General features: G+C 68.6%; 135 protein-coding genes and 2 tRNA genes (2 of these 137 running past the window's edge). 78 read left to right on the forward strand and 59 right to left on the reverse strand.

Annotation, left to right across the window (positions count from 1 at the left end; all coding sequences use genetic code 11):
* Positions 1-80, forward strand: partial view of a phosphate signaling complex protein PhoU gene (gene phoU / locus J2Y69_RS10865; protein WP_310020516.1) — the end only. The gene continues 619 nt to the left of window position 1, outside the view; only the last 80 of its 699 coding nucleotides appear in the window; its start codon lies off the left edge, out of view; its stop codon occupies positions 78-80.
* A 63-nt stretch (positions 81-143) separates the two neighbouring features.
* On the opposite strand, the gene J2Y69_RS10870 is transcribed toward phoU, so the two are convergent.
* Positions 144-893: a phosphoglyceromutase gene (locus tag J2Y69_RS10870; RefSeq protein ID WP_310020517.1), complete on the reverse strand. Its 750-nt coding sequence runs from the start codon at positions 891-893 to the stop codon at positions 144-146.
* A gap of 315 nt (positions 894-1208) precedes the next feature.
* Here J2Y69_RS10870 and J2Y69_RS10875 point away from each other — a divergent pair, with 315 nt between their 5' ends.
* Together J2Y69_RS10875 and J2Y69_RS10880 are read left to right on the forward strand one after the other, a co-directional pair.
* Positions 1209-2201: an intradiol ring-cleavage dioxygenase gene (locus J2Y69_RS10875; protein ID WP_310020519.1), complete on the forward strand. Its 993-nt coding sequence runs from the start codon at positions 1209-1211 to the stop codon at positions 2199-2201.
* A gap of 231 nt (positions 2202-2432) precedes the next feature.
* A complete protein-coding gene (locus tag J2Y69_RS10880) occupies positions 2433-3254 on the forward strand; it encodes a class I SAM-dependent methyltransferase (RefSeq protein WP_310020521.1) in 822 nt (273 codons plus the stop codon).
* Between the two features lie 37 nt (positions 3255-3291).
* Here the strand turns inward: J2Y69_RS10880 and pabB are convergent, their stop codons facing one another.
* The 4 genes from pabB to J2Y69_RS10900 all read right to left on the reverse strand — a co-directional run bounded on the left by pabB (position 3292) and on the right by J2Y69_RS10900 (position 7762).
* On the reverse strand, positions 3292-5526 hold the full coding sequence (gene pabB / locus J2Y69_RS10885) for an aminodeoxychorismate synthase component I (protein ID WP_310020523.1): 2235 nt from the start codon (positions 5524-5526) through the stop codon (positions 3292-3294).
* A 3-nt stretch (positions 5527-5529) separates the two neighbouring features.
* On the reverse strand, positions 5530-6702 hold the full coding sequence (gene ygfZ, locus J2Y69_RS10890) for a CAF17-like 4Fe-4S cluster assembly/insertion protein YgfZ (protein ID WP_396653086.1): 1173 nt from the start codon (positions 6700-6702) through the stop codon (positions 5530-5532).
* Between the two features lie 5 nt (positions 6703-6707).
* Positions 6708-7310 carry a nitrobindin family protein gene (locus J2Y69_RS10895; RefSeq protein ID WP_310020525.1) on the reverse strand — a complete coding sequence of 201 codons (603 nt, stop codon included), beginning with the start codon at positions 7308-7310 and terminating at the stop codon, positions 6708-6710.
* A 161-nt stretch (positions 7311-7471) separates the two neighbouring features.
* Positions 7472-7762 (reverse strand): hypothetical protein, encoded by a 291-nt coding sequence (locus J2Y69_RS10900; RefSeq protein WP_310020527.1) that lies wholly within the window; start codon positions 7760-7762, stop codon positions 7472-7474.
* Between the two features lie 56 nt (positions 7763-7818).
* On the opposite strand from J2Y69_RS10900, the gene J2Y69_RS10905 reads away from it, so the two are divergent.
* The 4 genes from J2Y69_RS10905 to J2Y69_RS10920 all read left to right on the forward strand — a co-directional run bounded on the left by J2Y69_RS10905 (position 7819) and on the right by J2Y69_RS10920 (position 12479).
* Complete coding sequence (locus J2Y69_RS10905) at positions 7819-8511, forward strand: winged helix-turn-helix transcriptional regulator (RefSeq protein ID WP_310020529.1); 693 nt, start codon at positions 7819-7821, stop codon at positions 8509-8511.
* Between the two features lie 67 nt (positions 8512-8578).
* Positions 8579-10747 (forward strand): RNA degradosome polyphosphate kinase, encoded by a 2169-nt coding sequence (locus J2Y69_RS10910; RefSeq protein WP_310020530.1) that lies wholly within the window; start codon positions 8579-8581, stop codon positions 10745-10747.
* Complete coding sequence (locus J2Y69_RS10915) at positions 10744-11697, forward strand: NUDIX hydrolase (RefSeq protein WP_310020533.1); 954 nt, start codon at positions 10744-10746, stop codon at positions 11695-11697. The genes J2Y69_RS10910 and J2Y69_RS10915 overlap by 4 nt, the downstream gene beginning before the upstream one ends.
* A 182-nt stretch (positions 11698-11879) precedes the next feature.
* Positions 11880-12479, forward strand: coding sequence for a transglutaminase domain-containing protein (locus tag J2Y69_RS10920; RefSeq protein WP_310020535.1), 600 nt, complete (start codon positions 11880-11882; stop codon positions 12477-12479).
* Between the two features lie 20 nt (positions 12480-12499).
* On the opposite strand, the gene J2Y69_RS10925 is transcribed toward J2Y69_RS10920, so the two are convergent.
* From J2Y69_RS10925 to J2Y69_RS10950, 6 genes are read right to left on the reverse strand one after another with little or no spacing between them, the layout of a single operon-like run.
* Positions 12500-13216 carry a substrate-binding domain-containing protein gene (locus J2Y69_RS10925; RefSeq protein ID WP_310020537.1) on the reverse strand — a complete coding sequence of 239 codons (717 nt, stop codon included), beginning with the start codon at positions 13214-13216 and terminating at the stop codon, positions 12500-12502.
* Positions 13213-14166 carry a Gfo/Idh/MocA family oxidoreductase gene (locus tag J2Y69_RS10930; RefSeq protein WP_310020539.1) on the reverse strand — a complete coding sequence of 318 codons (954 nt, stop codon included), beginning with the start codon at positions 14164-14166 and terminating at the stop codon, positions 13213-13215. Before J2Y69_RS10930 ends, J2Y69_RS10925 begins: the two co-directional genes overlap by 4 nt.
* A complete protein-coding gene (locus tag J2Y69_RS10935) occupies positions 14163-15494 on the reverse strand; it encodes a protocatechuate 4,5-dioxygenase subunit alpha/beta (protein WP_310020541.1) in 1332 nt (443 codons plus the stop codon). The genes J2Y69_RS10930 and J2Y69_RS10935 overlap by 4 nt, the downstream gene beginning before the upstream one ends.
* A gap of 1 nt (position 15495) precedes the next feature.
* The gene (locus J2Y69_RS10940; RefSeq protein WP_310020543.1) at positions 15496-16431 is read right to left on the reverse strand and encodes an amidohydrolase family protein; all 936 of its coding nucleotides are present in this window, start codon (positions 16429-16431) and stop codon (positions 15496-15498) included.
* Positions 16432-16433: 2 nt separating this feature from the next.
* Positions 16434-17126 carry a 4-carboxy-4-hydroxy-2-oxoadipate aldolase/oxaloacetate decarboxylase gene (gene ligK, locus J2Y69_RS10945; RefSeq protein WP_310020545.1) on the reverse strand — a complete coding sequence of 231 codons (693 nt, stop codon included), beginning with the start codon at positions 17124-17126 and terminating at the stop codon, positions 16434-16436.
* 16 nt (positions 17127-17142) lie between these two features.
* A complete protein-coding gene (locus J2Y69_RS10950; protein WP_310020547.1) occupies positions 17143-18171 on the reverse strand; it encodes an amidohydrolase family protein in 1029 nt (342 codons plus the stop codon).
* Positions 18172-18319: 148 nt separating this feature from the next.
* Here J2Y69_RS10950 and J2Y69_RS10955 point away from each other — a divergent pair, with 148 nt between their 5' ends.
* On the forward strand, positions 18320-19237 hold the full coding sequence (locus J2Y69_RS10955; RefSeq protein WP_310020549.1) for a LysR family transcriptional regulator: 918 nt from the start codon (positions 18320-18322) through the stop codon (positions 19235-19237).
* On the opposite strand, the gene J2Y69_RS10960 is transcribed toward J2Y69_RS10955, so the two are convergent.
* From J2Y69_RS10960 to J2Y69_RS10980, 5 genes are all read right to left on the reverse strand, one after another.
* On the reverse strand, positions 19234-19893 hold the full coding sequence (locus J2Y69_RS10960; protein WP_310020551.1) for a hypothetical protein: 660 nt from the start codon (positions 19891-19893) through the stop codon (positions 19234-19236). The genes J2Y69_RS10955 and J2Y69_RS10960 overlap by 4 nt on opposite strands.
* A 67-nt stretch (positions 19894-19960) precedes the next feature.
* The gene (locus J2Y69_RS10965) at positions 19961-20980 is read right to left on the reverse strand and encodes a zinc-binding dehydrogenase (RefSeq protein ID WP_310020553.1); all 1020 of its coding nucleotides are present in this window, start codon (positions 20978-20980) and stop codon (positions 19961-19963) included.
* A 22-nt stretch (positions 20981-21002) separates the two neighbouring features.
* Positions 21003-22394 carry an FAD-dependent oxidoreductase gene (locus tag J2Y69_RS10970; RefSeq protein ID WP_310020556.1) on the reverse strand — a complete coding sequence of 464 codons (1392 nt, stop codon included), beginning with the start codon at positions 22392-22394 and terminating at the stop codon, positions 21003-21005.
* Entirely contained in the window at positions 22391-24400 is a 2010-nt protein-coding gene (locus J2Y69_RS10975; RefSeq protein WP_310020558.1) for an FAD-dependent monooxygenase, read from the reverse strand. The genes J2Y69_RS10970 and J2Y69_RS10975 overlap by 4 nt, the downstream gene beginning before the upstream one ends.
* Positions 24401-24448: 48 nt before the next feature.
* Entirely contained in the window at positions 24449-25801 is a 1353-nt protein-coding gene (locus J2Y69_RS10980; protein ID WP_310020560.1) for an MFS transporter, read from the reverse strand.
* A 218-nt stretch (positions 25802-26019) separates the two neighbouring features.
* Between J2Y69_RS10980 and J2Y69_RS10985 the strand changes: the two genes are divergently transcribed.
* The 3 genes from J2Y69_RS10985 to J2Y69_RS10995 are packed head-to-tail and all read left to right on the forward strand — an operon-like array spanning position 26020 to position 27828.
* A complete protein-coding gene (locus J2Y69_RS10985; RefSeq protein WP_310020562.1) occupies positions 26020-26511 on the forward strand; it encodes a VOC family protein in 492 nt (163 codons plus the stop codon).
* A gap of 10 nt (positions 26512-26521) precedes the next feature.
* Positions 26522-26839 (forward strand): DUF1330 domain-containing protein, encoded by a 318-nt coding sequence (locus J2Y69_RS10990; protein WP_310020564.1) that lies wholly within the window; start codon positions 26522-26524, stop codon positions 26837-26839.
* Positions 26836-27828 carry a VOC family protein gene (locus J2Y69_RS10995; RefSeq protein ID WP_310020566.1) on the forward strand — a complete coding sequence of 331 codons (993 nt, stop codon included), beginning with the start codon at positions 26836-26838 and terminating at the stop codon, positions 27826-27828. Before J2Y69_RS10990 ends, J2Y69_RS10995 begins: the two co-directional genes overlap by 4 nt.
* A 52-nt stretch (positions 27829-27880) precedes the next feature.
* On the opposite strand, the gene J2Y69_RS11000 is transcribed toward J2Y69_RS10995, so the two are convergent.
* Positions 27881-28630: an IclR family transcriptional regulator gene (locus tag J2Y69_RS11000; protein WP_310020567.1), complete on the reverse strand. Its 750-nt coding sequence runs from the start codon at positions 28628-28630 to the stop codon at positions 27881-27883.
* 207 nt (positions 28631-28837) lie between these two features.
* Between J2Y69_RS11000 and pstS the strand changes: the two genes are divergently transcribed.
* The 4 genes from pstS (at position 28838) to pstB (ending at position 32914) form a co-directional block, all read left to right on the forward strand.
* A complete protein-coding gene (pstS, locus tag J2Y69_RS11005) occupies positions 28838-29944 on the forward strand; it encodes a phosphate ABC transporter substrate-binding protein PstS (protein WP_310020569.1) in 1107 nt (368 codons plus the stop codon).
* A 106-nt stretch (positions 29945-30050) separates the two neighbouring features.
* Entirely contained in the window at positions 30051-31001 is a 951-nt protein-coding gene (gene pstC / locus J2Y69_RS11010; RefSeq protein ID WP_310020571.1) for a phosphate ABC transporter permease subunit PstC, read from the forward strand.
* 1 nt (position 31002) lies between these two features.
* On the forward strand, positions 31003-32106 hold the full coding sequence (pstA, locus tag J2Y69_RS11015; RefSeq protein ID WP_310020573.1) for a phosphate ABC transporter permease PstA: 1104 nt from the start codon (positions 31003-31005) through the stop codon (positions 32104-32106).
* Between the two features lie 28 nt (positions 32107-32134).
* Positions 32135-32914 carry a phosphate ABC transporter ATP-binding protein PstB gene (gene pstB / locus J2Y69_RS11020; protein ID WP_310020574.1) on the forward strand — a complete coding sequence of 260 codons (780 nt, stop codon included), beginning with the start codon at positions 32135-32137 and terminating at the stop codon, positions 32912-32914.
* Positions 32915-33064: 150 nt separating this feature from the next.
* Here pstB and J2Y69_RS11025 read toward each other — a convergent pair whose 3' ends face one another.
* The 3 genes from J2Y69_RS11025 to J2Y69_RS11035 all read right to left on the reverse strand — a co-directional run bounded on the left by J2Y69_RS11025 (position 33065) and on the right by J2Y69_RS11035 (position 36559).
* Entirely contained in the window at positions 33065-33883 is an 819-nt protein-coding gene (locus J2Y69_RS11025; RefSeq protein ID WP_310020576.1) for an SCO4651 family lipoprotein, read from the reverse strand.
* A gap of 105 nt (positions 33884-33988) precedes the next feature.
* Positions 33989-34870, reverse strand: a complete 882-nt coding sequence (locus tag J2Y69_RS11030) for an aminodeoxychorismate lyase (protein ID WP_310020578.1) — start codon at positions 34868-34870, stop codon at positions 33989-33991.
* 300 nt (positions 34871-35170) lie between these two features.
* Positions 35171-36559, reverse strand: coding sequence for a DHA2 family efflux MFS transporter permease subunit (locus J2Y69_RS11035; protein WP_310020580.1), 1389 nt, complete (start codon positions 36557-36559; stop codon positions 35171-35173).
* 70 nt (positions 36560-36629) lie between these two features.
* Between J2Y69_RS11035 and J2Y69_RS11040 the strand changes: the two genes are divergently transcribed.
* The gene (locus J2Y69_RS11040) at positions 36630-37265 is read left to right on the forward strand and encodes a TetR/AcrR family transcriptional regulator (RefSeq protein WP_310020582.1); all 636 of its coding nucleotides are present in this window, start codon (positions 36630-36632) and stop codon (positions 37263-37265) included.
* A 371-nt stretch (positions 37266-37636) separates the two neighbouring features.
* Here J2Y69_RS11040 and J2Y69_RS11045 read toward each other — a convergent pair whose 3' ends face one another.
* Positions 37637-38266 carry a DNA-directed RNA polymerase subunit beta gene (locus J2Y69_RS11045; RefSeq protein WP_310020584.1) on the reverse strand — a complete coding sequence of 210 codons (630 nt, stop codon included), beginning with the start codon at positions 38264-38266 and terminating at the stop codon, positions 37637-37639.
* Positions 38267-38330: 64 nt separating this feature from the next.
* Between J2Y69_RS11045 and J2Y69_RS11050 the strand changes: the two genes are divergently transcribed.
* Positions 38331-38406, forward strand: a tRNA-Lys gene (locus J2Y69_RS11050).
* A 7-nt stretch (positions 38407-38413) separates the two neighbouring features.
* On the opposite strand, the gene J2Y69_RS11055 is transcribed toward J2Y69_RS11050, so the two are convergent.
* Positions 38414-39061 (reverse strand): hypothetical protein, encoded by a 648-nt coding sequence (locus tag J2Y69_RS11055; protein ID WP_310020585.1) that lies wholly within the window; start codon positions 39059-39061, stop codon positions 38414-38416.
* A gap of 116 nt (positions 39062-39177) precedes the next feature.
* Positions 39178-39663 (reverse strand): luciferase domain-containing protein, encoded by a 486-nt coding sequence (locus tag J2Y69_RS11060; RefSeq protein ID WP_310020587.1) that lies wholly within the window; start codon positions 39661-39663, stop codon positions 39178-39180.
* A gap of 145 nt (positions 39664-39808) precedes the next feature.
* Here J2Y69_RS11060 and J2Y69_RS11065 point away from each other — a divergent pair, with 145 nt between their 5' ends.
* Positions 39809-40183: a winged helix-turn-helix transcriptional regulator gene (locus J2Y69_RS11065; RefSeq protein WP_310020590.1), complete on the forward strand. Its 375-nt coding sequence runs from the start codon at positions 39809-39811 to the stop codon at positions 40181-40183.
* Positions 40184-40218: 35 nt separating this feature from the next.
* Here the strand turns inward: J2Y69_RS11065 and J2Y69_RS11070 are convergent, their stop codons facing one another.
* A complete protein-coding gene (locus tag J2Y69_RS11070; protein WP_310020592.1) occupies positions 40219-40806 on the reverse strand; it encodes a TetR/AcrR family transcriptional regulator in 588 nt (195 codons plus the stop codon).
* 91 nt (positions 40807-40897) lie between these two features.
* Here J2Y69_RS11070 and J2Y69_RS11075 point away from each other — a divergent pair, with 91 nt between their 5' ends.
* A complete protein-coding gene (locus tag J2Y69_RS11075) occupies positions 40898-41287 on the forward strand; it encodes a DUF1304 domain-containing protein (RefSeq protein WP_310020594.1) in 390 nt (129 codons plus the stop codon).
* A gap of 26 nt (positions 41288-41313) precedes the next feature.
* On the opposite strand, the gene J2Y69_RS11080 is transcribed toward J2Y69_RS11075, so the two are convergent.
* Entirely contained in the window at positions 41314-41661 is a 348-nt protein-coding gene (locus J2Y69_RS11080; RefSeq protein ID WP_310020596.1) for a winged helix-turn-helix transcriptional regulator, read from the reverse strand.
* 111 nt (positions 41662-41772) lie between these two features.
* Here J2Y69_RS11080 and J2Y69_RS11085 point away from each other — a divergent pair, with 111 nt between their 5' ends.
* Positions 41773-42150 (forward strand): YybH family protein, encoded by a 378-nt coding sequence (locus J2Y69_RS11085; RefSeq protein WP_310020598.1) that lies wholly within the window; start codon positions 41773-41775, stop codon positions 42148-42150.
* 67 nt (positions 42151-42217) lie between these two features.
* On the opposite strand, the gene J2Y69_RS11090 is transcribed toward J2Y69_RS11085, so the two are convergent.
* Entirely contained in the window at positions 42218-42736 is a 519-nt protein-coding gene (locus tag J2Y69_RS11090) for a CGNR zinc finger domain-containing protein (RefSeq protein WP_310020600.1), read from the reverse strand.
* A 25-nt stretch (positions 42737-42761) separates the two neighbouring features.
* On the opposite strand from J2Y69_RS11090, the gene J2Y69_RS11095 reads away from it, so the two are divergent.
* Positions 42762-43064, forward strand: a complete 303-nt coding sequence (locus J2Y69_RS11095; protein ID WP_310020602.1) for a hypothetical protein — start codon at positions 42762-42764, stop codon at positions 43062-43064.
* A 40-nt stretch (positions 43065-43104) separates the two neighbouring features.
* On the opposite strand, the gene J2Y69_RS11100 is transcribed toward J2Y69_RS11095, so the two are convergent.
* Positions 43105-44913: a 2-isopropylmalate synthase gene (locus J2Y69_RS11100; RefSeq protein ID WP_310020604.1), complete on the reverse strand. Its 1809-nt coding sequence runs from the start codon at positions 44911-44913 to the stop codon at positions 43105-43107.
* A gap of 185 nt (positions 44914-45098) precedes the next feature.
* On the opposite strand from J2Y69_RS11100, the gene J2Y69_RS11105 reads away from it, so the two are divergent.
* Together J2Y69_RS11105 and J2Y69_RS11110 are read left to right on the forward strand one after the other, a co-directional pair.
* Complete coding sequence (locus J2Y69_RS11105) at positions 45099-45818, forward strand: FadR/GntR family transcriptional regulator (RefSeq protein WP_310020605.1); 720 nt, start codon at positions 45099-45101, stop codon at positions 45816-45818.
* Entirely contained in the window at positions 45815-46618 is an 804-nt protein-coding gene (locus tag J2Y69_RS11110; protein WP_396653087.1) for an ABC transporter ATP-binding protein, read from the forward strand. Before J2Y69_RS11105 ends, J2Y69_RS11110 begins: the two co-directional genes overlap by 4 nt.
* A 29-nt stretch (positions 46619-46647) precedes the next feature.
* Here J2Y69_RS11110 and J2Y69_RS11115 read toward each other — a convergent pair whose 3' ends face one another.
* Positions 46648-47196, reverse strand: coding sequence for a DUF1697 domain-containing protein (locus J2Y69_RS11115; RefSeq protein WP_310020607.1), 549 nt, complete (start codon positions 47194-47196; stop codon positions 46648-46650).
* A gap of 20 nt (positions 47197-47216) precedes the next feature.
* Entirely contained in the window at positions 47217-47798 is a 582-nt protein-coding gene (locus J2Y69_RS11120) for an isochorismatase family protein (protein ID WP_310020609.1), read from the reverse strand.
* Between the two features lie 107 nt (positions 47799-47905).
* On the opposite strand from J2Y69_RS11120, the gene J2Y69_RS11125 reads away from it, so the two are divergent.
* Positions 47906-47978, forward strand: a tRNA-Thr gene (locus tag J2Y69_RS11125).
* Positions 47979-48058: 80 nt separating this feature from the next.
* Here the strand turns inward: J2Y69_RS11125 and J2Y69_RS11130 are convergent.
* From J2Y69_RS11130 to J2Y69_RS11185, 11 genes are all read right to left on the reverse strand, one after another.
* A complete protein-coding gene (locus J2Y69_RS11130) occupies positions 48059-48232 on the reverse strand; it encodes a hypothetical protein (RefSeq protein ID WP_310020611.1) in 174 nt (57 codons plus the stop codon).
* A 132-nt stretch (positions 48233-48364) separates the two neighbouring features.
* Complete coding sequence (locus J2Y69_RS11135) at positions 48365-49303, reverse strand: hypothetical protein (RefSeq protein WP_310020613.1); 939 nt, start codon at positions 49301-49303, stop codon at positions 48365-48367.
* Between the two features lie 58 nt (positions 49304-49361).
* Positions 49362-50924 carry an alpha/beta hydrolase gene (locus J2Y69_RS11140; RefSeq protein ID WP_310020615.1) on the reverse strand — a complete coding sequence of 521 codons (1563 nt, stop codon included), beginning with the start codon at positions 50922-50924 and terminating at the stop codon, positions 49362-49364.
* Entirely contained in the window at positions 50921-52078 is a 1158-nt protein-coding gene (locus tag J2Y69_RS11145; protein WP_310020617.1) for a DNA polymerase III subunit delta', read from the reverse strand. Before J2Y69_RS11145 ends, J2Y69_RS11140 begins: the two co-directional genes overlap by 4 nt.
* 50 nt (positions 52079-52128) lie before the next feature.
* The gene (gene tmk, locus J2Y69_RS11150; protein WP_310020619.1) at positions 52129-52749 is read right to left on the reverse strand and encodes a dTMP kinase; all 621 of its coding nucleotides are present in this window, start codon (positions 52747-52749) and stop codon (positions 52129-52131) included.
* Positions 52746-55661, reverse strand: a complete 2916-nt coding sequence (topA, locus tag J2Y69_RS11155; RefSeq protein WP_310020621.1) for a type I DNA topoisomerase — start codon at positions 55659-55661, stop codon at positions 52746-52748. Before topA ends, tmk begins: the two co-directional genes overlap by 4 nt.
* A 63-nt stretch (positions 55662-55724) precedes the next feature.
* Positions 55725-56066: a helicase gene (locus tag J2Y69_RS11160; RefSeq protein WP_310020622.1), complete on the reverse strand. Its 342-nt coding sequence runs from the start codon at positions 56064-56066 to the stop codon at positions 55725-55727.
* Between the two features lie 22 nt (positions 56067-56088).
* Positions 56089-56445 (reverse strand): TadE family type IV pilus minor pilin, encoded by a 357-nt coding sequence (locus tag J2Y69_RS11165; protein ID WP_310020624.1) that lies wholly within the window; start codon positions 56443-56445, stop codon positions 56089-56091.
* 93 nt (positions 56446-56538) lie between these two features.
* A complete protein-coding gene (locus J2Y69_RS11175) occupies positions 56539-58008 on the reverse strand; it encodes a recombinase family protein (protein ID WP_310020626.1) in 1470 nt (489 codons plus the stop codon).
* Positions 57981-58412 (reverse strand): ImmA/IrrE family metallo-endopeptidase, encoded by a 432-nt coding sequence (locus J2Y69_RS11180; RefSeq protein ID WP_310020628.1) that lies wholly within the window; start codon positions 58410-58412, stop codon positions 57981-57983. The genes J2Y69_RS11175 and J2Y69_RS11180 overlap by 28 nt, the downstream gene beginning before the upstream one ends.
* An 8-nt stretch (positions 58413-58420) precedes the next feature.
* Positions 58421-58840 carry a helix-turn-helix domain-containing protein gene (locus tag J2Y69_RS11185; protein WP_310020632.1) on the reverse strand — a complete coding sequence of 140 codons (420 nt, stop codon included), beginning with the start codon at positions 58838-58840 and terminating at the stop codon, positions 58421-58423.
* Positions 58841-59013: 173 nt separating this feature from the next.
* Here J2Y69_RS11185 and J2Y69_RS11190 point away from each other — a divergent pair, with 173 nt between their 5' ends.
* The 22 genes from J2Y69_RS11190 (at position 59014) to J2Y69_RS11290 (ending at position 68529) form a co-directional block, all read left to right on the forward strand.
* Positions 59014-59163: a hypothetical protein gene (locus J2Y69_RS11190; protein ID WP_310020635.1), complete on the forward strand. Its 150-nt coding sequence runs from the start codon at positions 59014-59016 to the stop codon at positions 59161-59163.
* A 639-nt stretch (positions 59164-59802) separates the two neighbouring features.
* The gene (locus J2Y69_RS11195; RefSeq protein ID WP_310020637.1) at positions 59803-60183 is read left to right on the forward strand and encodes a hypothetical protein; all 381 of its coding nucleotides are present in this window, start codon (positions 59803-59805) and stop codon (positions 60181-60183) included.
* Complete coding sequence (locus tag J2Y69_RS11200) at positions 60180-60305, forward strand: hypothetical protein (RefSeq protein ID WP_310020640.1); 126 nt, start codon at positions 60180-60182, stop codon at positions 60303-60305. The genes J2Y69_RS11195 and J2Y69_RS11200 overlap by 4 nt, the downstream gene beginning before the upstream one ends.
* A gap of 160 nt (positions 60306-60465) precedes the next feature.
* Positions 60466-60618: a hypothetical protein gene (locus tag J2Y69_RS11205; protein WP_310020642.1), complete on the forward strand. Its 153-nt coding sequence runs from the start codon at positions 60466-60468 to the stop codon at positions 60616-60618.
* The gene (locus J2Y69_RS11210; protein WP_310020644.1) at positions 60615-61175 is read left to right on the forward strand and encodes a hypothetical protein; all 561 of its coding nucleotides are present in this window, start codon (positions 60615-60617) and stop codon (positions 61173-61175) included. Before J2Y69_RS11205 ends, J2Y69_RS11210 begins: the two co-directional genes overlap by 4 nt.
* Positions 61172-61372: a hypothetical protein gene (locus tag J2Y69_RS11215; protein WP_310020649.1), complete on the forward strand. Its 201-nt coding sequence runs from the start codon at positions 61172-61174 to the stop codon at positions 61370-61372. The genes J2Y69_RS11210 and J2Y69_RS11215 overlap by 4 nt, the downstream gene beginning before the upstream one ends.
* On the forward strand, positions 61369-61980 hold the full coding sequence (locus tag J2Y69_RS11220; RefSeq protein ID WP_310020651.1) for a YqaJ viral recombinase family protein: 612 nt from the start codon (positions 61369-61371) through the stop codon (positions 61978-61980). Before J2Y69_RS11215 ends, J2Y69_RS11220 begins: the two co-directional genes overlap by 4 nt.
* Entirely contained in the window at positions 61955-62500 is a 546-nt protein-coding gene (locus J2Y69_RS11225) for a hypothetical protein (protein WP_310020654.1), read from the forward strand. The genes J2Y69_RS11220 and J2Y69_RS11225 overlap by 26 nt, the downstream gene beginning before the upstream one ends.
* Positions 62500-62862: a hypothetical protein gene (locus tag J2Y69_RS11230; protein ID WP_310020655.1), complete on the forward strand. Its 363-nt coding sequence runs from the start codon at positions 62500-62502 to the stop codon at positions 62860-62862. The genes J2Y69_RS11225 and J2Y69_RS11230 overlap by 1 nt, the downstream gene beginning before the upstream one ends.
* Positions 62863-63029: 167 nt before the next feature.
* Entirely contained in the window at positions 63030-63320 is a 291-nt protein-coding gene (locus J2Y69_RS11235) for a hypothetical protein (RefSeq protein ID WP_310020658.1), read from the forward strand.
* An 8-nt stretch (positions 63321-63328) separates the two neighbouring features.
* On the forward strand, positions 63329-63889 hold the full coding sequence (locus J2Y69_RS11240; protein WP_310020659.1) for a hypothetical protein: 561 nt from the start codon (positions 63329-63331) through the stop codon (positions 63887-63889).
* Positions 63890-64105: 216 nt separating this feature from the next.
* Entirely contained in the window at positions 64106-64441 is a 336-nt protein-coding gene (locus J2Y69_RS18085; RefSeq protein ID WP_396653091.1) for a helix-turn-helix domain-containing protein, read from the forward strand.
* A 103-nt stretch (positions 64442-64544) separates the two neighbouring features.
* Positions 64545-64712: a hypothetical protein gene (locus J2Y69_RS11245; RefSeq protein WP_310020662.1), complete on the forward strand. Its 168-nt coding sequence runs from the start codon at positions 64545-64547 to the stop codon at positions 64710-64712.
* A complete protein-coding gene (locus tag J2Y69_RS11250) occupies positions 64712-65209 on the forward strand; it encodes a single-stranded DNA-binding protein (RefSeq protein WP_310020665.1) in 498 nt (165 codons plus the stop codon). The genes J2Y69_RS11245 and J2Y69_RS11250 overlap by 1 nt, the downstream gene beginning before the upstream one ends.
* 40 nt (positions 65210-65249) lie before the next feature.
* Positions 65250-65570, forward strand: coding sequence for a DUF4326 domain-containing protein (locus J2Y69_RS11255; RefSeq protein WP_396653088.1), 321 nt, complete (start codon positions 65250-65252; stop codon positions 65568-65570).
* Between the two features lie 197 nt (positions 65571-65767).
* The gene (locus tag J2Y69_RS11260; protein ID WP_310020670.1) at positions 65768-66175 is read left to right on the forward strand and encodes a hypothetical protein; all 408 of its coding nucleotides are present in this window, start codon (positions 65768-65770) and stop codon (positions 66173-66175) included.
* Entirely contained in the window at positions 66172-66390 is a 219-nt protein-coding gene (locus tag J2Y69_RS11265) for a hypothetical protein (RefSeq protein ID WP_310020673.1), read from the forward strand. The genes J2Y69_RS11260 and J2Y69_RS11265 overlap by 4 nt, the downstream gene beginning before the upstream one ends.
* Before the next feature lie 78 nt (positions 66391-66468).
* Complete coding sequence (locus J2Y69_RS11270; protein WP_310020676.1) at positions 66469-67299, forward strand: hypothetical protein; 831 nt, start codon at positions 66469-66471, stop codon at positions 67297-67299.
* Positions 67300-67483: 184 nt separating this feature from the next.
* Complete coding sequence (locus J2Y69_RS11275) at positions 67484-67744, forward strand: hypothetical protein (protein ID WP_310020679.1); 261 nt, start codon at positions 67484-67486, stop codon at positions 67742-67744.
* Entirely contained in the window at positions 67741-68001 is a 261-nt protein-coding gene (locus J2Y69_RS11280; RefSeq protein WP_310020683.1) for a hypothetical protein, read from the forward strand. Before J2Y69_RS11275 ends, J2Y69_RS11280 begins: the two co-directional genes overlap by 4 nt.
* The gene (locus tag J2Y69_RS11285; RefSeq protein WP_310020686.1) at positions 67994-68236 is read left to right on the forward strand and encodes a hypothetical protein; all 243 of its coding nucleotides are present in this window, start codon (positions 67994-67996) and stop codon (positions 68234-68236) included. The genes J2Y69_RS11280 and J2Y69_RS11285 overlap by 8 nt, the downstream gene beginning before the upstream one ends.
* A complete protein-coding gene (locus J2Y69_RS11290) occupies positions 68233-68529 on the forward strand; it encodes a hypothetical protein (protein ID WP_310020689.1) in 297 nt (98 codons plus the stop codon). Before J2Y69_RS11285 ends, J2Y69_RS11290 begins: the two co-directional genes overlap by 4 nt.
* A 644-nt stretch (positions 68530-69173) precedes the next feature.
* On the opposite strand, the gene J2Y69_RS11295 is transcribed toward J2Y69_RS11290, so the two are convergent.
* Both J2Y69_RS11295 and J2Y69_RS11300 read right to left on the reverse strand, forming a co-directional pair.
* On the reverse strand, positions 69174-69344 hold the full coding sequence (locus J2Y69_RS11295) for a hypothetical protein (RefSeq protein WP_310020690.1): 171 nt from the start codon (positions 69342-69344) through the stop codon (positions 69174-69176).
* A gap of 88 nt (positions 69345-69432) precedes the next feature.
* A complete protein-coding gene (locus J2Y69_RS11300; protein WP_310020692.1) occupies positions 69433-69627 on the reverse strand; it encodes a hypothetical protein in 195 nt (64 codons plus the stop codon).
* Between the two features lie 63 nt (positions 69628-69690).
* On the opposite strand from J2Y69_RS11300, the gene J2Y69_RS11305 reads away from it, so the two are divergent.
* The 20 genes from J2Y69_RS11305 to J2Y69_RS11400 all read left to right on the forward strand — a co-directional run bounded on the left by J2Y69_RS11305 (position 69691) and on the right by J2Y69_RS11400 (position 87512).
* Complete coding sequence (locus J2Y69_RS11305; protein ID WP_310020694.1) at positions 69691-70158, forward strand: GIY-YIG nuclease family protein; 468 nt, start codon at positions 69691-69693, stop codon at positions 70156-70158.
* 401 nt (positions 70159-70559) lie between these two features.
* Positions 70560-71066, forward strand: coding sequence for a helix-turn-helix domain-containing protein (locus tag J2Y69_RS11310; protein WP_310020696.1), 507 nt, complete (start codon positions 70560-70562; stop codon positions 71064-71066).
* Positions 71059-72360, forward strand: coding sequence for a PBSX family phage terminase large subunit (locus J2Y69_RS11315; protein ID WP_310020698.1), 1302 nt, complete (start codon positions 71059-71061; stop codon positions 72358-72360). The genes J2Y69_RS11310 and J2Y69_RS11315 overlap by 8 nt, the downstream gene beginning before the upstream one ends.
* 11 nt (positions 72361-72371) lie before the next feature.
* Positions 72372-74027, forward strand: a complete 1656-nt coding sequence (locus J2Y69_RS11320; protein WP_310020700.1) for a phage portal protein — start codon at positions 72372-72374, stop codon at positions 74025-74027.
* Positions 74017-74286, forward strand: a complete 270-nt coding sequence (locus tag J2Y69_RS11325; RefSeq protein ID WP_310020702.1) for a hypothetical protein — start codon at positions 74017-74019, stop codon at positions 74284-74286. The genes J2Y69_RS11320 and J2Y69_RS11325 overlap by 11 nt, the downstream gene beginning before the upstream one ends.
* A gap of 12 nt (positions 74287-74298) precedes the next feature.
* The gene (locus J2Y69_RS11330) at positions 74299-76005 is read left to right on the forward strand and encodes a phage minor capsid protein (RefSeq protein WP_310020703.1); all 1707 of its coding nucleotides are present in this window, start codon (positions 74299-74301) and stop codon (positions 76003-76005) included.
* Between the two features lie 197 nt (positions 76006-76202).
* Positions 76203-76898, forward strand: coding sequence for a hypothetical protein (locus J2Y69_RS11335; protein ID WP_310020705.1), 696 nt, complete (start codon positions 76203-76205; stop codon positions 76896-76898).
* A 30-nt stretch (positions 76899-76928) separates the two neighbouring features.
* Positions 76929-78122, forward strand: a complete 1194-nt coding sequence (locus tag J2Y69_RS11340) for an SU10 major capsid protein (protein WP_310020706.1) — start codon at positions 76929-76931, stop codon at positions 78120-78122.
* Between the two features lie 60 nt (positions 78123-78182).
* The gene (locus J2Y69_RS11345; RefSeq protein WP_310020708.1) at positions 78183-78443 is read left to right on the forward strand and encodes a hypothetical protein; all 261 of its coding nucleotides are present in this window, start codon (positions 78183-78185) and stop codon (positions 78441-78443) included.
* 66 nt (positions 78444-78509) lie between these two features.
* A complete protein-coding gene (locus J2Y69_RS11350; protein WP_310020710.1) occupies positions 78510-78803 on the forward strand; it encodes a hypothetical protein in 294 nt (97 codons plus the stop codon).
* 2 nt (positions 78804-78805) lie between these two features.
* On the forward strand, positions 78806-79234 hold the full coding sequence (locus tag J2Y69_RS11355; RefSeq protein ID WP_310020712.1) for a hypothetical protein: 429 nt from the start codon (positions 78806-78808) through the stop codon (positions 79232-79234).
* A gap of 11 nt (positions 79235-79245) precedes the next feature.
* Positions 79246-79593 (forward strand): hypothetical protein, encoded by a 348-nt coding sequence (locus J2Y69_RS11360; protein WP_310020714.1) that lies wholly within the window; start codon positions 79246-79248, stop codon positions 79591-79593.
* 18 nt (positions 79594-79611) lie between these two features.
* Positions 79612-79977, forward strand: a complete 366-nt coding sequence (locus J2Y69_RS11365; protein WP_310020716.1) for a hypothetical protein — start codon at positions 79612-79614, stop codon at positions 79975-79977.
* Between the two features lie 92 nt (positions 79978-80069).
* On the forward strand, positions 80070-80483 hold the full coding sequence (locus J2Y69_RS11370; protein ID WP_310020718.1) for a hypothetical protein: 414 nt from the start codon (positions 80070-80072) through the stop codon (positions 80481-80483).
* A gap of 78 nt (positions 80484-80561) precedes the next feature.
* A complete protein-coding gene (locus J2Y69_RS11375) occupies positions 80562-81314 on the forward strand; it encodes an IPT/TIG domain-containing protein (RefSeq protein ID WP_310020721.1) in 753 nt (250 codons plus the stop codon).
* A gap of 21 nt (positions 81315-81335) precedes the next feature.
* Positions 81336-81788, forward strand: a complete 453-nt coding sequence (locus J2Y69_RS11380; RefSeq protein ID WP_310020722.1) for a hypothetical protein — start codon at positions 81336-81338, stop codon at positions 81786-81788.
* Positions 81789-82076: 288 nt separating this feature from the next.
* A complete protein-coding gene (locus J2Y69_RS11385) occupies positions 82077-84956 on the forward strand; it encodes a phage tail tape measure protein (protein WP_310020724.1) in 2880 nt (959 codons plus the stop codon).
* Positions 84953-85705, forward strand: a complete 753-nt coding sequence (locus tag J2Y69_RS11390) for a hypothetical protein (RefSeq protein WP_310020726.1) — start codon at positions 84953-84955, stop codon at positions 85703-85705. Before J2Y69_RS11385 ends, J2Y69_RS11390 begins: the two co-directional genes overlap by 4 nt.
* 11 nt (positions 85706-85716) lie before the next feature.
* Positions 85717-86784, forward strand: a complete 1068-nt coding sequence (locus J2Y69_RS11395) for a hypothetical protein (protein ID WP_310020728.1) — start codon at positions 85717-85719, stop codon at positions 86782-86784.
* Positions 86784-87512 (forward strand): hypothetical protein, encoded by a 729-nt coding sequence (locus J2Y69_RS11400; protein WP_310020730.1) that lies wholly within the window; start codon positions 86784-86786, stop codon positions 87510-87512. The genes J2Y69_RS11395 and J2Y69_RS11400 overlap by 1 nt, the downstream gene beginning before the upstream one ends.
* Here the strand turns inward: J2Y69_RS11400 and J2Y69_RS18090 are convergent.
* A complete protein-coding gene (locus tag J2Y69_RS18090; protein ID WP_396653089.1) occupies positions 87509-88039 on the reverse strand; it encodes a DUF732 domain-containing protein in 531 nt (176 codons plus the stop codon). The two genes, J2Y69_RS11400 and J2Y69_RS18090, sit on opposite strands and share 4 nt — an antisense overlap.
* Between J2Y69_RS18090 and J2Y69_RS11405 the strand changes: the two genes are divergently transcribed.
* From J2Y69_RS11405 to J2Y69_RS11415, 3 genes are read left to right on the forward strand one after another with little or no spacing between them, the layout of a single operon-like run.
* Positions 87979-88434, forward strand: a complete 456-nt coding sequence (locus tag J2Y69_RS11405) for a hypothetical protein (RefSeq protein ID WP_310020733.1) — start codon at positions 87979-87981, stop codon at positions 88432-88434. The genes J2Y69_RS18090 and J2Y69_RS11405 overlap by 61 nt on opposite strands.
* A 1-nt stretch (position 88435) precedes the next feature.
* Positions 88436-90070 (forward strand): SGNH/GDSL hydrolase family protein, encoded by a 1635-nt coding sequence (locus J2Y69_RS11410; RefSeq protein WP_310020735.1) that lies wholly within the window; start codon positions 88436-88438, stop codon positions 90068-90070.
* Positions 90071-90083: 13 nt separating this feature from the next.
* Positions 90084-90527 (forward strand): hypothetical protein, encoded by a 444-nt coding sequence (locus tag J2Y69_RS11415; RefSeq protein ID WP_310020737.1) that lies wholly within the window; start codon positions 90084-90086, stop codon positions 90525-90527.
* 195 nt (positions 90528-90722) lie between these two features.
* On the opposite strand, the gene J2Y69_RS11420 is transcribed toward J2Y69_RS11415, so the two are convergent.
* Positions 90723-91181: a hypothetical protein gene (locus J2Y69_RS11420; RefSeq protein WP_310020739.1), complete on the reverse strand. Its 459-nt coding sequence runs from the start codon at positions 91179-91181 to the stop codon at positions 90723-90725.
* Positions 91182-91245: 64 nt separating this feature from the next.
* Between J2Y69_RS11420 and J2Y69_RS11425 the strand changes: the two genes are divergently transcribed.
* Genes J2Y69_RS11425 through J2Y69_RS11440 form a run of 4 tightly spaced genes read left to right on the forward strand, consistent with a single transcriptional unit; the run spans position 91246 to position 93182 of the window.
* Positions 91246-92085, forward strand: a complete 840-nt coding sequence (locus J2Y69_RS11425) for a M15 family metallopeptidase (RefSeq protein ID WP_310020741.1) — start codon at positions 91246-91248, stop codon at positions 92083-92085.
* Positions 92085-92402: a hypothetical protein gene (locus tag J2Y69_RS11430; protein ID WP_310020743.1), complete on the forward strand. Its 318-nt coding sequence runs from the start codon at positions 92085-92087 to the stop codon at positions 92400-92402. The genes J2Y69_RS11425 and J2Y69_RS11430 overlap by 1 nt, the downstream gene beginning before the upstream one ends.
* Positions 92399-92875 (forward strand): hypothetical protein, encoded by a 477-nt coding sequence (locus tag J2Y69_RS11435; RefSeq protein WP_310020745.1) that lies wholly within the window; start codon positions 92399-92401, stop codon positions 92873-92875. Before J2Y69_RS11430 ends, J2Y69_RS11435 begins: the two co-directional genes overlap by 4 nt.
* Entirely contained in the window at positions 92853-93182 is a 330-nt protein-coding gene (locus J2Y69_RS11440) for a hypothetical protein (protein WP_310020747.1), read from the forward strand. Before J2Y69_RS11435 ends, J2Y69_RS11440 begins: the two co-directional genes overlap by 23 nt.
* A gap of 72 nt (positions 93183-93254) precedes the next feature.
* Here the strand turns inward: J2Y69_RS11440 and J2Y69_RS11445 are convergent, their stop codons facing one another.
* The 10 genes from J2Y69_RS11445 to J2Y69_RS11490 all read right to left on the reverse strand — a co-directional run bounded on the left by J2Y69_RS11445 (position 93255) and on the right by J2Y69_RS11490 (position 97784).
* On the reverse strand, positions 93255-93785 hold the full coding sequence (locus J2Y69_RS11445) for a hypothetical protein (RefSeq protein WP_310020749.1): 531 nt from the start codon (positions 93783-93785) through the stop codon (positions 93255-93257).
* A complete protein-coding gene (locus J2Y69_RS11450; protein WP_310020751.1) occupies positions 93782-95122 on the reverse strand; it encodes a Helicase associated domain protein in 1341 nt (446 codons plus the stop codon). The genes J2Y69_RS11445 and J2Y69_RS11450 overlap by 4 nt, the downstream gene beginning before the upstream one ends.
* Positions 95119-95451, reverse strand: a complete 333-nt coding sequence (locus J2Y69_RS11455; RefSeq protein ID WP_310020753.1) for a helix-turn-helix domain-containing protein — start codon at positions 95449-95451, stop codon at positions 95119-95121. Before J2Y69_RS11455 ends, J2Y69_RS11450 begins: the two co-directional genes overlap by 4 nt.
* 63 nt (positions 95452-95514) lie before the next feature.
* Complete coding sequence (locus J2Y69_RS11460; RefSeq protein WP_310020755.1) at positions 95515-95700, reverse strand: hypothetical protein; 186 nt, start codon at positions 95698-95700, stop codon at positions 95515-95517.
* A 99-nt stretch (positions 95701-95799) separates the two neighbouring features.
* Complete coding sequence (locus tag J2Y69_RS11465) at positions 95800-96039, reverse strand: hypothetical protein (RefSeq protein WP_310020757.1); 240 nt, start codon at positions 96037-96039, stop codon at positions 95800-95802.
* Positions 96040-96071: 32 nt separating this feature from the next.
* On the reverse strand, positions 96072-96365 hold the full coding sequence (locus J2Y69_RS11470; RefSeq protein WP_310020759.1) for a hypothetical protein: 294 nt from the start codon (positions 96363-96365) through the stop codon (positions 96072-96074).
* 28 nt (positions 96366-96393) lie between these two features.
* Positions 96394-96744, reverse strand: a complete 351-nt coding sequence (locus J2Y69_RS11475; RefSeq protein ID WP_310020761.1) for a hypothetical protein — start codon at positions 96742-96744, stop codon at positions 96394-96396.
* A 40-nt stretch (positions 96745-96784) separates the two neighbouring features.
* Complete coding sequence (locus J2Y69_RS11480; RefSeq protein WP_310020763.1) at positions 96785-97228, reverse strand: hypothetical protein; 444 nt, start codon at positions 97226-97228, stop codon at positions 96785-96787.
* A gap of 11 nt (positions 97229-97239) precedes the next feature.
* Positions 97240-97419 (reverse strand): hypothetical protein, encoded by a 180-nt coding sequence (locus J2Y69_RS11485; RefSeq protein ID WP_310020765.1) that lies wholly within the window; start codon positions 97417-97419, stop codon positions 97240-97242.
* Between the two features lie 209 nt (positions 97420-97628).
* A complete protein-coding gene (locus J2Y69_RS11490; protein ID WP_310020767.1) occupies positions 97629-97784 on the reverse strand; it encodes a hypothetical protein in 156 nt (51 codons plus the stop codon).
* Positions 97785-98103: 319 nt separating this feature from the next.
* On the opposite strand from J2Y69_RS11490, the gene J2Y69_RS11495 reads away from it, so the two are divergent.
* Together J2Y69_RS11495 and J2Y69_RS18095 are read left to right on the forward strand one after the other, a co-directional pair.
* Positions 98104-98295 (forward strand): hypothetical protein, encoded by a 192-nt coding sequence (locus tag J2Y69_RS11495; RefSeq protein ID WP_310020769.1) that lies wholly within the window; start codon positions 98104-98106, stop codon positions 98293-98295.
* On the forward strand, positions 98292-98534 hold the full coding sequence (locus J2Y69_RS18095) for a DUF3263 domain-containing protein (protein ID WP_396653092.1): 243 nt from the start codon (positions 98292-98294) through the stop codon (positions 98532-98534). The genes J2Y69_RS11495 and J2Y69_RS18095 overlap by 4 nt, the downstream gene beginning before the upstream one ends.
* 15 nt (positions 98535-98549) lie before the next feature.
* Here J2Y69_RS18095 and J2Y69_RS11500 read toward each other — a convergent pair whose 3' ends face one another.
* The 4 genes from J2Y69_RS11500 to J2Y69_RS11515 all read right to left on the reverse strand — a co-directional run bounded on the left by J2Y69_RS11500 (position 98550) and on the right by J2Y69_RS11515 (position 101392).
* Entirely contained in the window at positions 98550-99125 is a 576-nt protein-coding gene (locus tag J2Y69_RS11500; protein WP_310020771.1) for a hypothetical protein, read from the reverse strand.
* Positions 99126-99167: 42 nt separating this feature from the next.
* Positions 99168-99338, reverse strand: coding sequence for a DUF4244 domain-containing protein (locus J2Y69_RS11505; protein WP_310020773.1), 171 nt, complete (start codon positions 99336-99338; stop codon positions 99168-99170).
* A 78-nt stretch (positions 99339-99416) separates the two neighbouring features.
* Positions 99417-100286 carry a type II secretion system F family protein gene (locus tag J2Y69_RS11510; protein WP_310020775.1) on the reverse strand — a complete coding sequence of 290 codons (870 nt, stop codon included), beginning with the start codon at positions 100284-100286 and terminating at the stop codon, positions 99417-99419.
* 104 nt (positions 100287-100390) lie between these two features.
* Positions 100391-101392: a TadA family conjugal transfer-associated ATPase gene (locus J2Y69_RS11515; protein WP_310020777.1), complete on the reverse strand. Its 1002-nt coding sequence runs from the start codon at positions 101390-101392 to the stop codon at positions 100391-100393.
* A 420-nt stretch (positions 101393-101812) separates the two neighbouring features.
* Here J2Y69_RS11515 and acs point away from each other — a divergent pair, with 420 nt between their 5' ends.
* From acs to J2Y69_RS11530, 3 genes are all read left to right on the forward strand, one after another.
* Positions 101813-103780, forward strand: a complete 1968-nt coding sequence (gene acs / locus J2Y69_RS11520; protein WP_310020779.1) for an acetate--CoA ligase — start codon at positions 101813-101815, stop codon at positions 103778-103780.
* Positions 103781-103939: 159 nt separating this feature from the next.
* On the forward strand, positions 103940-104281 hold the full coding sequence (locus J2Y69_RS11525) for a PadR family transcriptional regulator (RefSeq protein WP_310020781.1): 342 nt from the start codon (positions 103940-103942) through the stop codon (positions 104279-104281).
* Positions 104278-104748 (forward strand): hypothetical protein, encoded by a 471-nt coding sequence (locus J2Y69_RS11530; RefSeq protein ID WP_310020783.1) that lies wholly within the window; start codon positions 104278-104280, stop codon positions 104746-104748. Before J2Y69_RS11525 ends, J2Y69_RS11530 begins: the two co-directional genes overlap by 4 nt.
* A 175-nt stretch (positions 104749-104923) precedes the next feature.
* Here J2Y69_RS11530 and J2Y69_RS11535 read toward each other — a convergent pair whose 3' ends face one another.
* A protein-coding gene (locus J2Y69_RS11535; protein WP_310020785.1) for a RidA family protein crosses the window boundary here: on the reverse strand, positions 104924-105088 show its end. The gene runs 294 nt beyond the window's last position; 165 of the gene's 459 nt are visible here — the last part of the coding sequence; the start codon falls outside the window, past its right edge; it ends in the stop codon at positions 104924-104926.

The following is a 105088-nucleotide window of genomic DNA, read 5'->3' on the forward strand; positions in this document are numbered from 1 at the left end:
TCGCCACCGGCGACTGGCAGGCCGACACCGACACCATCGACATCGCGATCGACGCGCAGGCGCAGCTCGACGAGGCCTGAGCGCCCGACGCGAAAGAGGAGGGGCGGATGCGCGATGCATCCGCCCCTCCTCTTTCGCGCGTGCTACTTCTTGCCCTGCGCGGCGACCGCGGCGGCTCCCGCGGCAGCGGCCTCCGGGTCGAGGTAGCGTCCGGGGCCGAGCGGGCGGTTGTCCTCGTCCAGCTCGTAGACGAGCGGGATGCCCGTGGGGATGTTCAGCTCGGCGATGTCGTCGTCGCCGATGCCCTCCAGGTGCTTCACGAGGCCGCGGAGGGAGTTCCCGTGCGCGGTGACCAGAACGGTCTTGCCCGCCTCGAGGTCCGGGACGATCGCGCTCTCCCAGTAGGGCAGCAGGCGATCGATCACGAGCTTGAGCGACTCGGTGCGCGGCACCTCGCCGTCGATGCCGGTGTAGCGGGCGTCGCCGACCTGGCTGAACTCGCTGTCGTCGTCGAGGGGCGGCGGCGGGACGTCGAAGGAGCGCCGCCACAGCTGGAACTGCTCGGGGCCGAACTCCTCCAGCGTCTGGGCCTTGTCCTTGCCCTGGAGCGCACCGTAGTGACGCTCGTTGAGGCGCCAGGAGCGCGTCACGGGGATCCACAGGCGGTCGGCCGCGTCGAGGGCGATGTCGGCGGTCTGGATCGCCCTGCTGAGGAGGGAGGTGTGGAGCACGTCGGGGAGGATGCCGGACTCGGCGAGGAGCTCGCCGCCGCGGCGGGCCTCGCCCTTGCCCTGGTCGGTGAGCCGGACGTCGACCCATCCGGTGAAGAGGTTGAGCTGGTTCCACTCGCTCTGGCCGTGGCGGAGGAGGATCAGGGTGCGTGGTTCTGCCATGCCCTCAGCCTAGGACCTCGGGCCCCTCGTTCCCCCGCGATCCGGTACCCCTGTTACACGGCCGCCCGGTTGTCCTGTGCCGACCGGATCGCGGCCCGGTTGCACGACCGGATCACGGATGCACGATGAGATCGGGCATCCGGTCGTGCAACCGTGCCCGGGTCGTGCGTGTGCACCGGAACGACATCGCGCCTTCCCACGCCGCCCCCGCGTCAGGCGACATAGCAGACGCATAGGCAACGCATAGCGATCGGGAGGGTCGGCGGGGCATCGTGGTCCCACGACCCGAGACAGAAGTCGAAGACAGGAGACGCCATGACCCGGATACCCGAACCCATCCAGACGCCCGAGGGCCCGGCCTACGAGGGACGACTCCTCGACCGCCCGGAGGAGGAGGTCGTCGATCAGGGGGCCCCGTTCGACATCCGCACGATCCTCACCCGACGTCGCGTGCTGGGGCTGGTCGGTCTCGGTGCGGGCGCCGCGGTGCTCGCGGCCTGCACACCGGCGGGGGCGTCGTCCGCCCCATCGGCGAGCGCCTCTCCGTCCGCAACACCCTCCCCGACCGCGTCGCCGTCCTCGACCTCCGCAGCCCTTCCGGCCGGCGAGATCCCTGACGAGACGGCCGGCCCCTACCCCGGAGACGGCTCGAACGGGCCGGATGTGCTGGAGCAGTCGGGGATCGTCCGCAGCGACATCCGCTCCAGCCTCGACGGCTCGGCGACGGCCCAGGGCGTGCCGCTCACGTTCGAGCTCACGGTCCTCGACACGGCCAACGGCGACGTCCCGTTCGCCGGGGTCGCCGTCTATGCGTGGCACTGCACCGCGAAGGGCGAGTACTCGATGTACTCCAGCGGGCTGGAGGACGTCACCTACCTCCGCGGCGTGCAGGTGGCGGACGCGGCGGGGACGGTGAGATTCACCTCGATCTTCCCCGGCTGCTACTCGGGCCGCTGGCCGCACATCCATTTCGAGGTGTATCCGGACGCCTCCGCCATCGCGGATCCGGCGAACGCGATCTCGACCTCGCAGCTCGCCCTCCCGGAGACCGCCTGCTCCGCGGTCTACGCGACCAGCGGATACGACGGCTCCGCGCAGAACCTGGGCGGCACGTCGCTCGCCTCGGACAACGTCTTCGGCGACGACGGCGGCGCGCTGCAGCTCGCAACCGTGAGCGGTGACACGTCCAGCGGCTACCGCGCCGCGCTCACCGTCCGCGTCGACACCAGGACCGCTCCCGCCGCCGGCGGCGCGCCGGGTGCCCCCGGCGGCCAGGGCGGAGCGCCCGGCGCTCCGCCGTCCCGCTGATCCGCACGGGGCCGTCCCGACCCTCCCCACCCGATCCTCCTGACCTGTCCAACTCGACCAGGGACAGTTGCAGGGAGTAAGCACGGATGCAGGACGAAGTCATCAGATTCCGACCTGCATCCGTGCTCGCGTCCTGCAACTGTGCCCGGCGACCACGACCGGCGCCGGCGACCGCGACCCCCGACCGGAGCCCGGAGTCCGGGATCCGCGGCCGTGCGGCAGGATGGAGGGATGGCGCCCGCTCCCCTCGGCCACCCCACGCGGGGTACCACCGGGACGAACCGCCTCCGTCGCAACGACCGCTGGATCGCGGCGAGCACCGCCTTCCGGCGGGCGGAGGATCCCCTCGTCGTCGATCTCGGGTTCGGCGCGAGCGGGGTGACGGCCTTCGAGCTGGCGGCGCGCCTGGTCCGGGTCCGCGCCGACGCCGAGGTGCTCGGCCTAGAGCTCGACCCCGAACGCGTGGCCACCGCCCGACGCCAGCTGGAGGAGGTGCGCGCCGGGGTCCGTCCGTTCCCCGCCGATCTGCCCGTGGCCTTCGCCCGCGGCGGGTTCGAGGTCCCCCTCCCCGATGCCCGGCGGCCCGCGGTGATCCGCGCCATGAACGTCCTCCGGCAGTACGACGAGGACGACGTCCCGGCGGCCTGGCGGACGATGTCCGCCCGCCTCGCCCCCGGCGGGCTCGTGATCGAGGGCACGTGCGATGAGATCGGGAGGATCGCCAGCTGGGTGGATGTGGATCCCACCGGGACGCCGCAGCGCTTCACGCTCTCGCTCCGGCTCGCCGACGTCGAGCGCCCCTCGATCGTGGCCGAGCGGCTGCCGAAGGCCCTCATCCACCGCAACGTGCCCGGTGAGCGGATCCACGCGCTGCTGACGGACCTGGATCGTGAATGGGAACGGGCGGCCACCCTGTCGGCTTTCGGCGCGACCCAGCGCTTCCTCGGCGCCGTGACGGCCCTCCGCGGCCAGGGCTGGCCCGTGCAGGGCGGTCGGACGCGCTGGCGGCTGGGCGAGCTCACCGTCCCCTGGGACGCCGTTGCGCCGCGCTGAGCCGTCGCGCTGAGCCGTCGCGCCCGTGTCGGCCGGTTCAGCCCGTGGGGAACTCCGCGCCGAGGAGGCGGAGGAGGGGCGCCGCCTTCACGACGGTCTCGCGGTACTCGTCCTCCGGATCGGAGAGCGCGACGATCGCGCCGCCGACGCCGTACGCCGCCCCGCGGGGCGACACGACGAGGGTCCGGATGACCACGCTGAGGTCGACGGAGCCGTCCAGGGCGAAGCGGCCGATCGCCCCGCTGTACACGCCCCGTGGCGCACCCTCCAGCTCGTCGATGATGGTCATCGTGCGCAGCTTCGGCGCCCCCGTCATCGACCCGGGCGGGAACGCGGCGCGGACGCAGGCGACGGGGGTGGCATCGGCGCGCAGACGTGAGCGCACCGTGCTGACCAGCTGGTGCACGGTGGCGTAGCTCTCCACGCGGAAGAGCCCGTCGACGTGCACCGAGCCGATCTCCGCCGTCCGTCCGAGATCGTGCCGGACGAGGTCGACGATCATCAGGTTCTCGGAGCGGTCCTTCTCGGCCGCGGCGAGCTCGGCACGGATCGCCGCGTCCTCCGTCCCGTCCCGTCCGCGGGGCCGCGTTCCCTTGATCGGGCTGGACTCGACGTCCCCCTCGGCCGAGATGCGCAGGAACCGCTCCGGCGACGTGCTGAGCACGCTCACTCCGCCCAGGCGCAGGAAGGCGCCGAACGGTGCGGGGTTCTGCGCGCGGAGGAGCAGGTAGGCCGCCAGCGGATCGAACGCGTCATCGATGCCGACGTCGATCGTGTTCGTGAGGCAGACCTCGTAGGTCTCGCCCGCCGCGATCCGCTCCTGGCACTCGCGGATCAGGGCGAGGTACTCGGGCCTCGAGTGCCGCGCACGCAGGGACGGCGCCGAGGCCGCCGGTCTCAGAGCTGCCCCCACCCCGGTCATGGGCGAATCGGTCATGAGTGAGTCGAGTGCGGCTGAATCGAGTGCAGACGTGTCGATCGCGGTGATCGCCTTCACCGTCCGCTCCAGCCAGTCCTCGGCGTCGCGGTCCCCGGAGGCCGGCGCGCCCGCCTCCTCCGGGACGAGGGCCAGGAGGTGGATGCGCGCCTCCTCGTGATCGACGACCAGCGCACGATCCAGGAAGAGCAGCGCCGCATCGGGCGTCTCCGACCGACGGGCCCCGGACGATCCGCACTCCGCGCGCAGCTCGTACCCCAGCCAGCCCACCCACCCGAGCGCACCAGGGAGGGGACTGTCGACCGGGCCGTCGATCGGGGCGATGCGGTGGGCGTCGAGCTCGTCCTCCAGCCAGTCGAAGAAGCCGGTCCGGAGCGTCCGCTCACTCCCCCACTCGTGCAGCGTCACCGTGTGCGCGACGACGTCCGCGGTCGCGATCCTCGCCTCGGCGTCGTTCGCGCCGCCCATGATCGAGAATCGGGAGCGGGCATCCCCCGGGCGGTTGCCGTCCAGCCAGACCGCATGGTCGTGCCCGCTCCACAGCGCGTCGAAGAGCGTGGCGGCATCCGTGCGGAGCGGCAGCTCCCTCCGCAGCACCCGGCCCGAACCGCCCGACCGGTCCACACGAGCCGGGGAGTCCACACCAGCCGGAGCGTCCGCACGAGCCGAAGCGCGCACAGAGACGTCCGCCGGCGCGCGCTCGACGATCGGCGCGCCTCGCGCTCCCGTGTCGCGCCGTTCCTCGATGAGCGCGACGAAGTTCTCCAGGATCCGGGTTCCGTGCGGGGAGGCGATCGACTCCGGATGGAACTGCACGCCCCACTGCGGACGCTCCCGATGCCGCAGGGCCATGACAACACCGTCATCGGCCGCGACCGCCGTCACCGCGAGCGCATCGGGCACGTCATCGACCATGAGCGAGTGGTAGCGCACCATCTCGACCGGTGAGGGGATCCCCCGGAACAGCCCCTCCCCGTCGTGCAGGATCGCCGAGGTCCGCCCGTGCCTCGGCTCGGGGGCCCGAACGACCTCGGCGCCGTAGGCGGCGGCCAGTCCCTGATGCCCGAGGCACACGCCGAGAAGAGGCACGGCGGAGCTGCGGATCACCTCGGCGCAGATCCCGAAGTCCGCGGGGACCCGGGGATCCCCCGGCCCCGGCGAGATGACGATGCCGTCGTAGTCGTCGAGGCGCGCGAGCACCTCGACCGCGTCGTTGCGCACGACGGTCGGCGGGGTCCCCGTCACCTGCGCGAGCTGGTGGAAGAGGTTGTAGGTGAAGGAGTCGTCGTTGTCGATCAGCAGCGTGCGGATCGGGCGTCGCGGATCAGGCGACATCCGTCAGCCGTTGCGCGGATCCGGTGCGGAGGGCCGGCGGGACAGGCGGGTGAGCCGCGGGACGTCGGCCGTCGATCCGGCGTCGGCCGGCACGATGACCTCCTGCGCAGCCGCGATGTCGGCCTCCGGGGTGCGGACGACGACGTCGCCGACGGGGGCACGGCGCGAGAGGATCGCCAGGGCGATCGGGCCGAGCTCGTGGTGGCGTGCCGCGGAGGTGACGTGCCCGACCTCGGCGTCGTCGGCGATCACGGGCGAGCCGGGCTCCGGCAGCACGTTCTCCGTGCCGTCCAGGTGGAGCGCGGCGAGCCGCCGGGGCGGATGGCCGAGGAAGTGGACCTTCGCGACGGTCTCCTGCCCGCGGTAGCAGCCCTTGTCCAGGTGCACGGCGCTGCGGATCCAGTCGGTCTCATGGGGGATGGAGCGGTCATCGACCTCGGCGGCCCACCGCGGACGCCACGCGGCGATCCGCAGCGCCTCCGCCGCGAGCGCGCCCGCCCACTCCGCCTCGGCCGTCGCGGCGACGGCGTCCGCCAGGGCGGCGGCACCCGCCGCGTCGACGACGACGCTCCGCCAGCGGAACGCAGCCCCGGGGTGCTCGTCGCCGAGGTGGTACTGATGCCCGCCCGGCTGCACCTCCGGCCACGGGTCGGTCCAGGCGACCGCGATGCCCTGCGGCGCGAGGGCGGCGGCGAGCGCGAGCTCCTCCGCCTTCCCCCCGGCGAAGAACCCGACCGCAGCGAGGTCGTCCCGCACCGCGACGGAGACGTCGGCGCGGAAGACCATCCGCCGCAGCCAGGCCGCGAGGCCCGCCGCATCGGCCGCGTCCGCGATCAGCCAGGTCGATGAGCCGTCGTCGAAGACGGCGGCGACGTGCTCCACCCGACCCTGCGGATCGAGCACGAGCAGTTCGGTGCTCTCGCCCGCCCGGAGCCGGGCGACGGACTGGGAGGTGATCGAGTCCAGCCAGGTGAGCCGGTCGGAGCCCGCGAGCTCGATCACGACGCGATCGCCGAGCGGCGAGAGGCCCCGTCCGCCCTCCAGCGCACGCTGCTCGCGGAACGGGTCGCCGAGATGCGCGATCACGAAACTGTCCATCACCGCACTGTCCATCACCGCACTGTCCAGCACGGCACTGTCCAGCACGGCGCCGGGGAGGGAGCGGAAGGCGTCCATCGTCGTCAGACCCGTGCCAGGCGCGCGGAGGCGTGCGAGCGGAGCTCGGTGCCGAGGGCGGCGATGTCCCACGCCCACAGCAGATGGCCGTCGACCAGGCCGTACATGCGCGACGCCGCACCGTAGACCTTGGTGCCGGCGGCACGCACCACGGCATCGGTGGCGATGTCGATGCGCGGCCCGTTCACCTGGCCGAGGTACAGCTCCATGATCCCGTCCGAGTGCGCGAGCGCCACCTCGATCGGGAAGCCGGCTCCCGGGACGCGGAGCTCCTCCACGTCGTCCGCCGTGCGCGGGGCCGCAGCAGGCGTCGCCGGCGGCAGGAGCGCGGGACCTGCGTCCTCGGCACCCGCCGGCCGCGACAGACGCCAGAAGCCGGTCTCGGCCACGAGCGGGACCGGGGCCCCGCCCTCCGGGAGGTGCACGGCGGTGGCCGAGTAGTTCAGGAACGGCCCGCCGTCATGGCTGAAGCTCACGCGATGCGTGAACTCGCCCTGGTAATGGTGGCCATCGGCCTCGTAGTCGATGACGCCGGTGCCCTCCCAGACTCCCAGGAGCCAGGAGAGCGGCGCGATGTCCGCGGGCAGGTCGGTGGGGAGGTCCAGCATGCGACGCCTCTCGGTCGGGCGGACGCCGCTCAGCGCTGGCCGCGGAAGAGGTTCACGAGCACGACGCCCGCGCAGAAGGCGATCGCCAGTCCCGCGAGGCCGAGAAGGCCGACGAAGAAGAGTTCGAGCGCGACGAGGTCCATGCCGTCCACTCTATCGCCTCACACGGCGAAGAGCGCCCCGACCCCGAAGCCGACCGACACGACGCCCATCGCCAGCAGCGCGCCCAGCGCGCCCGTGGCGACGCGGAGGATGAACCCCCTGGCCTCGGCGCGGGCCAGCTGCACCGCGAAGGAGACGAGCACGCAGAGGCCGAAGCCGATGATGAACCAGGTCATCATCGAAGCGGGCGGCGCGATGATCCCGATCGCGACGGCGACCACCAGGCCCGTCGCCCACGTCGCGATCAATCCCCACAGCGGAGGGCGCGGAGCGAGGGCCGGATCGGTCATGCATCCCATTGTGACCCATTGCGCTCGCTATCATGGTGCGCACGAAAGGATCTCGATTGGCCCTTCTGCTGGTACTGACCTCCTCCCCCACCACGGAGCCGGTCCTGCCCGCCCTCGAGCTGCTCGGCCATCGGATCCGGACGATCCCCGCCGAGCCCGCCGAGCTCGTCACCGCCCCCGACGCGGACGCGGTGATCGTGGACGGACGCGTCGACCTCATCGGCGCGAAGTCGCTCTGCTCCCTCATCCGCACCACCGGGCTGCGCGGGCCGCTGCTGCTCGTGGTCACCGAGGGCGGGCTCAGCGCCGTCAGCGGTGACTGGCGGATCGACGACGTCCTGCTCACCACGGCGGGGCCCGCCGAGATCGAGGCCCGGATCCGGCTCGCCGTCGCCCGGGAGTCCGAGTCCGACGAGCCGGTGCGCATCCAGACCTCCGGGCTCACGATCGACGAGCAGTCCTACTCCGCGAAGCTCCACGGGCGTCCGCTCGACCTGACGTACAAGGAGTTCCAGCTGCTGCACTTCCTCGCCACGCACCCCTCGCGGGTGTTCACCCGCGAGCAGCTGCTGAGCGAGGTCTGGGGCTACGACTACTTCGGCGGCACCCGCACCGTCGACGTGCACGTCCGGCGCCTCCGCGCGAAGCTCGGCGACCAGGAGCAGATCATCGGCACCGTGCGCAACGTCGGCTACCGGTTCAACGCGGACGAGGACGAGCAGCGGACGGCCGGGCGCGGGGTCCGATGACCCGCGCCGGGACATGGTGCGACTCCCGTTCACTCCGGCGTCACCCGGCGATGCTTAGATGTACCCCATGATCGATCCAGCACTGTCCGACTCCGGTCTCGGCGACGCCGAGGATGACGACTTCGACACGGTCCTCGGCGCCGAGGACTCGCTCCTCCCCGACAACCGCTACCTCGACAGGGAGCTGAGCTGGCTCGCGTTCAACCAGCGCGTGCTCGAGCTCGCGGAGGACGAGACGCAGCCGGTGCTGGAGCGGGCGAACTTCCTGGCGATCTTCGCCAGCAACCTCGACGAGTTCTTCATGGTCCGCGTGGCGGGCCTCAAGCGCCGCATCATCACCGGGCTCGCCGTGCCGACCAACGTGGGCCGGTCCTCGGCCGACGTCCTCGCCGACATCTCCGCCGAGGCGCACCTCCTCCAGCTGCGGCATGCGGCGGCGTGGACCGAGGCCGTGCGCCCCGCCCTCGCGACGGCCGGCATCGAGCTCGCCGACTGGTCCGACCTCGGCGAGGACGAGCGCGAAGGGCTGACCGAGTACTTCCAGCTGAACGTGTTCCCAGTGCTGATGCCGCTCGCGGTCGACCCCGCCCACCCGTTCCCCTACATCTCGGGCCTCTCGCTGAACCTCGCGATCCGCATCCGCAACGCGCGCACCGGCCGCCAGGACTTCGCCCGGCTGAAGGTCCCGCCCATGCTGCCGCGGTTCATCGCCGTGCCCCGCAGCACCGGGGCGATTCGCTACATCCGCCTCGAGGAGCTCATCGCCAACCACCTCGGCGACCTGTTCCCCGGCATGGAGGTCCTGGACCACCACGCCTTCCGCCTCACCCGTAACGAGGACGTGGCGATCGAGGAGGACGAGTCGGAGAACCTGATCCAGGCGCTGGAGGCGGAGCTGCTCCGCCGCCGGTTCGGTCCGCCGATCCGGCTGGAGATCACCGACGACATGGACGACGTGACGCTCGACCTCCTGATCAAGGAGCTCGACATCACCGACCAGGAGGTCTACCGCCTCCCCGGCCCGCTGGACCTGCGCGGGCTCTTCGACCTGTCCAGGATCGATCGCCCCGACCTGCACTACAAGCCGCACCTCCCCACCACCGCGGTGGCCTTCCAGCCCGGCGACAACAACGAGCGCGCCGACTTCTTCAAGGCCATCCGCAAGGCCGACGTCCTGGTGCACCACCCTTATGAGTCCTTCGCGACCAGCGTGCAGGCCTTCCTGGAGCAGGCCGCCCGCGACCCGCAGGTGCTCGCCATCAAGCAGACCCTCTACCGCACCTCGGGCGACAGCCCGATCGTGCAGGCGTTGATCGATGCGGCCGAGGCGGGCAAGCAGGTGCTCGCCCTGGTCGAGGTGAAGGCCCGCTTCGACGAGGCCAACAACATCGTGTGGGCCCGGAAGCTCGAGAAGGCCGGCGTGCACGTGGTCTACGGCCTCGTCGGCCTGAAGACGCACTGCAAGCTCGCCCTGGTCATCCGCCAGGAGGAGGGGACCCTCCGGCACTACTCGCACGTGGGGACCGGCAACTACAACCCCAAGACCAGCCGCCTGTACGAGGACCTCGGCCTGTTCACCTCCGACCCGCAGGTCGGCAAGGACCTGACCCGCCTGTTCAACGAGCTGTCCGGCTACGCGATCGAGAAGAAGTTCAAGCGTCTGCTCGTCGCCCCCCTGCACCTGCGGAAGGGCCTCCTCCGCCACATCGAGAAGGAGCGCCAGAACGCGCTGGCGGGCAAACAGGGGCACATCAGGATCAAGGTCAACTCGATGGTCGACGAGGAGATCATCGACGCGCTGTACCGCGCGAGCGTCGCGGGCGTGAAGGTGGAGGTGTTCGTCCGCGGCATCTGCAGCCTGCGCGCGGACCTGCCGGGCATCAGCGACAACATCACGGTCCGGAGCATCCTCGGCCGCTATCTGGAGCACTCCCGGATCTTCGCCTTCCACAACGACGGCGACCCGCAGGTGTTCATCGGCAGCGCCGACATGATGCACCGCAACCTGGACCGCCGCGTGGAGGCGCTCGTGCGGGTGTCCGCGCCGGAGCACGTCCAGGAGCTGCTGGCCTTCTTCGACCTCGCCATGGCCCCGACGACCTCGTCGTGGCACCTCGGGGAGGGCGGTGTTTGGACGCGCCACTCCGTGGATGACGCGGGCACCGCGCTCGTTGACCTGCAAGATAAGACCATGATCCAGATCCAGCGGCGGCGACGCCCGCGAACGGCGCGATGAGTTCAGCGCGCGGCGAGAACCACGCCGTCTACGCCGCCGGCGGGCTCGTCTGGCGTCTCGTGGACGGAAAGGTCCGCGTCCTCCTCATCCATCGCACGAAGTACCGGGACGTCACACTGCCCAAGGGCAAGGTCGACCCGGGCGAGACGCTGGCCGAGACCGCGGTGCGCGAGATCTTCGAGGAGACCGGGATCCGCGTGCGGCTCGGCGTACCCGTCGGCGTCTCGCGGTACCGGATGGCCAACGGCAAGCAGAAGATCGTGCACTACTGGGCCGCGGAGGCGCGGCCTGCGGCGATCCGCGACTCGGCCTTCGTGCCGAACCGTGAGATCGCCGCGATCGAGTGGATGACTCTCCGGAAGGCCCGCGAGCGCCTCAGCTATCCGGTGGACGTGGAGATCCTCGACGCCTTCGAGCAGCTGCTCGCCGACGGCGTCCAGCGCACCGTCCCGCTGATCGTCCTCCGGCACGCCAAGGCCACAGCCCGCTCGGACTGGGAGGGCTCGGACGCCTCCCGCCCGTTGACCCCGCGCGGACAGGCGCAGGCCGAGTCGATCGTCGGCCCGCTCCGCGCCTTCGGCGTGCGCCGGATCGTCACCAGCGACGCCGTGCGGTGCGTGCAGACCGTCGCGCCGCTCGCCCGCGCCATCGGCCGGACGCCGGTGGAGACCCCGCTGCTCAGCCAGGACGCCTGGGAGGAGGGGCTCTCGGATCCGCGCAGCGTCGTCGGCAAGAGGGTCCGCTCCGGGAAGCCGGCGGTGCTGTGCAGCCACGGCCCCGTCCTCCCGGACATCCTCCGCGAGGTCGCCCTGGCGACCGGGACGCTCCACGGCTCGTATCTCAGCAGCGCCTCCGCCCTCGACGTCGCCGCCTTCAGCGTGGTGCATCTGTCGGCGGGCAATCCCGGTTCGGGCATCATCTCGATCGAGACCCACGACCCGCGCGTCTAGGTGGGCCCGGCCCGGGATCGGTACCGTAAGCACCTTGGAGGTGCACTCGCATGAGAGCCATCACTCGCCTGGCGACCCCGTGGTATCGACGCGGTTCCCGCCACGTGGGGAGCGGCCCCGGCACTGCGGGTTCAACGGCCGCGACAGCGATCCTCGACCACGGCTCTCCGGCGATAGCCGGCTTGGTCGCCGGTTCCCGAAAAGCTGCGCAGTCGGATGATCCGGTGACGATCCTTGCGGCCGCTCACGCAGCCATCCGTGACGGCGTGCGTGCCGTGTACGCCCTCGAAGAGCGGACCCCCGCGTCACACACGCTTGAACGCGGCTTCGGATCGTGCAGTCAGCGGCTCGCGATCCTCGAGAGCGTGGCACGCGCGATCGGGGTGCCCACGAGGGTTCGTGCGCTGCTGATCGACCGGTCGTTCTGGTACCCGAGGTTTCCACGCCTGGGCTTCACTCTCCCCGACCGCATGCTGCTGGCGTGGCCGGAGTTCCGCATCGACGACTGGCGCCCGGCCGCAGAGCTGTTCGGCCCGCTGGGATGTCGCGGCGGTGGCGGCTTCAGCAACCACGGCAGCGAGACGCTCTTCGAAGCAGTCGGCCGTTGCGCCATCGACTGGGACGGCAAATCCGGGGACGATGCCTACGACCTCTCACGGTTCGTCAGCGTCGACTTCGGCTACTTCGCCGATCGGGACGAAGCCTTTGCGCGACGTGGCCAGACCCTCTGCGCGCCCGTCCGGGCCGTCGCAGACGTTGTGCTCCGGCGCGTCGCGGCGTGACACGGGCAGAAGTCGAGCGGTCATGAGCAGCGGGGAGCATCGAAGCCGTGCGCCCCGATGATCCGTATCGCCTCGTCGGACCGGAGGAACGCGAGCACATCGAGAGCCTCGGCGCAGGCCGTCGTGGTGACGGCCACAGCACCGGCGAACACCGTGTCGATCGCGCAGTCCGCGGGGAGCACCCCGAGGGTCCGGACGCCCGGCTGCCCGATGAGCTCGCTGCGCTGCTGGAACCCGAGGTCGGCCTCTCCCCGGGCCAGAAGCTGCGCGACCGGAACACCGGGACGCGCCTGGACCAGTCGGTGGCGCAGCTCGTCGCCGAGACCCCAGTCCTCCAGCATCCGGACGAGCGCGGTCCCGCTCGGACCCGTCGAGTAGCCGATCCGGGGCGCCGCCCGCAGAGCGGCGCGAAGGGCCGCGGCATCGGCGAACGCGACGAGGCCGGAATCGGCACCGGAACCGGGGACAGAACCTGGACCTGCGGGCACCGCCGCGACGACCGACGACACCATCAGCGGGGTGAGGGACGAGGCGTGCACGTGCCCCTCGCCGGCAAGCGCTCCCAGAGCGTCCTCGGCGAGGAGGACCAGATCGAACGGCTCGCCCTCGATCACGCGCTGAGCAGCACTCACTCCCCCGACGGATTCGAGCCGGACCGCGGGAAGCCCGCGGTCCGCGGCGGCGGCCAGGAGCTCCCCCAGCACGTGCCGGGTCGCCATGGAGGAGACGGCCCTCATCCGAGCTGGTCCTGAAGCGCCCCGAGCACCCGGTAGCAGTCGATCACCTGGCGGATGGACGAGTCGGGCTCCCGCCCCTCACGGATCGCCGAGACGAACTCCCGGTCCTGCAGCTCGATGCCGTTGAGACTGGCCGCGACCCCCGACACGTCGACGACCTCGTCCCGCCCCGTGACGAGCTCGTCGTAGCGCGCGATGTAGGTGCCGGTGTCGCCGATGTAGCGGAAGAACGTCCCGAACGGCCCGTCGTTGTTGAAGGACAGGGACAGGGTGCAGATCGCGCCGGACACGCTCTTGAGCTGGATCGACATGTCCAGCGCGATGCCCAGCACCGGATCGATCGGCCCCTGCATCGCGTTGGCCTGCACGATCTCCCCCGCCTGGTACGCGAACAGGTCGACCGTGTGGGCGGCATGGTGCCAGAGCAGATGGTCCGTCCACGAACGCGGCTCGCCCTTGGCGTTCGTGTTCGTCCTCCGGAGGAAGTAGGTCTGCACGTCCATCTGCTGCACCGCGAAGTCGCCGGCGACGATCCGTCGGTGCAGCAGCTGGTGCGAGGGGTTGAACCGTCGGGTGTGCCCGACCATCACGACGCGATCGGAGGCGGAGGCGACGGCGAGCGTCTCCTCGGCGTCCGCCAACGAGTCGGCGAGGGGGATCTCGACCTGCACATGCTTGCCGGCGGCGAGCGCCGCCTGGGTCTGTGCCGCATGCAGGCCCGTGGGGGTCGCGAGGATCAGCGCATCCACATCGTCGCGCTCCAGCACGGCGTCGAATCCGACCACGGCGTTCGCCACGCCGTACCTCTCGGCCACCGCCCGGGTCGGCTCGGCCCTCGTGCCGCTCACGACGGTCACCTCGGCGTCCGGGATGTTCGCCAGGCCGTCCAGGTGCTTCATCCCGAAGGCCCCGGCGGCGCCGACGACGGCGATCCGGACTTTGTCGCTCATGAGCCCGCCTTCGATGCGGACTCCGACGGTCCTTGCCTGTTGTCCAGCACGAGATGTCCGACCGCGGTGTTCGATGCGGGCACGTGGTAGAAGCGGTGCTCGACCGTCGGGGCTTCTCCCCCGAACTGATCGTCCATCGCACCGCGGGCGATGAGCCAGTCCACCAGTTCGATCCCTTCGGAGCCGGCCTCGTCGACATACTCCATGTGCGGCCACTCCGTGAGCCCCAGCGGGTCGGCGATGAGGTGATCGAGGAAGGCGTTGTCCCATTCCTCGTTGATGAGACCGGCGCGCGGCCCCTGCAGCTGGTGGCTCATGCCGCCGGTGCCCCAGATCTGAACGTCGAGCTCCTCGCCGTCCCACTTGTCGATCGCCCGCCGCAGAGCGCGTCCCAGCTCGTAGCAGCGGCGCCCCGAGGGCACCGGGTACTGCACCACGTTCACGGCCAACGGGATGACCTTGCACGGCCACTCGTCGACATCGCCGAAGACGAGCGAGAGCGGGACCGTGAGGCCGTGGTCGACGACCATCTCGTTGACGAGGGTGAGATCGAAGTCGTCCTGGATCACGGACTGCGCGAGGTGGGCGGCGAACTCCGGATACCCCTTCACATCGGGCACCGGCCGCGGCCCGTAGCCCTCGTCGGCGACCGGATAGTCCGCCCCCGTCCCGAGGACGAAGGTGGGGATGATGGACGAGTCGAACGCGGTGGCATGGTCGTTGTAGACCAGGATGACGACGTCCGGCGTGTTCTCCTTCGCCCACCGCCGTGTCCACTCGTAGCCGGCGAAGACCTTCTTCCAGTACGGCTCCTCGGTCTTGCCCAGGTCCATCGCGGCGCCGATCGCCGGTACGTGGGAGGTGAAGAGCGCCGAGGTGAAGGTCGCGGGTGCGTCCTTCCGCATGGCGTCGGCGTCCTCGCCGGGAACGGGCGGCACCCATCCGTCGAGGTCCTTGAGGCGGTTCCCTTCCGGACGACGCCCTCCGCCGACCATCATGTCCCGGTACGCGGCCTCCGACATCCCGGTCATGGAGCCGGCCATCTGCTGGAAGCTCAGGCCGTGCGTCGCCCCGATCTTGCTCAGGAAGTAGATGTTGCCGCCCTCGCGGATGCACGCGTTCAGGTCGAGGTCGAGCACCGCCTGACGCTGCACCGGTGTGAGCGGCCATTCGTCGAGGTAGGCCTCGCGGTCGGCGAGATAGCGCTCGCGGTTCTCCGGCTTCATCAGGGACATCGAGAACTGGTTGAGGTGGTACCCCACCCGCGCCTGGTCCGCATCGAAGATCGTCGTCCCCGGAACGTCCCGGTAGGGCTTGTCGAGTGCCATGTCATTCTCCTTCTTGCCAGTAGAGGCGGCGGGGGTTGTCCACGAGCAGCTTCCGCTGCAGCGCGGCGGTCGTCGCGATCTGGGGGATGTAGTCGACGAGGGAGCCGTCGTCGGGCATGTGGTCCTTGAGGTTCGGATGCGGCCAGTCCGTCCCCCACAGCACGCGGTCGGGGAACTCCTCGACCACGCGGCGCGCGAACGGGACGACGTCCGCATAGGCGTGCTGCTCCCCGCCGAGGGCGGGCGGCCCGGCGACGCTGAGCCGCTCCGGGCAGGTGACCTTCGACCAGATGTGCGGGTTCTCCCGCAGGAGCCGCAGGAACAGCTCGAACTCCGGACCGTCCGAATCCTTGGTCACGTCGGGTCGTCCCATGTGGTCCACGACCACGACCGTGGGGATGGCTGAGAGGAAGTCGTAGAGCTCCGGCAGGTCGGCCGCCTCGAAGTAGACGACGACGTGCCACCCCCACGGGGCGATCCTCCGGACGATGTCGTCGAGCGCCTCGGCGGGCGCACGGTCGACGAGACGCTTGACGAAGTTGAACCGCACTCCGCGCACTCCGGCGTCGTGCAGCTGCGCGAGCTGCTCGTCAGTGACGTCGCCGCGGACGGTCGCGACGCCGCGCGCGCGCCCGCCGCTGCGGCGCAGCGCGTCGACCAGCGCCCGGTTGTCGGCGCCGTGACAGGTCGCCTGGACGATGACGCTGCGGTCGAAGCCGAGACGGTCGCGCAGCGCGAAGAGCTGATCCGCGGAGGCGTCGCACGGCGTGTACTTGCGCTCCGGCGCGTAGGGGAACTGCTCTCCGGGCCCGAAGACGTGGCAGTGCGCGTCGACGGAGCCCTCCGGCAGCCGGAACGCCGGGATGCGAGGGCCGTCGTACCAGTCCAGCCAGCCGGGCGACTTCTCGAAGCCGCCCGTCGTCTGCCCGTGTGCCATCGTCAGTCCTCCACGTATTCCAGTCCGGCGGTCGCCAGGGGCTCGCGCATGCCGTACAGATCGAGCCCGAGCACCCCCTCGCGGAACTGCCGGCGCTTGGATTCCTCGTTGTCCTCGCGTCGCCGGCTGGCGTCCGCCACGGCCCCGACGAGATGACGGGGGACGACGACCACGCCGTCGACGTCGGCGACGACCACATCCCCCGGGGTGACCAGTGCGTTCGCGACGACGACCGGGACGTTCACCGCGCCGAGGGTCGCCTTGACCGTTCCCCGGGCGTTGACGGCGCGGGAGAAGACCGGGAACGCCATCCTCTCCAGGTCGGCGACGTCACGGACGCCGCCGTCGATGACCAGTCCCGCGCATCCGCGGGAGGCGAGGGATGTGGCCAGCAGCTCGCCGAAGAAGCCGTCCTCGCTCTCCGTCGTGCACCCGGCGACGAGGACATCGCCCTCCCGGACCTGCTCGGCGGCGACGTGGAGCATCCAGTTGTCGCCCGGCTGGAGCAGCACGGTCACCGCCGGGCCGCACAGCCGCGCTCCCGGGTAGGCGGGACGGATGTAGGGACGCAGGAGCCCCACCCGTCCCATGGCCTCATGGATCGTGGCGACCCCGAACGACGAGAGCCGGGCGACGTCGTCCGGGTCGGGACGCTCGATCCTGGTGCGGACGGTGCCGAGGTCGTTCAGACGCATGGGAGTCTCCTTCTTGCTAGAGGCCGCGGGCGGCCAGGGCGCGATCGAGACGCGGGTGGACCCGACGGGCGTTGCCCTCGAACACCTGCGCGCGCTGCGCGTCGGTCAGGTTCGCGGTGGCGTCGACGTAGCGCCTGGTGTCGTCGAAGTGGTGGCCGCTGCGCGAGTCGATGTCGCGGACGGCGCCGATCATCTCGCTCGCGAACAGGATGTTGGCGGAGGGCACGACCGTCGTCAGCAGGTCGATGCCCGGCTGGTGGTAGACGCAGGTGTCGAAGAAGACGTTGCCGAGCAGGTGCTCCTCGATCTCGGGCCGTCCCAGCGCCAGGGCAAGACCCCGGAAGCGACCCCAGTGGTACGGGACAGCGCCGCCGCCGTGGGGGATGATGATCTTGAGCTCGGGGAAGTCCCGGAACAGGTCGCCCTTCAGCAGCTGCATGAACACGGTCGTGTCGGCGTTCAGGTAGTGGTCGCCCGTGGTGTGGAAGGCCGGGCGGCACGAGGTGCTGACGTGCACCATCGCGGGGATCTCGTACTCGACGAGCTTCTCGTAGACCGGGTACCAGGATCGATCGGTCAGCGGCGGCGCGGACCAGAACCCGCCCGAGGGGTCGGGGTTGATGTTGACCGCGACCGCGCCGAGCTCCTCGACGGCGCGGGTCAGCTCGGCGACGGCCGTCACCGGATCCTCGCCCGGGGACTGCGGGAGCATCGCGCCGGGGAAGAAGCGGTCGGGGAACAGCTCGCCGACCCGGGCGCACAGGTCGTTGCAGATGCGGGCCCATGCCCGGCTGACGCCCAGATCCCCGATGTGGTGGGCCATGAACGACGCACGGGGGCTGAAGACGGTGACGTCGGAGCCGCGCTCGTTCATCAGCGCGAGCTGATTCGCCTCGATGCTCTCGCGGATGTCGTCGTCCCCGATGCGCAGTGCGGCGGGGTCGGGCGCCTCTCCCCTGCCGTCGGCGAACGCGATCTGCAGGTCGCGCCACGCCCCGAGCGCTGCCGGGGCCGTCGTGTAGTGGCCGTGGATGTCGATGATCAACGCGGGGTCCTCGTCGCTCAGAGGGTGGACGGTTGCGGAGCCTCATCGTCGGCGGCGACGGTGCGGTCCCGATGATCACGAAAGTAGGCCAGACCGCTTCTTCAGTCCAATAGATTCCACGGTCTCACTCCATAGATAGGATCGATGCGTGAGCCTCGCGGACCTCAACCAGCTGCGCACCTTCGTCGTGCTGTACGAGCTCCGCAGCGTCACCGCGGCCGCGGAGCACCTGCACGTCACGCAGCCGACCGTCAGCTACACCCTCGGCCGGCTGCGCCATCGATTCGGCGACGACCTGTTCCGACGACGCGGCCATGCCATGGAGCCGACGCCGCGGGCCACCCAGCTGTTCGGTCCGCTGCAGGAGGCCCTGGCCCAGATCGACGCGACCGTGGACGATGCCGACGCGTTCGAGCCGGAGAGCTTCCACGGTGAGCTGACGCTCGGGCTGACCTCGATCGGCGAGCAGACGTTCCTCCCGCCGATCATGGCGACGCTGGCGAACGGGGCAGCGGATCCGCGCCTGACGGTACAGCGGCTCGACGCGGACCGCATCGAGGAGGAGGTCCTCCGGGGAGCGGTGGACCTGGCGATCACGGTCTCGCAGCTGGGCAGCCCGCACCTGTGGCGCACCCGGGTGCGCAGCGTGGAGTACGTCGCGCTCTCCTCGGGCGCACGGCCCCTGCCGCCGACCGGACCGGACATGTTCGCGGGGCGCCGGTTCGTGCGGGTCTCCTCCCGCGGCGGTCACGTGTACCCCCTCCAGGCGCTGATCGAGCACGGCCTGATGCCGCAGGTCGCCCTGACCGTGGAGGGCTACGCCACGGTGCCTGCCGTCCTGGTCGACACCGACCTTGTGGTGTTCCTCCCCCGTCACGTCGCGGAGGTGTTCCGCGGCTGGTTCCCGGCCCTGCGGATCACGGAGCTGCCCTGGCCCGGGCAGAGTGCGCCGGTCACGCTCTACACCCGACGGGAGGCGAGCCTGTCGCCCGTCCAGCGCTGGTTCCGCTCCTTGACCCTCGACGCGGTGGCCTCCGACGAGTTCCCGCGGGACGACCGGGGTTAGCGGCCCCGACCGCGCCAGCTCGCCTTCGCGGGGAAGACGGGGCTGCGCACGTGGATCGCCCAGGACGAGTGCGGGTGGATCGACAGGAGCGCCCGCTCCCATCGGGCACGGGCGTCCTCGGACAGCCGCGGCAGGACGGCGTCCTTGTCGGCGTCGTCCTCGGGCGTCGGACGCAGCGCCTTCCAGATCAGCTGGACCTCGGGGGCGCCGGTGGGGAGGCCGGCAATGTCGAGGACGGCGACATCCCACGGCAGCTGCAGACGCGGGTCGCGCCGGTACATCCAGGCGCGCTCCGCGCCGTCCTCGACGTTCACCTGCAGGGTCCACACGCCCGCACCGTCGTCGTGGATCCACACGCGCTGGAGGTCGGCGTCCTCGTCCATCGCCGACACCTTCTGCCAGCAGCCGTCTCCCGCCTCGGCGGGCGCCCAGGCGCTGAGACCCGCGGGCAGCACGTCCAGGAGCACCGCCAGGTCGTGACGGATCGTGCTCACGCTCGTTCGCGGACGCTCCTGCACGGCCCTCCCCAGCCAGTGGTCCAGGGCGGTGCCGCCCGAGAGCCACCAGCGGACGGGAGCGCGCGCGAACAGCTCGGCGGCGGAGGAGGGATCGAGCGGCGCCCACCGCGTCGCGGAGGTCGGTGCGGGGATGTCCATGGCGCAGGCTATCGCGAACAGGCCCGGGACACCGCCGTCCGCGCGGCGTCCCGGGCGAGGAGGAGCGTCATGCCCTGAGCAGGATCCTGATCGGGCTCCCCGTCTTGGTGCGGAGCCTGTCGATCGCCTCGGCGAAGTCCTCCAGCGGCAGGATCGCCGAGATCGACTGCGACAGATCGAGACGACCGTGCCGGATCAGCGAGACGACCTCCTCGATGTGCCGGGTCGCGAGACCGTGGTGCCCGATGATCTGCCTGCCGGATCGGACCAGCTGGGGCGAGGAGTCGATCACGAGCGGGGTGTTGGGGATTCCGACCAGGACGAGCCGTCCATGACGCCCCAGCGCGTCGAACGCCTGCTGCTGGATGCTCGCGTGGCCGAAGAAGTCCATCGCGACGTCGAGGCCTCGACCGTCGGTGAGGGCGCTGAGGCGCTCCTCGAACCCGTCCTCACCCGGATCGAGGGCGGCGTCGGCCCCGCGGTCGAGCGCGCGCTGGCGTGCGACCGGGTTGGGGTCGATGGCGACGATCGGTGCGGCTCCGATCAGCCGGAGGAGCTGCACGGCGTGATAGCCCAGCCCTCCGAGGCCCCAGACGCCGACGGCCTCGGTGGGACGCACCCGGCCGGAGTCGGTGATCGCCGCCCAGGGGGTCGAGACGGCGTCCGGGATGATCGTCGCCTGGTCGAGGGGGATGCCCTCTGCGCTCACGAGATCGTCCTGGCCGACGACGATCTCGTCGGCCCATCCCCCGTCGCGATGCACTCCGACGATGTGGACGATCCCGTCCCGCTCGCCGACGGGGCTGACGATCGCAGGATCCCCGACCGTCCAGCGGGTGACCTCCGTACCCACTTCGCTGACCGTCCCCGACAGCTCGTGGCCGAGGGTCAGCTCGTCCGGCATTCCCGGGGCCCGCTCGCCGTCGATGTAGTGCAGGTCCGACAGGCAGATCCCTCCGTAGGTGATCGCGAGCCGCACGTCCTTGGGACCGACCTCGGGGCGGGGGACCTGCGCGAGGACGGGAGGGCGGTCGACGACGAGCCTCACCGCGCGGATGGTCTCCGGTGCTTCCTGGGACATGGACATGCTCTCTCCTTCGATGTGCACGTCATCGCCGCCGAAGCCCGGCGGCGATGTTCTTCGCCACGATGCGGCCGAAGACGGCGCCCTTCCCGAGGGAGGTGCCGGTCATGTAGGCCTTGCCGTGGAAACCTCCGGTGACCTCGCCGATCGCGTACAGCCCCGGGATGACCCTCCCGGTGACCGCACGGACCTCGCCGAGCGGGGTGATCGTCAGCCCGCAGTAGGTGCTCGTCATGAGCGCCTTCGCGGGGTAGGCGTAGAACGGGCCGGTCTGCACCGGGACGAGGTCGCCGACGCCGTTGCAGAGGTGCGTCCGCCCGTGCGGGTCCTCGTCCCCCTCGGCGATCGTCCGGTTGTACTCGGACACGGTCCGGCGGAGCGCGTCGACACGGATGCCGCACACCTCGGCCAGCTCCTCCAGGGAGTCGGCCTTGTGCACGTGACCCAGTCCCTCGAGGAAACCGATGTCGTTGAGCGGGACGCCGGGATGAGAGCGCGCCCGCACCCCGGCATCGAAGATCTGGTACCCCAGCCCTTCCGGCTGACCCAGCACGGCGGCGCCGATGGTCTTGTACGAGAGCGACTCGTCGACGAACCGCTGTCCGTCCTTGTTGACGATGATGGCCCCCAGGTAGAACGCCGTGAGGAGCTCGTGGAAGTCCTCGCCGGTGTCGGGGTGGGAGCCGTAGGTGGCGGCGATGTAGGCGACGTCGGCCAGCCCCGCGCCGAGCGCCCATGCCATGCGGAGCCCGTCGCCCGTGTTGGCCTTGCCGCCGTAGGGAATGGCGGCGAGCTGGTCCGGGGCGAAGAGACCGAGGAGCTCGGCGCTCCGGCTGAAGCCGCCCGAGGCGATCACCACGCCGCCCCGGGAGCGGAGGCACACCTCGCCGTCCGGCGCCACCGCGTCCACGCCGACGACGCGCCCCTCCTCATCCGTGTGCAGGCTCGTCCCCTCGTGCTCGAGCAGGAGGGTGCCGCCGGCCTGGAGGAACCGGGCGGTCAGAGCGCGGAGAAGGTCGCGGATGGCCGTGAGGTGCGACCGCGGCGCAGACTGTCCGGAGCTCAGCTCCAGCACCGTGAAGTCCGCACCGTGCTGCTTCAGCCAGTGGTACGTGTCGTCCTGGTTCTCGAGGTAGGCGGCGAGCAGAGCGGGATCGCTACGATGCCCTCCTGCCTCCCGCAGGTCGTCCAGGAAGAGCTCCGCGGAGTCCTCCACGCCCTCGGCCGCCTGCTCCGCGGTGCCGGAGAAGGCGAAGAAGCCGCCGCTCATCGCGGAGGAGCCGCCCACGTCCGCCGTCTTCTCCAGCAGCGCGACGCGGAGTCCGCTCTCGGACGCCGACGTTGCGGCGACGAGGCCGGCGATGCCCGCACCGAGCACGATCGCGTCGTAGTCCGTGGTCTCTTCTCGCATCGTCATGCGTGGATCTCCTCATGCTCGGCGGTCGGGATCGCACCATCGGGGGCCTGCGTCGTGTCGGCGTCCTCACCGACGAGGAAGCGGGTGAAGAACTCGGTGAGCCTCGTCGGATCGTCGAAAGCGATCACATCCGCAACATACTGGTCCGGACGGACGAGGACCGCGGCTCCCGCGCGCCGGTCGATCCCCCGCGCGCGGTAGATGTCCTCCCCGCCCGCCCTGGTCGCCGCGGTGAAGCACTTCTCGTAGTCGACCAGATCGAGAGCGCCGACGCGGGGGCGCAGCACCGGGGGCAGGCGGTCGATGTCCACGTCCGGATGGGGGCGCTGGAGGATCCCGCGGACGTCGAGCGCGCCCGCGCCGCGACGACCGGACAGGCCGAGAGCGGAGAGGCCGGGGGCGGTGAGGCCGGGGGCGGTGAGGCCGGGGGCGGTGAGGCCGGACTCCTCCACCCGCCGGAGAAACTCCTCGAAGCCGCCCTCGTCCTCGCCCGCGAAGGCGTAGAGGCGCCAGCGCCCGTCCGCCTTGGCGACGTGCCCCAGCTCGACGGTCCGCGCGTCCGCGACGCGCGTCACGGGTGCGGAGTGGAAGCGCGTCCCGATCTCGAACCCCTCGGCGAGATGCTGATGCCGCGAGTCGTTGACGAGGAGCGATGGCCGGTACCGTGTCGCCACCCCGGCCGTGTACCTCCCCTGCCTCACGAAGTGCTCCTGGAGCACCGTCGGGTCGACGCCGCCGCGCTCCGGGTGCGCGGGGTCGAAGGGGGCGCCCGCCATCAGCTCGGACCACTCGCGGTCGAACTCGATGAGCTCCCGCGCGACGGGCAGCCGCTCGGCCGAGTAGGTCGAGAGCAGCTCGTGCCTGCTCTCCCCGCGGATCACCGAGGCGAGCTTCCAGCCGAGGTTGAACGCGTCCTGCATGGACACGTTCATCCCCTGTCCCGCCTTCGCGCTGTGGGTGTGGCACGCGTCCCCTGCGATGAACACGCGAGGGATGCGTGCGACCTCGCCCTGTGCGTCCGTCGCGTCGTCGAAGGATCCGGCCAGTCGCTGGGCGACCTCGTAGACCGAGGACCAGACGACCTCCTTCACCTCGAGCGCATAGGGGTGCATGACGGCGGCCGCCTTCTCCGCGATCTCGGCCGCGGACATCGATCGCAGCCGGTCCCGGTTCTCGGCCGTGACCTCGCCGAGGTCGACGTACAGCCGCACGAGGAACCCGCCCTCCCGGGGGATCAGCAGGATGTTGCCGTTCTCGCCCGACTGGATGGCGGCCTTCAGACGGATGTCGGGGAAGTCCGTGACGGCGAGGGCGTCCAGCACCCCCCAGGCGTGGTTTGTGGCATCGCCGGAGAGCACGCCGCCGATGGCCTTGCGCACCGCGCTCCGCGCGCCGTCGCACCCGATCAGGTACCGCGCCCGAACGGTCACGAGGTCGTCGGCGCTCGTGCCGACCCGGCGGAGCCGGACCTCCAGCGGGTACTCCTCCCCGTCCTGGCGATCGAGGGAGACGAACTCGAGCCCGTAGTCGGGCGCGAGCCGCGAGGGGCTGCGACGCATCGCCTCCAGCAGGTAGTCGTGGACCCGCGCCTGGTTCACGATGACGTGCGGGAACTCCGACAGCCCGTCCTCGGTGTCCTTCACACGACCCGTCCGCACGACCCTGCCCCGATCGGCCGGGTCCGGCCGCCAGAAGACCGTCTCGTTCACCCAGTACGCCTCGGACAGCAGCTGAGCGCTCAGGTCGAACGCCTCGAACATCTCGACCGTGCGACAGGCGATGCCATCGGCCTGCCCCATCTGCAGAGCGCCAGGGCGGCGCTCGACGATCCTCGTGGTGATCTCCGGGAACCGCGACAGCTGGGCGGCCAGGACCAGTCCCGCAGGACCGGTCCCGACGATCAGCACGTCCACCTCCTCAGGAGCGTCGTCCCTGGGCGGGAAGGACGGGTCCACCGGGGCGACCGTCGGGTCGCCGGCGTGGAAGCCGTCGGCGTAGTACTGCATGGGGGTCCCTTCTGCGTGCGGACGGGTGCGAGGCCGGATGCGCGTCGCTCAGGCGACGGGCGCGGCCTGTCGGACGTCTTCGGCGCTGTCGGACGCATGGTCCATGTCGGTCGCACGGCCGCGCGTCTCGCGGACCAGCGCGACGACGACGATGCCGATCAGCGCGAGCCCGCCGGCGAGCCCGAGCAGGTAGTACGGCGCCGCGCCGCCGGCGCTCGCGATGAGGCTGACGCCGATCAGCGGGATGACACCGCCGCCGAGGCTGCCCGCGACCTCGCGGCTCAGCGTCATCCCGGTGATCCGCCCCTCCGTCGTGAAGATCTCGGTGCCCCAGCCGTTCACACCGGCGTTGACGCCCGCGTTGGAGAGCGCGAGCGCGATGAACATCACCACGAGGAAACCGATGGCGTTCCCGTGCCCGACGAGGAGGAAGAGGATCGCCGCGGCGATCACCGCCCAGACGAACCCGGCGATCATCACCGGGCGCCGGCCGATGCGATCGGAGAGTGCCCCGTACAGCGCAACAGTGACGAAGCCGCCGATGGCGCCGAAGAGCGTGCCGTTGCTCACGTCGATCGGAGCGAGGCCCAGCGTCCCCGCCGCGTAGGAGGCGGCGAGCGCCTGGAAGAAGTAGGAGAGCCCGTTGCCGCAGAAGTACACGATGCCCAGGAGGACCATCGGCTTCCAGCTCGTGCGGAACACCTGGATGAGCGTCGTGCGCTCGACGATGCCCGCGGCCTTCTTCGCCACGAAGGCCGGGGTCTCCTCCAGGCCGAGGCGGACGATGATCCCGACGATCACCACGACGAAGCCCGCGAGGAACGGCACCCGCCATCCCCAGGTCATCAGGTCCTCCTGCGGAAGCCCGACCACCAGGCGGAACGCGAGGGCCGAGAGGATCAGACCCGCGAAGTTCCCCATCGCCGGAGCCGCGGCCCACAGCCCGCGACGCTCGGGGCGCGCGTACTCCGCCGAGACAGTGATGGCGGTTCCCACCTCGGCGCCGGCGGCGAAGCCCTGGGCGAGCCGGAGGACGAGCAGCAGGATCGGGGCGGACGCGCCGATCTGGGCGTGCGTGGGCAGGAGGCCGATCGCGGTCGTCGCGATCCCCATCACCAGCAGCGTGCCGACGAGGACGGTCTTCCGGCCGAGCCGGTCTCCGATCCGCCCGAAGACCAGCGCGCCGATCGGCCGGGCCAGGAACCCCGCGGCGAAGATGCCGAGGGACTGGATCGTCGCGACCGCAGGCGAGGAGTCCACGAAGAAGATCTGCTGGAAGATCAACGCGCTGTACAGCGTGAACAGCGTGAAGTCGTACCACTCGAGAGTGGTGCCGATGAGTGCGGCGACCGCAGCACGGGCCGGGTTCGCCTTCTTGGGCGTTCGAGTCGTCGTTGACACGGGATGTCCAATCCTGGAAGTGATATCGGGGGGCAACGTCGGGACTGTCGGGAGAATCGGGAGATCGGTCGCCTGACGTTGGTTGCAATGATGGGTCGGCCCACGTCCGGAACCTCCCGTTTTCTGACTGAAGGAAAAAGCGAGAGGCGCCCGTGGCGCCGCTGTTAGCGTGCAGATGCGCTCGACGACGAGCGCCCCGACATGCAAGGGGTATATCAATGAAGTTCCACCATGTCGCCGTCTTCGTGAGCGACGCCGACCGCGCCATCGCCCTCTGGCGAGACGTCCTCGGATTCTCCGTCGTCGTGGATCGCACGATCCCCGACCTGGACGCGGGCGACCAGTCCCGGATGGGACAGGCACTGCTCGACGACATCTTCAAGGTGGAGGGCGCGACCTCCCGGATGGTGCTCCTCCAGTCCGACGACGGGGCGATGATCGAGCTGCAGCAGCCGTCCGTCCCCGCGATCGTCCGCACCCCGCCGGAGACCCTCCAGTACGGGCACACCGGGATCCACGAGGTCGCGTTCCTCGTGGATGACATCGACGGCTGGTTCGAGAGGATCAGGGCCGCCGGCTACCGGACGCAGACCGAGTACGTCTGGACCTGGGGAGTGACGGGCAAGTCGTTCCTCTTCTACGACGACGACGGGAACATGATCCAGTTCAACTGGCAGCCCCGCAGCTCCGTGCCGGCGTGGCGTCCGTGAGGAGATGACGATGGCCAAGTCCTACATCTTCGTGCGCCGCGGTGCGGTGTACGACAGCGCCCGCTATGAGGCGTACCGCGAGCAGATCGTCCGGCTCCTCCCCCGCTTCGGCGGGCGCTACGTCGTCCGCGGCGCGGAGGAGGAGCACCTGGAGGGGGAGTTCGAGCTCCGCCGGGACGCGGTCCTCGAGTTCGGCAGTCCCGAGGAGCGGAGACGCTTCTGGGACTCCGAGGAGTACGCGCGGCTCAAGGAGCTGCGCGCGGGGGCGGTCGACGTGCACGTCGTCGCGCTCGACGGCTACGAAGAACCATCCGAGGAGGAGAAATGACCGACGCATCCCCGCGCCCCACGTTCGTCCCGGCGCTCTACCACCCCACCATCGCCGTCAACGACCTCGACGCCGCCCGCGACTGGTTCCGTCGCGTGTTCGGCCTCCGGCCGCTGCGATGGGAGGAGACGCTCGATCTCAGCCTGCTCAAGCCCGACTACCCCACGAACTACTCCTTCTTCGCGTTCATCTCCGACATCCACTGGGTGTTCCTCTGCCCGCCGCTCCACGCCCGGGGCTCGCTCACGGGGCAGACGCGCTACAAGGACGTCCCCGACGGGATGATCGGGCTCGGCTGGTACACGAACGACGCGGAAGGCGTGTTCGCCCTCCTCTCCGATGCCGGCATCCGCAGCCACGATCAGCAGGGCGCGCTCATCACGTCCGAACGGCCGCCCGTGTCGTCCTTCGCCGAGGACATCCTCACCGGGTTCACCGAGCCCGCCGACACCGGGATCCGTTACGAGTTCCAGCAGACGGGCAGGCGACACTGGGAGAAGTACTCCCAGGAGGCGGACCCCCGCCTCCGTGCCGACTGGAGGGGTCCGGTCTCCGACCCCGGAGACCCACTAGGGCTCCTCCTCACCTCGCACCACACGATCGCCACGAACGACCCCGCCCGCGTCCTTCGGCTCTACGTGGACCTGCTCGGCGCCACGATCGTGGCCACGGGGCGGAACGAGGACCTCGGCACGGACAGCACCTTCGTCCGCCTCGCCGACACCGTCCTGGAGTTCACCGTCCCCGAGCCGGGCACGGCGCTGGCCGCGCGCGTCGCCGAGGGGAAGGACGCCTACCTCGGCGTGACCTACCTCGTCGAGAGCGCCGACCGCGTCCGCGCGCACCTGCAGTCGGTCGGGCTGACCCCGCAGGACATCGGTGGCGGCGGTGTCCGGATCACCCCCGCCGAGGGATTCGGCGCCGACTGGCGCTTCGTCGAGGCCGCGCCCTACCCGCTGGACCAGAGGCGCCTGCCCGACTTCGGCTGATCCGGCCTCGGCTGATCCGGCGTCTGCCCCGGCGGCCGATCCGGCGGCGTCCTCACGCCGGATCGGCCGCCGCGAGATCGCGACAGACGCCGAGAAGGGCGTCGATGACGCGCTCCCGCAGGGCCGGTGTCAGACGCGAGGAGGGGAAGGACACCGAGATCGCCCCCACGTCCTCCCCTCCTCTGCGCACCACCGCGCCCACGGCGTGGACGCCCGTCTCCGTCGCCTCGCTGTTGAGCGCGAAACCCGCTCTGCGCACCTGTGCGAGCTCGCCCAGGAGGGCGTCGACCTCCCCGTCCGTCAGCTCGCCGTCGTAGAGACGGCGCACCTGTGCCTCGGGCAGCTCCGCGAGGAGCGCCCGCCCGCCCGAGGCGAGACGGGCGGGCAGGACCGACCCCCTCCTGTCACCCACGCGCAGGATGTTCTCGCTCTCCACCGAGCTGAGGAACCTCACGTTCGCCCCCACCCTGATCATCAGGTTGGCCGTCTCCCCCGTCTCCGCGGACAGCCTCTCCAGATACGGCTGCACGACGTTCTTGAACCCGAGGCCGCCGCCGGGCTGGACCGGCTGCTCCCCCATCGCGGGGCCGGGGACGTAGACCCGGGACTCCTCCTGGATCGCGAACCCCCGATAGACCAGCATCGCGATGAGGCGATGCGCGGTCGACACCGAGACCCCCAGCTCCCTCGACGCGTCGGTGATCCGCAGCGAGCCGTTGTCCCTGAGCATCTGCAGCAGCTGCAGGGCACGGTCCACCGACTCGACCGCGTAGGGCGGCCGCCTCCCCAAAGTTTTCCGCATGACAGAAGTATGGCAGCACGCGAGGGACGCGGAACCTCAATGCACCCCGACGGGTTTTCCCCGATATCCAGCGGGAGGCGCCCCAGTGCGCCGCGATCCGTTCACCTCCCGTTTACCCCTGCGGGAGAGTCTCGTTAACCGCTCCTCCTAGCGTCGCTGTGTGCCCTGCACCGGGCCTCAAGTCATCCACGATCGAAGGATCCCACAGTGAAGATCACCCGAATCGCTCGCATCGGCGCCATCGGCGCCATCGCCGCCCTGTCCCTCGCCGGCTGTGCCGCGAACGAGGCCGGCGCCGGCGCAGAGACCTCCGCTCCCGCCGCCGGCCCGGCCGTCTCCGGCAGCATCGTCGGCGCCGGCGCGTCCTCGCAGCAGGTCGCCATCCAGTCCTGGACCGCCGAGTTCCAGAAGGCCAACCCCGACGCGCAGATCGAGTACGACCCGCAGGGCTCCGGCGCCGGACGCGAGTCCTTCCAGCAGGGCGGCGTGAACTTCGCCGGCTCCGACCGCGCGTTCAAGGCCGACGAGATCGCCGCCGGCGGCTTCGGCGCCTGCGCCGCGGGCTCCGACATCGTCGAGATCCCCGCCTACGTCTCCCCGATCGCGGTGGTCTTCAGCCTCGACGGCGTGGACTCGCTGAACCTGGACCCGAAGACCCTCGCCGGCATCTTCGCCGGCAAGATCACCACCTGGAACGACCCGGCCATCGTCGCGACCAACCCGGACGCGAAGCTCCCCTCCACCACGATCTCGCCCGTGCACCGCTCGGACAAGTCGGGCACCACCGGCAACTTCACCGACTACCTCGCGCAGACCGCGGGCGACGTGTGGACGGCCGGATCGGTCGAGGAGTGGCCGGCCGATCTCGGCGGCGAGGCCGCGGAGAAGACCTCGGGCGTCGTCAACGCCGTCAAGGGCGGCCAGGGCCTCATCGGCTACATCGACTCCTCGCAGGCCAAGGGCTTCTCCTCGGTCAAGGTCAAGGTCGGCGACGCCTGGGTCGAGCACTCGGCCGCCGGAGCCGCCGCGACCCTGGACGCGTCGAAGATCGAGGACGGCCGTTCCAAGGGCGACCTCGCCTTCAAGATCGACCGCACCACGACCGCCAAGGACGCCTACCCCGTCCTGCTGGTCAGCTACCTCATCGGCTGCGCCGAGTACGAGGACTCGAAGGTCGCCGACCTCACCAAGGCCTTCTTCACCACGGTGATCAGCGCGGACGGCCAGAAAGCCGCCGCCACCAACGCCGGCAGCGCCCCGATCTCGGAGGAGCTGCGCACGAAGGCCAAGGCCGCCGTCGACCTGATCAAGTGAGCAACGGACGGCCGCCGGGATACCGCGGTATCCCGGCGGCCGTCTGCCCATGCCCCGCTTCTCCCCCGCCCGACCTCCCGTGCAACCCGAACAGGAAGCAGCTCACATGACAGCCCCGACGGCGCAGGCCCCGCAGCGCACCGCCGCCAAGCGTCGCGCCGGTGACATCTGGTTCTCAGGAACCGCGGTGGCCGCCGGATCGATGATCATGATCACGCTCGCGGCCGTGGCGATCTTCCTCGTCGTGCAGTCGCTCCCCGCCTTCACCGCATCGCCGGAGACCGCCTCGCTCCTCGACGGCGACTTCTGGTCCTACGTCTGGCCGCTCCTCTTCGGCACCGTCTGGGCGGCGTTCCTCGCCCTCCTGATCGCGGTGCCGCTCTCGATCGGTGTCGCGCTCTTCATCACCCACTACGCCCCTCGCCGCCTGGCGCAGGGGCTCGGCTACGTCGTCGACCTCCTGGCCGCCGTCCCCTCGGTGGTCTTCGGCCTCTGGGGGATCCTGGTCCTCGCGCCCGCCGCACAGCCGATCTACGGCTGGCTGAACCAGTACGCGGGCTGGTTCCCGCTGTTCGCCGGCGAGACCTCCAAGACCGGCCGCACGATCTTCACCGCCGCCATGGTGCTCGCCGTCATGGTGGTCCCGATCATCACGGCGATCTGCCGCGAGATCTTCCTGCAGACGCCCCGCCTCCACGAGGAGGCGGCCCTCGCCCTCGGCGCGACGCGCTGGGAGATGGTCCGGATGGCCGTCCTCCCGTTCGGCCGCTCCGGGATCGTCTCGGCATCGATGCTGGGCCTCGGTCGCGCGCTCGGCGAGACCATGGCCGTCGCCATGGTCCTCTCCGTGAGCGGGGCGGTGACGTTCCAGCTGTTCACCTCGACGAACCCGTCGACGATCGCCGCGAACATCGCGCTGACCTTCCCCGAGGCCTACAAGGTCAACATCAACATCCTCATCGCCACCGGTCTGATCCTCTTCGTCGTCACCTTCGCGGTCAACGCGCTGGCGAGGTGGGTCGTGAACCGCCGCAAGGAATTCTCGGGAGCCAACTGACATGACCGCCATCGCCCCCGAGACCTCTCGAACCCCGCTCGCGCGCTCCTCCTCCGCCTCGCTCAGCTCCGGCCAGCTCCCCCGCTGGGCGCCCTGGGCCCTCCTCGGCGCCTCGTTCCTCATCGTGGCGGCGCCCTTCGGCCTCGCCGCCCTGAGCTCGGGGACCGGGTTCAACGTCGCCGGCACCCTGATCCTCGGGGCCCTGCTCTACCTGGTGCTCATCACGGTGATCTCGCGGATCGTCGAGGACGGCCGCAAGGCCAAGGACCGCCTGATCACCGGCGTCGTGACCGTGGCCTTCGCCCTCGCGATGGTGCCGCTGGTCTCGGTCGCCTGGACCGTCCTCGCCAACGGCCTGGCGCGCATGGACGGCCTGTTCTTCGGCTCCTCCATGAAGGGGACGGTCGGCGAGGGCGGCGGTGCGCTGCACGCCATCATGGGCACGCTGAACGTCACGCTCGCCGCGACCGTCATCTCCGTGCCGATCGGCCTCATGACGGCGGTCTACCTCGTCGAGTACGGACGCAACGGCCGGATGGCGAAGGCCATCACGTTCCTCGTGGACGTGATGACCGGGATCCCCTCTATCGTCGCCGGCCTCTTCGCCTACGCGCTGTTCGCGCTGATCTTCGGCCCTGGCATCCGCATGGGCGTCATGGGAGCGGTTGCCCTCTCGGTGCTGATGATCCCCGTGGTCGTCCGCTCCAGCGAGGAGATGCTGCGACTCGTCCCGAACGAGCTGCGCGAGGCGGCCTTCGCCCTCGGCGTGCCGAAGTGGCTGACCATCCTCAAGGTGGTCCTGCCGACCTCGATCGCCGGGATCACCACGGGAGTCATGCTCGCGATCTCCCGCGTCATCGGCGAGACCGCGCCGCTGCTGATCACCGCGGGGTTCACCGACGCGATGAACTACAACCTCTTCAGCGGGCGCATGCAGACCCTGCCGGTGTACGTGTACTCGCAGTACGCCTACCAGGGCATCCCGGCCGAGGCGTACGTGGATCGCGCCTGGTCCGCCGCGCTGACCCTGATCATCATCGTGATGGTCCTCAACCTGATCGCCCGTGTCGTCGCGAAGATCTTCGCACCCAAGACCGGCCGCTGAGCCCGGCGCCCCGAGAACAAGGAAGATCGTGTCCAAGAGCATCGAAGTCAACAACCTCAACGTCTACTACGGTGATTTCCTCGCCGTCGAAGGCGTCTCCCTCGACATCGAACCGCGCAGCGTCACCGCGTTCATCGGCCCGTCCGGCTGCGGCAAGTCGACGTTCCTGCGCACCCTGAACCGCATGCACGAGGTCATCCCCGGCGCTCGCGTGGAGGGCGAGGTCCTGCTGGACGGCGAGGACCTCTACGGCACCGGGGTCGACCCGGTCGCGGTGCGCCGCCAGATCGGCATGGTGTTCCAGCGCCCGAACCCCTTCCCGACGATGTCGATCCGGGAGAACGTCCTCGCCGGCGTTCGTCTGAACAACAAGCGCATCTCGAAGTCGGACGCCGACTCCCTCGTGGAGAAGTCGCTGCAGGGGGCGAACCTCTGGAACGAGGTGAAGGACCGGCTCGACAAGCCGGGCTCCGGGCTCTCCGGCGGTCAGCAGCAGCGTCTGTGCATCGCGCGCGCGATCGCCGTCTCCCCCGACGTGCTGCTGATGGACGAGCCGTGCTCCGCGCTCGACCCGATCTCGACCTACGCGATCGAGGAGCTGATCGAGGAGCTGAAGACCGAGTACACGATCGTGATCGTGACGCACAACATGCAGCAGGCGTCGCGCGTCTCGGACCGGACGGCGTTCTTCAACATCGCCGGCACCGGCAAGCCCGGCAAGCTCATCGAGTACGACGAGACCGCCACGATCTTCACCACCCCCTCGGTGCAGGCCACCGAGGACTACGTCTCCGGCCGCTTCGGCTGACCCGCACCGCGGCCCAGACGTGATGATGCCCCCGGATATCCTCCGGGGGCATCATCACGTTCGGGCTCGGGTTCGAGCTCTGGTGCCAGCTCGGGTTCGGGTTCCGGCCCTGGTTCGAGCTCTGGCGCCGGCTCAGCCTCTGGTGCAGGCTCAGCCGCCCAGGACCGCGTCCGTCATCTGCTCCGCCGACGGCGCGGAGATCTCCACCGGCTCGCCCCAGCGGGTGTAGTCCATCTGTATGGGCATGTTGGCGAGGTTCATCGTCATCCGCCGCGGCAGATCGTCCGGGCCCACGAACATCTCATAGGCCACGGTCTCGCCGATCGCCGACACGTCCGGGAGGTCGGTGACCCCCTGGGACGCGAGCAGCTTCGCCGTGTCGAGCGTGAGCGTGTACTGAGTCGTCACGACCCCGTCGATCGTCTCGGCGCCCTCCTGGGAGGAGAAGCCGACGAGGGCTGCGGAGAACGACTCCACCTGCGTCGCGACGTTCACCTGGTCGGCGCTGACGCCCAGCGTCGCGGAGCTGTTCGTGCCGTCCACCCTCGCGAACAGGTTCTGAGTCGCCTCCCCCATGTTCGCGTACGTGACGCCGTCGACGATCCGCATCTCCATGGTCGCGCCGCCGGGCATCTGGGTGATCAGCGCCAGCCGGACGACGTTCGGGTCCTCGTCCAGGACGAGGTCGCCCGTGCTGGAGATCGACTGCCCCTCGATGCCGGTGCTCTGTGTGAAGTGCACGGATCCCGCCTTCCGCGTCGCCGTGGCGATGCGATCGAGGAATCCGTCGGGGAGGGGGATGACCGTCGCCTGGCTCGACGTCGGCGTGGGCGTGGGGGTCGCTGCCGGGGCCTGGCTGCTCTTGTTCCCGGCGGTGGTGTCGGTCCCCGCGGTGCAGGCGGTGACTCCGGCACCCGCTGCGAGAGCGATCGTGACCGCCGCGACGGCGCGGCTCCAGTGTGTGCGCATAACAGGATCCTAGAAGCAGACGCCGGGAGTTCGCCGGGACGGCGTCCGTCCCGGCCGGGCGGATCCGCCCGGCGGACCGCCGCGTCGCCCAGGCACCCTGCCCGCTCAGCGGGGCGAGAGCAGGTAGGCGTTCAGGTCGTCGGTGACGGCGCGGTCGATCGGGAGCGGCGCCCCGTCGATCGCCGAGATCGGAGCGGCGAGGCGGACGCTGGACACGAGCCACGCGGCGTCGGCAGCCGCGAGGTCCGCGGCGGGGATCCGGGCGTCCACGGTCTCGAACCCCTTGCCCTCCAGGTGCTCGAAGACGCTCAGCTGCGTGGTTCCGCGGAGGATCCCGCCGGTCGGCTCCGGTGTCACGAAGCGGCCGTCGATGCGGAGGATGAGGGAGGCGGTGGGAGCTTCGAGCACCATGCCGTCGCTGGTGAGGAAGATCGCGTCGTCGGCGCCTCGCCGGTGGGCCTCGCGGAGGGCTGCCATGTTCACCGCGTACGACAGGGTCTTCGCGCCCAGCAGCAGCCACGGCGCCCGCTCGGCGGCACCGCTGTCGTAGCCGCGGTCGAGGGTCACCACGCGGACGCCGTGCTCGCGGGCCGCGGCGAAGTCACCCGCGGGAGCGGCCGTGACCCAGGCCGTCGGCGTGGGTCCGTGGTCGACGCCCCGGCTGAGGATGAGCTTGATCACGGCCTCGCCCGGGGGGCAGGCCTCGGCGGCGCGAGCGACGGCCGCCCGCCACTGGTCCAGGTGCGGGGCGGGGAGGTCGCACAGCGCGGCGGAGTGCGCGAGGCGCTCCAGATGCGGCTCGACCTCCTGCGCATGCCCGTCCACGACGCCGATCGACTCGAAGACGCCGTCGCCGCGCTGCGTGCTGAGCTCGCCCACGCTCAGCGCCGGGGCGGAGGGGTCGACCTGCTGGAACGTGTCGTCGAAGTCGTCGCGGACGGTCTCCGCGACGACGGGGGTGATCATCAGTGCGAAGCGCCGGTCCATGGATCCGAGCCTAGATGCCGGACTCCTCCCCCGTCCGCTCCGACCCTCGGCACGGACCCGCCCCGGCGCATCTGCACGATCCCGGCACATCTGCACGATCGGTCCGGACACAGGTGCACGACCCCGACACGGATGCACGACCAATCCGCCCAACCCGTCGTGCACCTGCGCTCACGTCGTGCAGATGTCCGCCTTCTACCGCGGAGGCAGAACCGGTTCGAAACGAAGACAAAGAGCCGCCGGAGGCCGAGGAGGGGCTGAGGCGGATCCGGGGCAGAACCGGATCCGGGGCGTCTCCGGTCAGTGGACGGCCGCCGCCGTGACATCGTTCCGCCCCGGCAGGAGAGAGGCGACGAGGGTCACGGCGAGCGCGGCGACAGCGATGAGGATGTATGCGCTCGTCGCGGGATTCGCGGATGCCTCGGTGAGGAAGCCGACGACGGTGACGCCGGCGGATGCGAAGAGCTGCACCGTGATGAACAGCGCGGCGGTGCCCTGACCCACCGATCGCTTCGGAAGCACCCGGTAGATGCTGGCGAAGGCCGGCGAGGCGATGGAGCCGAAGCCGAGACCGAGGAGGGCGACGAGCCCGAGGACCACCGCGAGCGGCCATCGATCGTGACCGAAGGCGATGAGCGCCGCGGTGACGGTGGTCACCGCGGCTCCGCCCCGGATGAGCAGGCGCGGCCCGATCGTGTCGCTGAGGGAGCCGGCGACGGTCATGGACACGAGCAGTCCGAGGCCGAGCACGGCGACGGGCACGGCGCGCCACAGGGGCTCGAGACCGAGGCTGCGCTCGGCGAGGATCGGCAGGACGGTCAGCTGCGTGTACATCACGAGCCCCACCACGCTCATCACCCCCAGCGTTGCGGCGAACGACGGGATCCGCAGCAGACGGATGTCCAGCAGCGGAGCATCGACGCGCAATGCGTGCCGCACATAGAGCGCGAGGAGGGCCGCCCCCACGACGGTGAACGCGATCACGACGCCGAGCTCGGCACCGGCACCCCAGCGGTTCAGACCGAGGAGGAGCAGGACGAACCCCGGCGGGAGGAGCACCAGCCCAAGGACGTCGATGCGCGCACCACGGTCTCCGGAGCCCTCCTCGCGCGGCAGGAGGCGCCACGCCGCGAGGCCGACAAGTGCCGCGAGCGGGACGTTGATCCAGAAGATCCAGACCCATGCGCCCGCGCCGACGAGCACGCCTCCCAGCAGCGGCCCCACCACGGGGCCGATGTTGATGACCAGCGACACGAAGCCCATCACGCGCCCCATCCTGGACACCGGGGCGATCAGGCCGATGACGGCGAGCGCCGCCGGTTCCAGCATCCCGCCCGACACCCCCTGGAGGACCCTGAACACCAGCATGCTGGACAGGTCCCAGGCGAACCCGCACAGCAGCGACCCGACGGCGAATCCCGTCAGCGCCATCTGGAGGACACGGGCGGAGCCGATCCTCGTGGTGAGCCAGCCGATCAGAGGGACGGCGGCCGACGCGGCGACCAGATAGACCGTCGTCACCCAGACGGCCCCGGAGATCGAGGTGCCCAGCGCCGGTCCCATCGCCTCGAGCGAGGCCGTCACCGTCGTGCCGTTGAGCACCGCCATGAACGCGGCGAGCGCCATCGCGGCGATAGCCCACCGCGTCCGTCCCTGCAGAGTCTCGCCGAGATCAGTGTTTACTGTCATGAGACCTGACATTACTAATCGGTTTAGTAAACATCAAGACTCCCTTCGTAAAATGGTGTAATCTCGTCGTATGGCAGCGACGGAGACGGCGAGGACGGCACTGCGCGCGGACAAACGCCGTTCGATCCTGGACGCCGCAGGGCCCGTCTTCGGCGACGTCGGGTATGAGCGCGCCAGCGTCGACGCGATCGCCGCGGCGGCCGGGGTCTCCAAACCCACCATCTACTCGTACTTCGACGGCAAGGAGGGGCTGTTCCGCGAGACCATGGCCGATATCGCCCGGCAGGTCAACGAGGCCTCCTACGACGTCGTCGTCTCGCTCGACCTCCGCCCCGAGCACTGGCGGGACAGCCTTCACCGGCTGGGATCGGCCCTGACCGCCTGTCAGCGCGAAGGGTGCGCGGCCGCGCTCTCACGGCTCGTGCTCGCAGAGAGCCGCCGCGACCCCCAGGTGTTCGACGAGGTCCGCCGCGCGGGGATCGAGCCCATCCGTGAGGCGCTGGCCGGACGCCTGGCCATGCTCGGCAACGCCGGCCTGCTCGACATCCCCGATCCGGGTGTCGCGGCACAGCACTTCATCGCGCTCACCCAGGCGCAGCTGCCCGAGCTGACCGCCGGCGGGACCCGTCCCGGCGACCAGACCGTGATCGAGAGCGCCGTCACGCAGGGCGTGGACACGTTCCTTCGCGCCTACTCCGCCACGTAGCCCTCACCCTCACGGCCACCTCTCTCCCGACGCCTCCGCACAACGCCCTCTCCCGGCGCCTCCGCATCGCGCCCACCGCCGACACGGATGCACGATCCGGGCGCGGATGCACGACCGATCGGCCGATCCCGTCGTGCGTCCGTGCCCGGGTCATGCAGGTGGCCGTCGGGTCACGAGGCCGAAGGGCCACCCCTCCACGGAACGCGGCAGATGACCGTCTCTCCACAGGTCCGAGGCCGCCGGGAATACCTCCGCGGGACGCGCGTTACACTTGATCGGCCGGGCCGCATAACCCCGGGCTCCAAATTCTGCCGCTGCGAGCGGCCTTCCGCCGAGAGGCGTTCTTGCGGCCCGGTCTTTTCATGCCCGCCTCAGGCGAGCACGCCTCGCCGCCAGGCGGTCGCCGCGACCGCGAGGTCTTCGGCATAGGTGCTGAGCCGAAGAGCCCGCGCCGTCAGCTCGCTCGCACGGGAGGCCTCGGTCGCCTCGTAGTCGTCGGCGAGGTGCGTGGCCCCGGACGCCTGGACACGGCAGAAGGCGGCGGCCCGATCGAGGGCGACGGCGAAGTCCCCGCGGAACACGCCGCGGAGGATCGTGTCGATGAGCGTCACCAGCTCGTCCGGACTCGCCGGGACGGGGGCGCCGGCGACCAGCGCGTCTGCCGATGGGAGCTCGATGCGTCCGCGCTCGTGCAGGAGCGAGGCCGTCCCCGGATCGCCGTGGATCGACGCCTGCAGCAGATACAGCCGCCACAGCGCCCCGGGCAGGGAGTGCGCCGGCGCGTCGGCCCAGAGCTCGGCGATCTCGTCGATCCCGTGCTCCGCCGTGAACGCGATCAACCGCTCGGCGCTCATGCCGCTGTCGTCCGCGCGAACGCGGGCGAGGAGCGCCGAGGCCGTGGCATGCGCAGCCCTGGCCTGGGCCGCCGGGTCGACCCCGCCGACGAGGTTGTCGAAGGAGGCGGAGGGACGACGGACGGGGCGGTGGTACGGAGCAGGCATCCGCCCCAGGGTACGCGCGTCGACCGTCCGGGACACCCAGCCCCGCGCCGTAGGATGGAGGGAGGGGCCTCTAGCTCAGTTGGCAGAGCATCGGACTTTTAATCCGCGGGTCGTGGGTTCGAGCCCCACGGGGCCCACCACCAGCACTCACCTCGACGCGGGCTGCGCCTGCGCGAACATCCGCAGCGCCGCGGAGTATCGACCGGGATCGTCGCGTGTGGCGTCGGTCACCAGAAGCCCCGACCCACCGAGGATCCGTGTGTGCTCTCCCCTGCAGGGGATGGTGACGACCTTCACCAGCCCCGCTTTCCATGCCGGGACCAGCGCGTCCAGCGAGCGGCGCTCCGGCGACTCCGCGAGCGATCGCGGATGCCGCTCAGGCAACGTGGCGGATCGGGCATCGCCCCATGCCCGATAGCCGTCGCCGAATGCTCCGTCACCGAAGCGTCCGCGCCAGCTCGGCCCGACGATCCGATTGAGCAGCTCCGACCGCTCACGCGATCCGTTGGCGGTGCCCCCCAGATCCTCCAGCCACGACGGATCGAGGAGCCGACCAGCATGCCCCACGACATCCGCCCACACTTCGGGCCACGCCGCCTCCCATACGTCGCGCTCCACAGGATCCCCCGCTCGCGGTGGCGTGTCCACGAGAAGGGGAGGCAGATCGCCGGCCGGGTGCAGCCCCCAGGCCTCGCGGACCCAGAGCAGTTCCAGGAGCTGATGAGGAGAGTCATCGATCGTGATGGTCATATCATGCGGCCACGGGTTGCCCTCCATCGGAACGATCGAACGCATGATCTCCTCCTCCGGGTTGCGATACGTCGCGCCATCAGTATCGCCCTCCCCACCGACATCGGCGCAACCCTCCCCGCGAACAGTCCTGCGACCACTCACTCCACGACGCCTTCGTCTCACCCCACCGCGACCTCCTCGCCCCGCGCGAAGGCGTAGCTCGCCTGCACGAGCCCCCAGACGACGTCGAGCTCGGCCTGATCCCTCGGACCGAACAGCATCACCCAGTTCGGCGGGCCGCCCAGCTTCACGATGGGATGCTGCTCGCCCCAGCCCGCCGCGAACAGCTGTTCGACCACGTCCAACGGCAACGAGAGATGCATGCTCCCGCTGCCGTCGCCGTGCAGATGGGCGAACTCCGTGCCGGCGAAGAAGGCCTGGCGCGGCCCGTCCGCCAGATCCTGTCGAAGATGGAGCGCCCGGGATGAGGGCGCGGACACGCCGCTCCTCCCCTCCTGGACGCCGTCGAGCGCGATCATTCGCTCCCAGAGCTCTGCCTGCAGGCCGACCGGCGCATGCTGATCCAGCTGGATGTGCGGAGTCTGAGGAGTGGTCGTCGGTCGCGGCTCCCGACGCATCGGGAGCCGCGGGGTCTCGGTATGCATGGCTATGCCTCCTGGGCGTGATTTCTCGCTGACGACGGCCCCGACCGTCTGAGACCGGAACCGGAGACGCCGACATCGATGGTGGACAGCGCCTCGCGAATCACGCTACTATCCTAAAGATAGTAGTTACCAAGGGGAAAGCATCATGGAGACGACCACCGCCGAGGACGACCGCTCCACCGCCGACCCCTGCCCGTTCGAACCGATCGTCGATCTGGTCTTCGCCCGCTGGACATCCCACGTCCTGTGGCTCCTGTCCCAGCACGAGCGCATGCGGTTCGGCGAGCTGCAGTCGCACATCCCGGCGGTGACGCCGAAGGTGCTGACCGAGCGTCTCCGACGACTGGAACGCGATGGATTGGTGGAACGCACCTACCATCGCGAGATCCCGCCCCGCGTCGAGTACTCGGTGACGCCGCTCGCCCGCACGCTCACGCCGATCTTCCGAAGCCTCACCGCCTGGTCGGAAGACCACCTCCCCGCGGTGCGGGACGCCCGCGACCGCTTCGACCAGAGATAGCGGAGCCCTCCGGAACACCCAAGGTCAGGGTGCAGTCACGCCGCGCGCGCGAGGACGAGCGCCCTGGCCGTGTCGAGGGAGGCGGCGGCACCCTGTGGATCAACGCGCACCAGGGCGAGCGCGGAGACGACGAGGCCCGTGCACGCATCGGCGAGGACATCGGCCTCAGCATCCGACAGCCGCGGCAGCCGCGCGCGGATCCCGCCGCCGAGCGCGGCGCGCAGCTCTGCGCGGTACCCGATGATCACACGGGCGATCGCCGGATCCTGCGCGATGGGTGCGGCGGCAGCGTTCACGAGGAGACAGCCGCTGGACGCAGGCAGCGTCCCCTCGGCCAAGAGTGCGGCACGCAGCCCGGCAAGGTACCTCTCCAGCGCGTCCGGGGCGACCTCCTGGGCGATCAGCGGCACGAGGCGCGGACGAATCACCTCATCGAGGTAGCTCTCGATCGCGGCGTCGAACAGCCCCCGCTTCGATCCGAAGGCGTGATAGATGCTGGAGCGGCTGAGCCCCGTCGCCCGCTCCAGCTCGGGCAGCGCGGCACTCTCATACCCCTGCCGCCAGAAGACGGCACGCGCGGCGCGCACCACCTCGGCGGTGTCGAACGTCTGCGCGCGCCCCATCCGAGCCTCCCGTCGTTTTGCGTATCGATCGATCCAGTATATATTGAACTGATCGATACACTATCGATCCTCATCCCGATCGGAGTCCACCATGGTCATCGCAGGTCTCGTGCTCACCGGCATCGCCGCACTCGTCCACGTCTACATCTTCTACATGGAGTCGATCGCCTGGACGGGCGAGCGCGCCCGCAAGACCTTCGGCACCGGAACGGTCGCCGAGGCCGAGACCCAGAAGGCGCTCGCCTTCAACCAGGGCTTCTACAATCTGTTCCTGGCGATCGCGGTGGCGTTGGGCATCGCCCTCTTCGCTCTCGGCCACACCGCCGTCGGAGCGACACTCGTCTTCACGGGCGCCGGCTCCATGGCCGCCGCGAGCCTCGTCCTCCTGCTCTCCAGCCCCGACAAGGCCTCCGCAGCCCTCAAGCAGGGTGTGATCCCCGCACTCGGCGTCATCGCCCTCGTCATCGGGCTGATGATCTGACCCGGGCGAGCGTCCCGACCGGGCCGCTACCGCGCGACCGGCACCTCGTCCTCGAAGACGGCCTCCGGGACCGCGAGAGCCCAGGAGCCCATCGCGTCGAGGACTCCACGGAGCCCGCGCCCACGGTCGGTGAGCTCGTACTCGACCCGCGGCGGCACCTCGGCAAAGGCCCGGCGCTCGACGATGCCGTGGGCCTCGAAGCGGCGAAGCCTGTTGGTGAGCGTGTGGGCACTGATCCCGGGAAGCGCATCCCGCAGCTGGGTGAACCGGCGGGGGCCGGGGAGCAGCTCCCGGACGATCAACGTGGCCCACGGCCCGTCGAGCAGCATCAGGAAGCGGGCGACGCCGCAGTCCGGTAGGGTCGAGCGGGCCATGGGAGTCCCTCCATCGGTGCACTTGATGTAACTGGTGCAGTATGTGCACTAATGGTAGTTCACCCGTGACGGACGTCATCCACGATGTCCGTCGAACAACCGGAAGGCACCATGTCCCAGCCCCTCACCGACCCCACCCAGCTCCCCCTCGCGTTCGCCGAGCGCTTCAACGCCCGCGATCTCGACGGACTCGTCGCCCTGTCCACCTCGAACGCCGTCTTCGTCCCGCAGCCGGGCGTCGCCGTCACGGGCGAGGGCATCCGCGCGGCCCTGCAGCAGTTCCTCGATCTGCAGCTCCCGATCACGATGACCCCGCGTCACACCTTCGCCTCCGGCACCGTTGGCCTCGTCGTCGCAGACTGGTCGCTGGAGGGCACCGGCCCCGACGGCTCCGCGGTCGCCCTGGCGGGACAGACCGCCGACGTCGTGGTCCTGGACGGCGACAACGGCTGGAAGTACGCCATCGACAACCCCTTCGGCACCGCCTGAACAGCGCTGCACGATCGGCACAGCCTGATCGCGTGACGGCCGGCTCGTGGTCGCACCGGGCCGGCCGTCATGCCTGTCTGGCGCGATGCCGCCGCACGGCGTCGCGGTTCGCGCACCGGACGGAGCAGTAGCGCTGGCGCCCGTTGCGCGTCACGTCGACCACGACGCGGGCGCACGGCGTCGCCGCGCACCGCCCGAGACGATGCATGCCGCGCGTGGCGAGATGCAGTGCGGTGCCGACGCCGATCACGGCCCGCAGCACGTGCGGCAGGGAGTCGTCACGATCGCGGTAATGCAGATGCCAGCCCTCGTCGTCGTGATCGGTGAGGCGGGGATAGGCCGCCGCCTCGGCCATCTGCGCGTTCAGCAGCCGCGCCCGCTCCCCCGGATCCTCGGCGTCCACGACGCGCAGCCAGTCGTCGATCACCTCACGCGTCCCGGCGTGATCGGAGGCGGCGGTCGGGAAGGTCATCGTCATCCCGAACTCGCGCCGGCGTCGTTCGATCCCGTCACGATCCTCCGGCCAGTCGTTGGCGAGCGAGGCGGCGAGGAGGATCGCATACTCGCCGTAAGGGTTGAGATGCATAAGGGCATTACATCATCGTGGAGACATGCCCGCAATCGACCTCACCCCCACCAGTCCGCTCCCGCTCCCCCTCCACACGGCCCCCTCGACATCCCTCCACGCAGATCTGGCCGGGACGACCATGGACCGTCACGACCGGGCCGCGGCGCCGGGCGAGCAGGAACACGAGCATGCCTGGCTCACCGAGTCCCGACATCGGACCTCGCAAGGCGAGCTCCTCTACGTCCGCTGCACCGCATGCTCGGCCCGTCGCGTGGACCTGCTGCCCTCGTCCGGGCTGCCCCCGACCGCCGCGAGTCGCGTGATCGGCGGCAGCCCGACGTCCTAACCCCGCGTGACATGCAGAGCCGGGCCAGGACGAGACCTGCTCAGGCGCTTCCCGCCCCCACGGCGGCAATCGCGCCGGAGATCACGGCGGCAAGGGAGGCGCCGAGGACCGACGCGTCGATGCCGGCGGCCCACCCGGTGCAGCCTCCGCTCCGGTACTCGATGAGCGTGAGGGCACGGCTTCCGCTGCCGCTCTCCATGCTCGCCTGGTGCAGGCTCAGCACCTCGACGGGGATACCCTGGGCGGCGAGCGCCGCCACGAGGGCCTCGACCGGCCCGACGCCCTCATGCTCGGAGACGATCCGCTCACCCCCGACCCCCAGCTCGATCCGGACCCGGCCGACGCCCTCCGCCTCGGACACCCGATAGCCGGCGAGCGAGAGGCCACACCCGCCCTCGCCCCGTTCCTCACCCTGTTCCTCACCCCGCTCCGCGTGGAGATAGGCGCCGCGGAACAGCTCCCACACGCCTGCGGCCGAGATCTCGTCGCCGACGGCGTCCGCGTGCTCCTGGACGTGCCGCGCGAAGTCGATCTGCTGCCGTCGCGGCAACTCCACCCCGTACTCCGTCTCGAGCAGATGGGCGATGCCACCCTTGCCCGACTGCGAGTTCACCCGGATCACCGCGTCGTAGCCGCGGCCGAGGTCGGCGGGGTCCACCGGCAGGTACGGCACCCGCCAGGCGATCTCGCGCTCATCCCGCCCTTCGGCAGCGGCACGGGCGCGGTGCTCGGCGAAGCCCTTGCGGATCGCGTCCTGATGGGTGCCGCTGAAGGCCGTATGCACCAGGTCGCCCACATAGGGATGCCGCGGATGGACCTCGATCCGGTTGCAGTGCTCCACCACGCGGCGGATCTCGTCGATGTCCGAGAAGTCGATCATCGGATCGACGCCCTGAGCGTGCAGGTTCAGGGCGAGGGTCGCGATGTCGACGTTCCCCGTCCTCTCACCGTTGCCGAAGAGGCATCCCTCCACGCGCTGGGCTCCCGCGAGCACCGCGAGCTCGGCGCAGGCGATGCCCGTGCCGCGGTCGTTGTGCGGATGGACGGAGAGGATCACCGCATCGCGCCGCGCGAGGCTCCGCGACATGTGCTCGATCTGGTCGGCGTAGACGTTGGGAGAGGCGATCTCGACGGTGGCAGGGAGGTTGAGGATGACGGGCCGATCCGGACTCGCCTCCCAGAGCGCGGTGACGGCGTCACACACCTCGATCGCGAACTCCGGCTCGGTGAGGTTGAACACCTCGGGCGAGAACTGGTAACGGACGTTCGGGAGGTGCGCCGTGCGGTCCCGGATCTCCCTGGCGCCATCCAGGATCAGCCGCTTCAGCTCCTCCCGCCCGCGTCCGAGCACCACGTCGCGCCAGATCGGCGCCGTGGCCGTGTACATGTGGATCACGACCTCGTTGCGGATGCCCCGGATCGAGTGCACAGTCTGCTCGATCAGATCGGCGCGCGCCGGGGTGAAGACGACGATCGTCACGTCCTCCGGGGCGATGTCGCTCTCCGCGATCAGGCGGACGAACTCCTCGTCGGTGCGGGACGCCGAGGGATAGCCCACCTCGATCTCCTTGTACCCCATGGCGACCATGAGCTCGAAGAAGCGTCGTTTGCGAACAGGGTCCATCGGCTCGGCGAGCGCCTGGTTCCCGTCGCGCAGGTCGACAGGGACCCAGAGCGGCGCTCTACTCAGCCGCCTGCTCGGCCAGTCCCGCTCGACGAGCGGGACCTCGACCTTCGCATAGACGTCGGCATAGCGGTGGGAGGGCATCTGCGAGCCCCGCTGGCGATTCCAGGACGGCGCGTCACCGGGGACGGGTCCTGCGGGGGTGGACAGGGTGGGGTACGACATGGACGGGCCTTCTCTGCTTCACGTGGTCGACGGCTGGCTCTCGAGGAGAGCGGACCGGCGCACGTCGGACCCCCACGGCGGGGGGCCGGTCTGCTAGGCCCCGCCGTGGCTGCGAAGAAGGAGGATCGCGTCGGCGAACATGGCTAGACTGTATCACAACTCCTCAGACAAGCAGAGAGGTCACGATGAAGCAGGTGACTCGCGGAACCCTCGCCGACCAGGCGGCCGAGCTGCTGCTCGAACGCATCCGCGGCGGGGAATGGGCGCTGGGCGAGCGGCTGCCCGGGGAGACGACGCTCGCCCCCCAGCTCGGGGTCGGCCGATCCACGGTCCGCGAGGCGATCCGCCAGCTGGCCGGGCGCGGAGTGCTGACCAGCAGGCAGGGCGCCGGAGTCTTCGTCACCGCGCTCGACATCGCCGAGGACTGGGACACTGTGCTCAGGCGCGCGGGGATCCTCTCGGTCATCGAGGCGCGGACGGCGATCGAGGGAGAGGCGGCGGCGCTGGCCGCGCGCCGGCGGACCCCCGCCGACATCCGGGCGATCCGCCGGGCGCTCACCGAACGTGCGGGACTCGGCACGCTCACGACCGTCGAGGAGCTGGAGCGCTATGTCGACGCGGACACGCGCTTCCACCGCTGCATCGTCGCGGCCGCGCACAACCCTCTCCTGCTCGACCTCTTCGACGGCTTCACTCCCCGACTGCGGCCGGCGATGGTGGACATGCTCCGCCTCCGCGACCGTCGTCCGGCGGCCGGTGCCGCCGCGGGCCACGACGTGCAGGAGGACCAGCTCGCACACGAGCGCCTCGCCGAGAGCATCGTCTCCCGCGACGCCGCGGAGGCCGCGCGCCTAAGTCGCGAGCACCTCGACGGCCTCGCCGTGGCGATCGGGAGCGGATCGTGACCCCCGTCCTCGAGCTCCGCGACGTCGCCTTCCGCCGGGAGGGGCGCACGATCCTGCACGACGTGGACCTCACGGTGCGCGCCGGAGAGCATTGGGCGCTCCTCGGGCCGAACGGGGCGGGCAAGAGCACGATCCTCGGATTCTGCGGAGCGCTCGTCCATCCCTCGTCCGGAACGGTCGACGTGCTCGGCCGGCGTCTCGGCCGCGTCGACCTGCAGACCCTCCGGCGCGACATCGGCCATGTCGATCCCCGTCATGCGCTCCGGTCGCCGCTCACCGTGGAGGACGTCGTCCTCACCGGGCTCACCGGGACGATCGAGACGCCGCTGCGCTGGCGTCCCACCGATGCGCAGGTCGCGGACGCGCGGTCGGCGATCGACGACGTCGGACTCGGCCACCGCGCCGCCTCGATCTGGCCGCACCTGTCCCAGGGCGAGCGCGGTCGCGCGCTGATCGCCCGCGCTCTGGTCGCGAGACCCCGCCTCCTGTTGCTCGACGAGCCCACCACCGGGCTGGACGTCGCCGCCCGAGAGCAGTTCCTGGAGACCCTCGATGCGCTGAGCCTGCGGGAGCCGACGCTCGCCACCGTCCTGGTGACCCACCATCTGGAGGAGCTCCCGGAGAGCACGACGCATGCCCTCGTGATCGCGGAGGGCGCCGTTGTGGCCGCCGGGAGCGCCACGGACGTCGTCACCACCGAGACGATCTCGGAGGCGTTCGCCCACCCCATCGCGGTCACCCGGCACGAGGGCCGATGGGCCGCCCGCGCCCTGCGTTCCTCCCCCGCCCTGGTCGAGTAGCCGTCCCCGGAGTCAGGTCGCGCCCCCGCTCAGGCAGTCAGCTCGACCAGCTTCCGCACGGTCCGCAGGTTGCGCGCCGTCCCGGCGACCCCCAGCGCGCGGTCGAACACTGCCGTGGTGAGCTTGGTCGAGTGCACGCCGCCCTCGGAGTAGTCGATCCAGAGGTCCTGGCCCCGCAACGCGATCCGCTCGCCGGGCACGAGGCGCGGAGTCAGCGAGTCGATCGCCCCCTCCTGAGACGGGCCGGCCAGGAACATGAGATGAAGCAGCTTGTCGACGAGCGCGTCGGAGAAGGGGTTCGCCTCCAGCGCGGCGACGAGCTGGTCGTGCGTGCGCAGGACGACGGGGGTGTCGACGCCGAAGGCCTCCTCGATGAGGGCTCGCACCTCGATGCATGCACGTCCGGGATCCGCCGGCGTCTCGGCGATCACGTTGCCGCTCGCGATGTAGGTGGAGACGCCCGTGAGGACTCCGCGCTCGCTCAACAGGGAGCGCAGCTCCGCCATCGGCACACGGTTGCGACCGCTGACGTTCACTGCCCGCAGGAGGAGCGCGCAGCGCCCGTTCTGCGGGGTCATGCCATCCCTCGCGTCGCCATTCATGCTGCCGTACTCTCGACCAGCTCCGCGCCCGCGTGCGCGAGCTCGGCCAGCGCCGCAGCGCTCGACTCGACGCCGACCCCGGCGACGAGGTCGGTCAGGATCCGCACATGCACCCCGTGCGCGATCGCGTCGAGGGCCGACGCCCGCACGCAGTGGTCGGTGGCGAGGCCGACGACGTCGGCGGCGAGCACCCCGCGCGCGGACAGGAGCCCGGCGACCGTGGCACCGTCATCCGCGACCCCCTCGAACATCGAGTAGGCCGGGCGCCCCTGCCCTTTGCGGACATGGTCTGTGATCGAGGCGGTCCGCAGCAGCGGGTCGTACTCCGCGCCGGCCGTGCCCGCCACGCAGTGCACGGGCCACGTATCGACGAAGTCGGGCTGCTCGGCGAAGTGACCGCCGTTGTCCCCTTCGGCATCGTGCCAGTCCCGCGAGGCGATCACGATGTCGTACTGCCCCACCGTGGCGTCGAGGTAGTCGGAGATGCCCGAGGCGACCGCGTCGCCGCCTGCGACGGCCAGCGCCCCGCCCTCGGTGAAGTCGTTCTGCACGTCGACGATGAGGAGTGCTCTGGTCATGTTCCGAGCGTACGCCGGACGGTCGGTCGCGGGATGGTTCGTCGCATCGCTTCGGACAGGGTAATATCGTTCATCGTGCGGTTCGCCGCGCGTGCCACCCGTGGCACGCCGCCTTAGCTCAGACGGCAGAGCGATTCACTCGTAATGAATAGGTCAAGGGTTCGATTCCCTTAGGCGGCTCCCAGAGAGGCCCCGTCAGGACAGAGATCCTGACGGGGCCTCTTCCTTCCCGTCGCATCGACGCCCGCCACGACCGAGGGTTAGCGGATCTTCTCGTAGTCTTTGCCGTTGTCGATCCAGCGGGTGTGCGCGCGGAGACCGTGGAAGACGCCGAACCGGATCACGAGATAGAGCAGCAGCAGGCCGATCACGATGACGAGGATCCAGATTCCGATGCTGCCGAGCAAGACGAGGAGAGTCGAGGTTGGGTCCATAGCGCGACCATAGCTCGTCATCAGATACGACGATCACTCGCCTCTCCGAAGGAAAGCCGGCGGCTCACATGGTGAGCGGCCAACAGGCCGCCGCCTGCACGCGACGTCAGGTGGTGCTGCCCGGCTGACCCGCTAGCCCGCGCTCGGACGCGCGAAGAACGCCCGCACCGATGGCGGCGCCCAGAGGAGCACGATCGTGACGACGCCGAGGACCAGCGGGAGCCCATACAGCGACCCGAGCAAGCCCGCGATCCCGCCGTAGATAAGACTCGCCACAGCGACCTGAGCAAGGTAGAAGGCTGGGAGCAGGATGAAGGCGACGAACATCGTCGACAGACCGCGGCCTGTGCCTCTGCGGACCCTGGGAATCATGGCGGCGCAGCCCACGCCACCCACCAGAGTGAGGACTCCGCCGAAGATGTAGACCGGCACCAGCATGGTGCCCATTTCGATCGCCGTGATCGCCGTGTAGACGAGCACGATCGTGATCGCGAGCCCCGCCGCTGCCGTCAGCCCCAACAGCACGAACGCTGCCTTCACCATGCGGGGCGGTCTGCGGGAGTCATTCACCGTGTCACCTCGCGGGATGCTCGTCAGCCCACGCTCGAACGCGAAGAACGCCCGCATCGATGGCGGAGCCCAGAGGAGAACGATCGCGACGACACCGAAGATCAAAGGAAGCGTGTACAGCGCCCAGGTCAGCAGATCGGCCACGGTGTAGGAGTAGACGCTTTCGTCGCCGCCCGCGATGAAGTAGTCGACCAGCCTCTCCCCGCCCGACCAGGCGAGGTACAAGGCCGGCAGCAGAGCGAGCGAGACGAACGTGGTCGCTGCACCGCGGTGCGTACCTCTGAGGACCCTGGGGATCGTCAAGGCGCAGCCCACCCCGCTCACCAGGGTGAGGAGTCCGACGAGGATGAGGAACGGGATCGCGAGAGTCCCCATCCCCTCGGCCGTCACGGTCCCATACACGGCCCCTGCGGTGATCGCGAGCGCCGCCACCGCCATCAGCCCCAACAGCACGGACGCGACCACCACCATGCGGGGCGGCCTACGGGTGTCGTTCATCATGCCGCCTCTCGTGGCGCTTGGACCTTCGCCGCATGCTATCGACAGCACCGCGAACCGGCTACTCGCAGCGAAGTCCGTCCTGCGGCACGGTGTCGTCGAGGAAGAACGAGTCCACGGCGCCGTCCACGCACTCGTTGCCCTTGTTGTACCCCGTGTGGCCCTCACCGACGCGCGTGATGAGCACGCCGTCCTGGAGCTGGTCGGCCAGCGAGACGGACCAGTCGTACGGCGTCGCGGGGTCATTGGTCGTGCCGACCACCAGGATCGGGCCCGATCCCGCCGCCGCGATCGGGCCGCGCGTGCCGGTGGGCGGATACGGCCACACCTCGCAGGGGTCCGATCCCTCCCAGTACGGGGCGATCGTCGGCGCGCCGGCCGCGATCTTCGCCTTCGCCGCGTCCTGGAGCGCCGGATCGGTCTCCACCGGATAGTCCATGCAGTTGTATGCGCGGAACGCCTCGGCCGAGTTGTCGATGTAGCGCCCACTCTCGCGACCGTTGTAGAAGTCGGCGAGGAAGAAGGCGGTGCTCGGGTCTCCCCCGAGCGCATCGGTGAGCGCCTGGGTGAGGTAGGACCAGCTGTCCTGGGAGTACAGCGCGGAGATGATCGCGGTCATGAGACTGTCCGCGCCGAGCATGCGTCCGTCGCCGCTCTGCAGCGGAACGCTGTCGACGCTCGCGAGCAGTGCGCCGAGGTCGGCCATCGCCTCATCGACCGTCCCGTTGAAGGGACACCCCTTGTCCGCCAGGCAGCTCTCCATGTAGGCGCGCAGGGCGGACTCGAAGCCCAGTGCCTGCGTGGTGCTGACGTCCGCGCCGGAGACGGCCGGGTCGATCGCGCCGTCGAGGACGAGGTGTCCGACCCGGTCGGGGTAGAGGTCGGCGTAGGTCGCGCCGAGGAAGGTTCCGTAGGAATAGCCGAGGTAGTTCAGCTTCTTGTCGCCGAGCACGCCTCGGAGCAGATCCATGTCCCGCGCGGAGTTCACCGTCGTGATGAACGGAAGGATCCCGTCGCTGTTCTGCACGCACGCATCCGCGAAGCCCTGGTTGGCGGCCTTCTGGGCCGCGGCGCGCTCGTCGCTGCCCCTCGCCCCCGAGGGGATCGAGTAGAGGTAGGCGTCCTTCTCCGCGTCATCGAGGCACGTCACAGCGGTCGACCTGCCCACGCCCCGCGGGTCGAAGCCCACGATGTCGTACTGATCGATCAGGTCGGGGCCGACGGCGAAGTCCAGGCTGTCCTGCACGAAACCCGCACCGCTCGCCCCGGGGCCGCCCGGGTTGAGCAGGAGCGAGCCCTTGGGGTCGCCCGGTGCCAGGTGGCGGACCACCGCGAGCGAGAGCTCGCCGGCGGAGGGATTCCCCCAGTCGAGGGGCGCCCTGACATCGGTGCACTGCATGGCGGCGCCGCAATCGCTCCACGACAGTTCCTGCGAGTAGAACGGCATCAGCTCTGCGGAGACGCCGCTGGTGTCGGGGGCGGTCGTACGCTGCGGCTGTGAGGCCGGGGAGCCGGACGGGATCATCGCGTAGAGGCAGCCTGACAGCGTCACTGAGGCGACGGCGAGGCCTGCCACGACGGTGGCGATGCGTCGGATGCGTCGGCTGGTCGATCGTTCTTTCACGGTGTCCTCCCGCTCGTGACCGTCACGAGCAAGCTCTCGAGGGCAAGGGTCGGTGCTACGTTGCGCTCCAGCGCTTCCCGCGTCTCGGCGAGGTGGTCGAGCACGTCCAGCGTACGCGCGGGAGGCCACGCGGCGGCGAGCGCGGCGAGCTCATCGCCCAGCTCGCGGTTGATGAGGGTGTCGGTGCGTCCGAACTGGAACATGACGACATCGCGGAAGAGCGACTGCATATCGGTCAGCACGCGGTCGATGCCGTCCCGGAGGCTTCGCGTGGCGCGCTTGCGCTGATCGTCCTCGAGGGCGGACACCTGCGCACGCAGCGCCGGCGGGACGGCCTGCCCCTCGGCGATCCCGACCATGCGCAGCAGGGATCGACGCTCCGCCTCGTCGCGCTCGGCCGTGAGCGCCTTGGCGTCCTCCGTCGCGACCTGCACGATCCTTCCGGCGACCTCGACGGCGTCCCCCACGCCGCGCACCCGGAGAACGGCGCGCAGGGTCTCGTCCCGCCGCGCGCGGGCGCCCTCGTCGGTGGCGAGCCGCTGCGCCATCCCGATGTGCCTCTGCGCGTGCCGCGCCGCCTGCTCGGCGATCCCGAGATCCACGCCGGTGCGATGCACGATGAGCTGCGCGACGTCGTCCACCTCGGGCTCGCGCAGGCGCAGCGAGCGGACCCGCGAGCGGATCGTGGGGAGCAGATCGGCCTCGCTCGGCGCGCAGAGGATCCACACCGTCCGCTCCGGAGGTTCCTCCAGCGCCTTCAGCAGCACGTTCGACGTTCGCTCGACCATCCGGTCCGCGTCCTCGACGACGATGACCCGGTAGCGGCCGGCCGATGGCGCGAAGTACGAGCGCTCCACGAGAGCGCGGGCCTCGGCGATCGTGATGATCACCTTGTCCGTGCGGAGCGCCGTGACGTCCGGATGGGTCCGGGCGATCACCTGCCGCATGGCCGCCTCGTCATCGGGCTCGTCGGCGATGAGGGCCGCCGCGAAGGCGTAGGCCAGCGTCGATCGTCCCGAGCCGGGAGGTCCGGTGATCAGCCATGCGTGCGAGAGCGCACCGGGGTCGGCCGCCGCATCGCGGAGCGTCCGCACCGCCTCGTCCTGAACCCAGACGTCCGTCCAGGGGAACGGGGCGGTGGCGACGGCGGTCATGCGTTCAGCCTAGCCGCGGCCACGGACACCCCGACGACCGGCCCGGCGCCTCACAGGAGGGCAGCAAGCCGCTCGCGCACGGCCGCCGCGAGGACGTCTGGTGCCTGCGTCGCGTCGAGCACGAGGAAGCGCTCGGGCTCCGCGGCGGCGAGCGCGAGATAGCCGTCGCGCACCCGCCCGTGGAACTCCTCCTGCTCGGCCTCGAGCCGGTCGAACGGCTTGTCGTCGGAGTCCAGCCGCACCCGGGCCGTCGCCGGATCGATGTCGAGCAGGACGGTGAGGTCGGGCAGCGCGCCCTCCGCCGCCCACAGCGACAGGCGTCGGACCTCATCGGCGTCGAGGACCCGCCCCGCGCCCTGGTAGGCCACCGAGGAGTCCAGGTAGCGGTCCTGGAGGACGACCTCGCCGCGCTCCAGGGCGGGCCGGACGACCGTCGCCACGTGATGCGCGCGATCCGCGGCGTACAGCAGAGCCTCCGCGCGAGGCGCGATGTCGCCCCGGTGGTGAAGGACGATGTCGCGGATCAGTCGTCCGACCTCCGACCCCCCGGGCTCGCGCGTGCGGAGCACCGTTCGCCCCTGGCCGTCCAGCCACTCCCCGAGCAACGCGGACTGGGTGGTCTTGCCCGATCCATCACCGCCCTCGAGGGTGATCCAGAGGCCGCGGGTCACGAATCGGTCTTCTTCGCGCGGGTCGCGGGCTTCTTGGCCGCGGTGCTCGCCGGCGTGGCCTTCGCCGTCGTGGCCTTGGAGGTCGCGGCCTTCGAGGTCGTGGCTTTCGCAGGCGTGGCCTTCGCAGGCGCGGCCTTGGCGCTCGTGGTCGACGTCTTCTTCGCAGCCGTCTTGGCAGGGGCCTTCTTGGCCGCCGTCTTTGCGGGGGTCTTCGCCGCCGCCTTCTTCGGTGCCGCCGCTCGCGCCCCACGCTTCGGAGCCGGGCCCTTCGCCCGCTTGTCGGCGAGCATCTGGACCGCCCGCTCGAAGGTGATGTCCTCGGGCTTCTCGCCCCGGGGGATCGTCACATTCGTCTCACCGTCGGTCACGTAGGCGCCGAACCGGCCGTCCCTGATGCGGATCGGCTTGCCGCTGACCGGGTCCGCGTCGAACTCCGCCAGCGCGCTCGACGCCCGCCGGGCGCCGTACTTCGGCTGTGCGTAGAGGGCGAGCGCCTCCTCCAACGTGACGTCGAAGATCTGCTGCTCGTTCTCAAGCGATCGCGAGTCGGTCCCCTTCTTGAGGTACGGACCGAAACGGCCGTTCTGGGCGGTGATCTCCTCGCCGGACTCCGGGTCCGCGCCGACCGTGCGCGGGAGGCTCAGGAGCCGCAGCGCCGCGTCGAGCTCGATGGTGTCCACCGACATCGACCGGAACAGCGAGGCCGTCCGCGGCTTGGGGGCCGCCTCCTTCTTCGCGCCGCGCTTCTTCGGCGCGACGGGCTCGACGATCTCCCCGGTCGCCTCGTCCACCAGCGCCTCGCCGGACTCGCCCTCGACGACCGGATCGGTCTCCTGCACGTAGGGACCGAACCGCCCGTCCTTGACGACGACGACCTTGCCGTTCTCCGGGTTCTCGCCGAGGACCCGGTCACCGGCGACCGGAGCGTCGATGAGCTCCTGCGCCTTGGCGGCCGTGAGCTCGTCGGGGGCGAGATCCTCCGGGACGTTGACGATGCGCGGCTTCGCCTCCGGGTCCGCGGGGTCGGCCACCTCCAGGTACGGGCCGTACTTGCCGAAGCGGAGCGTCGCGGTGTCCGTGATCCGGGTCGAGTTCAGCGCACGCGCGTCGATCTCGCCGAGGTTGTCGACGATCTGCCGCAGTCCGACGTGGGCGTCGGACCCGAAGTAGAAGGACTGCAGCCACTCCGCGCGCTTCTGCTCGCCGCGGGCGATGGCGTCGAGGTCGTCCTCGAGCGCCGCGGTGAAGTCGTAGTCGATGAGCTCGGCGAAGTGCTCCTCCATGAGGCGGACGACACTGAAGGCGAGCCAGGTGGGCACCAGCGCCTGACCGCGCTTGGTCGCGTAGCCCCGATCCACGACCGTGCTCGGGATCGTCGCGAACGTGGACGGACGGCCGATGCCGTACTCCTCGAGCGCCTTCACGAGCGACGCCTCGGTGTACCGCGGCTTCGGGGTGGTCTTGTGCCCCTTGGCCTCGGCGTCGGAGAGCGCGACCTCGTCGCCCACCGTGACGGCCGGAAGCGACTGCTCCTCGGCGGCGTCCGCATCGCTGCGCTTCTCGTCGCGACCCTCTTCGTACGCCTCCAGGAAGCCCTTGAAGGTGTAGACGGTGCCCGAAGCGGTGAACTCCGCCGCACGTCCGTCCGCGTCGACCGCGATCGTGATCGTCGTGGTCTCGTACTTCGCGTCCGACATCTGGCTGGCGACCGTGCGCTTCCAGATGAGGTCGTAGAGGCGCTGCTCCTCGCGGTCGAGCTCCGAGGACACCGAGGACGGGGTGCGGAACTCCTCCCCCGACGGACGGATCGCCTCGTGGGCCTCCTGTGCGTTCTTGCTCTTGCTCTTGTAGACGCGCGGCTTCAGCGGGACGGCCGCATCGCCGTACAGCGCGACCGCCTGCGCCCGCGCCGCCTGCACCGCCTGGGTGCTCAGCGCGGTCGAGTCGGTACGCATATAGGTGATGTACCCCTTCTCGTACAGGCGCTGGGCGACGCTCATGGCCTGCTTCGCGCTCATCGAGAGCTTGCGTCCCGCCTCCTGCTGCAGCGTGGAGGTGGTGAAGGGGGCGTACGGGCTGCGCGTGCCGGGCTTGGCCTCGACCTTGGCGACGGTTCCCGCGCCGACGGTCTCGACCGCACGGGCAAGGGACTCCGCGGCCTTCTCGTCCAGGACGACGACGGCCTTCTTGAGCTTGCCGGCGTCGTCGAAGTCGGTCCCCCGGGCCAGTGATCCGCCGTCGAGGCGGACCAGGCGCACCCGGAACGAGGACCCGGACGCCGCAGCGGCCGCGTCGACATCCCAGTACTCGGCGGAGACGAAGGCGATCCGCTCCCGCTCGCGGTCCACGATCATGCGGGTGGCGGCCGACTGCACACGGCCGGCCGAGAGCCCGGACTTGACCTTGTACCAGAGGACGGGCGAGACGTCCCAGCCGTAGAGGCGGTCGAGGATGCGGCGGGTCTCCTGCGCGTCGACGAGCGCGAGGTCGAGCTCGCGGGTGTTGCCCACCGCCGCCTGGATCGCGTCCTTCGTGATCTCGTGGAACACCATCCGGCGCACCGGGACCTTGGGCTTCAGCGTCTCCAGCAGGTGCCAGGCGATGGCCTCGCCCTCGCGGTCCTCATCTGTCGCGAGCAGGAGCTCGTCGGCGGTCTTCAGGGCGCGCTTCAGCTCCGCCACGGTCTTGGTCTTGCGGTCGCTGACGACGTAATAGGGGTCGAAATCGTTCTCGACGTCGATCGAGTACTTCCCATACGCCTTCTTGTCGGCGACCGGGATGTCCTTCTTGTCGGCGAGGTCCCTGATGTGACCGACCGAGCTGAGCACCTCATAGCCGTCGCCGAGATAGCCCTGGATCGACCTCATCTTGGTCGGGGACTCGACGATGACGAGCTTCTTGCCTTGCGCCAAGGGTGCGTCCTTTCTTCGAAGCACACCATACACACCGCACTGCAGATGGGTTCCCAGCACGGCTCATCCGTTGCCCGCAGCGACCTCGGGTGGTCCTGCTCGGGATCGGGCGACGGCGGTGAATCCAGCGTACGCCGCGGAAACCTGCACGTTCGCCACCTGTTCGTCCAGAGCGCACTCGTCCAGGTGCGCTCCCGAGGCGGCCGCGACCCGCGCGGCCGCCTCGCACGGGTCGCCGTCGAACGGCACCGCGCCCGAGACCGCGTCGGCGGCGGCGAGGGCCGCGGCGTCGGCCGCTCCGGCGACCCGCTGCGCGGTCGTGGCGGCTCCGCCGAGCAGCGCCGCCCCCAGAGCGACAGACGCGGCGAGGGCCGCCGCGCCCGCCGCCAGAACCGAACCGGCCATCAGCGCGATCCCGGACCCGGGCTCATCGTCCGCCGTCCAGCGCGCAGCCGACCGCCCTGAGCGGGATGGCAATGCGGCCGGCGAACGCGGCATCCGCCTCGACCGTCACGCAGACGAGCCCGTCGGCGCGGCGAGCGCTGATGCTCGCGCCCGCGTCCACACGGGAGATCGCGGCGTCCGCGGTCCCCTGGCTCTCACCGCGCCCGAGGAGGCGCGCGGAATCCGCGACGGCGTCTTGAAGTGCGACCTGCCTCATCCCCGCGCCGACGGCACCCAGTCCGAGCAGGAGCACGAGGACCACCGCGGGGAGGGCGACCGCGAGCTCGGCGGTGGCCGAGCCGCGGTCGTCGCCCCGACGGCGGGTGCCGTCGCCGGTCACGACACCGTCAGCGCGCGCCGGACGAGGTCGGTGAGGATCCCCCGCACCTCGTCGGATCTCATGATGACTGTCATGAGGACGCGAGCGACAAAGTCAGGTGGTGCGACGTTTGCCCCGCCATCGTGCAGGACCGCGCAGCTCATGGTCACGTCCCCAGACGGTTCGGATGGTGAATCGTTCGCCGCTGTCGTGCACGGTTACAGATTCCACGACCTTTCGAAGCCCTCGGTTTTGCTCGGGTATGGTCATGCCAGGCCAGGTGTCTTGCAGGGTTATGACCGCGGTAGGGCTGATCGTTCGCGGAGGGGTGAGAGCGTTTTCCTCGGCCTTGAGGCGGGCGAGTTCGGTCGTGATCTCATTGGTTGCGCGAACGTAGGCTGCCTCGGGGATGAGTTCGCGACCGAGTTGCCGCGTGAGGGTGGTTTGTTCGGCGTCGAGAGCGATCTGCTCCCGGAGGATCGCAGCGAGGCGCGCGGTCGCGGCGGCGTCGAGCGGCTTTGCGTCTACCTGCGGATCGAGGGCAAGTAGCCAGTCGGTTACGAGAGGTTCGATGGTGATCGCGGAGACGTAGGCGCGCTGGTCGTGACCATTCAGAGTCGATCCGCAGAGATAGCCGCGGTAGACCTTCCCAGCTGTTGTTGACCCTTTGCCGTGCATGCGTCCACCGCAGGAGCAGAGCATCACGCCGGAGAGGAGATGGTGATAGTCGCGGGGCTTCTCGGCATGGTCTCGACGGCGGGTGCGCTCGCTCCGGTATGCGTCCCAGGTAGCCTCATCGATGATCGGGTCATGCTGACCTGGGTAAGTCGCGCCGCGGTACGGGATGAGGCCGGCATGAACTGGAGAGTCCATGACGCTGAGGGGGCGGGGTCGCCGCCATGCGCCGCCGTTTGGCGCGGGGATGCCCTGCGCGTTCAGCCACGCCGCGATCGATGCCGAGCCCTCTCCGTTGAGGTAGCGCCGGTACATCTCGACCACAATTGGTCCGTGTTCGGGGTGGGGCGCGATGCCGTTGGGCGTGCGCGTCCAGCCGAATGGCAGCCGTCCCGATACCGGTAGGCCGAGGTTCAGGCGTCGCTGCCGGACCTCCTCCCACTGCTCGCCGATCTGCTCGGACTGGAAGGCGGCGTACTCGGTCATGACACCGCGGGCGAACCGTCCGGAGGCCGTAGCTGTGTCGATTGGCTCGGTGGCCGACTCGATCTTCCCGCCGGCGATATCGGCTCGGTCGATCGCAAGCGCCCAGTCTTTGCGGGATCGTGAGAGGCGGGACCATTTCCAGAGGACTATGACATCAGCCTCGCGCGTGTCAATCGCCGCCATGACCCGCTGCACCGCGGGGCGGTTCCACGTGCGCCCCGAGATACCTGGATCAGCCTCGACCGTGATGACCTCGTATCCCATGCGGTCGCAGTAGTCACGGCATGCGAGCTCCTGAAGCTCGAGGCTGATTGAGTCGTCCCGGTGTACGGACTGGCGCAGGTAAATGATCGCGTGGAGCGCTGTGTTGGTTACTGGACGAAGACGGCCGACCATCAGATGACCTCCAGCCGGTGCGACCATTGCCCGAGCCCCATGCGCGCCTGCGAGTAGGTGACTCCGCGCAGGCGGGTGAGGCAGAACGTCTCGTAGTCGAAGATGATGCGAGGGGTGACCGTGAACTCGTCGGCGAGCCAGTGCTGGTCCGGGTTGATGCGTTCGAGGCGGGCGTACTCGGCCGGCTCGATCAGGAGCGTCGCGGCGTACTTGCGCGCCTGTCGTTCTCCGACAGGGTCGGTGCAGTCGTGCCCGTAGAAGGCGTGACCGCATTCGTGTGCAAGCGTGGAGCGCTGCTCAGGAATGGTGAGGGTGAGATTCAGGCTGATCGAGCGTTCTGCGATGTCCGTTAGGCCGGCCGTCTCGCTGCCAAGGTCCCAGACGTGCACGTTGTACCCGAGCTGCGCTGCGTGGGCGATGAGTTGCTTCAACCGTTCTCCTAGAAGTCCTCGGGAGCTTCACCCGGTGCGGGTTGGTCGGTCTCGCGCGGATCGCGGTTGTCAGCCGCGATCTTGGTGCGGTCCATCGTCCGGGGCGGGCGACGCTCAAGATCATCTATCGAGGTGGGGACATTCAGCGGGCGGAGTTCCGTCACTTCGCTTGCCGTAGGCGTCTGGATCGCGGCAACGGCAGCGTCGAGCACATCGCCTGGTTCGACCCCGAGCGGGCCACAGATGGAGTAGAGGTCCTCGACATCCACGACTCGTTGTGCGTTCAGCGTCTTGTGGAGTGTCGTGAGCGGCAGTCTCGTCGAGGCCGCGAACGCCCGCACGCTGATCTTGCGGCGGGCAAGGTGCGCTCGGAGCTCTGCGGAGACCGCCTTGCTGAGCTCACCAATTTCACGTGCGTTCGTTCCCATGTGGGCGAGTATACCCAGTTTTAGGAAACATTGTATTCCACTTGCACCGTTCCCAAGTGCGGCGTAGTGTCTTCTACATGGGAACGGAATATCGGAACCGAGTGGCCGCGGAGGTGCGGGCCGCGATGGGGCGCAAAGGCGTGACTGCAACGGCCGTCGCCGCTGGAGCGTCCATGACCACCTCAACACTGTCGCTGCGACTCAAGGCCGTCAGCCCGTTCACTGTGGATGAGCTGATCCGCATCGCCGCTTTCCTCGAGGTCGAGCCGCGAGCGTTCTTCCCTCGCATCACCCAGATCACCCCGCTGGCGGTGGCGTCATGAAGACCGAAGCGCAGGCTCTCCGCGAGTTGGGGCAGGTCGTGGCCGAAGCTGCGGCGACCATCCGCAAACTCACGGTTCGCGAGGCAGCGGAACGGATCTGGCACCCAGGAGGCCCGTCGATGGATGAGTGCCTGGCGCGGTGCGCGAGCACGGGGCTGTGCAGACCGGACGCAGAGACAGCGTCGGCCGCGTAGCGGCCCACTCGCACCTGGCCGATCTGGCCCCTATTTGTTGCGCCTTCGGGCGGCTGAACTCTGACAACTCAACAGCACACACCGGCGAAGATACGCGGCACCCACGCCAACGGGTGCTGGACGCGACGCAGGGTCGAACTGGGACGAATGGACGGGCCGCAGGCAGCGGAGAAGCCGCCCCCAAGGAACGCAACCGGGTGTGTGTGGTCAACAAGATCAGGAGCTATGCGTTCACCCTTCCTCATGCATTCGCGGGGTGAGTCTGCACACGGCAGTGAGGCATGTAGAGGCGTGCCTACGACCTGTCAGGAACGGGCTGGTCTGCGCGGAGCCGTCAGGGGTTGTCCGGGTTCGAATCCCGGCCGCGCACGGAGGTATCACGATGATGAGAACCAACCCTGCTGTGAGGAACCCTTGCCCCGCCTGCTCAGGTTGGGGCTTTTTCATGACCGCCCGCGACCCCGACACCGACGTGGATTGCTTCGCGTGCGGTGGGACCGGGGTCGCCCGGCCGACCGTGTACGACGATTCCCCGCGTGTTCGACCGTCGGACCCGCTCACGTCCCACCGTGCGGCGGATGTCGCCGTGAAACGGGTCCCGACGGCCCTGGCGGTTGAGCGGGCGCTGTCTGCTGCGGGGCATCCGATCACCGCTGACGAGGTGTACCGGATCGCACGGAACAGTCTCGGCTTCTACTGCACCCCTCAGCGGGTGCGGACGGTGCTGTCCGAGGAGAACGGCGGGCCCTGGGTCCGCCTCGACGAGTACGGGGAATCCGAATACGGCAATCCCTCCCACCTGTGGGCCTTGAAGGAGGCAGCATGATCGAGCTCGAGTGCCCGTCCTGTGATTGGACCGGGCAGATGGTCGTCCTTGATGACGATCACCCCTGGGTGGAGGTGCGCTGCCCGATGTGCGCGCACCACTTCACGGAGCGGGTCGGCTGATGGCCGCGTTCCTGTGGATGGGGGTCGTTCTCGCGTTGGAGTGCACCGCTGTCCTGTTCTTCATCCCTCCGAGCGTCGGCTCTCTGGCCGTCGCGATCCTCTTCGCCGGAGCGTTCCTGACTGTGTGTTGGGCGTGCGGCGCTTTCCGAAAGGACACCCGATGACTGTTGACACTGCACGTTACCGCCTGTCTGCCGCCCGTTCCGCGGTGATCCGCGCCGAGGGAGAGCTGGCCGCCGCGATCCGCCGCCGCGACGAGGCGGAGGAAGCCCTGTACCGCGCCGAAGAGGAAGACCTCGGAGGCGCAGCATGAGCAATTTCACCGCAAGCAACGGGATCACCGTCTATGTCCGAGATGGAGGAACGGTGCAGTTCCAGCATGGGACTCGGGATGAGTCGTGCGGGATTCTCCAGGTCATGCCTCAGTCGGAGTGGTGGCAGACTCTCCGCGAGTTCTTCCAGCATGAGCGCGATGAGGCGGTGGGGCGGTGGCGTGACGCCCTGGAGCCGTACTACATCGCTTATCCGGTGGATGGGGGCGAGACCGTCCGCATCGTGGATGAACGCGATGGAACGCATAAGTGGCTGAACCGCAACGTGGAGGCGACGGACACGGGCACCTATGGTGCGGCGTTCCGCTACTTCGAGGCTCACCCGGAGCGGAAGCCCTGGGAAGACGCGAAGCCGGGCGAGGTCTGGGCGCTCCACATCAAGCAGTTCCCGGGCGAGGACGCCTACGCGGTCTTCGAAGAGCCGTCGCAGGGCGTCATGAAGATCTACTTCAAATCGCTGACTGACGGCTCGGCCTACTGGGTGCGTCCCGATTCCATCGAGAGTGCCCGTCGTATCTGGCCGGAGGATGCGTCGTGAGCTTCACGGTCGCCAACACCGAAGAGTCCCTCCGTGAGGCGGAGGACGCCCTGTACGCCGCATCCGCGACCGGCGACCCTGCGAGGATTGCCCGGGCGCAGGATCGGGTGAGACGCGCGGAACGGCGGTTCACGAAGGCCCGCCACCGTGACGAGTTCGGGGTCTGCGACTGCCCTATCTGCCGGGACGCCGCATGATCGACGCAACCAGGTTCCTCGTCTCACGAGGCAACGACGAACCTGCATGGTTCGCTGCACGCAGCCTAGGTGTGACCGCGACCGCTGTGGCCGAGGTCGCCGCGAAACGAGACCGCCAGGCAGCGATCGAGGCGTGGCTGAGCCCCACCCCGGTGGAGCAGAACGTCTATATGCAGTTCGGGGTCGAGGCAGAACCACAGATGATGCGGTACGCCCACTCCGAGCACGGGATACTCCCCATCGATTGGGTGATCGCGTCGGACAGGGACGGCCGGCATCTGGCGTCCCCGGACGGGCTGTCCTTGGATCACCGGCTGATCGCAGAGTGCAAAGCCCCCGGTGACCCGTGGGACTCCGCACTGGTCAAGATCACCGGCATCCCGATCCGGTACCGCCGCCAGGTGCAGTGGCAGCTGCATGTCACGGGCGCGGAGCGGTGCTTGTTCCTCTGGAACCGCCGTGTCGAAGACGGGGCATGGTTCCGTCTGGCCTGGTTCGAACCGCGGTCGGTGTGGATCGGCCGCGACGAAGAGATGATCGCAGACCTCATCGAGGTCGCAACCGAGATGTTGGAGGCGCGCGATGGCGCAATACAAAGGGCCGCTTGACTACATCGATGTCGCCAGCCGCATCGTCGAGTTCCGTGGCAAGTTCCCCGACGGGTCCCTGTCCAGGGTCGCCCCCGACGGGCATCTGGTCGATGTGGAGTTCCGGGAATTCGGCGGCAAGACGTGGGTCGTGTACACGGCGTTCGCCTACCGGTCCGTCGATGACCGGCTCCCCGGAGTCGGCACCGCCTGGGAGCCTGTGCCCGGGCCCACCCAGTTCACCCGTGACAGTGAGGTGCAGAACGCTGAGACGGCGGCCTGGGGCCGCGCGATGGTCGCCGCCCTCGCCGTCGACACGAAGCAGGGTGTCGCGTCCTCTGAGGAGGTCCGCAACCGGCAGGCCGATGCAGGGTCGAAGCCGAAGCAGGAGTCCCCACCAGAAGGATGGCGGGGACTCCTCGCGACGGCCGACAGCATGGAGGCGCTCCAGGCGCTCTACGACGGTCAAGCGCACCGATGGTTCACCGATGACGTCAAGACCGCGTTCACCGCACGTCGCAAGCAGCTTGAGACCGCCTGATGCCTCTCCCCACGCAAGCGCGACTCAACCAGCATCTTGTCCGCTGGGACTCGGAGATCAAAGCGTTCGATGCGGTGATCTCCGAGTACGGGCAGAAGAAGGCCGACCTCGAGTATCGGCGTGCGGTCGTCATGGAGAACGCGAAGAGCTCCGACGAGAAGCTGTCTCAGGCGGCTGCCGAACGGGTCGCTGACGCCGACCAGGAAGCGTACCGGCTCCATAGGGAGTACCGGGCCGCCGAGTCGTCCATCGAGGCGAAGAAGGCCCGGTTGCGGTGGTGTGCGGCTGTCGCTGATGCCCTCCGCTCCGAGGTCTCCACTGAGCGCGCCGAAGCCAAGCTCTACGCCGACACCACCGACTGATGGCCACGACTGAGAAAGGGGCGTCGGATGACTCGCGTGATCCCTGGGACGGTGCCACCGACCCGTCCCCATGAGGACCCGGCCGGCCGGTGTCGGCCCTCGTGCTGCAAAACCCCATACTTCTGCGCCCGCAGGTACGCGTGCGCCTGCCACGGAAAGGAAGAGCGATGACGGTCTCTGTCACGGTGAAGAAGCGCGTCATCGAACGTGACGGCGGGTTCTGTCTGATGATGCTCCCCGGCTGTTCGGGTGAGGCGCAGACCACCCATGCTGGGGCGATCGTCCGGGCGGACCTGATCGAGCGCGGCCTGCGTGTCGAGAAGGCCGCAACGAACGCCGCCACCCTGCACCGTTCGAAGGCAACACCGGTCCAGGCGATCGACGGCGAGTGGTACTACCTCGTCTCCGCCACCGTGCGAAGACACGTCAGCGAAGGGAGGCCAGAAGATGGCGCGTGAGGTGCGAGATGGCTAAGGAGTACGGCCAGCTACGGCATGACATCTGGTCGGATGACGACTGGCTGAACCTGACCGTCCCGGCACAACACCTGTACATGACGTTGTTGGCGGACCCGACGTTGAACTACTGCGGGGTCGTCAACTGGCATGTCGGCAGGATGGCGCAACGCGCCGCCGAGAACACCGCTCGGGATACGCTGCTCGCCGCCTCTGAGCTCTCCGACGCCCACTTCATTGTGATCGACGAGACGACCGAGGAAGCCATGATCCGGTCGTATCTGAGACACGATCCGATCCTCAAGAACCCGCGACTGTCGGTGACGATGGCGAAGGAGTACGGGGTCATCGGGTCACGGAAGATCCGGGCAGCGCTCGTCTACGAGCTCCAGCGCCTACAGAAAGCGCACGGTGATTGGCCCGCCTGGGAGAAGCCTCAGGTGAAGACGATCCTGAGACAGAACGCGGTGAGTGCGAAGACCATGGAGACCGATCTTCCGCTTGCCGGTCAGGCGTATTTCCTCAGCGGTTTACCCAGTGCGTTACCTAGCGAATCGAGCACGGCAGGGTAGCGGTTTACCAGCCGCCTACAACTAGCAACGTGCAACAGCAACAAGCAACCCGCAACGAATCTAAAGATTCTCACTCGCTGAGAGCGAAGAGTTATCCACAGGCCACTGACCCAGCAGAACGGGTAGTGGCCTTTTCCATGGGGAGATTCAGTGAAGTCATCCGATCTTGCCCTCGCGGAGACGCACGACGAGGACTGGGAGCAACGGTTCCGGGCGATGGAACAGGCGGGGGCATCGCTCGCGCAGATCGCCGACGCTTTCCGCGTCTCAACCCGCACCGCTTCTCGGTGGCGCGAGAGGCTCGGCCTCCAACACCAGGAACCACATCATCCCCGACCCCGATCAGATCGCGACCATGCTGCGGCGCTACTCGATGACGGCTGCTCGTTCGCAGAGGTGGCGAGGACTCTGGGTGTCACCGGGCCAACCATCCGTCGATGGTTCCCGGACCGACGCTCGTGGACGCGCGAAGAGCGCGGTGCATACGCCGCGCAAGCCAGGCGATTCAACGAAATCACGACCACCAAAACGGCGGGACGGACCCCAACATGAGGACGTTCCTGACTCTCATCGGGTGGGAGATCGTACGGCCCTGGATCAAACGATCCGGGGCCTTTTTGCTGCGCTGGTACTGGCGCAAGACAAGGAGATGAAGATGAGCGCCGAGCTCGACAAGCACATGAAGAAGCTGGCCGCGATGGGCGTCACGATCAACGTCACCCCCGCCGCTGGACACGATGAGGGATTCGATGACCGTCCGTCAGGCCGCATCGCCCAGGCCGCGAAGGACGCCGGGATCTACTACGAGAAGGGCGAGAACTGATGGCCGGCGAGACGATCATCACGATAGTCGGCAACCTGACCGACGCGCCGGAGCTGCGGTACACGCAGAACGGGCTGCCGGTGGCGAACTTCACCATCGCATCGACGCCGCGCAGTTTCGACCGTCAGGCGAACGAGTGGAAGGACGGCGATGCGCTGTTCCTCCGCGCGTCCGTGTGGCGCGAGTTCGCCGAGCACGTGGCGGGTTCGCTGACCAAGGGCATGCGGGTCATCGCATCCGGACGCCTGAAGCAGCGCTCCTACCAGGACCGCGAGGGCAACCAGCGCACGTCGATCGAGCTGGAGGTCGACGAGATCGGCCCCTCGCTCCGCTACGCGACGGCGCAGGTCACCCGCGCGACACGCGCAGAGGGCGGCCAGGCGGACCGTGGACGTACGGAAACCGCAACCGACACCGGATGGGCCACCACACCCCTGGCGGGCGCTCAGACAGACGCGTGGGGAGGTGGGGACTTTGGAGACAACGCCCCATTCTGACCCGATCCGTGTACAGCTGTCGCGCCGGAAGGGCTGGCGGATGCCGTCGAACACGGTCAGCGTCGCCCGGCCGACGAAGTGGGGAAACCCCTTCCGAATCGAACAGGTCGAATGCTCGGTAGGCGGTCTGTGCTGGGCGGTGTCGATCGGCAACCTGGGCGTGCAGCAGCACATCGTCTCGCAGGCGAAGGCCCGCGATCTCGCCGTGTATCTGTTCCAGTCATGGATGGAAGAGGACGACCGTCACGGCCTGCCAGACCCCTCGCCGCTCGCCGGGAAGAACCTCGCCTGCTGGTGCCCGCTCGACCAGCCCTGCCACGCCGACGTCCTGCTGGAGCTCGCGAACGGGGGCGCACGATGACGATCCTCTGCGTGGTTTCTTGGCCTGGTGTTCCGTCGGTTGCCCCTTGCCACCAGCCCGGTGTGCACCTGGAGACCTGCACGAATGACGACTGTCGGGGATGCTACTTCCGGCCTGCGGAGCGTGGGTTCCTGTGCCAGTCGCACCACGACCGGTTCGAGCACGCATACACCCGGTGGGACGAGTTCGAACGCCGAGTGTCCGCACTTGGTCTGTCGAAGGCGGTGCAGCGGGATACCGCCGGTATCCGTACGACTGCGGACGGGCACGTGAACCTGACCGGGGCGTTCCTCGCGGTCGACGAGTGCCACCGGCACCTACTGTCGCTGACCGCGTTCGGATCGATCGACATGTGGATCTCGACCGAGGAAGGCGCGAAGGATGCAATCCAGTTCGCTGCCGCCGCGGAACGCGCATACCGGGCGCACGAGATCGTCGAACGCCCCCACCGCATTCACCGCGTCCGGTGTCCGGAATGCCAGCAGCAGTTGATCTGGAACCCGCCGGCCTGGTTCGAGGGCGACGTGACCGTGAAGTGCTCCAACGACGAGTGCCGACACGTGCTCGACCAGAACGAATTCGAAGAACTGGAGAACGCATCATGACTGATCGCGAGCCGCCGAGCCTGGACTCGCCGGAGCAAATGCTGACCGAAGTGACTGTCGCTCACCGCCTGGGCTACTGGTGGGGAACATCCAACGCCCCGGTCGACGAGATCTCGGATGAGGAGATCGCAGAAGCCGATGCGTACCTGAACCGCTTCATCGCCCAGGTGCGAGCCGAGGCGTGGTTCGTCGGGTACGACAAGGGCAACCTTTGATGGCTACTTCGGCACGAACCAGGAGCGCCAGAACAGCCCTTATGCAGAACACAACCCGTATCGAGAGGAGCAGGACCGATGACTGATCGTGAGCGACTGATCGAGGAAGCCCGGACGGCTATGGCGAAGGCGTGGTCTTCCACAGCCTCATGGTCTGACTCCTGGAATGCCATGGCCAAAGCCGCTTTCGCTGTGTTCGAGGAGGCGCACACCCCGACCGACGACGAGCGGGAAGCACTTGGGATCGTGGTCGCGAACTTCATAAGCCCCGCAGGATACGAGGTGGCGGAGTTGGACTACATACTGGCCGACCGGATCCTGGCTGCTGGCTTCCGTCGTCCCGCCGCTCCGGAGCCGGTCGATTCAAGCGAATCCCGTATCGGCTTGAACGCGGGTGCCAGTGGATCAAGTGGAGTAGCCCCAACCGACGACAAGCGGGAAGTGCACAGGCGAGTGATCGATCTGTGGTTCGCGACCTGGCGCGACATCGGCAAGGTGTCACCAGCCTTGGAAGTGGCGATCGACTCGCTGGAGGGGATGGTCTCCGATGCTCTGGACGCTGGCTTCCGCCGCTCCGAGGTACCAGAGCCGAGCGCCGCGCCGGCGATGGACGAGAAGGCCCCGGAGCCGCAGGGGGCGTGTCCTCAGTGTCGCCGTACGGATGGGCAGCACAAGCTCGGGTGCGGGGAGCGGTTCGATCCGGAGGTGCATGACGAGCTGACTCGTGAGCGTGACCACCATGGGATCGACCCCAAGCCGCAGGGCGAATCGTCCGACGCGCAGGTGTTGGCGGCGTTCAACGCGTTCTTCGGCCTCGAAGTCGATCACGTCAGCGAGGGGACGGCGACTCGGATGCGTGCCGCTCTGCGTGCTGCTGCGTCCGTCACCGAGCAGGGAGAGAACCGATGACTGGTGGGACTACGTGTGAGCGCCTCGGGCATGCCTGGTACTCAAGGCGATTCGGCGGTATTGGGTGTGGTCGGTCCGGGTGTCGGGAGCAGCGAGCTGACTTCTGCGTGATCGATGGCAAGCCCGTACCGCATGACGAGCACGAGGCGGCCACCCCGGGAGAGAACCGAGAGGAGCAGGACCGATGAGCAAGTGGAACGTGACCTACGACATCAGCTACTCGGTGAGGCGTGAAGTTGAGATCGGCCACGAGGAGATCGAGAGCTGGCGTAAGTACAACGGACTTGAGGGTTTCACCGATCAGGAGGTCGTGACGAACCTCCTCCAGAACGATGATGAGTTCAACGCCAACGCTCTCAAGGACTGGCGGACGAACGAGCCGCTGCCGGGCGACTTCGAGATGCTGGACTGCTCTGTCGATGAGGTGGAGGAGCAGGACCGATGAGCGCTGATGAGACCGCCGTCACCGGCAAGCCGATGGAGCACTACGAACCGTACGTCGAGATGCTGTCGCATGTGCTCGCCAATGGCCTCGCCCTGGCCACCGAATGGGAGTTCCTGCTGAGCCTCGATCGCTCACTGCCTCTGCACGAAGCGGTGCGTGACGCCGCCCGGGACTCGATCAAGTGGCGGTTCGCGTTCGAGATCGATCGTATCGAGCAAGGGCGGGTCGAGCAGGGAGAGGTGGAGAACCGTGGCTGATCGCATGACATCCGTGGTGCTCCCGAGTCTCCCATCGGGGCGCGGGTTCATGGACTACGGGCGGCAGACACCTGAACACATGATCTCGGAGTTGCGCCGCATCGCGCGCGGCAATCTCCGCGCATCGCAGGCGATCCTTGACGCCCCGGATGAGGCGTTCCGCGTGGAGACCTTCACGGGAATCCACGTCCAGCGAAACCGGGAAGTTCTTCAGGAAGGGCAGGGAGAGCGATGAGCGAGCACACACCGACGAGCGAGTTCACGCCCATGAGCGATCCGATGAGCAAGGCAATCGAGGACATCGCCGCTGAGCGTGCGAACCAGATCGAGAAGGGCTGGACGCCCGAGCACGACGACGACCACGGATTCGGGCACCTCATGAATCAGGCGCTCGGTCGCATCCGCAATGAGCTGCTGCCGCCGAGCCGGAGTGAGCTGGTGCAGGCCGCCGCGCTGATCGTCGCGGGTATCGAGTGGATGGATCGAAACATCCCGGATCGCCCAGACGGGAGCCGAGACGATGGCTGATCAGACGATGGTGGAGAGGATCAAGGCCTTCGGAGAGTACGACGGCTCGGCTGATCCGGGGGAGGTGATCCGGGATGTGTGGAAGGTTGCGTCGACCCTGCTCCAGGGATCGGGCGGCGACTACTGCGCGTGCCAGCTCTTCCCGTGCGAGTGCGTCATGCGCTTCATGGACGACCTGGCCGAGTGCGTCACGGCACGGCATCCAGGGAGCCGGGCAGACCGCCCAGACGGGAGCACAGAGCGATGAGCACGCACGTAGACGAGACCCTGGTGAGGTTGCTCCGGCAGGGATGGCGCGGCGAGACTGCGACCGATCTGATGCGGGAGGCCGCTGCTCGGATCGAGGCGCTGACGAGCGCGCCAGACCGCCCAAACCGGAGTGAGGACGACGAGTTCGCGCCCGGCGAGTGCGACGGTTCGAGCACATGCTCGGCTCCGATCCACGTCCACGGCTGCTACGCGCCGCACCGGTCGGATCAGTGCGATTCGCCCGACGAGTACGGGCACACAGACCGCCCAGATGGGAGCCGAGATGCTGTGTGACTTCGTGCGCCACTCGTGCGGCGAGCATGTGCACGTTGACGAGTGGGAAGAGCACCTCGAAGCGTGTACCAACCGCCCAGATGGGAGCCGTGATGGGTGACCTACTGCCCGGCCTCGTGCTGGGTCGCGGCGGCCAGGATGAGGGAGATGGCCCCGATGAGCCCGAAACCCCAGCCGAGCCCGTCGAGGAGCGACACGTCGGCGAGCCGGGTGCCGGAGAAGAGGATCATCCCGCTGATCCCGACCATCAGGTACCGCTGGCTGTCCTTCATGCGGGGGAGTCTACTCACCGACCTCGGACTGGCGCCCGAGGCACATACGTGGGTGGGCGCGAGGATCAGGAGGGCGATACGAGGAGGGCTAGTCGGATTCCTTGATCGAGATCTGGATGCCGCGCGGGGAGAGGCCTGTGACTTCTCCCGCGCGCTTCCATGTCACGCCGGATGCCAGGGCGGCTCGCAGCGCGTGGTTGCGGTAGCGACGCTGCTCACGCGTCCGCTCCTCGAGGGATTCGAGCTTCGCTTGCGCAGCCGCCAGGTCGTCCTCAGCGGTCATGAGAGCACTCTACCGGAGTAGAGCAAAAGGCACTATACTGAGGTATAGCGAGAGGGGGAAGCGATGAGCTTCGAAAGGTACCGATGCCCCGCCTGCCAGCAACAGGTGATCGTCTTCGATGACAGACCATTCGCGTGCAGAAACACCACCTGCGCAGCGGACGCCGCCGCCCTCCAGGAACCCCGCGAGGTCATCACCCGCGAAGAAATGATGCGCCCCCACGCTGTGGTCTACTACCTCGCGTTCGGAAGCCGCGTGAAGATCGGCACCACCACCGACCTCCCCGGCCGCATGCAAGCACTCCCCCACGACGAGCTCCTCGCCTTCGAATTCGGCAGCTACGACGTGGAGCGTTCCCGACACCAGCAATTCGCCCATGCCCGCGTCGTCGGCGAATGGTTCGAGCGTGCAGACGCCGAGCTCACCGCCTGGATCACCACACTCCGCACGAGCCTCGAACATCCGGAAGACCCCGTGCGATCAGCTTCCCTCGCCGTCAAGCGTCGCGTCCTCGGGTTGGCTACAGCATGAGCCTCCTCCGAGCCCCAGAGTGGCTCACCACCAGCGGCGCAGTCGCCTACCTCGGGAAGTCCCACCGAACGATCCGCCGTTGGCTTGCGGACCCCTCGCTCAGCATCCGCACGAAGGGCACTGGAGCATCGAAGCGCATTCACCGTGACGACCTCGATCGGGTCAACGATGCGAAGGACGCGTACCGGAACAATCCGACATTCACACGCTCTTGATATGTCCAGATGTGGCCGCGGTACTGTGATGGAGTCGGCACACTGTCGCGAAAGCCCCGGTCTCTGAGAACCGGGGCATCGTCATGTCCCCGCGCTACAGCGCATCCCACACAGGGCAAGACACCCGAGTAACGGCCAAGTAGCCGCACGTGACCGCGTCCAGGTGACGCACGATCGAGGTGAACCATGGCCACATCTTCGCGAGCCACAACGTTCGATGAGAAACGCGCGCAGGTGCTGTACGACGATGGGGCAACCTGCCGTGCGATCGCGGATGCGCTTGGATGCGCTCCGTCGACCGTTTCGCGGTGGGCGAAGAAGAAAGGTCTCAAGTTCGACCGCACGCAGACGGACATGGCGACTCGGGCGCACACGGTCGAACTGGCTGCTGCGCGGATCGAGCTTGCACAGCTGATGTTCGTGGCGGCGCGTGACGGGCTCCTCGAGTTGGATGGGCCGATCACCGTGTACAGCTTCGGCGGCAAGGAGAACGAGTTCAACTCGCACACCTTCGACCGTGCCCCGGTGGACATTCGCCGTCAGGTGATGACGACGGCTGGGATCGCGTTCGACAAGGTCAACAAGATCGTCGAGGCGTCGGATGACGCTGAGGGCCTCGCCCCGGTCGAGTCGATGCTCGGTCGCCTGGCGGTCCGGTTCGGTCTTGTGGAGGGCGCTGACGGCGATGCCTGACGTGCTGGCAGATATCTCCCCGAAGCAAGAGCTGTCGATCCGGGAGTCCACGGCGCAGGTGTGCGTGTGGGAAGGTGCGGTCCGGTCCTCGAAGACGATCGCGCAGATCCTCCGCTTCCTGATCGCTGTACCGATGGCCCGCCAAGGCCGCATCGTCATCATGGGCCGCACACGCGAGTCGATCTACCGGAACATCATCGAACCGATGATGGACCCGGAACTGTTCGGTGATCTCGCCCAGCATGTCAAGTACACGATAGGTGCCCCGACGGCGAAGATCCTCGGTCGTGTCGTGCACATCATCGGTGCGAACGACAAGCAGGCTGAGGACAAGATCCGAGGGATGACGGTCGCGCTCGTCCTCATCGATGAGATCACTGTCATCCCCGAGGGTGCGTTCAAGATGATGCTGTCTCGTCTCACAGCCCCGAACGCACAGCTATTCGGGTCGACGAACCCCGACTCCCCCGGCCACTGGCTCAAGCGCGACTACCTTGACCGGCTCGACGAACTCCCGAACTGGAAGTCGTGGCACTTCACCCTCGACGACAACATTGCGCTGTCCGATCAGGTGAAAGCGAACCTGAAAGCGAACTACACCGGCCTCTGGTACCGCCGCTTCATCCTCGGCGAGTGGGTGGCTGCTGAAGGTGCGATCTTCGACATGTTCGACCCGAAGGTTGGGGCCGGGAACGTCATCCAGTGGGAAGACCTCCCCGAGATGCGTGAACTCATCGCCGTGTCTCTCGACTACGGGACCACGAACCCAACCGCCGCGCTGCTCCTCGGCGTCTCAGCGGAGATCGATCACCTGGGCCGGCCAACACCACGCCTGTTCTTCATCGACGAGTACCGGCACGACGGGAAGCACGCCGAGCAGAAGCTCACCGATGCTGAGCTTGGCCGCGAGTTCGTCCGATGGTTGAACGAGAACCACCTACCGTCGAACACGTCGACCCGTCTCATGCCGCGGTACACGATCCTCGACCCGTCGGCAGCATCGTTCGGTGTTGAGCTTCGGAAGACGCACAGCCTGACGACAACCCCGGCCGACAATGACGTGCTGTACGGCATCCGCACTATGGCGTCGCTGATCGCTGAGAAGCAGGTCATCATCACGGACCGTTGCAAGGGCCTGATCCGCGAGCTCCCCGGGTACTCGTGGGATCCCGAGGCGACGCTCAAGGGCGAGGACAAGCCGCTCAAGGTCAACGATCACAGCACGGATGCCGCGCGGTATGCGCTCACCACGACCGAGAACATCTGGCGCAGGTACATCAAGCTCGCCGCGTAGAGGGGGTCCTCATGGCTGACGCCACGACTTGGCCTCCCTCCCCTTGGGATACCGCGTTTGCTCGCTTCCGTGAACTGGATGCATGGTGGGCGGGCAATGCCGCGGTCCTGTCGGAGATCTACTCCGGGCAGACCGCGGCAACAGCCGTCCCGACGCATACTGTCGCCGGCCGGAAGTACCGTGGCGGTGTTCTCGGCAGCTTGTCGAAGATGTTCCTGGGGCAGCCGATCGTGGAGGCTGAGAAGCGGATGCGGATGCATCTGCCGCTCGCCGCCGACCTGTGCACCCTCTCCTCCGACCTCCTTTTCGGTGAAGCCCCCCAGGTGTTGTTCCGCAAGCCTGACGACCAGCCCCTCCAGGAGGGTGAGACGCGGGCGTCGCGGAAGAAGTGGGTTCACCCTGCGCAGGCCCGCCTTGACGAGATCATCGGTGCGGATGAGGCCCACGCGGAACTCCTCCTGGGTGGCGAGTATGCGGCTGCGCTGGGTGGGTCGTATCTTGCTGTGGCGTGGGATGCGGACGTCCACGATAACGTGTTCCCGAAGGCGTACGCCGCGGACACCGCGATCCCCACTTTCCGGCATGGGCGGCTCATTGGTGTGAAGCTGTGGTCCGAGTACCACGACGGCAACGAGGTGTTCCGTCTGGTTGAGGAGCACAAGCCCGGGTCGATCGAATACACCCTGTACCGGGGCACGGATCGTACGCTCGGTGAGGCTGTACAGATCGACACCCGCCCCGAGACCGAACACTATGCGAGGCTGCGGACCGCAGCGGACCTGAACGTCCCTGAGGGTGCGCTGCCGCAGACTGTCGCGATCGGCACCGGCACATCCCGCCTCGCAGTCACCTACCTCAAGAATGCCGCCCCTGTCCGGGACTGGCGGAAGCTCGGGGAACTCGCATCCCTCGGTCGCTCCGACCTTGACGGCATCCAGGATGTCCTCGACAAGGTCGACATGGCCTGGTCGTCGCTGATGCGCGACATCGACAACGGCCAAGGCCGTTTGGTCGTCCCTGAGGACATGCTCGAACTGTCGGGGAAACCCGGAGAGGGTGCGAATTTCGACATCTACCGTCAGGTGTTCACCCCGGTCTCCGGTTCGCTCGGAAAGGCCGCGGATGGCAACGGCCCGATGTCGATCGTCCAGTTCGCGATCCGTGTCGAGGAACACCTCGCCGTCATCGAAGGGCTCAAGAAGGAGATCGCGTCCGCGCTCGGCTACTCCGAAGCGCACCTCGGCCTGGACTCCGTCGCCGGAACCCGAACGGCAACGGAGATCGACGCGGACCTATCCGACAGTGAACGCACCCGGGACAAGAAGGCCCTATACGCGAAGGGCGCCCTGGCCCGATGGTCGTTGGCGGCGCTCGAGATCGACCGGACCGTGTTCGGCGGTAGCGAGCTCGGGGACCTGACCAGGATGCCGTCGGTCGAGTTCGCTCCCGTGTCGCAGGCTGACCCGGAGAAGCTCGCCCGCACCGCGCAGATGCTCGACGCTGCCCGCGCCGCGTCCCGCAAGGAGATTGTCCGCAGCCTCCACAGCGACTGGGATGAGGACGACATCGACGCGGAGGTGGCGTTGATCCAGCAGGAGATGGGGACACCCGCACCTGACCCTGCCGCGTTCACTGGCGACGACGAGGAGCAAGGCGATGACGAGTGACGTGATGTTCGAGCTTTGCGTCCGCAAGACGAAGTACGCCGGCCAGCGCCTCCCCGACCGTCCTGCGGGGTTCCGTCCCCTCCGGGGCGACTACCCGACCGTGTCGAAGCGTGCCGTCGAGCTGAACGACGTGCAGAAGGGAACCACGAAACCGGATTACGTGTTCTTCGCGGACACGATCGGCCCTGAATCCAACCCTCTGCACTGCGACATCTGCAAGCGGATCGCGATCCGGGAAGCCTCACGCGACGAGGACTGATCGGAGGTCATCGTGGCGCTGTTCGTCCCGAACCCTGAGCGTGAGTCTGTCGAAGAGCTGATCGAGGACCTCTCCCGTTACCTCGCCCAGCGGTACAGGGACGCCGAGGACCTCCTGATCCAGGAGGTCGCGAAGCGGGCGGTCCGGGACTTCCAGTTGGCGTCCCTGCTTCCCGACGCACCAGGCGGCATGGGTATGACAGCCGCGGAGCGGCGAGCCCGGAACCGGGTTCTCGCTGAGCTTGCCGCCCACCGGGCAGTCGCTCTGCGGGAGTTGCAGACGATCGCGTTGCAGATGGTGTCCGATCTCCGCGCGGAGGATCTCGCACACCGGCTGATCCGCATCGCCGCCGAGGAAGGTGAAGCTGCCGCTGCCGCATCGCTCCGGTTCGCGGGCACCCCGCCGCTCAGCGCCCTGCCCGGAACCTCATCTCAGGCCGTCGCGATGGTCGCTCTCTCGCTCGAATCCCGCCTTGAGGTGCTGAACCAACGCCTCACCCGGTACCCACAGGACGCCTACCAGCGGATCGTGGCCCTGTACTCACCGGACACGCTCCTTGGGGTGTCAACGTCACGCGTGCAGCAGGCAGCCGCGGTGCAGCGGTTCCTCTCCGAAGGCATCACAGGGTTCGTCGACAAGGTGAACCGGCGGTGGACGATCGGCGCGTACGCGGAGATGGCCGGCCGTACGACGGTGAACCGGGTGTACAACGACGCTGGTATCTGGCGGATGGGCCAGTCTGGGATTCACCTCGTCACCGTCGTCCGCGGCCTGGACTCGTGCCGGAAGTGTGCAGCGTGGGCGGGGAAGATCCTCTCCACCGATGGCACTCCTGCCGGCCCGGTGGTGCTCCCGCATGCGACCCGCTCCGAGTCGGTGACTGTAGATGTTGCGGGGACTGTGGAGGAGGCGCGTGCCGCAGGCTGGGGTCACCCGAACTGTCGTTGCCGTCTCGTCGCTTACTCCCCTGGCCTGACAGTCCCGCAGGGCGACACGACGTATGACGAGGCGGCGGAGAAGGAGCGGGCACGCCAGCGTGCGCTCGAGCGGGAGATCCGGTCAGCGAAGCGTCGTGAAGCGTCTGCGATGACCGACACCGACCGCCGCAGGGCCGCCCAGGACGTCCGGACCGCTCAGGCCGACATGCGCGACTTCATCCGTGACACTGGCCGCCACCGGCAGTCGTACCGTGAGCAGCTGGGATTCGCTGACGGCCGCGGCCCTGTCGGACGCCCGACCACACCGACCACACCGACGCCGCCGAGACCGCCCGCACCGCTGATCGCTGGCGATCGTGTCTCGGCCCGCACGCTCGGCGATGTCCGCCCCTCGAACCGCGGCACGCAGACGGTTCCCGAGGGCGCGTTCCCGCGGGCGCATGAGCTCGCGACCGGGGAACGTCTCGCACGTGCCGGTGTCGACGTGCAGTGGCGCGTCGAGGACTTCACGCATGGTGTGAAGAACCCAGATGTCACGATCAACGGCCAGGTGTGGGACTTCAAGAGCCCAGAAGGGGCCGGGAAGACCACGATTTCAAACCAGTTCAGCCGTGCGAAGGAACAGGGCGTGCATCGCATCGTGCTGGACCTCGCGCGCAGCCCGATCGACGAAACCGCTGCATTGGCGGAGGCGCGTCGACGCCTCGCGGGCAACGACTGGTTCACCGAGGTGATCTTCATCGACCGCGCCGGCAGAGTGATCTGGCTCACGAAGGAATAAGAGAACGCGGCCCGGCTGTCCTAGTGGACTGCCTGCCGCGTTCACCACGATTCTACATCGCCCGCTTGAGCGATGGAAGGGTCCCCTCGAAGCTCCGTGCCGTCGTTGGCCCTGCACTGCGACGGCACGGTCCTCCTTCCTCACACGCAGGGTGTGGGGTACCGATCCCGGCAGGCCCGGGAGGAAGCAGCATCATCATGACTGACCAGATTCCCCCGGCTCATCCCGCCACGCCCGCGGCTCCCTCCCCCACCGCTCCCCCGGCCACACCCGCCCCGGATGCGCCCGCCTCGTCGACACCGCCGTGGGGTGACGACCCGTCGGCGTTCGACCCGGACAAGGCGTGGAAGCTGATCGAGAACCTCCGCACCGACGCCGAAAAGCGTCAGGAGAAGACGGACGCCGCGATCGCCGCCGCCGCGGCCCAGGCGCAGAAGGACACGCTCGCCCAGTTCGCGAAGCTCCTCAGCGGCGAACCGGAACCCGAGACCGACCCGGTGAAGCTCGCCGCGACCATCGCGGAGAAGGACACGGCGCTCACGGCCGCGCAGGCCGCCGCTGTGGACGCTCAGCGCATCGCCCAGGTCGCCATCCATGGCGGCGCACTCGGCGCGAACCTCACCGCTCTCCTCGCCGACCCGGCATTCAAGACCACCCTGGCATCGGTAGACCCGACCAAGGAGGCGGACATCAAGTCCGTCATCACTCAGGCGCTCCAGGCGAACGCCGCTCTCAAGCAGCCCCCGCGAGGTTCAGGTGACGTCGCACCCACGGGCCCGACAGTCCAGTCCCTCGAAGCTCAGCTCAAGGCCGCTGAGGAGAAGAAGGACCAGGGCGAAATCATCCGACTGACTCGCGCGATCGTGCACGCACGTAACGCGCAGTCCGCGTAACCGCCCGAGAGGGCAGAAACGGAGACCAGCATGGCTGGAATCAGCGGGCAGGGAACCACCTTCAACCTGCCCAACTATGTGGGGCCGCTTTTCAACGTGAGCCCCGAAGACACTCCCTTCCTCAACGCCATCGGCGGCATGACCGGTGGCGAAGAGGTCAAGTCGACCGAGTTCGAGTGGCAGACCCACGACCTCCGCGACCCGGAGGAGAACCGGTCCCGCCTTGAGGGCGCGGCTGCACAGAACTCGGACCAGCGTGTCCGGGCGAACGTCACCAACGTCGTCGAGATCCACCAAGAGACCGTCGAGGTTTCGTACACGAAGCAGGCCGCGACCGGTCAGACGTCGGGCACGAACAACGACCAGACGAACCCTGTCCAGGCGGAGCTTCCCTGGCAGATCACGCAGGCCCTCAAGGCGAAGGCCACCGACATCGAGGCGTCGTTCCTCATCGGCCAGTACCAGAAGCCGGCGAACAACACGACCGCCCGGAAGACCCGTGGCCTGATCCCCGCGATCACCACGAACGTCATCGAGCTCGGTACGGCCCTCTCGGGTGCTGCGGCGACCACGGTGATCACGGCTGCTGGGCACGGCCTCGCGAACGGTACCGCTGTGCGGTTCACGTCCGTGGGTGTCGCGACCGCGATCCGCCTGAACCGCGTCTACTACGTGATCAACACGGCAACGGACACGTTCAGTGTCGCCGCGACTCCGACGGGCTCGGCGATCACGATCGGCACGGCCACCGTGGCTCTGTCGGTCCTGTCGACCGCCGGCCCCACGAAGGAGACGTACGACGAGCTGTTCCAGCGCGTGTACGACAACGGGGGCATGCGTGAGACGGCGACCCAGACGATCATCGTCGGGTCCCGTCAGAAGCGGAACATCTCCACGGCGTACGCGAACGCATACGGCAAGTACCAGGAGTCGTCCCGCAACGTCGGCGGTGTCGACTTCACGACCATCGTCACCGACTTCGGCACGTTCAACATCATGCTCGACCGTTGGGTGCCGGCGGACGCGTTCGTGGTTGCGTCGCTCGAGCAGGTCAAGCCGAAGTTCCTCGTGATCCCCGGCAAGGGTCACTTCTTCGAGGAGGAGCTCGCGAAGATCGGCGCATCCGATCGGGTGCAGCTGTACGGCGAGGTCGGCCTGGAGTACGGCAACGAGAAGGGGCACGGTGTGATCCGTGGCCTTCCGGTTGCGCCCGTCTGGGCGTAACCCCATCAGGTGGGGTCAGGTGCAATCCCTGGCCCCACCCCTGAGCAGGGAGCAGGAACCGTGTCCGTTAAGATCATCCACCCGGACAAGTCGTTCACCGGGAACGCGATCAACCTGGACTTCACCAGTGGTGAGGCTGAGGTCAAGTCGCTGTCGAAGGAAGCCCGCACGGTGCTGTCCGAGAACGGCTTCACCGTCAAGAACATCGAGCCGACCGCGGCCGAGAAGAGCGCCGCTGAGAAGGCCAGGGCCGACAAGGAAGCGGCCGACAAGGCCGAGCGCCTCGCCGCCGAGGAGAAGGCCGCTGCCGAGAAGAAGTAGCTGCACCAGACCCCGACGCGCCATGGCGCTGTCCGTCGCGTCGGGGTCCCAACCAGGGAGGTCATCGTGATCCGAATCCTTCACCCGCGGCCACAAGCCGGCCATCAGCATGCGTTCGATGTCGACTTCCTCGACGGGACCGCGACCGTCGATGACCTGCACCCTGAACGCGAACGGGCACTCGTGCAGCACGGGTACGAGATCACTGAGTACATCGTCGGCACGATGCTCGAAGACCTCACCGTCGCCGAGCTTCGCGACATCGCGGATGTGGAAGGCGTAGACCTTCCACCGAAAGCGAAGAAGGCTCAGATCATCACGGCGATCGAAGCGTCCCCGGCCATCCCTGTCCTGGAGTGACGATGAAGCTGCGCACGTACGCCACGGTCAGCGACTACAAAGAGGTCGCGGAAGAGGAATGGCCTGCCGAAGACGCGGGCACCCTGACTAAGCGGCTCCGTGCCGCGTCAGTCGAGGTCGAGAAGCTGACCCGCCGCTCCTGGTATGAGACCGACGCAGACGGGTTCCCCACCGACCCAGATGTCTCCGATGCGTTCACTGAGGCGACCTGTGCGATCGCCGAATACTGGTCACCCGAAGGCACCGATGACCCGAAGGGTATCGATATCCACGCAGGCGCGGTGAAGATCGGCTCCGTGTCCCTCGGCACAACCTCATCGTCGTCAGAGTCCCTGACGGATCAGGAGAAGCTCGCCCGCCGCATCGGTCAACGCGCGATCGACATCCTCACCAACGCCGGGCTGATCCAATCGGCCGTCGCCCACACCTGATCGGAGCGAGCATGCCGCGCCTCAAGAAGCGACACCTCCCGCACCGGGTCAACATTCAGATCCTCGAAGGTGAAGGCGCGGAGGGCGAGATCTGGGGGCCGGTGATCACCGGCGTTCCCGCTTATGTCGAGCAGAAGGCGCGGCTCCGCGTCGATCGTCGCTCCACGTCACCGACATCGGGACAGGAAATCACGTCCTCCACGTTCGTTGTCGTTCTGCACGAGAACGACATGCTCCCCCGGTCGCGAGTCACCGTGTTTCCGGGTGAGGCGCGTGAGCGAACCTCTGAGGTCATCGATGCTGCGTTCTACGACTACAACGCGCACACGCCGAACCACAGCGAGATTTACCTCGAGTAACCGTCTTCGGAGGTCACCATGGGTGTTCGAGTTGTCGTCACGATGACGAACAACTTCGGGTCGATCACACCCGAGATCATGCACCGGCTCGTCGAGGGCGAGAACAAGGCTGCCGAGCGTGGCGTTGCCCTCGCGGTGGATCGGTCTCCGTGGGATCAGGGCACCCTTGCCGGCGCGCACACCGTCGAGCGGGCCACGGACCCGGAGGAGGGTGCCACGATCGTCGTGGACACCCCGTACGCTGCCCGCCTGCACGAGCATCCCGAGTACAACTTCCAGACCGACTCGAACCCGAATGCTCAGGGCAAGTGGGTTGAAAACGCGATGGTCGAGAACAAGGGCGAACTGGGCGACATCATCCGCCGGGAGGTGCGAGGTGGCTGACATCGCTGATCCTCAGTCCGGCATCGCGTGTGCCGTCTTGCACGGCCCGGAAGGATGCCCCGGATATCCACATGAGGCTCCGGGGGTGTCCAATGGCTGACGCGCCCGAGATCGTTCTGAACCGGGCGCTCGCGCAACTCCTCCATGACGCCGACCTCGCCGTCTATACCCCTTCGGATGTGATCGTTGAGCGGGGTATCCGCCTCGATGGTGTGATGCCGACGAAGGTGAGCGAGTTCACGCTCCTGACCCCGCTGCGCCCGGTTCCTGACGGGCAGGCGGACATCATCTACCGGACGCAGATCTACACGACCCGCAAAGGGTCCCCGCTGATGATCCGTTCCTGGGCTGCTGACCTCCGTGCCGTGCTCGATCAGACCGAGTACACCCCCAACGTGCTGGGTATCTCGTGGGCGTGGGAGTTCTCAGGAATCGACTTCGACCGGGACACGCAAGGCCGCGTCGCGACCGCCTGCACCTACCACTTTCGAGGTCGCCGCCCGTAGGGCCCGACAAGACCGCCCCTCCGTGTGAGGGGTCGTCGGCATGCGCCGACATCCCCACCAGAAACAAGGAGAAGACCAATGGCAGACACGACCCTCTACGACACGACCGTCCCCTCCGTGGGGTCGCTGAGCCTCGCCCACCAGCGACTCATCCGTCTCAAGCAGGCCGGCACGTTCATCAACATCACCGGCGATGTGAACAACCTCGCGTTGAACCCGTCGCCGATCACGCAGCAGCGTGAGGTGTATGGGACGAAGGGCCGCACCTCGACGGAGATCATCGGCTACAACTACGCCCCGACGTTCAACGTCGAGGTCGTCCGCGACCCGGTCACGAAGCAGATCGTCGCCGCGCAGGCGTGGTTCAAGGACCTCGTTGCCGCCGCGTTCTCGGAGGGTGAGGCGAACAAGCGCGAGTTCCAGCTGTTCACCGACGCGCTCGACGAGACCATGCCCGTCCTCGAGGGGAAGTTCTCCGTCGCGTACAGCGAGGCGAACACCGGGTACGCGGACAAGGGTGTGGTCACCTTCACGCTCGCGAATGACGGTGTCGTCGCCCAGGTGCCATCGCCGCTCGCGGGTCCCGGTGTGCCGATCATCGAGTCCGCGACCCCGGCAGGGCAGACCGTCGGGGATCAGATCGTGGTCCGCGGGTACAAGTTCGCCGGGACCACGGGGATCACCGTGGATGGTCAGGCCGTGACGGAGTTCGTCGTCGTCGACCAGTACACGATCGTGCTCGTGATCCCGGCGACGGTTGCCGGTGCGGCACCGATCATCGTCACCACCCCGCTCGGGGCATCCGCCGCGCACCCGTACGTCGCCGCCTGATCGGCAGGAAGCAGGGTCCTCATGATCACCGCAGCAAAGCAAGGCCGCAACCTCGTACTGACCATGGAGGGGGTGGATGACCCTTTCATCATCCGCCCCCTCCCGGGTCGGGCAGGACTGCAAATCACCGACACGTACCTGAACGTAGGTGCTGGCAGTGTGCCCGCTGAGGAGTGGGCGAACGCACTGATCATCGCCGTGGACGGCGCCCGCCAGAACCCGGAAACGGGCCGGTGGGAGCCAGTGCCCGAGGAGCAGCAGACGAACTTCACCCGCATCGGCATGGAACTGTCACAGGAGGAATCTGAGGGCATCATCATGCCCGCGTTCTTCTGGCAGACGATCCTCGGCATGGATGGGGTCCGCGCCTACATCGAGGGCGGTGAGGGCCTCCCCGGCACCCTAAAAGCGGGAGGGGCGTTGACCGCCCGGCTGGGTCTCTTGGCCCGGCGGACATCGCCCGCTTCGGCATAGGCACCCCGGACGAGAACGGCGTCTACCCGGAGTACGTGTATCCGCCGGGATGGCGGGAGCAGCGTGCTGCGGCCATCGCCCGAACTCCCACCGCCCCGGGGCTTACCGCCCGTGAAGTGTGGGGCATCGCCTGGCCTGAGTTCTTCGGCCAGGTGGAACTCGACCTCGCCCAATCGGGGCTGATCTCTGACCTTGACCGGGTGCTGGACACACGCCCGTGGCATTTCGTCCGCACCGCCGTTGAACGGCTGATCGATACCGAGTCATGGTTCGGGAAGGCGGTCACCGATGAGCTTCGACGCCGGCGCACTCCAGTTCAAGATCCAGACCGTCGGGGCACAGGGCTTCAAGCAGGACCAGGCTGACGCGTCCGCCGCGATCGAGAAGACCGGCAAGGCGGCCGCCGCCGCTGCACCTCAGGTTGACACGCTCGGCACATCCACGGACGAGACCGCCAAGAAGTCGAAGACTGCGAAGCCCCCCCTCACCGAGCAGGCGAAAGCGACCGAGGAAGTCGGGGAGCAGTCCCGCAAGGCGAAGCCGAAGCAGGACGAGCAGACGAAGGCGACCGAGGCGCAGGCGGACGCGGCGAAGAAGCTTTCCGTCGCGTTGCTCGCCGCCGGGACCGCCGTCGCTGCGATGGTCACCCTCGCCGTGGTGAAGTCCACCGATTTCGACCAGGCGATGTCGAACGTGCGCGCGGCGACCATGTCGACCGTCGCCGAGCAGGAGAAGCTCGCTGACGCGGCCCTCGACGCGGGCGCGGACACCGCCTATTCGGCCCGTGAGGCTGCCGACGCGGAAGAGGAGCTCGCGAAGGCGGGCCTGTCCGTGTCCGACATCGTCGGCGGGTCCCTGAACGGGGCCCTCGCCCTCGCCGCGGCCGGGCAACTCCAGGTTGCGCGGTCGGCCGAGATCATGGCGACCACCCTCAAGCAGTACCGGCTCCCGGCAGAGCAGGCATCGCACGTGTCTGACCTGCTCGCCGCCGGTGCGGGCAAGGCGCAGGGCTCGGTCGATGACCTCGCCCTCGCCCTCCAGTACGTCGGCCCTGTCGCCGCCGGGCTTGGGATCTCCCTTGAGGAGACCACCGGCACCCTCGCGCTCTTCGCATCCCAGGGGCAGTTGGGTGAGCGTGCCGGCACGGGCCTGCGTGGCGTGCTCATGTCGCTCACGTCCCCGTCCGCTCTCGCGGCGAAGACGATGGCGGAGTACAACGTCGAGATCTTCGACGGCAACGGGAAGATGAAGTCCCTCGCCGCGATCTCCGAGCAGCTCAAGGGTGCGTTCGGGGGGCTCACGGAGGCGGAACGGTCCGCCGCGCTCGGCCGGATCTTCGGCAACGAGCAGATCACCGCCGCCCGCGTCCTCTACGAGGGTGGCGCGGAGGCTGTCGAGAAGTGGACGGACGAAGTCAACGAGTCCGGGTACGCGGCCCGTCAGGCTGCGATCCGTCAGGACAACCTCGCCGGCGACATCGAGAAGCTGGGCGGCGCGTTCGATACCGCCCTGATCAAGACCGGCTCCGCCGCGAACGATGTCCTCCGGACAATGGTCCAGGGGCTCACCGAAGCTGTCGACATGTTCGGGGAGGCACCCGACGTCGTCCAGGGGACCGCCCTGGTCCTCGGGGTCGCAGCCGGCGCGATGCTCCTCTTCGCAGGCGGGGCGGTCGGCGCGCGCGTGAAGTTCCTCGAGCTGAAGGCACAGCTCGACGCGACGAACACGAGCATGGGGAAGACCGCGCTTGTCGGCGCTGGGGTCGGCCTCGCTCTCACTGGCGTGATGACGGTCGTCGGGTTGCTGATGGCAGAACAGGCCGAGGCGCGCGCGAAGGCGCAGGCGTACGCAGACACCCTAGAAGCGGGGACCCTGCGAGTCACGAAAGCAACGCGCGAGATGGTGAAGGAGAACCTGTCCGCCAAGGACGGCTTCTGGTTCATCGACAACGGATCTGCGCTCTCGAACGCGAAGAAGCTCGGTATCGACCTCGACCTTGTCACTGATGCAGCGATGGGAAGCGCGGACGCTCTCACCGAACTTCAGCAGACGCTGAAGGACGGCGAGGACGGCAGCCTTGAGTACGCAAACGCCGCCGCGATCATCGAGAAGCAGGTCCGTGGTGAAGCCGCATCCCTGGATGATGCGATCGAGAAGGCGAAGCTCAAGAACGAGGTGTCCGACGAGGGGACCACGGTCTCAAAGTCTGCCGCAGATGCCTACCTTGAGGAGGCTGACAGCGCTGAGGATCTCAACAACAAGCTTCGCGACCTGATCGACACGATCAACAAGGTGAATGGCGTCAACCAGGACGCGATCACCGCGAACATCGACTACCAGAACACGTTGCGCGATGTTGATCAGCAGATCACAAGCATCGCCGAGGGCGCGGAGGGATTTGGGTACGGGCTCGACATCGCAACCCAGGCTGGTGCGGACAACAAGGCGATGCTGGTTGACCTCGCGAAAGACGCGTGGGACGCGGCACAGGCGCAGCTCGAACTCGACCAGAACACCGCAGGCTTCGTCACCAGCTTGGAAGACGCCCGGCAGAAGCTCTATGACGCGGCCATCGCTATGGGTGCGACCGAGGAGGAGGCAGCCGCGCTTCGAGACAGTGTGCTCTCCGTTCCCACGGAGCGCGAGATCACGATTCTCATGCAGACTGAGGCGGCTCAGCAGGAACTCTATGACTTCCTCGACCGGAACCAAACCCTGTCGGTGCCGATCTTCGTGAACCCGGTCGTCCAGAATATGAACGACGCGTTCTCCGACTACCTGACCGGCAGGAGCCATGCGAATGGCGCGGTCGTCACGTACAACGCGAACGGGAACATCTACCGGCCGGAGAACCATGTCGCGCAGATCGCCCGTGCCGGCGAGTACCGGGTCTGGGCGGAGCCCGAAACGGGTGGAGAGACATATGTCCCTCACGCGCCGTCGAAACGTGCCCGGGCTGAGCAGATCATGGTTCAGACCGCAGAGATCTTCGGCGGGACCTATATCCCTGCCGGTGCAACCGGGTATGCCGATGGAAGTCCGGTCTCTGCGGCACCCGCTGTGGGTGTGACAGTCCAGTCCAAGGGCGGCATCGACCTCCTCCAGTACATCGACGTCCAGGTCCATCAGGGCCAGGAGGCAACGGCGAAGATCATCCGGAGGTCGTGATGGATGCTGGCGCGATCGTCCGGTTCGGGTCGCTCACCGCCTACGGGGACCGGTATCGGGGCCGCGGGTTCCACCTTGTGGATATGGAGGGGATGGTCAAGCCGCCTGCTGTGAAGCGGGAGCGGCTTGACCGTCCCTCGTCGGACGGGCAGTTCACGACGCCCGCGTTCCTCCAGGGCCGGGTCGGTGGCTTCGCGGGGTTCTGTGTCGCTCCCACCCACACGGTGTTGGAAACGATGGCGGACCGACTGCGCAACCTGATCACCCAGCAGATCACGGTCACCCTCGAGTACCCGGGTGTCCGGATGCACGGGCAGGGGGTGGTCACCGATGTCCAGTTCACCCCTCACGGGTTCGCCCCTGAGGGGACGTGGATGGTCGAGGTCGAGTTCGATGACCCGTTCCTGTACGGCGAGACCCGCACGTTTCCTGCCGGGGTTGAGGCGATCCAGCGGGGCACACGCCCCGCATGGCCCGTGCATACCGTCACTGGCGCGAGCTTCTGGGGGTACACGATCACCGGGCCGTCCGGCCGGCGGATCGCGATCACGCGTCCTCTGGTCGCGGGGCATCCGCACACGATCAACACGGCCACAGGTGGGCTCCTGGTCGACGGGGTGCGGGTGCAGGGCGGTGTGACCGTCTGGGAGCCGTGGACCATCGGCCCGAGCATCCCCGGCGTCACACACACCCTCTCCGCGGAAGCCACAGCCTCCCTGACGACGGCGGTCACCGACACCTACGCGTAGAGGGGGGTGCCGTGGACTATCACGTTGAAGTCAGCGATGGCATCACCGGCACCGCGATCGACCGGATACCCGTCACCCGGTTCACTTGGGAGCGTCTGCTGTCTGCGGGCGGTGATGGGCAGGCGACGATCCCTCTCGGGGGTGCGTTCAGCACGGCCGCGCTCCGGGACCTCACCGGCCACTGGTCCCGGAAGCTGAGTCTTCACCGGTTTGGGCGGGTCGAGTTTGACGGGTACATCACCAGCCGGGCGTACAACCGCGGGTCGAACACGATCACCGTTGGGCTCGGTGACCTGTGGTCGCTGCTGCGCCGCCGCATCGCCGTGGATCACTCCGTCTCGGGTGCGGAACGGTGGCAGGCGACAGTGACCGGGTCGCTCGCCGTCCAGGCGAACGCTGCCATCGTCTGGGCTCGGGACACCTACACGGGGATCCCGTGGGCGTCTTTCCCGCTCACGATCCCCGGGCATGGTGTCGAACCGGTCGTCACCCGCACCTACTACGGCTATCACCTCCGGACTGTGATGGAGCACATTCAGACGCTCATGGACGAAGGCCTCGACGTGTACTTCCGTCCGTGGGTGCCGTTCGCGGGCACCATCGGCTGGTACATGCACGCCGGTATCGGGTGGACCTCCGGTGTCACCTGGGACGCCTATGCGACGGCCGCACGCGGGGCTGTCACGAAGCTCTCCGTCACGGAGGACGCCTCCCGGGTCATCAATAACTCGATCCGCGTCGGTGAGGGCAGTGAGGTGGACATGCTCACCCGCTCCAACGTGAACGCGACCTCGGGTCTCCCCCTCCTGGAGCGGGTCACCCAGTCGAAGACGATCTCCGACGGCCCGCAACTCGAGAAGCTCACCCTCGAGGATCTGCGCATGTACGGCGGACCCACCGAGCAGTGGGACGTCGCCGTGCCCGCGGACCATCCGGTCGATATCGGCGACACCATGAACATCCTCATGTCCGGCGACGCTTGGGTCCCGGACGGCTGGTACGCGCGTCGGGTCGTGAAGACCAGCGGCGACCTGGCCGGCGTGAAGACCATCGGACTACAACCAGTAGGAGGTGCCTGATGGGCGTCGACCACCCCGGACTTGTCCAGCCGATCGAAGACCTGATCCGCAACATGGTCGCCTCTGCTGTCGCGACCCTCCAGAACGGGTCGCTCGGCCGCGATGGGCTTCGCTTCTACGGCGGCGCGCGTCTCACGATCACCGATGGTGGCGGGATCGACATCGTCGATACCGGGTACATCAACATCGACGGTGACATCACCGGTATCGGGGACTTCGTTTGGGAGGGGCTCTTCCGTCAGAAGGGGGACTCCGTCTTCGAGGGGCCGGTGACGATCACGGGCCCGGATGGGACGCTGACCGTCGAGAAGGAGACGCTCCTCAAGGCGCTCACCAAGATCCTCGCCAACTTGCAGGTCGAGAATGGCGGGAAGGTCATCGTAGGCGCCGGTGGGTCCGTGATCGTTCTCGATGGCACGACCGGGAAGTTCACCGCCGGGAATCTCACGATCGACCCCTCAGCCAATGGCGGGTCGATGAAGTTCACATCCGGACCTGAGATTTACGCATCGGGAGACGAGCTATCTCTCTATTCCGGCGGCGCGTGGATCACCCTCACTGATGGCATGGCGAAGGTCAGCAGTGGCGGACTCACCTGGCTTGAGATCACACCAGACGGATTCCAGTTCGTTGGGCTTCAGACGAAGTCCCAAGGATCCGTTCCGGGGTCTATCCCCGGGATGATTTGGGCTGATTCCTCTGGGGTCCCGTACCGGATAGTTCCTTAGCCCGCACAAAGAAACTGGCGTGCTGCCGTGATTATCGCCGCGCTATCCCAGAAGTAGCCGCCCTCACCCGCCGACTCGCCTTCGATCACGGAGATCTGATCGCTCGGCTCTCCGGCCGCGAGCCGCGCGCATGCTCGGCTACCAGCGTCGAGTAGCTGCTCGTCCGTAGCTTCGGGGATCTGCGTGTTAGGCGGAAGGGCTGTGCGGACCGCCTCAACAAAGGCGGTCTCGTTGTGCCCTGACCGTGCCCCCGGGCTCTCTGCAACGAGTGGCGCGACGGTCGCGCTGGGCGTCGCTGTCGGGCTGGGTGTGCTCGCTCCGGGTGCTGTGGCCTCTCCTGCGGTCCCCGCAGGCGTACTTGCACATCCGGTGAGGGTGAGTAGGAGTAGGGCCGCGACGGCGGTGTAGTGGGCGTGCGAGCGCATGGCCCGAGCATATCGACCCGCGCGGCGGGAGAGGAGTCCCAATGTCGACGGTTCAGGTGTACGGGAACGTCTGGGATGGTGCGAATAGCCCGGTGCCTGCATCCCGGCACCCGGAGTTCTGGTTCCGTCCGGAGGCTCACGCGGTGGGGACGTCGGCGCTGCTCCTCGGCGTCGAGGTGAAAGCGAACCTCACCGACACAGGGAGCTTCACAGTGCAACTCGACCCGGACATGTACTACCGGCCCGTGCTCAGGTGGCTGACCAGCCCCGCCGAGCAGGCGCCCGAGATGTGGTCGTGGCAGTACGCCGAGTGGGACTTCCTCGTCGTCCCCGGTACGGGCGGGCTGATCACCGACCTTGCTGACAACTACCCGCCCGGGTCCGTGGTCATCGCGCTCGGCCCACCCCCGAACCCCATGCCACCCGTGCTGTGGATCGATATCTCGGATGTGGACGCTGACGGGCACCCGCAGCCGTACTACCCAGGAGGGAACTGACATGGTCGCAAGCGTGCCTGTGAAGGCGGATCGGCTGGCTGTCGCGACCCCGGATTCGATGGCCCTGTCCATCCGGAACAACACCGTCGCGACCGACGCAGTTGATGAGCGAATCGCGGACGTCGCGGCGGACATCATCGCGTCGGACGGGACCGTCATTGCGGCTGCGGCCGCGGCGGTGGAGGCAGAACTGGAGGAGGTCGCGGTCGTTGTCGGCGGGTCTCTGTCTGAGGAAGCGGCGACGCTCACATGGGCGCCGAAGGTGGACCGGTGGCCGCTGGATGACCGATTCCCCGCAGATGACCGCTGGCCCGACGTCTCGACGGGTGCTTCGCAGTCCGCGAACGTTGCGCGGCTCGACGCCGACGACCGGCTTCCGGTGCCGGCGCTCCCCGAGGGGGTCGTCCTGGTCGACGAGAGCACTGGGAAGATCCCGGAGTCCCTCCTGCCGGACACGTCGACGGAGACGCCGATCTCGGATGGTCGCCCCACCTATGCGCCCCCGACGGCCGGCACGTTCGACGCCGCCCGGGGGTTGTGGAATTTTCGGCCGGATCAGCTCCTGGGGTGGACGGGTGCTCGTGCGGGTGACCTCGCGGTCTTGCAGATTATCGGGGACTCGATCACTCGTGTGATCGGGTCGATTCAGCCCGGGGAGTCGGTGGACGTCGGGGCGTGGCCGTGGCTGCTGCTGCACCGTCTCGGTCTGCCGGTCGCCGGCCGTGGCATTCGTTTCCCCAACGGTGGCCTGATCAACGTCAACCCCGGCACCACGACCAACAAGGTCGAGGAGTACACCGGGGGCGGGTTCTTCGGTCTGGGGATGCTGCGGATCATCGACTCCGGCACGCAGACCGCCTACTGCAAGCTCCCCTCGTACACGGACGTCCCGGAGTACGAGGAGATCTGGGTCTACGGCGCAGACATCCCCGGCACGTCGATCGTCACCGTCGATGGCGTCCCGCACACATGGGCGGGCTCCACGTCCGTCACCGGTGCGGACATCCCGTGCCTGCCCGGCTACCCGGCCGGACAGCGCGTCGGCCGTCTCACCGTCCCCCGCGGTGCGCACGACGTCCGCGTCCACGGCACCCCCGACGGGGTGATCATCGGCGGCATCGAAGGACGCCTCGCGTCGGGGCTGGTCGTCCACCAGGTCGGCTTCTCCGGGAAGACGCTCGCATCCTTCGTGCAGACCACGGTCGGGGACCTGTCCGGCACGTCGTGGGGCATGGTCCCGCGGGCGCACCTGGTCATCGACGCGCTCGGCATCAACGACTGGCAGGGCGGCACCGACCTCGCGGCGTTCAAGGCCAACCGGCTGGCGCTGTGGGCGGCGGCACGGGCGGCTGGGTCGGATGTGATCTGCATGATCACGCCCCGCCCGGACTACACGCTCTACCCGCCCGGCGGCGCCCAAGTTCCCCCGCACGATCTCTACCTCCAGGCGACGTACGAGGCCGCGCTGGAAGCCGATGTCCCCGTGATCGATATCGCTTACCTGTGGCAGAGCTACACCCGGGCGGCGCGCTTCTACGGGCCCGGGACCGACCACATCCACCCCAACAGCCTGGGGCTCAAGGTGATCGCCTCGATCATGGCGACCCTCCTCGGCGACTACACCCTCGCAGCCTGAAAGGACCCGCACCATGGCACTGCCCACCGACTACGTCGCTCACGACCCCCGCTCGATCACCGCCGCCGCGAACGCCGCGAACGCCGCCATCAACTTCCTCCTTGAGGGGACCGGGTGGAGGAACCTCCTCGGAGGAGCCGGGCTCCTCAATGGGTGGACCGCGACCGTCTTCATGATCCGGAAAGCCGGCTCCCGCGTCGACCTGATCGAGCAGGACCTCAACGGCACCGCCGCGACGGGGGACACGATCTTCAACCTGGGCTCCGCATGGGGTGTCGATCTGTCTTCCGGGCCGTTCTTCCCCATCCCGACCTTCATCGGCAACGCTCCCGCGGCGGCGCCCGTGCGGATCACCACGGCCGGGCAGCTCTCCTGCACCGGCCGCGTCGGTGGCCTCCGCGCTGTCACCTCCTGGCCGTCGAATCCGACCGTCCCGTCCTCGCTCCCCGGCGTCTGATGGACGACGACGAGCTCCGCGCGCTCGCGGAAGCCGTCCCCGCCGGGGACTGGGGTGGCGGGGCGCTCTTCGGAGACGGGTCACCGTACCTGCTGGAGGTTCCAGGTGAAGGGGACATCTGGTTGCACGACGTCCGGGTCGCCGAGTTCGTCGTCGCTGCGAGCCCGGCGGCCGTGCTCGCGCTTCTCGACCGGATCAGAGAGCTCGAGAGCGCAGGTACGCGACCGCGGCCTGAAGCTCGGGAATGATCCGTTTCCCGCGGAGCCGGCCGAATGCGGCGAGCTGCTCCCGTCGAGGTGGCCGGACGATCACGTCAGGGTCGAACCACGGCTCCGCGGCAGGGATGCGGTCATCGCCGGGGATTCGATCATCGGCCGGGATCCCGTCCCGCGCGATGATCCCGGGGGTGGCTGTCGCGATGTGCTCGGCGAATGCCCGGATGCTGACGAGATCGGCCAGCGCCCGCCCGGCAGGCTCATCGTGTGCTCGCCGTCCGTCCTGTTTCTTCTCGAAATTGGCCCAGGCGTAGAGCGTCGCGAGGGCGAGGCGAAGCGTGCGCCGGAGGTCGCTGCCCTCGGCGCCGACGAGCGCGGCGATCGCGTAGGCCATGTCCTCATCGAGATCCGCACGGATCTGCTCATTCGACTCCATCACCCCCACAACCTATCGAAGCCCCGCCACCGTGCGGGGCTTCGTCGTCCCTACGAAAGGACCCCTCATGGCTGACTATCTCTCGATCGACGGCTCCCGGGTCGCTCCTGGTGTCGCCGCCGCGCTGCGCGTGATGGGCGCCGCGTTCCGGGATGCCTTCGGGGTCGAGCTCCTCGTCACCTCCGGGACGCGTACGCATCAGGAGCAGATCGGTATCTTCCTGTCGACCTACCGGGCGCAGGCGTCCGGCGACGGCCCTTTCGGGGATGTCCGGTGGTGGCAGGGCGTCCGGTACGTCCGCTACGACCCCTCCGGAACTGCGGCTCAGCCGGGCACGTCGCTGCATGAGTCTGACCGTGCCCTCGACCTCCGCGACTCCGGGGAGGATGCGGGCGTCGCATCGGGCGGCAACCCCCGCGCCGACTGGCTCCGCGCCAACGCCGAGAGGTGGGGCTTCGCCCCGAACGGCTACGGCTTCGGCGAGCCGTGGCACTACGAGTACCAGCTGGACCCCTGGGAGATTCCCGACTGGGCGGCAGGGAAGATCCCGGCCACCCCCACCAAGACCATCCACCCCTATGAGGAGGAAGACACTATGCCCGATTCGATGTTCGCTGTGGTGGACGGTGTCCCGTCCTGGTGCTGGCTCAACTGGGGCACCGGCACCCTCTTCGCCGTGCACACGCAGGAGGAAGCCGACTGGATCGGCGGATACATGGGCTCCGTGAAATTCGACTGGTCCCGAGACCCGATCGGCGACGCCAAGTACAAGAACAAGTTGGCGCTCTTCGGGATGCTCGCCCCGACCGTGAAGATCCAGGGATCCTCGCTCACGCCGACGGACCTTGCCCGCATCCAGGGGATGCTCAACGGCGGCGCGAGGGCGGCGCTCACCGGGGCCGTCTGATGCCCGAAGGGGTCCTCGTCGCGCTCGTCAGCGCGGCGGGGATTCTGCTGGGGGCGATCGTCGGGCACCGCGTCGCGGACCGGAAGTCACGCCGTGACGCGGAGGTCGCGACCGTCACAGCCGAATCCTCCGCGCAGAACCAACTCATCGACCAGCTCCAGGAAGAGCTCAAACGGTACCGAGCCCGGACCGATGCCCGCCTGGACGCCCTCGAAGCCGAGAACCGCGGCTACCGCGCGTTCATCGGCGTGCAGCGCGACCACATGGCCGAGCACGGCATCCCCCTCCCACCCTGGCCCGAAGGCCTCCCCCGATGAAAGGCACCTCCATGTCGAAAATTTGGTTCCCGCTTCAGCGGGCCATCCGCACCGCCGTGCAGGTCATCGTCGCCGCCGCGGCGATCCTCGCGACCACCGTCGTCGTCGCCCCGCAGATCGTCACCGCGATCGCCGACGTCCTGCCCGGGTCGTGGGTCGCGTGGCTGACCGGCGCGATCGCGGCCCTCGCGGCCGTGTCCGCCGCGATCTCCCGCGTCATGGCAATCCCCGCCGTCGACGCCTGGCTCAAGAAGCTCGGCGCAGGATCCGCCCCGACCGGCGCGGTCGCCTACACGCCCCTCGACGGTGAGCCTGTCGGACTCACCCGTCGGCAATGGCGCGACCTCGTCACCGATCCCGTGAAGTCCCCCGAGGTGGCCTCCGCGGTCGCGGAGCAGGCCGCAGAGGCCGCGGTGGACAGCCTGACCCGAGCACGCCAAGATGGCACCCATGACCGAGGAGCTGACGCCTGAGCAGATCTACGACCTCGCGAGGGGGCAGGTCGACCGGCTGAACCGCATCGTGGTGGCGCTGCTCGTGGACGCCTCCGATCAGATGCGCGCGCAGCCCGACACATGGCAGCACGAGGAGGTGACCCTCGCCGCGCGCGACCTCGCGGCTGAGGCTCTTGCCGTGGAGGGGATCGCGCCGGAGGACGTCGTCTTCGCAACGGCCCGCGCCAGCAGCATCGCGATCGGCGCCCTCTGCAAGCAGCTCGGGATCGACCCGACATCATTCCTCAAGGGGTTCGAAGAGAACTTCTTCCGAATGAACCTCTGACCCCCACCCCGCACGCGAACCGCCCCGCTTCTCCATCTTCGGAGAGGCGGGGCGGTTTCGTCGTGTCCGGGGTCAGGTGGGGTCGCGGCGGGCGCGGCGTCCGCGAGGGAGGACAGTGGCCGTGGATGGGTCGCCTCGGTGGCGGGTGCGGATGTGTCGGATGGCGGAGAGGGTGCGGCCGAGGATCCGGGCGGCCTCGACCGCGGAGTGGGTGTAGTCCAGGGCGACGGCGAGATCCTGGTCGGTCCACGGCCAGTAGTGGGCGGTGGCGTCGCGTCGCGTGGCGGCCTGGTCCTCGGCGTGCATGGCGGTGAGACGGTCGCTGGTCTCCTGCGGGAAACGCTTGGGCTTCTGAGGGCGTGCTGCGCGGCGGTGCTCGGCGGCGTTGATGACGGCGTGGGCGTGGGTGCATGGATCGCACCGGCAGCCGTGCTGGTAGCGGGCGTCCGTGCCGTGTCCCGGGGGTGAGGGTGTCCAGGTGGGGATGTCGTGCTCTCGGCGGAGGCGGGCGATCCTCTCCCGGCCCGCATGAGTTTGGCGGGCGATCTCCCGGTCCGGGTGTCCCGCGCGGGCGAGGGCGAGGATCGTTTCGTCGGGTGTCATGGGCGCCCCGTGTCGAGGGTTCGGGAGATTGTGGCCAGGCGTGTGCGGGCGTCGGGACGGGAGGCGATCCATTCCGCGAGACGTCGGTCTCGCGCCGATGCGGCGTCTGGGCGAGGAAGGGGAAGGTTCCTGTCGAGCCGGTGCACGATCTCCGCGAACGGGGTGCGCTCCGCCGGAGCCGGTGTCTGGGTCCAGGAGATTCCATGCTCCCGGATCAGGCGGGCCAGGGTGCCCGGTGAGACGCCCATGATGGCGGCGGTCGCTCGCCGGGAGAGTCCCTGCCGGTGCCAGCCGTTGATCCACGCCGCGACGGACTGGGCGCCATCAGCGTGGGCGGCTTCCTCGACAGTCCGGTCGATCCGGGTCCGGGAGGCCGCGGGGCCGTGCGACGTCTCCGGGAGCCAGCCGGGGGCGATCTGGTCCAGCACTCGCCGCCGCGGGGCGAACTTCTCGGGGTCGGTGCGCGCGGCTGTTCGTTGCCGGGATACCCACGCCCCCAATCGCTCCTCGCCGTCCTCTTTGCCCTTCTCGGTGGGGAGCCGGTCGTGGGTCTGGACGAAGACGCTGACCTCCAGTGCCCGCGTCTTCCAGAGGTCGCGCTGGGTCGGGCGGTTCCATCCGGGCAGATGGCGGTCCAAGAGGTTGGCGCGTTCCTCGGTGAGCGTGCCACGCTTGTGGAAAGCGCGCTGGTTTGCCAGCCACTTGCCAAGCTCGCGTTCTGCTGGTGGCGCTTTCGGGGTGGGGCGAGGCAGCCGCCTTTCAGCGGATTCCCATGCCTGAACCGCCGTGAGCATGGCTTCCCAGCGGGGAGCGCGCACGGCCCGGTGCTGCTGTAGCGCCTCCTGCGTGAGCTTCCTCCCGGGGCGGACCTGCCGGACTGGGGGCGTGCCCGCGCCATGCGTGTGGGGGCGCTTCTCGGGTGTCCGGCGATGCCATTGCGCGGAGAGTCGCTCCCGTGTCGTCGCGGAGACGAGGGATCGAGTCCGGGCCAGGCTGTGCGCCTCTCGGTACTGCGCGGCGGTCATCCCGTGCACCCTCAGGTGCCCGGCGAGAGACCGGAAGCTTCCCCCGCACACGAGGCACACCATCCGTTCCGGATCCTCTTCGCGGACGACCTCGCGCTCGGACCGCGTGCGCTGCCGCGGCCTTATGGTCACGGCAGCACTCAGCTCGTCCAGGTCGTAGAGAAACTCCGGCCTCCCCGGCCCGCTTCTTTGCAGTTGCCCGACTGGCTGCGGCCAGCGTGTCGGCTGCCGCTGCATCAAACTCTTGAGGGAGTGAAGCGAGTACCCGAGCAGCTCGGCCGCTTCGCGTCGGGTGACCAGCCGGCCGGTCATTCCGCCCAGTCGAGCATCGCGTCCGGCTCGGCCGCGAGAATCCGAGCCCCGAGCGCGAGATACCAGCCCTGCGGACGCGGCCCGCGCGGCAGCGTGATCGGGATGCCGTCACGCGCGCCGGCGATCAGCCGGATCGCCTCAGTGTCGTGCGTCTCCCGTAGTGCAGCGAGGTCCGCGACGACCCCGGCACGGGCGGAGAACCTCCCGGACTCCCAGTCCTTCACCGCGTCCCGGCCCACGCCGAGAGCCGCAGCAAGCTCCGACTGGGACAGGCCCAGCATGTGCCGGGTCGCGGCGATCTCCGCCCCGCTCATCTTCTCGGCCATCATGATCCTCTCCATAGGTGAAGCGCCCCGCCCCGGATGGTCCAGGGGCGGGGCACTCATCGTGTGTCAGGCCCGATCTGCTGCCTGCTCGGCGAGAGTCGTCAGCACCTCGCGCGCCTCCGACTCGGTCCACCCGTCGAAGTTGTCGATCGGGGTCTGGTCGGTGTGCGCGTCGCCCAGGTCAAGGCTCGCGCGGACCTCGTGCGCCTGGATGTCGAACTCAGCGGCGAGGGTCTGGATCGTGGCGTTCATGTCGGAATCCTTCCGTCTGGCCGGGGCCTGGTCCCCCTTGCTCATAGCAATACTCTAACACACCATGTTGGGGTGTTGTCAAGGTGCTCCGGAGAACTCTCAGATTCGCCTCACCGTGAGGAGCTGATGCCCCTCCGGGACCCGCGCGCGCAGGGCTTCCATGTCTTCGGCCTCGATCTCGGTCACCCCGTCACGGCGCACGATCCGTCGTGCGGGTACCGAGTCGATCTCCCACCCGGGCGGGACCTGCGCGGCGATCTCCGCCATCAGCTCAGGCAGGCTCGTCGCGGTGGTCTCGACGATGCGGGTCTCGATGGGGCGGATGGAGCCGATGAGCATCCCTCCAGCGTAGGGCTGGGCTCGGACATCGGTCAGCGCGAGCCGGGGAACTGTTTGCGGATATCGAGCTGATCCGAGAGCGCCTCCTGGTCCTTCCTGACTCGGTCGATCTCGGCGGCACACCACGTACGGGCAGCGACCATCCCCTCACACACCGCCACGATGTGCCGGCGCTTCGGGTCTCGGTGCCACCACTCCACTCGATGTACCAGGTGCGTCTCCCCGGTCTCCCGGCGCACCATCGGCCCCTCGACGATCAGCCACCGTGGGCGCACCGTGTCATCGAGGACGAGGTGCGACCTCTCGGAGAGTTGGATCACGTGCACGCAGGGAGGCTACGCCGGGCCGGCGACATTAGAACTGGTAGGCGATTTCCTTGGCCTGGGCAACCGATGTGAGGACGTTGAACGACGCGGAGCCGCTCGGGCTCAGGTCCGCCCATGCGCGGAGCATCGCCATGCTCGAGTCGTGGTGAAGGTCGATGGTGTCGTCGGTGGGGAGGGCATCGACATCCCATGTCGAGACCGAGAATCCGTTCCGCTCGGCGAGGATCACGTTCGCGCAGCCCCCGACCTCCTGAACCCAACCGTTGACGTCTCCGACCGCGTCGTCCGGGAGCGCGACGACGATCGGGGCGGTGCCGTCTGCGCGTCGGTACGGGAGCACGTCATGATGCTGCACGAGCAGGCGCGACAGAGACTTCATTACCCGTGTGGTGATCACAGGCCGTGTGACGGTGTGCTGCTCATCCATAGGTACCTCCGTTGGCGAACTGGTATCTGGTGTGCACCAGGTCATATGCCCTGTCATGGCATTCTTGCACGTCTGCCTGCGAGTAGAGCGGTGTGACGTCACGCCTGTCGTTGGGCTGACTATGCCCTGTCGTGTGCTCGTGCAAGTAGCCGTGGAGCGTGCAGACGGAGTAACGCTCCGCCCAGTCTCCATCCCGAGTCCGACACTGCCAAGCCATGAAGAAACGGACCAGACGCTGCTGATGGAGGTACAACACCACCAGCATCTGGTTCGTCGCGTCCAGGTAGATCTCTTGCGGCAGGACGACGCAGTCGCACTCCTCGGGTGGATGGTAGAGCGTCTCGGCGTCGATCTCGGTCTGGCTGAGCGCGAGGTGGTCCTTCGCTTCTCGGCGCGCACGAGACTGAGCCTGCCGCCCGAAGTTCCGCCCCGCCATACGGCCAGATCCTACACGCGCCAGTCTGCGATGTCTGGCCCGTCGAACGCCGCCGGCACCACCACATCACCCGCGTCGATCGTCCACCCACACGCCGGGCAGACGAGCCCGCCGTCCTGGTCACGCAGGAGGACGCCGCAGTCAGGGCAGGTTGCGGCGTCGAAGGCGGGATCGCCGAGGTCGGTGTGCATGCTGGCTTCGATGTTTCTCTAGGTGCGCGGTTTTCGGCCTGCTCCTGCGCCTTTCCCGGGGCGGGCGGTATTCCAGGCGTCGATCGTCTCGGGCGTCCATCCTCGTGTGGACCCGATCATCGCGTCCGGTTCGGGGAGCTTGTACCGGCTGAGGGTGTCGGGCTTGACGCCGATGCGGTCGGCGACTTCGGACCGCGACAAGTAGACCCTCACTCCTCCGTCTCCTCGTTCCTGAGGGTTGACAGCACGATGAGTGCGGCCGCGAGGGCAGCGAGGCCCCCTGGCCAGAAGTTGCCGGCCGCGAAGGACCATGTTGCTGATGCGGCGGCGAGTGCGGCCGCGCTGTAGTTGAGTGTGGTTTTCATGGTGTGCATGGATACTGGAAGGTGGGGGATCGGAGCTACTAACGCTAGCTCCGATTCCCCTTCCTCTCATCTGCGTCTTCGCTTCTTCTTTCGCTTCGGTTTCCGCTTCGATGCCGAGATGATCGCGGCGAGTCCGAGGGCGAAGGTTCCGAGTCCTGTGAAGAAGGTTCCGAGGGCTTCCAGTGGGTGTTCCATGTTCACCTCCTCTCTTTAGTTGATACCTCAATCATACACGGTGAACGTGTGTAACGCAACGGGGAAGACGCCGGATCGAGCAAGCGTCGCAAGAAATGTCGGTACCCCGGTGGATGATCACGGCATGCGCAAAGACGGACGCCCGCTGGTCACAGATCACCCCGTGACAGCGTGGGACATGATCGACTACGTCCACGCCGACGACATGCCTTCGCTCCCCGCTGAGGCGATCGTGTGCGCCCTTCGCGGGCCGGATCGGACCGCGTGGATGGACGACGGCATCGACCCCGACGACGAGAGTTTGTGGGACTCGTGAGCCCCGCCGAGCTCCTCGCGTTCGAGGCCGCACATCCTGGATGGGGTGGCGTGAAAGACGACGCGATCCGTACCCTCGGGCTCACCCCCGCCAGGTACGTGATCCTCCTCGACCGTGCCGCCCGCTCCCCCGAAGGCATCGCCGCAGACCCGATCACGGCGAGGCGGTCACGCGAGCCAGGACGCCACACTACCCGACCATGGGAGGCGCCTTATAGAACCGCCCGTATAAGCCGATAACCTTATCCGAGCCGATCAGCGATCGAACAACGTGACGTACGACTCAGCGATGCTGTTCGAGTTCAAGACCGAGGGCATCGCGTCACGCCAGTCCCCGTCCGCACACCCATCGACAGCCTTCCCAAGATCGTTCTGCAAGGCATCAACATAAGGCTGACGCTCATCGTCTAGCTCGGCAATCGCCACCTCGTTGTAGAGCTCATCGAGTGCGTCGCACGCCAGATCGCTGCTTCCCTTGACCATGATCTTCCGCGTAACGGATGCCACCTTGGAGATCGTCTCAAGCGTGCGCGCCTCTGTCATTCGGGGCGCCTCTCCGGGGAGGCTATCCGCTTCCCACTTCTGCTGAGCCACCTCATGCTGTTCATCTGCCCTTGCAGCGTCTAGTTCGGCGCTCGTGGGACGAGGGACAGCCACCGCGACGATGAGCGAGATCCCTGATAGCACGCCTGCGCCAAGCATCCAGAAGCGAGTCTTCAGGTGCCACGGCCGTGTATCAGGACTCGGCTTCGTCCTGACCATGCCGACGAACGCCAGCACGACGGCCACGAAGAGCATCGCCATGGCTAGAAGGAAGAACACGCTCGACATGATCGCGAGCATAGCGGTCCTGGATGCCCGAGACCTTGTCTGTTATGCACCCATGATGACGACGAGCATGCCCGCGAAAGCCACCGCGGCCATCGTCGCGATCGCATATTCGGCGGTCGCCGCGCCCGTGTCGTCGGCGAACAGCGAGGCTGCGCGCCGCCGGGTGAGCGTGGGCGGGAAGGGAAGGCTGTTCCGTGTGGGAGTGGTGTTCATGGGTGTTCCTTTCGTCGTGGTGTTTCTGTGTGGATTCCGGCAAGGTCTTCGTGTTCTCCCTCATGGGCGGCCTCGTCCTCAGATCCCCGTCGGGAGCGAGGTGGTCGCCATCACGCTGAGCACGAGCGGCGCGACGCCCAGCAGGAGGAAGGCGGGGAGCGTGCAGACGCCCAGCGGCAGGAGCAGGCGCGAGGAGAGACGTGCCGCGCCGAGGCGCCCGCGCACGCGCTCCTCCCGACGGGCGCGGGCGGCATCGGCGCGAAGCAGTTCGACGGCGGGGACGCCCGCGGCGTCCGACAGCCGGAGGACCCGCTGCACCGACAGATCCTCGTCGGATTCCCCGGCCTCGCCGTCGGTCTCCTCCGCGACGAGCGCGGCGGCTCGCGGGATCGATGCACCGCCCGACAGCGCCACTGCGAGGAGCTCCGCACGCATGCCCGGGACGATCGAGGAGGGCTGCGCCCGCCGTACGAGCGCGGCGGTCCAGAGCCGGGCGCCGACGATCAGCAGCAGCCCCGCGACGAGACAGGCCAGCCCGACGGGCTGCCCGAAAAGGACCGGCAGGGTGTCGAACCCGAGCACGGTGCCGAGCAGCAGCCCCACGGCGGGAAGCCACAGCATGAGACGGGCGGTCCCTGCCGGCTCCGCCAGGGCGACCCTCACCTCGTCGGCCGTGGCCTCGGCGTCCTCCAGCGCATCGGCGATCATGCGCAGCACGTCGCCGAGGGGCGCGCCGACCGTGGCCGCGATCGCCCAGGCCGCCGCGACGTCGCGCCATGCCCCGCCCTGCGCGCGCACCGCCTCGGCGATGCCGTCCCCACGGTCGATGCCCTCCGCGATGACCACCGCTCCGTCGTCCCCCGCCGCGGCGAGCTGGCGCCACGCGATGATCGGCGTCGCCCCCGCCTGCATGAGCACCGCCAGTGTGCGCACCGTCTCCGGGAGCATCCGATGCTCCACGGGGCGGCCGCCTGCGGCACGGCCCCTCCACGCGCTCCGTCGGCCCCGCCTCGCCGTCCGTTCCCGGCTCCCCGTCCGTTCCTGCCTCCCCGTCACCATGGCCGGACCTCTTCGATCGCCAGCCGGTCCCGTTCGAGCACGAACCGCCCGACCCGGTCGAGCCGGCGGCGGCCCGTCCGCTCCCGCGTCAGGTGCAGGACGAACGTGAAGGCGCTGACGGCCTGACGGGCGAGGGCGGGCGGATCCATGCCGGCAAGCGCGCCGAGCGCCTCCATCCGCGCGGGGACGTCCGGCAGACCGCTGGCGTGCAGGGTCCCCGCTCCTCCGTCATGGCCCGTGTTCAGCGCCGTGAGGAGATCGCGCACCTCCTCGCCCCGGCACTCCCCGACGATCAGCCGATCGGGCCGCATGCGCAGAGACTCCCTCACGAGTCGCGAGACGGTGATCCCGCCGATCCCCTCGAGGTTCGGCTGCCTCGCCTCCAGCGAGACGTGGTGCGGGTGCCGGGGCCGCAGCTCGGCCACGTCCTCGATCGTGACGATGCGCTCGTCCTCCGGCACGTGCGCGAGGATCGCGGCGAGCATCGTGGTCTTTCCCGTGCCCGTGCCGCCGGTGATCAGCAGATTGGCTCTGGCGAGGACGGCAGCGGTCAGCCAGGCGCGCTGGGCGTCATCGATCGCCCCCAGCGCGACGAGGTCGTCCAGATCCGCCGCGCGAACCCGCGGGATGCGCACGGACAGCGCGGTGCCGGCCGTCGATACCGGGGCGAGGACGGCGTGCACCCGGACGCCTGATCCGAGCCGCACGTCGACGCACGGCGCCTGGTCGTCCAGATGCCTGCCGCCGAGACCGACGAGGCGGACGGCGAGCTCGCGCACCTCCCTCTCGGAGGCTGCCCATGACGGGATCCGCTCGGTCCCCGCCCCGCGGTCGACGAACAGCCCCGCGGCGCCGTTGACGAACAGGTCGGTCACCCGATCGTCGGCGCAGTGCGCGGCCAGGTCGCCGAACGCAGGATCGAGGGTGATCGGCTCACCGGGGCCGTCGCCGGAGGACGGGCCGGGACGGGGGACGAGGACGAATGGAGCGGGCATACGCCGAAGGTAGGCGCCGGCCGGTGATCTCCGACCCCGGTTCCCCGCGCCCCGTGGAGAAGTCGGCGGGCCGCCGATCTGTGGAGGCCGGAGTCGGTTGCCGTGGAGGCCGAAGCCGGGCGCGGCTCGGCGTCGGGAGCCCCTCGACCCTTGCGGGGAGAGCGCTTCCAGAGAGAAGAGGGCGGCATCCCACGGGGGGAATGGGATGCCGCCCAGAGGCACGCGCGATCGGGGGAACCGCGGATGCCGAAGCCGTATTCGGCCGTGGCCAGTGTACGCAAGTCAGGAGCCCTGACAAAACCGACGCCGACTACCGACTTTCGACGGTAGTTCGGTGTCGGTGGCCGGGGCTAGATTCACGGTTGTCGCCGTCATGCCCTCAGGCGACCCCCGAACGCCGCAAAGGAGCGACCCCTCGTCATGAGCAGTCAGATCGATCACCTTCTCGACGAAAACCGCCAGTTCCCCCCGTCGCCGGAGTTCGCGGCGCAGGCGGTCGCCACCCCCGAGCTCGCCGATCGCGCAGCCGCCGATCGCGAGGCCTTCTGGGGCGACCAGGCCAGGGACCTCCTGCACTGGCACACCCCCTTCACCCAGGTGCTGGACTGGTCGACTCCCCCGTTCGCGAAGTGGTTCGCCGATGGAGAGCTCAACGTCGCCTACAACTGCCTCGACCGCCATGTCGAGGCAGGCAACGGCGATCGCGTCGCGCTGCTCTGGGAGGGCGAGCCCGGCGACGAGCGCCGGATCACCTACGCCGAGCTCACCGACGAGGTCAAGCGGCTCGCGAACGTCCTGACCGACCTCGGCATCGGCCACGGCGACCGCGTCGCCATCTACCTCCCGATGATCCCCGAGGCGATCGCGTCGATGCTCGCCGTCGCCCGGCTGGGTGCGATCCACTCCGTCGTCTTCGGCGGCTTCAGCGCCGACAGCCTGCGCTCGCGGATCGACGACGCCGGCGCGAAGGTCGTGATCACCGCAGACGGCGGCTACCGCAAGGGGCGCGTGTCACCGCTCAAGCCCGCGGTGGATCAGGCCCTCACGGACCGCGGCGACGGCGAGCAGAAGACCGTCGAGCACGTGCTCGTGGTCAAGCGCGGGGGCAACGACGTCGACTGGTCCCCCGGGCGCGACATCTGGTACCACGACGTGGTCCCGGTGGCACCCGCCGACCACGTGGCCGCGGCCTTCCCCGCCGAGAACCCGCTCTACATCCTCTACACCTCCGGCACCACTGGGAAGCCGAAGGGAATCCTGCACACCTCGGGCGGCTACCTCACCCAGGCCGCGTACACGCACCGGAACGTGTTCGACCTGCACCCCGAGACCGACGTCTTCTGGTGCACGGCCGACATCGGCTGGGTCACCGGGCACTCCTACGTCGCCTACGGACCGCTCGCCAACGGCGCCACGCAGGTGCTGTACGAGGGCACGCCGGACGCTCCGCACCAGGGACGCTGGTGGGAGATCATCCAGAAGTACGGCGTGACGATCTTCTACACCGCGCCCACGGCGATCCGGTCCTTCATGAAGAGCGGACGCAGCATTCCCCAGCAGTTCGACCTGTCGAGCCTCCGTCTGCTCGGCTCGGTGGGCGAGCCCATCAACCCCGAGGCGTGGATGTGGTACCGCGAGGTGATCGGTGCGAACAACGCCCCGATCGTCGACACCTGGTGGCAGACCGAGACCGGGGCGATCATGGTCTCGCCGCTCCCCGGCGTCACGGCCACCAAGCCGGGCTCCGCCCAGGTCCCGCTGCCCGGCATCTCGATCGACGTCGTCGACGAGACCGGCGATACGGTGGGCAACGGCAACGGCGGCCTGCTCGTCATCACCGAGCCGTGGCCGAGCATGCTCCGCGGCATCTGGGGCGACCCGGAGCGCTTCAAGGAGACGTATTGGGACAAGTTCGAGAAGCAGGGCTACTACTTCGCCGGCGACGGAGCCCGTCTCGACGAGGACGGCGATCTCTGGCTCCTGGGCCGCGTGGACGATGTGATGAACGTGTCCGGCCACCGGCTCTCGACGGCCGAGATCGAGTCCGCCCTCGTCGCGCACGAGGCCACCGCCGAGGCCGCGGTGGTCGGAGCCTCGGACGAGACCACCGGTCAGGCGGTCGTCGCCTTCGTCATCATCAAGGAGAGCTACCTGGCCGAGCATTCGCCCGAGGGGCTCGCCCAGCAGCTTCGCGTGTGGGTCGGCGAGCAGATCGGCCCGATCGCCCGTCCTCGCGATGTCTACATCGTGGGCGAGCTCCCCAAGACGCGATCCGGGAAGATCATGCGCCGCTTGCTGCGCGACGTCGCCGAGGGCCGCGAGGTCGGCGACACGACGACCCTGGCCGACACCGCGGTCATGAGCGTCATCTCCGCCCAGGTGAAGTAGCAGCTTCCACCTATGCAGAAGGCCTGGCGCCCCGAGAGGCGTCAGGCCTTCTGCATGCCCAGACTTGGTGCCCAGACTTGCGCTCACTCGGGTCGCGCACATTCGGGCGACATCTGACAGTAGGTTGCCATGCTATCTAGTCAGATCTATGATCTAGTCATGGATACCACCTGGCCCAGCGAGTGGCTTCGCGGCGCCCTCGAGATGATGGCCCTCGCAGTCATCTCCGAGGGCGAGACCTACGGGTACCTCATCGCCTCACGCCTCGAGGAGGCGGGCATGGGCACCATCAAAGGCGGCACCCTGTATCCGATCCTGAACCGGCTCGAAGCCGCGGGGGCTCTGACCTCTCAATGGCGCCAAGGGGACGGCGGGCCAGGCCGGAAGTACTACTCGCTGACCCCCGCGGGGACAGCACGTCTGGACACTCAGCGCGATCAGTGGCACCAGTTCACGGAAAGAACATCGACTCTGCTAAGCCTTCGGAGCAGCATTTCATGACCACTGTCACCGCATACACCCAACAGCTGATCTTCGCGCTGCGGCTTCGCGATATCCCCGGTGATGTGATCGGTGACGCAGTGGCCCAAGTGGAAAGCCATGTGGCCGACACCGGCGAGGATCCCGTCACAGCATTCGGGCCGGCACGGGAGTATGCCGCGACCTTCGGCCCTCGGACGCCCCTGGCCCGTCGCTGGTCTTGGTATGTCACGAACGGGGCTCTCGGAGCGCTCTTCGGAGTCATCCTCGCCATCGGGATCGCGGGGCAGATACGGGACGAGCCCCTCGCTTGGGGCGTGTCGCCGTGGGCCGCCATCGCCCTCGGAGTGCTAGGCATCCTCGGCTACTTCATCGCGGCGACCGTCTTCTGGGCGGACCGGATCAAAGATCCTCGGAAGAGTCGGGAAGCCGGCCGGTCAGACATCCGACACGACCGTCCTCAAGGGCGCAGCCGCCCTAGAGGATGAGCCGCCCACCCGACACGACGACGCGGCCAGAACGACGGGCCCGTGTCCCGATTTCGGTTGTTCCGAGCCGCTTGAACAACCGAAATCGGGACACGGCGTGTCAGAAGTGGGACATACCGTGTCAGAAGTGGGACACGGCGTGGCCCGAGTTGCGGGCCCGAGCTGCGGGCCCGAGTCAGGCGAGGGTGAAGACGACGTCGACCTCGACGGGGCTGTCAAGGGGGAGGACGCTCACGCCGACGGCGGCGCGCACGTGGCAGCCGGCGTCGCCGAAGATCTCCCCGAGGACCTCGCTCGCCCCGTTGATCACGCCGGGCTGCCCGGAGAACGAGGGGTCGGA

It is taken from the genome of Microbacterium resistens, assembly GCF_031456305.1.
Lineage (GTDB): Bacteria > Actinomycetota > Actinomycetes > Actinomycetales > Microbacteriaceae > Microbacterium > Microbacterium resistens_A.

Excerpts from the sequence above, each read along its gene's own strand:
- J2Y69_RS11340 (WP_310020706.1), top strand. The coding sequence starts at position 76,929 with ATGGCTGGAATCAGCGGGCAGGGAACCACCTTCAACCTGCCCAACTAT.
- J2Y69_RS11490 (WP_310020767.1), bottom strand. The coding sequence starts at position 97,784 with ATGAAAACCACACTCAACTACAGCGCGGCCGCACTCGCCGCCGCATCA.
- J2Y69_RS11280 (WP_310020683.1), top strand. The coding sequence starts at position 67,741 with ATGAGCGCTGATGAGACCGCCGTCACCGGCAAGCCGATGGAGCACTAC.
- J2Y69_RS11430 (WP_310020743.1), top strand. The coding sequence starts at position 92,085 with ATGCCCGAAGGGGTCCTCGTCGCGCTCGTCAGCGCGGCGGGGATTCTG.
- J2Y69_RS11315 (WP_310020698.1), top strand. The coding sequence starts at position 71,059 with ATGCCTGACGTGCTGGCAGATATCTCCCCGAAGCAAGAGCTGTCGATC.
- J2Y69_RS11515 (WP_310020777.1), bottom strand. The coding sequence starts at position 101,392 with ATGCCCGCTCCATTCGTCCTCGTCCCCCGTCCCGGCCCGTCCTCCGGC.
- J2Y69_RS11185 (WP_310020632.1), bottom strand. The coding sequence starts at position 58,840 with ATGGGAACGAACGCACGTGAAATTGGTGAGCTCAGCAAGGCGGTCTCC.
- J2Y69_RS11500 (WP_310020771.1), bottom strand. The coding sequence starts at position 99,125 with ATGTCGAGCGTGTTCTTCCTTCTAGCCATGGCGATGCTCTTCGTGGCC.
- J2Y69_RS11365 (WP_310020716.1), top strand. The coding sequence starts at position 79,612 with ATGGGTGTTCGAGTTGTCGTCACGATGACGAACAACTTCGGGTCGATC.
- J2Y69_RS11175 (WP_310020626.1), bottom strand. The coding sequence starts at position 58,008 with ATGGTCGCACCGGCTGGAGGTCATCTGATGGTCGGCCGTCTTCGTCCA.
- J2Y69_RS10960 (WP_310020551.1), bottom strand. The coding sequence starts at position 19,893 with ATGGACATCCCCGCACCGACCTCCGCGACGCGGTGGGCGCCGCTCGAT.
- J2Y69_RS11190 (WP_310020635.1), top strand. The coding sequence starts at position 59,014 with ATGACCACCTCAACACTGTCGCTGCGACTCAAGGCCGTCAGCCCGTTC.
- J2Y69_RS11060 (WP_310020587.1), bottom strand. The coding sequence starts at position 39,663 with ATGCATACCGAGACCCCGCGGCTCCCGATGCGTCGGGAGCCGCGACCG.
- J2Y69_RS11160 (WP_310020622.1), bottom strand. The coding sequence starts at position 56,066 with ATGGCCGGTTCGGTTCTGGCGGCGGGCGCGGCGGCCCTCGCCGCGTCT.
- J2Y69_RS11025 (WP_310020576.1), bottom strand. The coding sequence starts at position 33,883 with ATGCGCACACACTGGAGCCGCGCCGTCGCGGCGGTCACGATCGCTCTC.
- J2Y69_RS18090 (WP_396653089.1), bottom strand. The coding sequence starts at position 88,039 with ATGCAGGCACCGGGCTATTCGCACCATCCCAGACGTTCCCGTACACCT.
- J2Y69_RS11270 (WP_310020676.1), top strand. The coding sequence starts at position 66,469 with ATGACTGATCGTGAGCGACTGATCGAGGAAGCCCGGACGGCTATGGCG.
- J2Y69_RS11425 (WP_310020741.1), top strand. The coding sequence starts at position 91,246 with ATGGCTGACTATCTCTCGATCGACGGCTCCCGGGTCGCTCCTGGTGTC.
- J2Y69_RS11250 (WP_310020665.1), top strand. The coding sequence starts at position 64,712 with ATGGCCGGCGAGACGATCATCACGATAGTCGGCAACCTGACCGACGCG.
- J2Y69_RS11360 (WP_310020714.1), top strand. The coding sequence starts at position 79,246 with ATGCCGCGCCTCAAGAAGCGACACCTCCCGCACCGGGTCAACATTCAG.
- J2Y69_RS11335 (WP_310020705.1), top strand. The coding sequence starts at position 76,203 with ATGACTGACCAGATTCCCCCGGCTCATCCCGCCACGCCCGCGGCTCCC.
- J2Y69_RS11415 (WP_310020737.1), top strand. The coding sequence starts at position 90,084 with ATGGCACTGCCCACCGACTACGTCGCTCACGACCCCCGCTCGATCACC.
- J2Y69_RS11485 (WP_310020765.1), bottom strand. The coding sequence starts at position 97,419 with ATGCACACCGACCTCGGCGATCCCGCCTTCGACGCCGCAACCTGCCCT.
- J2Y69_RS11080 (WP_310020596.1), bottom strand. The coding sequence starts at position 41,661 with ATGGCCCGCTCGACCCTACCGGACTGCGGCGTCGCCCGCTTCCTGATG.
- J2Y69_RS11105 (WP_310020605.1), top strand. The coding sequence starts at position 45,099 with ATGAAGCAGGTGACTCGCGGAACCCTCGCCGACCAGGCGGCCGAGCTG.
- J2Y69_RS11400 (WP_310020730.1), top strand. The coding sequence starts at position 86,784 with ATGGGCGTCGACCACCCCGGACTTGTCCAGCCGATCGAAGACCTGATC.
- J2Y69_RS11445 (WP_310020749.1), bottom strand. The coding sequence starts at position 93,785 with ATGACACCCGACGAAACGATCCTCGCCCTCGCCCGCGCGGGACACCCG.
- J2Y69_RS11055 (WP_310020585.1), bottom strand. The coding sequence starts at position 39,061 with ATGCGTTCGATCGTTCCGATGGAGGGCAACCCGTGGCCGCATGATATG.
- J2Y69_RS11145 (WP_310020617.1), bottom strand. The coding sequence starts at position 52,078 with ATGACCGCCGTCGCCACCGCCCCGTTCCCCTGGACGGACGTCTGGGTT.
- J2Y69_RS11465 (WP_310020757.1), bottom strand. The coding sequence starts at position 96,039 with ATGCTCATCGGCTCCATCCGCCCCATCGAGACCCGCATCGTCGAGACC.
- J2Y69_RS11100 (WP_310020604.1), bottom strand. The coding sequence starts at position 44,913 with ATGTCGTACCCCACCCTGTCCACCCCCGCAGGACCCGTCCCCGGTGAC.
- J2Y69_RS11235 (WP_310020658.1), top strand. The coding sequence starts at position 63,030 with ATGACGGTCTCTGTCACGGTGAAGAAGCGCGTCATCGAACGTGACGGC.
- J2Y69_RS11195 (WP_310020637.1), top strand. The coding sequence starts at position 59,803 with ATGACCGCCCGCGACCCCGACACCGACGTGGATTGCTTCGCGTGCGGT.
- J2Y69_RS11510 (WP_310020775.1), bottom strand. The coding sequence starts at position 100,286 with ATGCTCCCGGAGACGGTGCGCACACTGGCGGTGCTCATGCAGGCGGGG.
- J2Y69_RS10880 (WP_310020521.1), top strand. The coding sequence starts at position 2,433 with ATGGCGCCCGCTCCCCTCGGCCACCCCACGCGGGGTACCACCGGGACG.
- J2Y69_RS11075 (WP_310020594.1), top strand. The coding sequence starts at position 40,898 with ATGGTCATCGCAGGTCTCGTGCTCACCGGCATCGCCGCACTCGTCCAC.
- J2Y69_RS11320 (WP_310020700.1), top strand. The coding sequence starts at position 72,372 with ATGGCTGACGCCACGACTTGGCCTCCCTCCCCTTGGGATACCGCGTTT.
- J2Y69_RS11045 (WP_310020584.1), bottom strand. The coding sequence starts at position 38,266 with ATGCCTGCTCCGTACCACCGCCCCGTCCGTCGTCCCTCCGCCTCCTTC.
- J2Y69_RS11435 (WP_310020745.1), top strand. The coding sequence starts at position 92,399 with ATGAAAGGCACCTCCATGTCGAAAATTTGGTTCCCGCTTCAGCGGGCC.
- J2Y69_RS11095 (WP_310020602.1), top strand. The coding sequence starts at position 42,762 with ATGCCCGCAATCGACCTCACCCCCACCAGTCCGCTCCCGCTCCCCCTC.
- J2Y69_RS11380 (WP_310020722.1), top strand. The coding sequence starts at position 81,336 with ATGATCACCGCAGCAAAGCAAGGCCGCAACCTCGTACTGACCATGGAG.
- J2Y69_RS11385 (WP_310020724.1), top strand. The coding sequence starts at position 82,077 with ATGAGCTTCGACGCCGGCGCACTCCAGTTCAAGATCCAGACCGTCGGG.
- J2Y69_RS11440 (WP_310020747.1), top strand. The coding sequence starts at position 92,853 with ATGACCGAGGAGCTGACGCCTGAGCAGATCTACGACCTCGCGAGGGGG.
- J2Y69_RS11495 (WP_310020769.1), top strand. The coding sequence starts at position 98,104 with ATGCGCAAAGACGGACGCCCGCTGGTCACAGATCACCCCGTGACAGCG.
- J2Y69_RS11065 (WP_310020590.1), top strand. The coding sequence starts at position 39,809 with ATGGAGACGACCACCGCCGAGGACGACCGCTCCACCGCCGACCCCTGC.
- J2Y69_RS11405 (WP_310020733.1), top strand. The coding sequence starts at position 87,979 with ATGTCGACGGTTCAGGTGTACGGGAACGTCTGGGATGGTGCGAATAGC.
- J2Y69_RS11265 (WP_310020673.1), top strand. The coding sequence starts at position 66,172 with ATGACTGATCGCGAGCCGCCGAGCCTGGACTCGCCGGAGCAAATGCTG.
- J2Y69_RS11310 (WP_310020696.1), top strand. The coding sequence starts at position 70,560 with ATGGCCACATCTTCGCGAGCCACAACGTTCGATGAGAAACGCGCGCAG.
- J2Y69_RS10940 (WP_310020543.1), bottom strand. The coding sequence starts at position 16,431 with ATGGCACACGGGCAGACGACGGGCGGCTTCGAGAAGTCGCCCGGCTGG.
- pstC (WP_310020571.1), top strand. The coding sequence starts at position 30,051 with ATGACAGCCCCGACGGCGCAGGCCCCGCAGCGCACCGCCGCCAAGCGT.
- J2Y69_RS11295 (WP_310020690.1), bottom strand. The coding sequence starts at position 69,344 with ATGAAGGACAGCCAGCGGTACCTGATGGTCGGGATCAGCGGGATGATC.
- J2Y69_RS10995 (WP_310020566.1), top strand. The coding sequence starts at position 26,836 with ATGACCGACGCATCCCCGCGCCCCACGTTCGTCCCGGCGCTCTACCAC.
- J2Y69_RS11505 (WP_310020773.1), bottom strand. The coding sequence starts at position 99,338 with ATGAACACCACTCCCACACGGAACAGCCTTCCCTTCCCGCCCACGCTC.
- J2Y69_RS10970 (WP_310020556.1), bottom strand. The coding sequence starts at position 22,394 with ATGACGATGCGAGAAGAGACCACGGACTACGACGCGATCGTGCTCGGT.
- J2Y69_RS10930 (WP_310020539.1), bottom strand. The coding sequence starts at position 14,166 with ATGAGCGACAAAGTCCGGATCGCCGTCGTCGGCGCCGCCGGGGCCTTC.
- J2Y69_RS10935 (WP_310020541.1), bottom strand. The coding sequence starts at position 15,494 with ATGGCACTCGACAAGCCCTACCGGGACGTTCCGGGGACGACGATCTTC.
- J2Y69_RS10975 (WP_310020558.1), bottom strand. The coding sequence starts at position 24,400 with ATGCAGTACTACGCCGACGGCTTCCACGCCGGCGACCCGACGGTCGCC.
- J2Y69_RS11460 (WP_310020755.1), bottom strand. The coding sequence starts at position 95,700 with ATGAACGCCACGATCCAGACCCTCGCCGCTGAGTTCGACATCCAGGCG.
- J2Y69_RS11410 (WP_310020735.1), top strand. The coding sequence starts at position 88,436 with ATGGTCGCAAGCGTGCCTGTGAAGGCGGATCGGCTGGCTGTCGCGACC.
- J2Y69_RS11290 (WP_310020689.1), top strand. The coding sequence starts at position 68,233 with ATGAGCGAGCACACACCGACGAGCGAGTTCACGCCCATGAGCGATCCG.
- J2Y69_RS11090 (WP_310020600.1), bottom strand. The coding sequence starts at position 42,736 with ATGCATCTCAACCCTTACGGCGAGTATGCGATCCTCCTCGCCGCCTCG.
- J2Y69_RS11240 (WP_310020659.1), top strand. The coding sequence starts at position 63,329 with ATGGCTAAGGAGTACGGCCAGCTACGGCATGACATCTGGTCGGATGAC.
- J2Y69_RS11480 (WP_310020763.1), bottom strand. The coding sequence starts at position 97,228 with ATGGCGGGGCGGAACTTCGGGCGGCAGGCTCAGTCTCGTGCGCGCCGA.
- J2Y69_RS10910 (WP_310020530.1), top strand. The coding sequence starts at position 8,579 with ATGATCGATCCAGCACTGTCCGACTCCGGTCTCGGCGACGCCGAGGAT.
- J2Y69_RS10965 (WP_310020553.1), bottom strand. The coding sequence starts at position 20,980 with ATGTCCATGTCCCAGGAAGCACCGGAGACCATCCGCGCGGTGAGGCTC.
- J2Y69_RS11030 (WP_310020578.1), bottom strand. The coding sequence starts at position 34,870 with ATGGACCGGCGCTTCGCACTGATGATCACCCCCGTCGTCGCGGAGACC.
- J2Y69_RS10985 (WP_310020562.1), top strand. The coding sequence starts at position 26,020 with ATGAAGTTCCACCATGTCGCCGTCTTCGTGAGCGACGCCGACCGCGCC.
- J2Y69_RS11200 (WP_310020640.1), top strand. The coding sequence starts at position 60,180 with ATGATCGAGCTCGAGTGCCCGTCCTGTGATTGGACCGGGCAGATGGTC.
- J2Y69_RS11370 (WP_310020718.1), top strand. The coding sequence starts at position 80,070 with ATGGCTGACGCGCCCGAGATCGTTCTGAACCGGGCGCTCGCGCAACTC.
- J2Y69_RS10925 (WP_310020537.1), bottom strand. The coding sequence starts at position 13,216 with ATGAGGGCCGTCTCCTCCATGGCGACCCGGCACGTGCTGGGGGAGCTC.
- J2Y69_RS11455 (WP_310020753.1), bottom strand. The coding sequence starts at position 95,451 with ATGATGGCCGAGAAGATGAGCGGGGCGGAGATCGCCGCGACCCGGCAC.
- J2Y69_RS11475 (WP_310020761.1), bottom strand. The coding sequence starts at position 96,744 with ATGAAGTCTCTGTCGCGCCTGCTCGTGCAGCATCATGACGTGCTCCCG.
- J2Y69_RS11085 (WP_310020598.1), top strand. The coding sequence starts at position 41,773 with ATGTCCCAGCCCCTCACCGACCCCACCCAGCTCCCCCTCGCGTTCGCC.
- J2Y69_RS11305 (WP_310020694.1), top strand. The coding sequence starts at position 69,691 with ATGAGCTTCGAAAGGTACCGATGCCCCGCCTGCCAGCAACAGGTGATC.
- J2Y69_RS11070 (WP_310020592.1), bottom strand. The coding sequence starts at position 40,806 with ATGGGGCGCGCGCAGACGTTCGACACCGCCGAGGTGGTGCGCGCCGCG.
- pabB (WP_310020523.1), bottom strand. The coding sequence starts at position 5,526 with ATGTCGCCTGATCCGCGACGCCCGATCCGCACGCTGCTGATCGACAAC.
- J2Y69_RS11275 (WP_310020679.1), top strand. The coding sequence starts at position 67,484 with ATGAGCAAGTGGAACGTGACCTACGACATCAGCTACTCGGTGAGGCGT.
- J2Y69_RS11525 (WP_310020781.1), top strand. The coding sequence starts at position 103,940 with ATGGATACCACCTGGCCCAGCGAGTGGCTTCGCGGCGCCCTCGAGATG.
- J2Y69_RS11205 (WP_310020642.1), top strand. The coding sequence starts at position 60,466 with ATGACTGTTGACACTGCACGTTACCGCCTGTCTGCCGCCCGTTCCGCG.
- J2Y69_RS11130 (WP_310020611.1), bottom strand. The coding sequence starts at position 48,232 with ATGGACCCAACCTCGACTCTCCTCGTCTTGCTCGGCAGCATCGGAATC.
- J2Y69_RS11245 (WP_310020662.1), top strand. The coding sequence starts at position 64,545 with ATGAGCGCCGAGCTCGACAAGCACATGAAGAAGCTGGCCGCGATGGGC.
- J2Y69_RS11230 (WP_310020655.1), top strand. The coding sequence starts at position 62,500 with ATGCCTCTCCCCACGCAAGCGCGACTCAACCAGCATCTTGTCCGCTGG.
- J2Y69_RS11220 (WP_310020651.1), top strand. The coding sequence starts at position 61,369 with ATGATCGACGCAACCAGGTTCCTCGTCTCACGAGGCAACGACGAACCT.
- J2Y69_RS10895 (WP_310020525.1), bottom strand. The coding sequence starts at position 7,310 with ATGCTGGACCTCCCCACCGACCTGCCCGCGGACATCGCGCCGCTCTCC.
- J2Y69_RS10915 (WP_310020533.1), top strand. The coding sequence starts at position 10,744 with ATGAGTTCAGCGCGCGGCGAGAACCACGCCGTCTACGCCGCCGGCGGG.
- J2Y69_RS11040 (WP_310020582.1), top strand. The coding sequence starts at position 36,630 with ATGGCAGCGACGGAGACGGCGAGGACGGCACTGCGCGCGGACAAACGC.
- J2Y69_RS11375 (WP_310020721.1), top strand. The coding sequence starts at position 80,562 with ATGGCAGACACGACCCTCTACGACACGACCGTCCCCTCCGTGGGGTCG.
- J2Y69_RS11000 (WP_310020567.1), bottom strand. The coding sequence starts at position 28,630 with ATGCGGAAAACTTTGGGGAGGCGGCCGCCCTACGCGGTCGAGTCGGTG.
- J2Y69_RS10900 (WP_310020527.1), bottom strand. The coding sequence starts at position 7,762 with ATGACCGATCCGGCCCTCGCTCCGCGCCCTCCGCTGTGGGGATTGATC.
- J2Y69_RS11530 (WP_310020783.1), top strand. The coding sequence starts at position 104,278 with ATGACCACTGTCACCGCATACACCCAACAGCTGATCTTCGCGCTGCGG.
- J2Y69_RS18085 (WP_396653091.1), top strand. The coding sequence starts at position 64,106 with ATGGAACAGGCGGGGGCATCGCTCGCGCAGATCGCCGACGCTTTCCGC.
- J2Y69_RS11120 (WP_310020609.1), bottom strand. The coding sequence starts at position 47,798 with ATGACCAGAGCACTCCTCATCGTCGACGTGCAGAACGACTTCACCGAG.
- ygfZ (WP_396653086.1), bottom strand. The coding sequence starts at position 6,702 with ATGGACGCCTTCCGCTCCCTCCCCGGCGCCGTGCTGGACAGTGCCGTG.
- acs (WP_310020779.1), top strand. The coding sequence starts at position 101,813 with ATGAGCAGTCAGATCGATCACCTTCTCGACGAAAACCGCCAGTTCCCC.
- pstA (WP_310020573.1), top strand. The coding sequence starts at position 31,003 with ATGACCGCCATCGCCCCCGAGACCTCTCGAACCCCGCTCGCGCGCTCC.
- J2Y69_RS10875 (WP_310020519.1), top strand. The coding sequence starts at position 1,209 with ATGACCCGGATACCCGAACCCATCCAGACGCCCGAGGGCCCGGCCTAC.
- J2Y69_RS11255 (WP_396653088.1), top strand. The coding sequence starts at position 65,250 with ATGCCGTCGAACACGGTCAGCGTCGCCCGGCCGACGAAGTGGGGAAAC.
- ligK (WP_310020545.1), bottom strand. The coding sequence starts at position 17,126 with ATGCGTCTGAACGACCTCGGCACCGTCCGCACCAGGATCGAGCGTCCC.
- J2Y69_RS11210 (WP_310020644.1), top strand. The coding sequence starts at position 60,615 with ATGAGCAATTTCACCGCAAGCAACGGGATCACCGTCTATGTCCGAGAT.
- J2Y69_RS11225 (WP_310020654.1), top strand. The coding sequence starts at position 61,955 with ATGGCGCAATACAAAGGGCCGCTTGACTACATCGATGTCGCCAGCCGC.
- J2Y69_RS11300 (WP_310020692.1), bottom strand. The coding sequence starts at position 69,627 with ATGACCGCTGAGGACGACCTGGCGGCTGCGCAAGCGAAGCTCGAATCC.
- J2Y69_RS11135 (WP_310020613.1), bottom strand. The coding sequence starts at position 49,303 with ATGATGAACGACACCCGTAGGCCGCCCCGCATGGTGGTGGTCGCGTCC.
- J2Y69_RS11115 (WP_310020607.1), bottom strand. The coding sequence starts at position 47,196 with ATGACCCCGCAGAACGGGCGCTGCGCGCTCCTCCTGCGGGCAGTGAAC.
- J2Y69_RS11325 (WP_310020702.1), top strand. The coding sequence starts at position 74,017 with ATGACGAGTGACGTGATGTTCGAGCTTTGCGTCCGCAAGACGAAGTAC.
- J2Y69_RS10990 (WP_310020564.1), top strand. The coding sequence starts at position 26,522 with ATGGCCAAGTCCTACATCTTCGTGCGCCGCGGTGCGGTGTACGACAGC.
- J2Y69_RS11355 (WP_310020712.1), top strand. The coding sequence starts at position 78,806 with ATGAAGCTGCGCACGTACGCCACGGTCAGCGACTACAAAGAGGTCGCG.
- J2Y69_RS11450 (WP_310020751.1), bottom strand. The coding sequence starts at position 95,122 with ATGACCGGCCGGCTGGTCACCCGACGCGAAGCGGCCGAGCTGCTCGGG.
- J2Y69_RS10870 (WP_310020517.1), bottom strand. The coding sequence starts at position 893 with ATGGCAGAACCACGCACCCTGATCCTCCTCCGCCACGGCCAGAGCGAG.
- J2Y69_RS11035 (WP_310020580.1), bottom strand. The coding sequence starts at position 36,559 with ATGACAGTAAACACTGATCTCGGCGAGACTCTGCAGGGACGGACGCGG.